Origin of the sequence: Flavobacterium sp. NKUCC04_CG (assembly GCF_019345525.1) — a bacterium.
In the GTDB taxonomy this organism is placed as follows: Bacteria; Bacteroidota; Bacteroidia; order Flavobacteriales; family Flavobacteriaceae; genus Flavobacterium.
On the sequence record NZ_JAHKRA010000007.1, the window covers coordinates 1 to 115,343 of the forward strand.

The following is a 115,343-nucleotide window of genomic DNA, read 5'->3' on the forward strand; positions in this document are numbered from 1 at the left end:
CGAAAGGATTCGTTCGGCAGCGGGGGTTTAAGAGTTGAATATTAGAATATTGATTTGCCACACGAAAGGATTCGTGCGGCAGCGGGGAAAGGATTCGTGCGGCAGCGGGGGGTTTAAGAGTTGAATATTAGAATATTGATTTGCCACACGAAAGGATTCGTGCGGCAGCGGGGGTTGAATATTAGAATATTGATTTGCCACACGAAAGGATTCGTTCGGCAGCGGGGGGTTTAAGAGTTGAATATTAGAATATTGATTTGCCACACGAAAGGATTCGTTCGGCAGCGGGGGTCTCGAACATAAAAAAGGAGGATTGATGAATGAGACTCTGAATAGCTCGTTAAGCACTGACGTTAAAGAACGTGGACAAATCGTTGGTGGTGGGTATGGACCATTAGGAGCTACGTCGGGGGATGGAGTTTATAAACAATCTAATCTATCTAAAGACAATTATAAAGGGAATATAAAAAATCAGGTAAACAGTTTTATAGATTCAAATAAGATTAAATAAAATGGATAAAATAAATAAAGTCTTGTTCTGTATATCAGTGTTATTGTTGGTGACTTCTTGCGAATTAAAAAAAGATTTTATGAATATTGATTTTCAGTATTATACAGCTTGTGTACCTAAGAGTTGGAATGAAATTTATATTGAGGGTATTGATTCTCAAGTTAATGCTTTGCTAACAAAAAATGGTGATACAGTGTATTTTGATTTCGGAAAGTACTCACAAAATTTTGATGAAACGATTAAGGTTTTTAGTAAAGAACAGATAAAGAAATATGACTCCTTAGGGATGAGTTTAGAAGGATTGTATTCTTCACACACACCGGAAATAGACCAAATGCAAGGAGTTTTTTTAGAGTGCTACTATTATTATGATACTATTAATGGGAATATAGCAAAAATAAAAATACCTAAAAGAACAAATAAAGGTGGGGAAATAGGAGCTTGTTTTCAAGCAATAGGTGAAAATAGTTTAACTATTGTTGCTAAAGATTTGACAATAGAAGAACAGTTTGATTTAATTAAAGTTTTTGAGAGTATTAGATTTAAGTGATTTTGTATCCCCCGCTACCGCACGAATAATGTCATTAAGTTAATGTGTTAAACAGTTGATTTCCATGTGTTTAAACTTATTTTTTTAATAGTGATTTCGTATATTTACTTGACAACCAAGTAGTCAATCTCCCGGCAGTGCCCGAATTCTTAAATAATTACAGGGATAGGTATAATCCTAGTTTTCACTTTGTACTGTACTTATTAATTTTGCAGAATCTTTTCGACCTTATAAAAAATCCGTTAAGAAATCACTGCAACGGAGCCGAAAAAAGATTTTGTGTTTGACCGAAGGGAGTTAAAATCTTTTAGGCGTAGTCAAGTGATTTTAGGAATTTTTTATAGTGTCTTGACTTTTTGCTTCGTTTTGTGTCAAGACAAAATGAAGAGAATTTTAGCACACTCAATCTTTGAAAACAAAATTTTGCTCGAACGTACCCCGCTACCGTACCAAATAAAATTCGACGGAGTCAATCCCTTGGTGTGGTACGAATAAACAAAAAATCCCAACCGTAAACAGCTGGGATTTTGTTTTATATACACTGTACAAAAAAAGGTATAAAAACCCCTTAAAGCTTTACAATTCCTTTTTCAATCATCTCCAGCATAACGGGAGAAGCATTTTTAAAGGTAGGTGCTTGTTCGATAAGACTCCCTATGTTTTTCTTATTGACTTTAAAAGTTAAATCTTGTTCTGTAGTAAACAGTAGGGCGGTTGTAAACGGTTTTTTTATGTAAGAACTCAAAAGCATAAAAGTTTCGTCAACCGTGTGAAAACTCTCTATTTCTTCAGTTTTGTATCGGGATGTAAGGGCAAAGTTATAACCGCCGGTTTCCAATATATTTAGGCGTACATAAATATTCTTAAGATCCGTATCCCCCATGGTTTTTGCCATAGTTAACTTGGCGAAGGTGCCGTCGTTAATACTTGACTTGACTTGTTCAAAAAATTGACTAAAAACAGGGATATATAACATCGTGCTAGGGTTTGAAGGACAAAATTACATTAAGTAACGAAATAGCCCCTGCTTTTCGCGTTTTTTTTACGAGAAAAGATTTTAAATGTTTTAAGTATTCTTAAGTGCAAGCAGTAAAACAGCAACTCAATTATTGCAAACTCTTTTTTCTTAATTGAAGTCCTAAAGCGACAGCCGATATCGGAGTACTGAGCAATGAGGTGATATAAAGAGTTCCCGCTAAATCTGGATTTCCGGAAACTGTAAAAAATACCGCGATAAAAAACAGTGCCACACTGAGACACAACCAAATGCTTATTAGGATAGTCACCGTAAAATTATTAGTTTGTTGCATCTTCGTAAATAGTATTGTTGATTTTGGTATAAAAACTTAAAAATATATAACTTATTGCAAGTTTAATATTTAATTAGGTACAAAACAAATAAATAATTATGCAAAACGGTTTTTTATCTAAAAAGGGAGGATTGCCGTAGTTAATGCGCTATTTAGAGCCATTCTAAGGTTTTTTGCAAAAGTGATTTTGTAATTTTACTTCAACAAAAATAAACTAACAATTCCATGGACTTTTTTTATCAAGACCCTTATCCAATCCAGAAGGATACGACCACTTACCGTAAAATCACTTCCGATTTTGTACAAGTAGAAAATTTAGGCAATCGTCAAATTTTAACCGTTGATCCTCGTGGATTGGAATTGTTAGCTGAGACTGCGATGGACGATGTTTCCTTTATGTTGCGCACCGCACATTTGGAAAAACTGCGCGCCATATTGGACGATCCGGAAGCTACGGACAACGACCGTTTTGTGGCCTATAACTTACTTCAAAATGCTGCTGTGGCTATAGAGGGGCAATTGCCTTCTTGTCAAGATACCGGAACGGCTATTGTTGTGGGAAAAAAAGGAGAAAATATTTATACAGGTGTAAACGATGCCGAATGGTTGTCTAAGGGAATCTTTAATGTGTATCAAAAGAAAAACTTGAGATATTCTCAGATTGTGCCGATCAGCATGTTTGAAGAGAAAAACTCCGGATCCAATTTACCGGCACAGATTGACTTATATGCTACTACAGGAGCGGCTTATGAGTTTTTGTTTTTGGCTAAAGGTGGTGGATCGGCAAACAAAACCTTTTTATACCAAAAGACCAAATCGCTGTTGAACGACAAGTCAATGGCCGAGTTTATACGTGAAAAAATAAAGGACTTAGGAACCTCTGCTTGTCCGCCTTATCATTTGGCGTTGGTCATTGGAGGAACCTCTGCGGAGGCCAATTTAGCAGCTGTTAAAAAAGCTTCTGCCGGATATTACGACCATTTACCCACTACGGGTAATATGGGCGGACAAGCCTTTAGAGACTTAGAGTGGGAAAAGCGACTGCAATTAATTTGTCAGGAGTCGATGATCGGAGCGCAATTTGGAGGTAAATATTTTACACATGATGTGCGGGTGATTCGCTTGCCTCGCCATGCGGCTTCTTGTCCGGTTGGATTGGGGGTTTCCTGTTCTGCCGACAGAAATATCAAGGGGAAAATCACAGCGGAAGGGATTTTTGTAGAACAATTGGAGCAAAACCCTGCGCGTTTGTTGCCAGCGGTTGCGCCACATCTCGAGGCTCCAGTAGTGATTGACTTGAATATGCCTATGGATGATATTTTAGCTGAATTGACTAAGTATCCGATTAAAACGCGTTTGATGTTAAACGGAACCGTGATTGTAGCACGTGATATTGCACATGCGAAAATCAAGGAGATGTTGGACAATGGGGAAGAGATGCCAGAGTATTTCAAAAACCATCCCATTTACTACGCAGGTCCAGCAAAAACTCCGGAGGGAATGGCTTCAGGAAGTTTCGGACCAACCACTGCGGGAAGAATGGACCCTTATGTCAAAGAATTTCAAGCAGCAGGCGGTAGTAAAATCATGTTGGCCAAAGGAAACCGCTCGAAAGACGTCACCGAAGCCTGTGAACAGTTCGGTGGATTCTATCTCGGTTCTGTAGGTGGACCAGCGGCGATACTGGCCAAAGAAAATATATTAAAAGTTGAAGTCGTTGACTTTGAGGAACTCGGCATGGAAGCGGTGCGAAAAATCACCGTAAAAAACTTCCCTGCCTTCATCATCACCGACGATAAGGGCAATGATTTTTTTGCCAACTTATAAATGAATCATTAAGAGCCATCCCTTAGGGTGGCTTTTTTGTTTTTGGACGTTCCCCTACGGGTCAGGTGTTCCGCTATATCTTTGGCGTCGCTACCGCTTTGCCAAAGGATGCCGCTCCACCCCTTAACGCGAATAGGGTTGATAGCCATTGCGAAAAGATATATATTTGCTTGACTGCTAAAACACCTATATACCATGACGATAACTGCCTTGATGTCCACGCCATTCGGAACCCTTTTTCTCGAAGCCGATGAATTGGGAATGACTCAAATTCGAATGGCAACAATTGCAGACGTTGCTACTGAGAATACTTCGAAATACATCGATGCAACACAAACACAACTCACAGAATATTTTGAGGGAAATCGCCAAACTTTTGATTTGTGTTTGCATCCAATCGGTACCGATTTTCAACAAAAGGTATGGCGGGAATTGCAAAACATTCCCTACGGTAGGGCGGTATCTTATCTCGAAATGTCCAAGCGATTGGGCAATGTTAAAGCCATACGTGCAGCGGCAAGTGCCAATGGTAAAAATCCTTTATTAATCGTTATACCGTGCCATCGCGTTATTGGAAAAGACGGTTCGTTAACCGGATTTACAGCGGGCTTGGCGGTTAAAAAATGGCTGTTAGAACACGAGTCCGAAGCCAAACAGCAATCTTTGTTTTAAAGAATCCATTGCGAATACAATAAAATTAGTATTTTAGTGTGCAAATTAAATATAAACCGATGAAAAAACTGTTTAAAATACTTAAAATCGTAATAATTACGTTGGTGGCTATCGTTGCTTTGATGTATATTTTTAAAGTAGATTATTTAATTACAGCCGTTCGAACCGTTTATTTTCACGGACATAAAACCGCTTTCTTAGACGATTATAAATATTTCCCCAACCGAGAAATCAAAAAAGACATAGCCCAACCCTGGCAAATGGCTATAGATTACAATACCGTTCCGGCAACAGAACGATTGGAAAAAACCAATAAAGACTTGAAAACCGTCGCTTTTATGATTATTAAAAATGACAGTATTTGGTATGAGAGTTATTACGACGGTTACGATAAAGATTCCAAAAGCAATTCATTTTCTATGGCAAAAAGCGTGGTTTCTGCTGCCTTGGGTAAAGCCATACAGGAGGGTAAAATCAAGGGATTGGATCAAAAGCTTATCGATTTCTTACCCGAATTGGAGGGGGCTTACAAAGACCAAGTTACGGTAGGTGATTTGTCGTCCATGGCTTCTGGATTAGATTGGGATGAGCAATATTACAGCCCACTTTCAATCGTAACCAGAGCGTATTTCGACAAGGACTTGCGTAAGGTGATGATGGGGTTGCAAATCAAAAACCAGCCCGGACAACACTTTGAATATAAAAGTGGCGATACCGAATTACTAGCGATGGTTTTGGAAAAAGCGGTAAAAAAACCATTGGCCGACTATGTTTCTGAAAAATTTTGGCAACCGATGGGCGCCGAAAATGACGCTTTATGGCAATTGGATCACGACGGAGATGGCATTGAAAAGGCCTATTGTTGTATTGCTAGTAATGCTAGGGATTTTGCGCGTTTTGGAAAATTGTATAAACAATATGGAAAATGGGAGGGACAACAGCTTTTAGACAGTGCTTTTGTGGCCAAATCCATACAACCGCGTTTTCCCGAAAGTCCTCAATACGGATACGGCTGGTGGCTTAATAATTACCGCAACAAACACATGTTTTATATGAGAGGCCATTTGGGGCAATTCGTAATCGTTATTCCTGAAGACGATATTATTATTGTACGACTGGGGCATTTAAAAGGATTGGAGACCGCTGAAGATGCACACAGTAAGGACTTTTATATTTATGTGGATGAAGCTTACCAAATGCTGTCTAAAAGAAAATAACATGATTGATAAAATTCCCTTAGAGCATATCTTGTTTTTGGATATAGAAACCGTCCCAGAACAAGAACAGTATGAAGAATTGGATGCCGAAATGCAATTGCTCTATGAAGCCAAAACGGCCTATCAACGAAAGGAAAACACTACGGCAGAAGACTTTTATTCCCATGCCGGTATTTGGGCTGAATTTGGCAAAATTGTATGTATTTCCGTCGGTTATTTTGTGTTTAAAAACGACATTCGGCAGTTTCGGACCACCTCTTTTTTCGGGAAGGAACCGCAGTTGCTAAAGGATTTTAGTGCACTGTTGGAAACGCATTTTAGCAAACCTCAATATGTGTTATGCGGACACAATGCTAAGGAGTTCGACTACCCATTCCTAGCGAGACGCATGATAATTCACGGATTGAAAATTCCATCAAAACTCAATTTGTTTGGAAAAAAACCTTGGGAGATACCGCATTTGGATACTTTGGAATTGTGGAAGTTTGGCGATTTTAAACACTATACATCTTTAAAACTATTGACAAAGATATTGGGAATCCCTTCGCCTAAAGACGATATAGACGGTAGTCAAGTTGCAGCTGTCTATTATAAAGATAAGGATATCGATCGCATTATAACCTATTGCGAAAAAGATGTCGTTGCTGTTGCACAGATTGTTTTGCGCTTTAAAAGACAAGAATTATTGGTTGAAAATGAATTATTTTCAATTTGAGTTAAAGAAAAGTTAAAAATTGAATTTCAATAGGTTAGTTGGTAAAACATCGTCAAATTTGTGACATCAAAGAAAAAAAAATGAACACTAATAAACATTATTCATCAAATTTTACCATGTGGATTCTATCCGCGAGGGGTCTTGTTGTGTAATTTTATTTCAGTATAAAATATATATTTAGAGCCCTCGCCTTTTGCGAGGGCTTTTTTTTTTACCGTATTTTGAAAACAGCGTTTTTGGTAAAATAGGAGTTAGAGCCAAAATGTTGGTTTCGCTAAATACCGGCAAAGTTGATTAACAAATTAAAGATGCTGTGTCAAAACAGCCTATAATAATAGATAATAAAAATAACTTATGAATTTCAATTGTATTATTTCAACGTTTATTTCCAAGTGGTCTTATATGCACTTGTGTCTTGCTGGTTGCCTAAAATGATGTGTTTTTAAATTCGTATGAATGAAATAATAAGTCCTTTTGGTAACCGTTCCAAGAGGACTTTTTTTATAGCGTAAAAAGAGGTTTTTTAAATTTTTTAAAATAAAAGTGATGAGTAAAAAAGTAGTAAAAGTATTGGGTTTTTCAGCCAAAGAGAGTCAGTTCGTCGTCAAGTCGAAAGATTTTTCTTTAACCCTAAACAATGAGGTGGGTTTTGTGACTTCAAAACCTTCCAGTTCTGTGGAATTTCTTTTGGCGAGTTTGGCTGGGAGTATTCATGCAGTTGGTAAAGCCGTTGCAAAGGAGCAGGAATTGAATTTAAAGTCGATTCAATTGGAGATATCCGGTGAAATAGAAGTGCTTAAGTCGGATTCGGCCATAGAGAAAAGCAACAAGGGTTTTAAAACGGTACACGTGGTCATCAAGCCTACGTCGAGTGCTTCAATAGTAGCTTTAAAACAATGGATGGATTCGGTAAAAAGGCGTTGTCCGGTTTATGCTACTATGAATAAATCGGCGGCGGTTATATTGACTTTAGTAAAGGAATATGATGAGGTTAAGGTGGCTTAGTCGTCGAAGCGGAATTGGGAGAGAAACAGCGTTCTCTTTCTAAATAATTGTAAAGAGAACGCTATTTTAAAGGCTTAGCATTTTTTATTTTAATACATTGCACTACATTTCAATGATCAATAATAAGCTATGTCACCAACCAAAGTTTTAGAAGTAAAATCTGTTTCCATCGAATTTAAAGTCGATAAAGTATGGAAGCCCATTATCAAAAATCTTTCTTTTTATATCGGTGCCAATGAAATTGTTGGTATAGTCGGAGAGTCTGGTTCTGGAAAGTCGGTGACTTCTTTGGCGTTGATGGGTTTATTGCCCGAGGCGGTTTCTCGTATATCCGAGGGGCAGATTGTTTTTGATCAGGTCGATTTGACTCAAAATACTTCAAGAGATTGGCGGTCGGTACGCGGTCGGAAAATCGCAATGATTTTCCAAGAGCCTATGAGTTCATTAAATCCTTCTATGCGTTGTGGTGCTCAGGTTGCCGAGATGTTGGCAGAGCATACAACCGCTTCTAAAGCCGCTATTAAATCTGAGGTATTGGCCCTTTTTGAAAAGGTAAAACTGCCTGATCCACAGGGAATTTTTAATAAATATCCGCATCAAATCTCGGGCGGACAAAAACAAAGGGTCATGATTGCCATGGCCATAGCTTGTAAGCCGCAGTTGCTCATTGCTGATGAGCCTACTACGGCCTTGGATGTTACCGTTCAAAGGGAAATCATCACCTTATTGCAAGATTTACAACGCGAAACGGCTATGAGTATCTTGTTTATTACTCACGACTTGGCGTTGATTTCTGAAATTGCACAGCGCACTTTAGTTTTATATAAAGGAGAGCTTGTTGAGCAGGGCAATACGCAACAAATTTTTGAAAACCCCACACATATATACACGCGGGCTTTAATCAGCTCGAGACCATCGTTGGATTTCCGCTTAGAGCGCTTACCGACCATATCCGACTTTTTAAACCAAACACCGTTATCCGAGGTTGTCACCGCACAAGAGCGAAAACAGCGTTTGGAAGTGCTTTACCAACAAGAACCCTTATTGGAAATTCGCGACTTGGGAAAGGAGTATTTAAACGGAGGAAATTGGTTTTCGAAATCGAAATTTCAGGCCTTATCCGAGGTCAATTTAAAGATTTACGAAGGCGAGACTTTGGGATTGGTAGGAGAGAGTGGTTGTGGAAAATCGACTTTAGGCAATGCAATTCTTCAATTGGACCGCGCCAGTTCGGGCTCTATTTTTTATAGGGGAAAAGACGTTACGCATTTGTCTAAAAGTGCTTTAAGGGCGTTGAGAAAGGAAATTCAAATTATCTTTCAAGATCCGTATTCCTCACTAAATCCGCGTATCACGGTGGGAAAAGCCATTATGGAGCCTATGAAGGTGCATGGACTGTACGGTTCTGATCGCGAACGAAAAAACAAAACCGTCGAGATATTAGAACGTGTAGGATTAGATGAAACTTGTTTTAATCGTTATCCCCATGAATTTTCTGGCGGACAACGACAGCGAATAGGTATTGCCCGAACCATAGCCTTACAGCCCAAGCTCATCGTTTGTGATGAATCGGTTTCTGCTTTGGATATTTCTGTTCAGGCCCAAGTTTTAAACCTGTTAAACGAACTCAAAGAAAATTTCGGTTTTACTTATCTGTTTATTTCCCACGATTTGGCCGTGGTAAAATACATGTCCGATCAAGTGGCGGTGATGAACAAGGGAAGGATTGTGGAGATGAATGAGGCGGATGCCTTATATCAGCATCCTCAAACGGCCTATACGCAAACCTTAATTGAAGCCATTCCGCGATCAAAAAATTAAATGCGAAATCAAGGGGTTAAAAATAGCCCTTTCAATGGGTGTTGAAAAGGCTATTGTGTTGGATTAGTATCCGGTATAAGGAACTTCTTTTTCGTGAAATACAATTCCGTAATGTTCTAACTCTTGTAAAATCGGTTCGTAAACCTCTTTTTCAATAGGCATTTGCACCCCTGGCGTAGAGATAATTCCCTTAAGTATTTTTATAGCGGCTATGGCAACGGGTAATCCTACGGTTTTAGCCATAGCAGTATAGGTTTGATCGTCGCCAATACAAACCATTTTAGAGTCGATTTCTTTGCGTACACCGTCCAATTCATAACCAAACTTGTGATACATCACTATCATGTCTTTGTCGTGTTCTTTTAAGTCCCAACTATCGCTTAATATCTTTTCCAGTATTTGTGCAGGAGTGGCCTTTTTTAAACCGATAATTTTATCGGGATTAAAAATATCCAATTCCATCAACTTGTCCCACATAATGTCATCTTGATCGAGATTTAAAGCCAATCGCAATTTGATTTCAACCGAATCTGACGGATGGTAAGGTAAATACGAATTGATAAATTCGCGGTACGACATCTGTTCGGAATTGTCTATGGTATAACTGTCATCGGTTAGTCCCAATTCAACAAACATATTCCAAGCTTTGGAATAGCCAACTCTACGTATGGTTCCTCTAAAAACCGTTAGCGCATCGTCCAGTCCGTAAACGGAGCGGTATTTTAGGGAGTCTCTATTGGCATAACCTTCAAAGCGGCCATAGCCTTCGATTTCCATAAACTCCGTTCTTCTGAAAAGCTTGTTATAGGGAATGTATTTGTACTGTCCTTCTTGAATAAATTTTGCGGCACCGCCTTGTCCGGCCAATACCACATTTCTCGGATTCCAAGTAAACTTGTAATTCCATAAATTATCATCCGATTCTGGAGCTACTAAACCACCACAGAACGATTCAAACAAGATGATTTTTCCACCTTTGGCGCGTATTTCGTCTAAGATTTTCATGGCACTCATATGGTCGATACCCGGATCAAGTCCGATTTCGTTCATAAAAACCAAACCGTTTTTCTTAACCTCTTCATCCAAAGCGGCCATTTCTGGACTAATATAGGATGCGGTTACCAAGTGCTTTCTGTAAGTCAAACAATCTTTTGCCAATTCAATATGTAAAAAGGCAGGAAGCATAGAAATGACAATGTCCGCCTTGGCAATCTCTTCTCTACGGCGATCAACATCGTGTAAATCAAGAGCTATAGCAGTAGCATTAGGGTGCTTATTTGTTTTCTTTTGAGCCAATTCTAATGAAAGATCAGCTATAGTCAAATGTAAATTTTCTAAATCGGATTTTTCTAATAGATATTTAATTAGAGATGAAGCTGATCGACCTGCTCCAACAATTAAAATATTTCTCATAATGTGGTTTTTAATTAAAACACGAAAATAGCGATTTCACTAGCGCTAAAAAATAAAAAACCATTTTATTTTGAAAGGAAGTTAATTTAAAGAATTGTATATTTGAAATAAAAAGAACATGGACAAAAAGATATTGGGTTTAGCGGCTCTTTTGGGAGGAATTGCTGTGATTTTGGGTGCTTTTGGCGCTCATGGACTTAAGGCAGTACTCGATGAAAGTCAATTGCTAACCTTCGAAACGGGGGTGCGGTATCAGGTGTATCACGCCTTATTTTTACTTTTTGTAAGTATCACGCCTAGCTGCACTGCTAAGGCAAAAAAAGCTATTGCATATTTGGTTGGTTTTGGAGTGTTGTTTTTTTCAGGCTCCATTTATTTGTTGGCGACTAATGATCTGACGCCTATAGATTTTAAGTTTTTAGGGCCAATTACTCCTGTAGGAGGTCTTTTGTTGATTACGGCTTGGTTTACGGTCGCATATCAGGCATTTTTTGTCAAAAAAGGGATTTAAAACCGATTTTAGTATCGATATTTTTAAATTTATTTCTAAGTTTGCAAACATATTAACAACAACACATTTTATAGATATGAATGTTTCTAAATCTATCTCGTTAGAAAAATACGGCATTGCAGATGCGGTTGAGATTATTCACAACCCTTCTTACGAATATTTGTATGACGAGGAAATTAGCCCAAAATTAGAAGGGTTCGAAAAAGGCGAATTAACAGAGCTTGGAGCAATAAATGTAATGACAGGTGTGTTTACAGGACGTTCACCTAAAGATAAATATATAGTTAAGGATGCGGTTACAGAAAATACAGTTTGGTGGAATTCTCCTCAAAGTGTAAACGACAACAAACCCATCGACCAAAATACCTGGAATGCGCTTAAAGAAAATACAGTTAAGCAACTTTCTAATAAAAAGCTTTATGTAGTAGATGCTTTTTGTGGAGCTAATGAGAACTCGCGTTTAAAAGTGAGATTTATCATGGAAGTGGCTTGGCAAGCGCATTTTGTTAAAAACATGTTTATTCGCCCTACACAGGAAGAATTGGATAACTTCGGTGAGCCAGACTTCGTCGTGATGAATGCGTCTAAGACTTCTTTTGAAAAATATAAGGACTACGGATTAAATTCGGAGGTTTATATTGCATTTAACCTAACAGAGAAAATCCAAATCATTGGAGGTACTTGGTATGGTGGAGAGATGAAAAAGGGAATGTTTGCGATGATGAACTACTATTTGCCTTTGCAAGGAATGGCTTCCATGCACTGTTCTGCCAATAAAGGTAAGGATGGGGATGTAGCGGTTTTCTTTGGTTTGTCAGGTACAGGTAAAACAACGCTTTCAACAGATCCAAAACGCGAATTAATCGGTGACGATGAACACGGATGGGACAATGATGGTGTTTTTAACTTCGAAGGAGGTTGTTATGCTAAAACCATTGACTTGAGTAAAGAACACGAACCGGATATCTATAATGCCATCCGTAAAGATGCGTTATTGGAAAATGTAACGGTTTTAGAAGGGGGTAAAATTGACTTTAAAGACGGTTCTACCACTCAAAATACCCGTGTTTCTTACCCAATTTATCATATTGACAATATTGTTAAGCCGGTTTCTAAGGCTGGACATGCTACCAAAGTAATCTTCTTAACGGCAGATGCTTTTGGGGTAATGCCTCCGGTTTCTAAATTGACACCTGAACAAACAAAATATTATTTCCTTTCTGGGTTTACAGCAAAATTAGCTGGTACTGAAAGAGGAGTTACACAACCTGAACCAACATTTTCAGCTTGTTTCGGTAAGGCGTTCTTATCTTTGCATCCAACCAAATACGGTGAGGAGTTGGTAAAGAAAATGGAGCAGCACAACGCGACGGCTTATATGGTAAACACCGGATGGAACGGAACGGGTAAGCGAATTTCTATAAAGGATACTAGAGCTATTATCGATAGTATTTTAAATGGTTCTATCGAAGAAGCGGAAACGGAAATCGTTCCTATTTTTAATTTGGTAGTTCCTAAAGCTTTAGAAGCGGTAGATACGGCAATTCTAGACCCTAGAAATACCTATCAAAACGCTTCGGACTGGGATACTAAAGCAAAGGATTTAGCGGCTTTGTTCGTTAAGAATTTTGCAAACTATACCGATAATGAAGAAGGTAAATCTCTAGTAGCGGCAGGTCCACAAGTTTAGATTTTTCTTTCTTAAAGATAAAAAAGCCAGATGAGAAATCATCTGGCTTCTTGTTTTTAAGCGATTTTGCGGCTTGTTTTTTTCTAGACAAGGTCTATTAGTAAAAATGGAAAAACTAGCCTTAAAGGCTTTTATAAGGAGTTCTTCGGGCTTGTTTTGGTTTTCTTCTAAAATAAAAGGGCTGTCTCAAAAAGACAGCCCTTTTATTTTAATCTTAAAGTATTTTTATTTAAATGAGTGACTCGTTTGTCGGTTACTATTTATTTGCTTTGGTTATGTATTTTTCCAAAGCCATAGTCATCGAAGGAGCTTCTGGACTTGGTGCCATAATATCCACTCTTAGACCGTGGTCTAAAGCTTCTTTTTGAGTAGTGCTACCAAAGACGGCTATACGAGTATTGTTTTGCTCAAAGTCTGGAAAATTCATAAAAAGAGATTTTATTCCGGTTGGGCTAAAGAAAGCCAAAACGTCATAATACACATCTTTTAAATCTGAAAGATCGCTCATCACTGTTCTGTAAAATACACCTTCAGTCCAGTCGATTTTCAACGCGTTTAAGGTCGTTGGTACATCGGCGTTTAATTGGTCAGAAGCGGGTAATAAGAACTTCTCATCCTTGTATTTCTTGATAAGGGGCGCGATATCTACAAAATCTTTAAGACCTACGTATATTTTTCTCTTTCGATAAACCACATACTTTTGAAGGTAATAAGCTACGGCCTCTGATTGGCAGAAATATTTTAGAGTTTCAGGAACTTTATATCTCATCTCTTCAGCTACACGAAAAAAGTGATCAACAGAGTTTTTGCTCGTTAAAATAATTGCTGTATAATTATTTAAATCAATTTTTTGCTGACGAATTTCTTTTGCGGAGACACCCTCAACATGAATAAAGGGTCTAAAGTCAAACTTCACCTTTAATTTCTGTTGTAATTCGAAATACGGTGAATTTTCTACTTTAGGCTCTGGTTGAGAAACCAAAATTGTTTTCACTTTCATAATTTATGTTCTAATGCTCTAAGATTTTGTAAACCAATAATAAAGGAAAAAATAGGGAGCTATTTCAAGAGTGCAAAGATACAAAATAAAATAAAACAATCTATTAAGAATCAAATTTTGATAATTCCTTAAAAAGATGATGTATAAGATGATGTTTGTTATCATTAATGCAAGCATTATGATGAAAAGGGGGATTTTGCTTGAAAAATCGTTATAAAAAAGAATTAAATTAGCCGGTAATATCAACAAAGAGACATAGGTACGGTAATTAACTTTTTGTAAATTAAATTGTTCAGAAAACTCCTCGATATTAAATGCAATTGCTACAATTTTCTCTATTAAGTATTTGGCTAAAATAAAAAAGGTGATGAAATTTAAAATTCTTAAAAAGGATATCAGCGAGTAATGATTGATATAACCAAAACTCTTTAGGCAGATTTGGACAAAAAAGGTTCCCGAAATCAATTGAACAAAAAACAGGGATATGGTAAAACTGTTTTTGATATTGGAACTGTCTTTGTAAATCTTGGTGTATTTCTCCGAAACGATCAGACGGAGGTATTCCGCAAAGCGAACTTCATAGACATTTCTATTAATTGCTAGAATGCCAAAGCAAAGCAAAAACAATAATGTTGCCCAGTCTTTGTTCTCAATCACTCTTTGGGTTAATGTAATATCCATCATAACGGCTGTAAAATTACTAATTTTTTTTTCAGAAAAGGATATTGTATTTTATTTGTGGAATAACTTTATATAAAAAGTTTACTTTTGCAAGTAAACGCTATTAAAATGCCTCAAGGAGTTGTCATCATACCCACATATAACGAAATCGAGAACATACAGAACATCATTACGGTTACGATGAGTTTACCGGATTATTTTCACGTTTTGGTGGTGGACGATAATTCGCCAGATGGAACTGCGGCGCGAGTTCGGATTCTGCAACAGCAGTTTCCAAACCGGCTTTTTCTCGAGGTTAGGAAGCAGAAGGAAGGATTGGGTACGGCCTATGTACATGGTTTTAGATGGGCATTGGATCGTGCATATACCCATATCTTCGAGATGGATGCCGATTTCTCACACAATCCAATGGATTTACCTTTGCTTTTACAGGCTTGTGAAGAGGGAGCTGCGATGAGTATTGGATCGAGATACGTTACTGGTGTTAATGTGGTCAACTGGCCTCTCAATCGCGTATTGTTATCGTATTTTGCTTCGGTTTATGTGCGATTCATTACCCGAATGAAAATAAGAGATACCACAGCTGGATTTATCTGTTATCGACGGGAAGTTCTGGAAAACATTCGATTAGACAACATTCGTTTTATCGGATATGCTTTTCAAATTGAGATGAAATACCGCGCATTTGTTAGCGGATTTAAGATAGTCGAAGTCCCTATTATTTTTACGGATCGAACACAAGGGGAATCGAAAATGTCAAACGGCATTATTAAAGAAGCCGTTTTTGGGGTAATTACTCTTAGGATAAAACAACTACTAAACAAACTATAATGAATGCATTTTTAATAAAAAACGGACAAATCGTCAATGAGGGTCAAGTCGTTTTCGCAGACATCTTAATTGAAGACGGTCGTATCGCAAAAATAGCTTCGAATATTGACCCTACAAGCCAAATACGCGTAATTGATGCAGCCGGATGTTGGGTATTGCCAGGTATGATTGATGATCAGGTTCATTTTAGAGAACCGGGATTAACGCACAAAGGCGATATTGAAAGTGAATCCCGAGCGGCTATTGCTGGAGGAATTACGTCTTTTATCGAACAACCCAATACCGTACCCAATGCCGTGACTCAAGAGCTGCTAGAGGACAAATATCAAATTGCCAGTCAAAAGTCTTTTGCCAATTATTCCTTTATGATGGGAGGTACAAACGATAATTTGGAAGAGGTTTTAAAGACAAATCCAAGAAATGTTGCGGGTATCAAATTGTTTTTGGGGTCTTCAACTGGAAATATGTTGGTCGATAGAGAAGAAGTACTCGAAAAGATTTTTTCTAGCACTAAAATGTTGATAGCGGTACACGCGGAGGACGAGGCTACAATTCAACAAAATTTAGCACATTATAAAGAGCAATTTGGCGACGATATCGCTGTTGAATGCCACCCTTTAATACGAAGCGCAGAAGCCTGTTATTTGTCGTCTTCTAAGGCGATTGCCTTGGCTAAAAAAACCGGAGCACGTTTGCATGTGTTCCATGTGTCTACCGCGGTGGAAACAGCGCTTTTTAGAAATGACATTCCCCTAAGTGAAAAAAAGATCACCGCAGAAGTGTGTGTACATCACCTTTGGTTTTCTGATGAAGATTATGCGACTAAAGGAAATTTAATCAAGTGGAATCCCGCAGTTAAGTCTGGTGCGGATAGAGCAGCTTTATGGGAAGCCTTGTTAGATGGTCGAATAGATGTGATTGCAACCGATCATGCACCACATACTTTAGAAGAAAAAGCCAAACCTTATAGTCAAGCGCCATCTGGTGGGCCCTTGGTGCAACACGCGCTAGTAGCCTTGGTGGAAGCAAGTAAAAACGGTAAAATAAGCCTTGAAAAAATAGTCGAGAAAACGGCGCATAACCCAGCCATTTTATTTCAAATCGAAGAGCGAGGGTTTATACGTGAGGGATATCATGCCGATTTAGTATTGATTAATCCCAAGTCCAGTTGGACCGTAAGTACTGATAATATTTTATATAAATGTGGATGGTCACCTTTTGAGGGACAAACATTTAGCTCCAAAGTAACACACACCTTTGTCAACGGAGAATTGGTTTATGAAAACGGATTAATTAATGAAAAAAAGTCGGGACAACGATTGTTGTTTCAGAGATAAGAAGCAGCGTATCTTATCCTTACTAGGTTTTTTAAAAGTGGAGACCAAAACGACGACTGTGCATAAAAAAATGAACACCATTATGAAAAAACTAACCTTATTGTGTTGTCTTTTGGGATTAATGTCCTGTAAAAAAGAATTGGAGAAACCGACTAACTTCATCAGCAAAGATAAGATGACCGATATGTTGTATGACTTTGCCGTGTTGGGAGGAATTGAAAACATCAGTGCCTTTTATTCGGATACTACCGTTTCGGTTATTCGTGCCAATACCATTTTAAAAAAATATAAAGTGGACAGTTTAACCTTTGTGGAAAACAACAGGTATTATATTGAATTGGGTGATGAGTCTTATTTTAAAATGCAGGAGGAAATCATGAAGCGATTAGAGGCAAAAAAGGAAGCCTTGAATAAAATAATTAAGGAAGAGCAGGAAAAGGAACAACGTTTAGAAGACGAGAAAAAAGCTAAGGAAATTAAGGATAAGACCAAGGATGTAAAGACCGAGGAAAAGGATTTAAAAACGAAGGGAAAAGACAGTGCTGGCGCTAAAAAAATGATGTCTAAAATGGTGTCTAAAATGAATTCAGATACGATTCGCAAAGCGGTTTTAAAAAGTCAGAAGTAGGAGTAAACGAATAATTTAAAGTTTGGATGATTTTAGAATTATCGTAAACGGTAGAGGAATGAGAAGCTTTTGCGCTAGCGCGTGAATAGCTTCTTTTTTTTGCTGTAAAAAGCGAAATAATATAGTCTAATCTCCAGGCAATACCCGTAGTAAAAGGAGAGGCATAGAGTGTGGGGCGTTTTTTATGTAAATGATCGGCTAGACCATCGAGTAAATCGTGAAAGCTGATGTTTTCTGAAACGACTACATAGTTTTGATTTTGAATGGGGCTATTCATCAGTTTAATCATGATGTTACAAACATCTTCTACAGCAACAACACCAACGGTTCCTTTGGTGTAAAAAGGCATTCCTTTATAGATTTTTTCGAACAATTCTCCAGAACTTTGTTTCCAAAATCCACGGCCAAAGATCACCCCGGGATTCACAATGACAATCGGCAGATTTTCTTGACTGGCTCGCCATACTTCGATTTCGCTACCGTATTTACTAATGGCGTAATCGCTATGTGAAGCATCGGGATTCCAGTTGGAGGATTCGTCTATTTTTTTGTCTTTTTCTATGGTTTCTCCCAATGCAGCTATCGAGCTAACATGGCAGAATTTCTCGATTTTATGAGCGATGGCAAGGTTAACCATATTGGCGGTGCCTTCTATATTGATTTTGCGAAGCAGTTCTTCGTCTTTTGGATCAAAAGAGACGATTGCAGCACAATGGTAAACCCTAGTGATACCAATAAATGCAGTTTCAAGTGAAGGAAGATCGTTGACATCTGCTTTTAGCCATTCTATTTTTTGAAACAAAGCTGCTGCATCGTAGTCTTGAAACAATTGACGTGTTTTTTCAATGTTTTTACCCGTTCTATAGATGGCTCGAACTACTTCGTTTTCTTGAAGTAATTGAAATAATAAATGTGCGCCTAATAAACCGGTTCCTCCTGTGACTAGTATCATATAGAGACAAATGTAAAAGATAAGTTTTACATACTGAAATTTTTTTGAACTAATCGCTTGTTTGTGGATTCGCTTATTTGCTAATAGACGAACAGATAAATAGACGAATTTGCGAATTCAATTGTTTATATTTGTAAAAAATAATATTTAAATGAAGAATTTTATTGAAGAAGTGACTTGGAGAGGAATGCTCCACGACGTGATGCCAGGCACCGAAGAACATTTGTTGGAGCAAATGCGTGTTGCGTATGTGGGAATTGACCCAACAGCCGATTCATTGCATATTGGACATTTAGTAGGGGTGATGTTGTTAAAACATTTTCAATTGGCCGGGCATAAACCCGTTGCATTGATTGGTGGAGCAACTGGAATGGTCGGTGACCCGTCTGGGAAGTCGAACGAGCGTAATTTACTCGATGAAGAAACCCTGCTACACAATCAAAATGCCATTAAAGCGCAGTTAGAGCGTTTTTTAGATTTTAATTCCGGTACGGACAACGCTGCGGAATTGGTGAATAATTATGACTGGATGAAAGATTTTTCATTTTTGGATTTTATTCGTCAAATCGGAAAACACATCACGGTTAACTATATGATGGCAAAGGATTCTGTAAAGAAACGTTTAAATGGTGAATCAGCCGAGGGAATGTCTTTTACAGAGTTTAGTTATCAATTACTACAAGGTTACGATTTCTTGCATTTGTTTCAACAGAAGAAAGTGACTCTACAAATGGGTGGTTCTGATCAGTGGGGCAATATCACTACGGGTACAGAAATGATTCGTAGAGTAGCTTCAGGTAAAGCCTATGCTTTGACTTGCCCGTTGATTACGAAGGCCGACGGTACTAAATTCGGAAAATCTGAAGGAGGTAATATATGGTTGGATGCAGCGCGAACATCGCCTTATAAGTTTTACCAATATTGGTTGAATACTTCGGATGCAGATGCTGAAAAATACATTAAGATATTTACGTTTATCTCCAAAGAAGATATCCTATCACTGACTGCAGAACATCAAGAAGCGCCGCATTTAAGAGTGCTTCAAAAGCGTCTGGCAGCTGAATTAACGACCATGGTTCATTCCGCGGACGATTTGGAAAATGCTATAAAAGCCTCTAATATTTTGTTTGGGAATTCGACTTCAGGCGACCTAAAACAATTAGATCAACAGACCTTTTTAGATGTTTTTGACGGTGTTGGTCAGGCGGAAATTAGTCGTTCGGATATCGATGCGGGATTGAATATCATTGAGGCATTGGCCGCTAAGTCTGGTTTTACCACATCAAACGGGGAAGCGAGAAGAGCCTTGCAAGCCAATTCTATTTCGGTAAACAAAGAAAAAGTAGACGAAGAATACGTCATCAGCACGCAAGATTTAATCAACGACCAATTTGTATTGTTACAAAAGGGGAAAAAGAACTATTTTGTTTTGGTAATAAAATAAATTAAACGACCATCAGGTTACAACCCCTGATATCGGAATGATCAAAGCGACCCAACACTTCGAAAGAATGGTTGGGTTGTTTTTTTCCCAAATCTTGTGTAGCGATAAAAGAACAGGAATTGATATTGGCCAAGTCAATAACATTGATGCCCCCCGCTTTTCCATCGGCTAGGTAGCTCAAGGCGTCCTCGGTATCGCGAATAAGAATATCCATCCACGGTGGACATTCAAAGACCCCGTTGCCCAACGAATAGGCCTGAGAGAGCAGTTCGGTCATGCCGTATTCAGAATGGATTTCGGATACGCCAAATCCCTCGCAAAGCAATTCGTGTAATTCTTCGCGAATCATCTCTTTACGCTTGCCTTTCATACCACCCGTTTCCATAATAACGGTGTGTTGTAAGTTGAATTTTTGGATTTCAATCAGGTCCAATAAGGCGTAAGTAACGCCAATCAATAAGACGTTTTGACCGTCTTTTTCCAATTGTAGTATTTTCGCTATGAGTTCACTATAGTTGTTGAGATAAAAACCGCTTTCGGGTTGATTGGATTGCTCGATCAAATCGTTGACCATATAAATCAACGAAGACCCCTCGCGCTCCAGATAGGATGGCAACAAAGCCAATACCACATAATCTTCTATGTTTCCATAAAAATGAGAAAAAGCCTTTCTAAAACTCAGTTCGTAATAAGCTAAGTCAGTTATGTGATGTTTGCTGGTTACTATACCGGTTGTGCCGCTACTTGTAAATGTGGTTTGTATGGGTAAATCCGAACTCAGTATATCTTTAGTCTTAAAGAACTCAATAGGTAAAAAAGGGATGTCGTAAAGATTTTTTACATCCGAAGGATTTTTCTTAAGCAACTCGCAAAATTGTCGGTAAACACTATTGTTGTCGTATTGAAAACGAAAGGTTTTCAACGCCATTTTTTGGAATTCCTTTGGAGAATTGATTTGGATAATGTCTTCTGCTGTAATCACGACTCAATATTTTAGACAAAAGTACAAATAAAAAAGCATCGAAATTTGTCGATGCTTTGAATATATTTAATAGAAAGACGAACTACCTGATGACTAATTTTCGCGTAGCAGTAGCGTCTTTTTCTTTAATTTTAATGATGTAGACTCCAGGATTGATGTTGGGAAGATTAAGTTCTCTTGTAGTTAATACTGAGCTAAATATTTTCTTGCCTAAAATGTCATAGAGGCCAATTTCCTTAGGTAGATTATTATTACTGGTAATATAAACTTTTCCTGTTGAGGTCGGGTTGGGGTACAGTTGTAGCCCTTCGATACTCTCCGCGGGTTTCGAAACATTAGTTGGATCGGTAACTTGCCCGTAAACGATAGCATTAAAGCTAAATAGGAGCAAGATCGATAAGATATAAAAGTATTTTTTTTCCATAAAACATGATTCTATTGTAAATGTAAGTATTTATTTCAGATATAATTCAAAAAAAAAGCCACTTACATATAGTAAATGGCTTTTTTAACATTTTTGGGGACTAATTTCTTACAAACCGATTGTCCAACCTTTAGCCCATGTCGGAACATCGGCTCCTTTTTCTGCTCCAGTTGCATTGGCATTTTCAGTATAAACACCGTCTACATTCACACTTTCTTTAGCCGTATTTTTTCCTTTAGCCTTAGTTGCTATTTTATCAAATTTAACATTAGTTATTTTTAATGATCCGTTGGCAACATTAGCAAGTGTTTCGTCGTGCTCCACATCAAATCCAACTGTAAAGTTGCTTAAGAATAAATTGTCGATGTTCGCTTTAGTTCCTTCTCTCAATTTTAAACCTTGTGGTTCAGCACCTTGTTCTCCCAGTCCGATTAAAGTAATGTTGTTTATCGTCGGGTTAGCAATAGGAGTAGCCGCACGGTTGGTAGCGTTGTTATCGGCTTCTATACCGCGGTTACCTCTTCCGAATTCTAGTTTTGCATACCAGTTAGAGTTGGTTCCTACCCAACCTTCTGTCCAGTCAAATTGATCGTCTTCGTTTCCATTAGAAACCAAGTATTTGGTGTTTACGGTTCCTCCGAAAAATTCAAATCCATCATCAGCTCCTTTGTATGCTTGAACGTATTCTACTTTAGTACCGTTACCCACTCCGAAGAAGGAAATTCCATTGAATTCTTTTTCTGTATTAAAACGAGCTCCAGCATATTCTACTCTTAAATAAGTAATAGAACCTGAACTGTCGTTGGCAAGATCGCCACCATAAGTCAATTCTGAAACCTCTGCTGTAGCTGTTTTCCCTTTGTTAATAGGCGCTTTTCCACAGATTACTAAACCACCCCACTGTGCTTGTTCTTGTATGTTTGCTGTCATCACTACCGGTTTCTCAGCAGTACCGTTTACAAATATTTTACCTCCTTGGGCCACGGCTATAAAAGAAGTTGTTCCTCCAGTTCCTATGATTTTTGTACCTGCTGGTATAACTAATGATGCACCGTCTTCTACTAATATTCTACCGTTAAGGATATATGTTTTTGAAGCATCTAATGTAACGGTTCCCTTAGAAATTTTTCCGTTAAAATTGTTTTCGTTTAGGACGAAGGCGTTTTTGTCGTCTGGAGGTGTAGGATTGTTGTCGTCACTACTGCTGCAGCTTACTAAGAATAAACTGGATAAAAATAAAATTCCGAATGCATTTCTTACTAATTTTTTCATTTTTTCTGGTTGATTGGTTATTGTTGTACAAATTTGCGCGAAAGTCCGGTATTGTTAGTTAAGAGAATATTATTGAATTAACATTGAAAAGTTGTCTTTCTGTTAGCTAAACATTAAGAACGTTAAGGCTTAAAACAAGTGGTAATTTCAAAATGAATAGCCTCTTATTATATTGCCGCTATTCCCTTGTTTTTAACGGATTCCCGTAGGGCTGGGAGGTTCTGTGTTTTCAAGAGAATAATTGAATTTCGTTGTGAAATCAATATCATATGCGATTTTTAAGTAAAAAATGGGCATAAAAAAAGACTGTCTCGATTTAGGAGACAGTCTTTTTGAAGTGATTATTATTTAGAATTGGTAGTTTAAACTCAGACTAAAGTTCTTGCCCAATTTATAGGATTGAACTAAAATGTCTTGGTTAAGGTTTTCTTGTACGCGGTCGATAGAGGGGTCAAGTAAATTTTTAGCACTTAGTCCCAAACCTAAATGATCGCTCAATTTTGTTTTGAAAACAAAGTCTAAGGTTCCAAAACCTTTGTCAACCGAGTTTCCTAATTGCTGTGATCCCAAAGAGTAAATACGATCGGAGATATAGGCATAAGAAACCGTAGCCATAACACTTCGTTTGTTCCATTCCTTAATATAACTGATGTCGGCGTTCATCACTAAATCAGCTGCTCCAGTAAAACTAGCCGTATCGTGTGTGAAATCGGCTCCAAAGGCATTTTCTTTACGCACCTTTTCAGAATCCAATTCCTGATGTGTTTTCATATAAGCCGCATTCAAGCCCGCTGTTAATTTGTTGGTATTTACATCATCAAATGAAAACAGGTTTTTTCGAATTTCCAATTCAATACCGGCTGCATAACCCGAGTCTCCTGTGTTAGCAAAAGAGATGTCGTCTGAAGAAGAGGTGATTGTGATTTCATTAATTGGATTTTGAATGTATTTACCAAAGGCAGTCAACGAGATAATTTCGTCGTTTTCTGGAAAAAACTCCCATTTTAAATCCAAATTATAGTCGTCTGATGCGTATAAGTCTGGATTCCCTTTAATCGAACCCGTTGCTTTTTCATACATAAACAAACCTCTTTCTTTAAACTGCGGTAGGGTGTAGGTTTTAGAAGCGGCTAGTCTTAAATTGTTGCGATCGTTTACCGCGTATTTTAAGGATAGGTTTGGAAGAAAGGCCGTTTTTTCAAAATTGTTTTCGTCACCTTGTAAGTCCAACTGTGTTTTCCATTCCATATCTTGGCGAATTTGCTCCAAACGCAAGCCTACTACAGCCGATATTTTCTCGGATAGTTTGTATTCCAATGCCGCATAACCACCATTGATGTTTTGTTTTCCCTTATAAGTTTGTGGTGTTAATGCGATATCCAAATTACGGTCACCCAAAAAGGTTTCCATCTGAAAATCACCATTGTCAAAACCGTTTTTATTTAAAACCGCATCAAGATTATAAGGATCTACAGCAACGTTTCTTAAGGCAGTACCTAAGCGGTAGTTAAACTGACTTGCTTTAAAATCAAGGTTTTTAAAACGACTGTTGTATCCCAGGGTTAATTTACCGCGATATAATAAATCAGAATCTTTACCAAATTTGTAGTCAAGGGATATTCTAGCGGCCATTTCATCTTCATTTAAATTCTGGTAATAACGGTGGTTGTCGGTTACCGAATTTGTAGTAAAGTAATATTGACTGTCTTTGATACGGAACGAGTTTTGGATTCGATCAGGCATATCGCTTTTAATGGTGTTATAAGAACCGCCCCAATTCAACTTGAATTGATCGTTAATCTGGTGTTCTCCCAATAATTGATTGACTAATAAGGTGTTTTGAACATAGTTACCACGTCTTAAAAAACCGCCTTCAGGACCATCTGCTAAATCGCGCATATATCCGCGGTATTCCTCATTACTTTCAGAAGATCCGTTGATGTATAGTAAGTTATAACCTATTTTATGGTTTGGATTAAAGCTGTATTGTGCATTAAACATTCCGGTAGTATTCGTAGTATATTCGTATTCTTTAGTAGCGAAATCTTTGGTAGCGTCGCCCTGAGCTTGTACCGATTTTACGACACCTTCTTTATATTTAAATTTATTTCCAAACGAAGCCGTTCCGAATAAATTAAGTTGTCCTTGCTGCCCAATATTAAAAGATTTTCCTGTGTTAAAACCGAAGTTCATACCATATGGTGCTCTGTTTTTTAGGTTGAGACCGTTGGTGAATTGATAGTTTTTTAAGGGATCTGTCGGGGTGTCGTTTTTAGAAAATCCCATATAATTACGGTCGGATAACAATAGAAACTGATCTTGTTGAACCGCATTGGAATTCACTTCAGAACCTATAGAGAAGTTAAAAAAACCTTCACCACTATGGTCTTTGGAAATGATGTCCACATTAGCACCAGCAAAGTCCCCGAAAATACGGCTAGAATATGTTTTGTCGATTGAAATGTATTCAACAATATCGGTAGAGAACAAATCTAAACTGATGTTTTTGCGTTCCGGGTCGTTGGATGGAATGGGTAAGCCGTTCATAGAAGTGGAATTATAACGGTCTCCCAATCCGCGAACAAATATGGTTCCAGAGCCCTCTTGTTTGACTACACCAGTTGTTTTTGCTACTGCAGCAGCCACATCACTAACACCTTTTCTGGACAATTCTTGAGATCCGATGTTTTGTTTGATTTCCATGGAACGATGTTGGTCGAGCAATAAAGCGGTTTCTTTTACTTTTTTGGAAGTGGCTTGTACAACCACTCCTTCGAGTTCGGTACTGTTTGACGATAAGGATTGGTTAAGCGATTTGCTTTCTCCTTTTACAATGACAATTGATACGGATTGGGTGTCGTAACCTAGATAACTAAATAATACCAAATGCTTTCCAGCTGGAAGTGATAGTTGATAGTTTCCGTTGACGTCCGAACTGGTTCCGAATGTGGTGCCTTCTATACTTACTGTGGCAAAAGCCAGCGGAGCTGAGTTGGCATCTAAATCGGTAACCTTTCCTTTTAGCGTTCCATTTTGTGCATAAAGTCCGCATGTAAGCAACAATGCGAGTAATAAAATAGATAATTTCATTTTGTGTGTGTTAGGTTGTGCAAATGAATTACCTTAATGTGATTATCAGGTTACCGACCTGTTATCAATTTGTTGTACTAAAATCATTAAAACGTTAAGAGATTAAATTATAGTTAACAGCTGATTTGGTTTTGTATTATCTTTACCTTTACCATTCTAAATAAGTAAGATTCACAATGAAGAAAAAGGAAATTAAGATTTTGTTAGTCGATGACGAGCAAGATATTTTGGAAATCATTGGTTATAACCTCGTGCAGGAGGGATACCAAGTAAGTACCGCTAGCAACGGAAGAGAAGCAGTACTTAAAGCTCAAAAAGAACATCCTCATTTAATCATTATGGACGTGATGATGCCGGAAATGGATGGTATGGAAGCTTGTGAGCACATTAGAAGAATACCGGAATTGCAAAACACCATCATTACCTTTTTAACAGCTAGGGGAGAAGATTATTCTCAAGTAGCCGGCTTTGATGCTGGAGCAGACGATTATATTACCAAACCGGTCAAACCAAAGGTTTTGATGAGCAAGGTTAAAGCTTTGTTGAGAAGGTTTAAGGAAGAGGAGAAAAATGGTGACATCATCAATGTAGGGGAAATCGAAATCAATAGAGAGGAATATAAGATTGTAAAAGAGGGCGTTGAAATCATCTTGCCTAGAAAGGAATTTGAATTGTTTTACCTATTGGCTTCTAAACCGGGGAAAGTATTTAAAAGAGAAGAAATTTTAGATAAAGTATGGGGTAATGAAGTTATAGTTGGAGGAAGAACGATTGATGTACACATCCGTAAATTAAGAGAGAAAATCGGTGACGAATGGTTTAAAACCATTAAAGGGGTGGGTTATAAACTAGATCTTTAACCATGAGCATCCGCTTTAAAAAATCATATAAATTTGCCCTAAAATCCGCATTGTTTATCGCGGTTTTTAGTTTTTTAATCCTGATGATCTTGCTGGTTATCTTTTTTGAGGTCAATCTGTTGATGTGTTTTGTCTTCGGATTACTGATTTATGTTTTTTCTTTTTTTGTTATTCAATATCGCGTAGAGCATTTTGTATATCGCAGAATAAAAAAGATTTACGACAATGTGTCTATATTAGATTCATCGGTATTGCGCAGCAAAGCCATTACTACGGACATGGAAACCTTAACCACGGAGGTACAAAAATTTGCTACACATAAAAAGATAGAAATAGAGTCTTTAAAAGTAAGAGAAGAATACCGAAGAGAGTTTTTAGGTAATATATCACACGAATTAAAAACCCCTTTATTTACCGTTCAAAGTTATCTTTCTACATTGTTGGATGGAGCGATCAATGATAAGGCTGTTCGAAAGAAATACTTAGAAAGAGCAGAAAAGGGTGTAGAGCGATTGATTTATATCGTTAAGGATTTGGACATGATTACCAAATTGGAAACGGGAGATTTACATTTAAATTATTCGGAATTTGATATAGTCCAAGCGGTGGAAACCGTTTTTGAACTGTTGGAAATGAGAGCCGAACAAAAGGAGATTTCCTTGATTTTTGATATGAAATACGTTAATCCAATAATGGTGTATGCCGATCAAGATCGCATTGTACAGCTCATTAGTAATTTGGTTGAAAATTCGATTAAATACGGTAAGGATAAAGGAACAACAGAGGTGAGTATTGAGGATTTAGTCAACAATAAAATCATTGTTCGCGTCACGGATAACGGCGACGGAATTAAAGAAAAATATGTACCGAGATTGTTTGAGCGTTTCTTTAGAATTGATAAAAGTGGCGCGCGCTCTGTAGGTGGTTCGGGCTTGGGCTTGTCAATAGTGAAGCACATAGTCGAGGCACATGAAGAGCACATTTATTTAGAGAGTAAATACGGTTATGGCTCAGAATTTTCTTTTACTTTGGAACGGGCTAAATAGGTCTTTCCAAAGTATGGGTGTATTCTGTTTTTTAAGGCCTTGATAACTGCCTGTGCGACTTAATTCTTCAATTCTAAAACGGTCTTGTTTGCAATGGGGAACGAGTCCTTTACGGTCGAGTTCACGCGCAAGGTATTCCTGTTCATATTGACCCGGTGTAGGAATAAAAAAGGCTTTTTTACCCAGATGAGCCAAATCCATTATGGTAGTATAGCCCGAACGACAGAGGATAAGGGCGCTTTGATTTAGGGCTAATTCCAATTCTTCGGAGGTCATGTAGTTATAGACGGTTTTGTTAAATCGAGTGCTAATACGCTGTTCTTTTTCGATTATCCCTTGAACCAGTAAAATACTGCCCTCAAAGCGTTTTAATTCGGTGTTTAGTTTGGTTTCCAAAAGGGTGCGCTGAGGTTCTGGTCCTGATAATAATACCATCAAATCATATTGCTGTACCACGGCTTTTTTATGAAAACGACTTAAGGCACCCAGGTATTTCAGATTTAAGGAACTGCTGTCTAAATGGCCGAGTTTACCACTGAGGTTTTCCTTAGTTTCCGAATCGGGTACCCAACATTCCTGAAATTTCCGAATAAAGTACTGGTGAATTTTGGTGCTCCACCATGAGGTCGAACCCGAAAGAATCCGCAATTGATGGGTCATGAAAATACTGGGAATTGTTGAAGAGTACACTCCCAATCTGTTGTCTGAAATAATACCGCTAAAGCCATATTGTGTAATCCATGATTTTATATGCTGCTGTTCAGCCCGAATGGCACGGTAAATTTGTGGTAATTGAAAAATAATCTGGAGTTTAAAAAACGATGCTTTGGTTGCATAAGTTATTTTATAAGAGGGAAGGCTTAGGCAAAGTAAATCGGGAAATTCTTTTTCTAATAAAGACAAAGCCTGTCCGTCTGAAGCAATTACAGGTTCAAAACCAAATTTGATTAAGGCATGAATAATCGGGATGCATCGGGTGGCATGTCCGAGACCCCAATTTAATGGGGCAACGAGAATTCTCTTTTTGGAACCATTAGGCGGAAAAGACTCCGATTCGTGTTTTACTGTAGTAAGGGATATGGGGTCTTTCATAACGATAGGGATTTATAAAATATGTTATAGTAAACCAGTTGTTGCCTATAGGTCTTTCAATCAGTTCTAAAGGTTAATGTACAGTCTAAATATAAAAAACTTTTAGATTAAGTATATTTCCTTAATTTTACCAAAAAATTAAATAATAGAGTGGGAAGTAAAAATAAATTAAAACGCTTTAGAGAAAACGAAACCTTTGGTAATGTTTTTCAACCAAGCAGAGAAGAAATGGTAGGCGATTTTCCGTTAAAAGGAAAATGGAATTCTGAATTTTTTAAAAATGAGCAACCTATAGTTTTGGAACTCGGTTGCGGAAAGGGAGAATATACAGTAGAATTGGCTAAACGTTTTCCAGATAGAAATTTTATTGGGATTGATATTAAGGGAGCTCGCTTTTGGAGAGGTGCTAAAACCGCTGTGGAAGATAATCTTCACAATGTAGCCTTCTTAAGAACGCAAATTGAATTGATTGAATCGGCTTTTGAGGTTGGTGAGATTAGCGAAATCTGGATTACTTTCCCCGATCCACAGATCAAATACAAAAGAACGAAACACCGCTTGACCAATTCGGAATTTCTACAGCGTTATAAAAGAATTTTAAAATCAGACGGTATTGTTAATTTAAAAACGGATAGTGAGTTTATGCACGGATACACCTTGGGTTTATTGCACGGAGAAGGGCATGAGGTTTTATATGCCAATCACCATGTTTATAAAAATGAAGGAGCGCCGTCTGTAGTGACTGAAATTCAGACTTTTTATGAAAAACAGTACTTAGAACACGATAAAGCAATTACGTATATACAGTTTAGAATTAAGTAAATGGAGTATCTTTATTTTTTGCTATTTGGTTTTGTGGCCGCAGTTATTGGAGTTTCTCTACCGGGATTACTCAATATGACGGCGGTTAAGATAGCTTTAAAAGAAGGAAAAGAAAGCGCCTATACCTATGTAGTAGGTGCTTTGGTTACCATTTTTGTTCAGACCTATATTGCGGTTTTTTTTGCCAAACTGATTGAATCTAGTGTGGTTATTTCAGAAACCTTGCAAGAAATTGGGATTGTGATTTTTGGTGTACTAACGGTGTATTTTCTTTTTTTTGCCAAGAAAAAAGAGAAAAGAGAAACGCAAGCCGAATTGGTTGATGGGCATAGTATTACTATAAAAAATAGGTTTTTTTATGGGATGTTTTTAGCCGCACTCAATGTGTTTCCCATACCATATTATGTTTTTTTAAGCATTACTTTGGCATCCTACGATTTTAATGTGTTTTATTTGGCACATACTTTTTTGCTTTCCTTAGGAGTAGTATTGGGTTCTGCATTAATGTTATATCTCTATATAATGTTTTTTAGAAATTCAGATCGAGAAGAACATTTTTTACTTAAGAATATCAATTATTGTATCGGTACTGTTACCGGAGTTATCGCTCTGATTACCCTATATAAATTATTGAAATAGATGGGTTCAAACGATAATTTTTTTGAACGAGTATATGCTGTTGTGGCACAAATTCCTTATGGAAAAGTAACCACTTACGGTGCCATTGCAAAAGCGCTTGGAGCTGCAAGATCGGCTAGGATGGTCGGTTGGGCAATGAATGCCTCTCACGGCAAAGGCAATCTTCCCGCTCATAGGGTAGTTAATAGAAACGGACTTCTCTCCGGTAAACATCATTTCGACGGTACCCATTTAATGCAACAGCTGTTAGAAAATGAAGGACTGGTGATTGAAAATTATAAAATAGTGAATTTGGAAAACCACCTTTGGATTCCTACTCCAGGTTCTGAAGAGGTAGATGAATAGAGAAGATGGTTTTGTGGTCTTTTCGTCTGTAGATAAGGTAGCCACCGTGCATTTCTACCATATTTTTGGATAAGGGTAATCCAATTCCAGCACCGTCTTTTCGAGTGGTATAAAACGGTATAAAAACCTTTTCTTTTATTTCTTCTGGGATTCCTAAACCCGAGTCTGTAAATTCAATAACCAAACGCTGGTTGTTGATGGACGTTTGTATGGTGATGTTTTTTTCTGGTTGATCGGCCACTGCATGTATAGCATTGGTCAGTAAATTGATAAATACTTGCTCCATTTGCGTATGATCCCAGTTAACTATAAAATCCACTACAAGTTGACTTTGTAAATTAATGTTGTTTTTCTTGATTAAGGGCTGCATCACTTGTATGCTCGATTCCAAACTTGCTTTGAGCTCTGCACGAGATTTATTTGGAGTAGGTAACATCGTTAATTTACGGTAGTTTTCTACAAAATATTGCAAGTGATTACTGCGGTTTACTATGGTTTTTATACTGATGTTGATGTCATCTAAATCTTCTGCCGTAAGCGGCTCTTCCTCTAAAATTTCTTGAATATTATATGCTAAAGAATGGATAGGCGTAAGTGAATTCATCAATTCGTGTGAGATGATTTTCATAAGATTCAGCCAAGTATCCTTTTCTTTTTTGTCCATAACCCGTTGTATGGAATCCAACATAATGATGTAATATTCCTTATGTAAGGTTTGGGTTTTGGAAGTCTGGAGCATAAAGGTTTGCTTCTCTTCTCCTTCTAAGCGTATGTCTATAGAGGATTTAGATTCCTTAAAGTCGATAGATTCGATATGACGACTTAAATTGGGAATCATTTTTTGTAGGTTCTGCCAGCTGTGAATTTTGGGAATTGAAAAATAATTAGAAAAATAATCATTGATTAGAAAGATGTCCCAATAACCCTCCGTATTCTTTTCTAGAATTACAATTCCCGATTCCAGATTGTTTAATATGTTGAGATAAACCACTTCTTTGGATTCGTGATCTTGCTGTTGTTGTTGTAATTTTTGATAGAGGTTTTGCAAATTTTGCATGGTCTCGTCGGTTTGTTTCTTTTCTGTTTTTAATGAAAAATCATCGTATATCATGGCTAGCAATACGCGGTCGATAGCCTCGTAATGTTTTTTGATTTTAAAATAGAGTTCCGACAATAATACAAGCAGAACAAAACCAATAAAAAACAGGGTATAGCCATTTTGTTTTTGATATAACCAAAAACAAAATGCTGTACCGAGCAAAATCAAAAAGATTCGGATAAATAGCGATTGATAAAAAGAAGTCGTTTTCAATAGAGCTTATTTGATGTTGTGTTTTTCTAATCGGCGGTATAAGGCGGCTCTGGATAAACCGAGTTCCATAGCGGCTTGACTGATGTTTCCGGAGTTTTTTTCCATTGCTTTCACGATGGAAATACGTTCAATTTCCTGTAAAGAAGCCTCGTCCGTATGGGATATAATCGACAATTGCGAAATGCCAAAGTCCGTTAAGCTAAGTGTTTCGGAATCGGTTAAAATCATGGCCCGTTCGACGCGATTTTGCATTTCACGGATGTTGCCCTTCCAATCGTATTTACAAAGTTCCTGACGGGTATATCCATCTATTGTAGGAATTATTCGGTCGTATTTTTCTGCATTCTGATTTATAAAAAAGTCAAGGAAGTGCGGTATGTCTTCTTTTCGCTCTCTAAGTGCGGGTAGCATAAGCACTACCGTATTGATTCTATAATAGAGGTCCTCTCTAAAAAATTTCTTTTCTACTTCCAGTTCTATATCAGCATTGGTGGCTGTAATGATACGTACGTCCACCGGACGTGTTTTCGATTCTCCTAGTCGGATTACCGACTTGGATTGAATAATCTGTAATAATTTTGATTGTAAATGCAAAGGAACATTGCCGATCTCATCGAGAAAAATAGTCCCACCATGCGCCATTTCAAATCTTCCTGCGGTGTCCTGTTTGGCATCGGTAAAAGCACCCTTGGCATAGCCAAACAATTCGCTTTCAAATAGATTTTCGTTTAAGGATCCCAAGTCTACATGTATAAAGGCTTGTTCTTTTCGGGGGGATTGATCGTGTATGTATTTGGCTAAGACGTATTTTCCCGTTCCATTTTCTCCTAAAATCAAAGTATTTACATCGGTTTTAGAAACCCGATCGGCCATCTGATATACTTTTTGAATGCTGGGAGCAGTTCCTTTGAAAGTGATTTCGGAAGAGATGCCGATTTGTGGCGTTTTTTTTCTTAGCTGTTTTACAGCTCCCCTTATGGTTTGCAATAAGGATTCGTTATTCCATGGTTTTAATACATAATCTATAGCGCCAAGCTTTATTCCTTCAACCGCAGTTTCGATATTGGCATAAGACGTCATCAAAATAATTTGAACCTGAGGCGCCATTTTTTGAATCTCCTTAAACCAAAAGATACCTTCCTTGCCGTCTTCATAGCCCAAGCGATAATTCATGTCTAACAAGATGATTTCTATCGGATTTTTAGTCAGTAGTTCGGGTATCTTTTTAGGATTTGTAGTGGTAATAACCGTTTCAAAATGCCGTTTTAATAACATTCGTGCCGCGATTAAAATCTCTTCATTGTCATCTAAAATCAATATGGTGGTATGCGTCTTTTTCATCTGTAAATAGTAGGGTTGCGATATGCTTAAATGGTATCACAAAACGCTTATTGTGGTTCATTTAAAATTAATTCGTTGGTAACGGCTATTTTATAAGAACCTCATAAACTTGTGAAAACGAACAAAAAAGTGTTCATTATTGAACAGTCTGTTTTTGTGTTTTTTTGTATGTATTTGAATATTAATACCGTGTGTTTTTTTTAAAGTCTGGCACATTTTTGCTTTATACTATAGTAATAACGTAGTAATGTACAGTGCTTTAGCTCGTAAAAATAGAAAAAAAATCAGAGTTATTAGGCCTTGTTTTGATAATATTAATTGTGGGCACATTAAGATACTTTTGACGGTTGTATAAAGTGTCGTAAAATATAAAAGTTTTTATGCAGAAACCGTTCTGATTTCAACAACTGATTAAAAAAGAATACTTTTACTTCTGTGAGATTTTAGTCAGTAATCGATTGGAATACTCGCAGTGGGCAAAGATTAAATATAACACGAATTAACAAGATGATTGATATTAAAAATTTAACGCGAATATTTCAAACCGAAGAAGTGGAAACTACGGCATTGAATAGAATAAATTTAAAGGTCAAATCGGGTGATTTTATATCTATTATGGGGCCATCGGGTTGTGGTAAATCCACCTTGTTAAATATCATGGGGCTTTTAGATTCTGCTACCTCAGGGAGTTATGAGTTTATAGGGCAGGAAATGGTGGGAGTGATGGAGTCAAATCGTGCCCTAGTGCGTAAGCAAAACATTGGTTTTGTCTTTCAAAATTTCAATCTTATAGATGAATTAAATGTTTACGACAATATAGAATTGCCGTTGATCTATACCAAGGTTCCATCTGCAGAGCGGAAGCGACGTGTCAATGAGATGGCTGTAAAATTAAATATTGTTCATCGTTTAAAACATTTTCCTCAACAGCTTTCAGGTGGACAACAACAACGTGTAGCGGTTGGACGTGCCCTAATCAATGAGCCTAAGATTATTTTGGCCGATGAGCCGACAGGAAATTTAGATAGTAAAAACGGCAATGAGGTTATGGAGCTATTAACCGATTTACACATTCAAGGGGCAACGATTATTATGGTTACCCATTCCGAACACGATGCGTCGTTTTCAGAAAGAACCATCATGATGAAGGACGGTATGATACTTACAGAAAAAAGTAATATTAAAAATATAGATGTATTTAAGGAATAATGACTAAAAGCGCAGAAAGATGGTACGATTGATAATTAGTTTTTTGATGCTACTCACGACTTGGTTGCTCCAAGCGCAATCTAGTGAACTTAGAAAAGCAGCGAGTTTTAGTGGAATTCAGGTTTCTTCAGGAGTACAAGTGATCTTACAACCCAATGAAAATGGTGGGATTAAAGTAGAAACGGATGGTACTATTGATTTAAAGAACGTTTATACCGAGGTGAGTAATAATACTTTAAAAGTATATATAGGTGGAGCCGGCAGGAGAAGTGTTTCTTTAAACAAATGGCCTGCTGGGGTCAATGTTTATGTATCCCAAAAAGACGTTTCCCGTTTTATGGCAGAATCTGCGGGTAAAATAAAGATAGCTAAACGACTTAAGGGAAATAAGATTAGCATAAATCTGGATTCGGCAGGAATATTGGATGGGGATTTTTCCGCTACTACTATGGTTTTTACTCTGGATTCGGCATCCGTTTTTAGAGGAGATGTACAAGCGACCAAAGTTCAGGTTAATATCGATAGTGCAGCAGTAATTGATATTACGGGAGAAGCGGAAGAATTATCGCTGACTATTGATAGTGCTGCTAATTTTAGAGGCAAGAGTTTCAGGGTTAAAAAAGCCAAAGTAGAGGCCGATAGTTTGGGAAAAGCAGAAGTATATGTTACGGAAACTCTCGATGCTTATGCTGATTCTATGGGTAGGATTTTTTATTATGGCAATCCAAAAGATGTAAAAAAATACACAGATTCTATGGGGACTGTAAAAGCAAAATAATTAGATGTTTAAAAATTGGTTTAAAATTTACTTGCACCAAACGGTTAAAAATAAATTATTTTTCTTTTTAAATATAATCGGTTTGGCTATCGGAATATCGGCATTGATTTTAGCAGTGTTGTATTGGCAGGACGAGCATAAATACAATGCTTGGAATCCTTATAAAGATCGTGTCTATGAAGTAACTTATCAAGGCGATAAAGATTCGGACGAAGCCTATGTAGCCAGTTCGGATGCTTTGGGACCTAAGTTAATGGAGTTTCCTGAGTTGGTAGAAGACTATTGTTATTTTTCGTTTGAATACATAACATTTTTTGCTGAGTCGGAATCGTATAAGGGGGTTATTGATAAGATCGTCAATACTCAAGATAGTTTTTTTGAGTTCTTTCCATTTCCATTTGTTTACGGTAATCCCTTAATGGTATTTAATGGGGACGATAGTATTGCTATTTCGGAGGAAATTGCTAAAAAGTATTTTGGAGATGTAAATCCCGTTGGGAAGTATTTGTCTTTGGCACATCAATCCTATCGTATTGGAGGGGTGTATCGATTAAATGAACAGACGTCGGTTATGCCAAATATTGTTATAAACAGTATAGAGCGAGAAACCGTAATTGATTCGGAGCTTTGGCAAAACACCAACCTGGGCTTATTGATTAAAGCTCAGAGTGAAGGAAGTAAACGGGCTTTAGAAAAATTAACCACCAATTTAATATACGAAAATGTTTTAATAGAAAATGCTCAAAGTGAAGGGGTGTCGATTGAGGCATTTATGGAGAGTATAGGCGGTGAGTTTACCGCTAAGTTTAATTCGTTAAATGAGGTACGTCTGTATGCCAAAGCATCGGGTTTGCTTGAGGGAACGGGAAATTTGGAGTTTGTTTATATATCCTTGAGTTGTGCTTTATTGATTTTGTTGCTGTCGATAGTGAACTATATAAACCTGACCAATGCCTATGTTATCCGACGCGTGAACGAATTGGGCATCCGCAAAATATTAGGAGCCAGTAATAAGCAAATCGTAGGGCAGTTGGTTTTTGAAACCGTGATAAATAGCGTGATAGCTATTGTAATAGCACTGGTGTTTGTCGAGTTAATATTGCCGTATTTTAGTTTGTTTATCAATAAGAGTCTTACTTTAAGTCTGTTTGATTTTTGGCAAATCCTGATGGTTATCGTTGCTATCGTAGTGGTTTTGGGGGGATTAGTACCCGCTTTATTTATCTATAGGGTTAGCTTTTTAACCATTATCAAAGGGAAATATGCTCGAAGTGAACGCGGTATTAAGTTGAGAAACGTCTTATTGATTTTACAGTTTGCCGTTGCTTTTTTCTTTGTGGTTAGCAGTTTGGTAATCGCAAGACAAGTAGATTATATGGTGTCTAAAGATTTAGGTTTTGATGGGAGTCAAGTGATACAAGCTAAAATTTACAACCACCAAACCCGTCGTAAGTTTTCGGAAACCGATGATTTGGCTATACGTTTATGTCGCGTTGCTGGTGTAGAGAAAGTGGGTCTCGGTTCCATTCCTTTTTCCAATAAAAACATGCCTAGAGGTTCGTTGATGATGCAGGGCAAAAGGGTGGACTTCGACGTGGCTGGGGTAGATTTTAGGTATCTAGCATTATTGGGAGTAAAAAAGAGTCAAGGAGCCGATTTGGATAAAATTGTTCTGGATGATTCAGTAGATGCCGTGGTCGTTAACAATCGTTTTGTTGAGATTTTGGGAATTAAAAACCCTGTTGATAAAGAATTTGTTTTTAAAAAGAAGCGCTATAGAATTATCACGGTTATCAACGACTTTTTTAGAACGGGATTTAATGCGAAAGTGGAACCGATGGCCCTGTTTGATTATCGAGCAATAGATAACCTGGTTTATGGCATTAACGAAGTTTCTATTAAAATTGAATCGACACATTCGGAACGAACCCTTAAGAATATTGAGGCCTTTTGGCATAAGGAAGTCGATGCAGAATATCCGTTTCAAGCCGTTTTTTTAAACAAACAATTCGCTGAAAATTACAAGCAATATACCAAACAACGCAATTTGTTTAGAGGTCTCAATTTAGTTGTAGTTTTTATATCGCTATTCGGACTTTTTGCATTAGTGTCCTTCTCTATCGAGAGTCGATTAAAGGAAATAGTCATTCGAAAAGTTTTAGGGGCAGAAACCAGTAATTTAATTAGAAATTTAGTAACAAAATACATTTTTTTTAGTCTAATAGGCTTTATGATTGCGGTTTTTCCGACATATTGGTTGATGAGTCACTGGCTCAATAAGTTTGCTTATCATGCCAATCTATCGTGGGTTCCGTTTGCAATAGCCTTTACAACCTTGGTGTTGTTGATTTTAGCGGTTGTGGTTGTTAGAGCCTATTCCGCTACAAAAATAGATTTGTTGCGATTTTTAAAGTATGAATAATATAAATAAAGGAATCTTTTAAAAAGTCAAGTTTTTTAAAAAGCCTATAAATATTTAAAAAAAAATAAATTGAATTAGTTAGTATGAATTCGGTTTATGGAGTGAAGGGGGCTAGTAGTCCCCGAATCTCCCATTTTTTGGATAGAAAATGAATATTGTAAATCTTAAAATAAATAAATCATGAAAAAAGTAATTATAGCCTTTTTGTTAGCTAGTGTGAGCATGACTGCTCAGGTAAAAACCACTAGAACAGTAGGAGATTTTAGTCAAGTACAAGTGTCTCAAGGTATCGAGCTGAATTATACAGTATCTAATACTACTAAAATAACGGTGGAAGCCGAAACGAAAGAATCCCTTCAATATATTAAAACAGCAGTTAAGGGTAAATCTTTGGTGGTTTATATCGAATCGGAAAAAGGCAAATGGGGAAAGAGTACCAATCGAAAAATTAAAGATGTAAAAGTTTTTGTTGAAGGTCCCAATTTAGATGCGGTTACCGTATCTTCTTCTGCTATGTTTATTGGGAAAGATGCGCTAAAAACCAATAATTTTGCTTTAGGAGTTTCCTCTTCAGGGTATTTTAAAGGGGACATTAAAGCAACAAATTGTACAGTAAGTGTTTCCTCTTCAGGAGATGTGGAAGCTACTATTCAAGCAAGTGGCTTGGTTGATCTTAGAAGCAGTTCGTCTGCCGATATTAATGCTGTAATCCATGCCGAAGAATTGTCGCTTTCTAGCAGCAGCTCGTCTGGAATGAAGCTCTCTGGTGACGTCAAAAGCATCAAAGCCGGATTGTCCAGTTCGTCAAAAATTCTAGCAAAAGATTTAAAAGCAAGAGAATTGGAAGTTTCTGCAAGCAGTTCTGCCTCCGGGTTTTTCTATGTGTCTGAGAAGATGAATGCAGCAGCAGCTTCGTCTGCATCGATTAAGTATTATGGGAGTCCACGTGAAGTTAACGTAAAAAAGGCTTCTTCGGGAACTATTAAAAAAGCTTAAGCGGTTGCGTATAAGTTAGTGATTATCGTTTTATAAAATATTTGCGTAATTCTTTTTTTATTCGAGTTTTTGTAGAGCTTCCTCCGTTGGGAAGCTCGCAAAAACTTTTTTGCTTATAAGTTCCAATGCAAAGCGTTATACGGATCGTTTTTTTGATTTTTCAAATCGGTATCGTCTATTCTTTGAATTTTAACCAAGGGCACCACTTCCCAGGCCCAATAGCCGAAAAACATATTAAATTCGGTAATCTCAAGGCAGTCGTACTATGTAGTATCACGATGGCCTTGATACCATTTTTTTGTAACTTGATCTAGGTATAAAGTATTAAGATACAGTCGAAAACAGCCAGCGTTGCTCAGTATGCGAGTTTTGCGTCATAGTTTTTCTCTATCGGTACTGTTTTCTTATCTATATTTAGAATACATTAACTTTAGATTCTCAACATTTACCATTATATTTGCCTATTAACAATGGGCTATTAATCTGTTGGAAACGAAACGTATATAATGAAATTAGATAGAAAAGAAATTCTGAAAGCATTAGAGACCATTTCTGTTGCTGGAGAAGGGAAAAATATGGTAGAAAGTGGTGTTGTTCAGAATGTTATGACCTTCGGAGACGAAGTTGTTGTAGATTTAGTATTAACCACGCCTGCCTTACACATCAAAAAAAGAGCTGAAGTCGATGTGATGAAAGCTATTCATGATCAAATCGATGAAAAGATTAACGTTAAGGTCAATATCAAAGTAGAGAATGCAGAGAAACCTGAAATAAAGGGAAAAGCAATTCCTGGAATCAGTAATATCGTGGCTATTTCTTCTGGAAAAGGAGGAGTAGGGAAATCTACGGTTACGGCAAATATTGCTGTGACATTGACGAATATGGGATTTAAAGTTGGTGTTTTAGATGCGGATATTTATGGGCCATCTATGCCGATAATGTTTGATGTTGAAAATGCCCGACCAATTTCTGTAGAAGTTAACGGCAAATCCAAGATGAAACCGATTACGAGTTATGGTGTTGAGATTTTGTCGATTGGCTTTTTCACTAGACCCGATCAAGCGGTTATTTGGAGAGGACCTATGGCGTCAAAAGCGTTAAATCAAATGATTTTTGATGCAGATTGGGGTGAATTGGATTTCTTGTTATTGGATTTACCTCCAGGAACGGGTGATATTCACTTGTCTATCTTACAGTCGTTGCCTGTGACAGGTGCTGTAGTGGTAAGTACGCCTCAAGCAGTTGCTTTGGCCGATGCCAAAAAAGGGGTATCGATGTTTATGTCGGACAGTATTAATGTTCCGGTATTGGGAATTATTGAGAATATGGCCTACTTCACTCCTGAGGAATTGCCAAATAATAAATATTATATCTTCGGAGAAGGAGGAGCACGAAACTTGGCTCAAGATTTAGAAGTGCCTTTCTTAGGAGAAGTACCTCTAGTGCAGAGCATAAGAGAAGCGGGTGATTACGGTCGTCCAGCAGCCCTTCAAGAAGGAACGGTAGTGGCGAATGCGTTCGATGCGATTGTTAAAAACGTCGTGCAAGAAGTAGTGAAGCGAAACGATAGTTTACCAGCTACTGAAGCAGTTAAAATTACGACTATGGCGGGTTGTTCTGCAGTGGGAAAAAACTAATACGGACTTTTTTACACTCATTTAAAATTTAATTATGACAACAAATACTATTCAACAAAACGTTGAGAAAGCCTTAGAAGAAATTCGTCCGTTTTTAAAATCGGATGGAGGAGATATTACGCTGATTTCAATAGAAGATGATAAACACGTGAAAGTTAGGTTAGAAGGGGCATGTACTTCTTGTAATGTCAATCAAATGACCTTGAAAGCAGGAGTGGAAACGACTATTAAGAAGTATGCTCCTGAGATTGAAACCGTTGTAAACGTAGAGTAAAAGGGTAAAGTGCCCGAGCTTTTTAGCATTCTTTATTTCCAAAATGATGTCGTTTCAATCGGGGTGAATTGACATTTATCATGGTGTAGGCTAAAAAGATTTATAACCTTTGTAATAAATTTTTAGAACTATGATTCAAACCGATATCTTAATCATTGGTGCTGGTCCAACTGGACTATTCACTGTTTTTGAAGCGGGACTTTTAAAATTAAAATGCCATATTATTGATGGTCTTCCGCAACCGGGAGGACAATTGACGGAGTTGTATCCTAAAAAACCAATTTTTGATATACCGGGATATCCTTCTGTAGGAGCTGCGGAATTGGTCGATAATTTAATGGAGCAAATCAAGCAATTTCAACCGGGGTTTACCCTAAATGAAGTTGCCGAAACAATAGATAAATTAGAGGACGGTACTTTTGTTGTGACCACTAATAAAGGGACAAAACACCATGCAAAGGCTGTCGCGATTGCTGGAGGTTTAGGAAGTTTTGAACCGAGAAAACCATTGATAGATAACTTGGCTTACTACGAGGATAAAGGTGTGGAGTTTTTTGTTAAAGATCCAGAGCTTTTTCGCGATAAAAGAATTGTTATTTCTGGTGGAGGGGATTCTGCCTTGGACTGGAGTGTGTTTTTGGCCGATGTAGCCAAAGAGGTTACTTTGGTTCACAGACGTAACGAATTCCGTGGTGCTTTGGATTCTGTAGAAAAAGTACAAATCTTAAAGGATCAAGGTAAAATCAATTTGATTACACCGGCAGAAGTTGTGGGTGTTCACGGACAAGACCGCGTAGAAGGCGTTACTTTAGAAAGCAACGGACAACGCGATTTATTGGCTTGTGATTATTTTATTCCGTTATTTGGACTAACGCCTAAATTGGGACCAATAGGTACTTGGGGGCTAGAGATTGAAAAAAACGCCATTAAAGTAAATAATGCACTGGATTATCAAACCAATATAGAAGGGATTTACGCCATAGGCGATATCAATACGTATCCCGGTAAATTGAAGTTGATTTTATGCGGTTTTCACGAAGCCACTTTAATGTGTCAAAGTGTTTATAACCGCTTAAACCCAGGGAAGAAATATGTTTTAAAATACACCACAGTATCTGGAATTGACGGATTTGATGGCAGTAGAAAAGAAGCGGAAAAAGCAGTAGTAAAAGCTATAGATTAAAGCCATGTCTGATATTAAGATTACCATTGTTGATAGAGAGGGAATACGCCATACAGTAGATGCGCCAACAGATATGAATATGAATGTCATGGAATTGGTACGTGCCTACGAATTAGCTCCCGAAGGTACCATTGGTATCTGTGGCGGAATGGCCATGTGTGCTTCTTGTCAATGTTATATTTTAAATGATGTTGAATTACCGGAAAAAAATCCGGACGAAGATGCCATGTTATGGGAAGCTTTTAACGTAAAAGAAAACAGTAGATTGGGATGTCAAATTCACCTCACTCCCGAAATCGAGGGTCTGGAATTGGAGTTGGCTCCGGAATAATTAAAAGTAACGAATAGTTAGTAAGCATGAGGTTGTCTAAATAGGCAACCTCATTTTTGATATAATGCCGTCGTTTTTATGCGAAAGCGATTTACTTGCGTGCTTATTACCGGTTTTTGTAATTACTTTATGCAAAAGAACGGCTCGATATAAGATTTTTCGATCTGTATTCAATATTTTTTTGAATTATGTTTATTAACGTTGATAAGTTGCTGTAGAATACTTACTTTTGTTTCGCTATTAAAAAAGCGCGAATGGTCTAGCAAAATCGCTTTGAATTGGCGAAAAGTGATTAACCGTTAGTGCGGAAAATAGTGATAGTATATAATAAAATCGACATAGGAACCCGCCCAAGAAGATTTGTCTGTTAATAGCAGCGATTGATGTAAGGCGATACCATATGACCTTAATATAAAATAAAATCGACATATGAACCCGCCCAAGAAGATTTGTCTGTTAATAGCAGCGATTGATGTAAGGCGATACCATATGACCTTAATATAAAATAAAATCGACATATGAAACCAGATTTATTCCAAGCGCCTGATTATTACTTGTTAGATGATTTATTATCTGAAGAGCACAAATTGGTGCGTGATGCCGCTCGTGCATGGGTGAAACGTGACGTTACTCCTATCATAGAAGAGTTTGCACAAAAAGCAGAATTTCCAAAACAATTGATTAAAGGTCTAGCAGAAATCGGTGGATTTGGACCGTATATACCAGAAGAATATGGTGGAGCAGGATTAGACCAAATTTCTTATGGTTTAATCATGCAAGAAATTGAACGTGGAGATAGTGGTGTTCGCTCAACATCTTCTGTACAATCGTCTTTAGTGATGTATCCTATTTGGAAATACGGAAACGAAGAACAACGTATGAAATACCTTCCTAAATTAGCGACGGGTGAATTTATTGGATGTTTCGGATTGACAGAGCCTGATTATGGATCTAACCCAAGCGGAATGATTACCAATTTCAAGGATATGGGTGATCATTACCTATTGAATGGAGCTAAGATGTGGATTTCAAACGCGCCTTTTGCGGATATTGCTGTTGTTTGGGCAAAAGACGAATCAGGTCGTATTCACGGTTTAATTGTAGAAAGAGGAATGGAAGGTTTTTCTACTCCTGAAACACATAACAAATGGTCATTAAGAGCTTCTGCTACAGGAGAATTGATCTTTGACAACGTAAAAGTTCCTAAAGAAAACTTATTGCCAAACAAATCGGGCTTAGGTGCTCCACTAGGGTGTCTGGATTCAGCGCGTTATGGAATTGCTTGGGGTGCTATTGGAGCGGCTATGGATTGTTATGATACTGCTTTGAGATATTCAAAAGAGCGTATTCAGTTTGACAAACCAATTGGTGCTACGCAATTGCAACAAAAGAAATTGGCAGAGATGATTACAGAAATCACTAAGGCTCAATTATTGACTTGGAGATTGGGTGTATTGAGAAATGAGGGTAGAGCAACTACAGCACAGATTTCAATGGCCAAGAGAAACAATGTTGATATGGCATTGACTATTGCTCGCGATGCACGTCAGATGTTGGGTGGTATGGGAATCACCGGTGAGTATTCTATTATGCGTCACATGATGAACTTAGAATCTGTGGTAACTTATGAAGGTACACACGACATTCACTTGTTAATTACAGGTATGGATGTTACTGGATTTCCAGCGTTCAAATAAGAATAATTAAAGGTTAAAATCATACCAAAAGCTTCTCTTAATCGGGAAGCTTTTTTAATTTTGTAAAAAAAGAGTCATGACCATTTCAGAAATCAACCAACGGATTGAGCCGCAACGCAAAATGTTGTTGCAACACAGTTTATATCAGAAAATTCAAAGTATTTCGGATTTGCAAACTTTTATGCAGGCACATGTGTATGCCGTTTGGGATTTTATGTCGCTATTAAAAGCCTTACAGCAAAAACTAACCTGCACTACCATTCCTTGGTTTGCTTCGCCCAATCCCGAAACCCGTTATCTTATAAACGAAATCGTGTTGGCAGAGGAATCGGATTTAAGTATGGATGGGCGTCGTTTGAGCCATTTTGAAATGTATGTTGAAGCCATGGAAACGTCCAATGCCGATACCAATACCGTAACGGCATTTTTAGCCTTAGTACACCAACATAATTCTGTGGAAATAGCTTTAGAGCAGACGGATTTACATCCGAAAATCAAAGATTTTTTAAACTTTAGTTTTGGGGTAATCGCCGGTGGAAAAAGTCATGAAATCGCTGCGGCATTTACCTTTGGTAGGGAAGACTTGATTCCCGATATGTTTACGGAAATTCTAAGAAATTTTGAACAGCATTTTCCGCAGACAGATTTGTCTAAATTGATTTATTATTTTGAAAGACATATAGAACTGGATGCAGACGAACACGGACCGATGGCGATGAAAATGATTGCAGAGCTGTGTGGTACAGACGTGAATAAGTGGGAAGAAGTAGCGGTGGTTTCCATAGCAGCTTTAAAAAAGAGAATTGGCCTTTGGGACGCTATTGAAGAACAAATAGAAGGCACTAAAAAATAAAAATAAAAACATTAGATATGGAAAATTTACAAAATAGAAAAGCCATAGTTACCGGTGGTGGCCGTGGATTGGGTAAAGCAACGGCTATAGCCTTGGCTAATGAAGGAGTTGATGTGGCGATAACCGGTAGAAATGAAGCCAACCTACAGGCTACGGTAAAGGAGCTTCAGGCTATTGGAGTAAAGGCTACCTATGCTGTTTTTGATGTGGTTGATCGTGCGGCGGTACAAACGGCAGTCGAGAAACTGATTCAAGAATTGGGCGGTATCGATATCTTAATCAACAATGCGGGAATTGCAGAATTCGGAAGTTTTATAGATATGGAGGCAGCGCGATGGGAGCAAATTTTAATGACCAACGTGATGGGCGTTTACAATGTAACCAAAGTGGTATTGCCTCACTTAATAGCAAAAAATTCGGGTGATGTAGTGAATGTAGCATCAACAGCGGGATTAAACGGTAATCCGACAACCTCGGCTTATTCGGCATCTAAGTTTGCTTTAATTGGAATGTCGGAATCCTTGATGAAAGAAGTTCGTAAAAACAATATCCGCGTTTGTACGCTGATTCCAAGTACTATTGCTTCTGATATGTCTGTTGATTTAGGGTTGACGGACGGAAATCCAGACCGTGTTTTACAACCGGAAGATTTTGCAGAATTGGTTGTTGCCGGTCTAAAATTACCGCGACGCGCGATGTTAAAATCCGCTTCCTTATGGTCAACGAATCCTTAAAAAAAGGTTGCCTAAATAGGCAACCTTTTTTTTGAAACGGATGCAAAAGCCGTTAGAATTTACCCTATAGCGCTCTATATCATAATATATTCCCTCCTCCACAGGAATGGCTTTCTTGTAGCTTGAATTCCCTACTTTTGATTCTGGATTTAGTTACTTCCTGTTTACTAATCTCAATATGTCGCCAAAAACACCGCGAGCGGTTACTTTGGCTCCCGCCCCAGCGCCTTGAATAACAATAGGGCGGCTGCCATAGGACTCGGTATATATTTCAAAAATAGAATCGGACCCTTGTAATTGTCCCAAAGCACTAGCTTTGGGTACCGAAATTAACTCAACATCGAGTTGAGCCCCCTCTTGCTGACTAAGGTCTCCATGTAAATCGCCTACATAGCGCAAAACGTGATTCGCATCTTGTTTTGCTTTAATCTGACTGTATAAAGGATTGAGCTCTTCTAAACGTTCCAAAAAATGAGTAACCGATCCCGATTGCAGCTTTTCAGGAATTAGATTTTGTATTCTTATATCAGTCATTTCGTTCGCTAAGTCGAGTTCTCTAGCCAAAATTAAGAGTTTTCTAGCCACGTCATTTCCGTTGAGGTCTTCTCTTGGGTCGGGTTCTGTAAATCCGTTGGAAATGGCCATTTCTAAAACGCTACTCAAGCTGGATGTTCCTTCAGAAAATTCGTTAAACAAATAACTTAGTGTACCAGAAAACACACCTCGAATCCGCGTGATGTTTTCACCCGACTGATGTAATAGTTGTATGGTATCTATAAGTGGGAGGCCGGCACCCACATTGGTTTCATAGAGAAACTCCTTATGGTGTTTTTTAAGTTCACGGCGCAATTTCTGATAAAATTCAAAAGATTGGGTGTTGGCTATTTTATTGGCGGCAACCAAGTCAAACCCATTGCGAATCCATTGTGGGTAGGTTTCTGTGAACGCTGCACTGGCTGTAAGGTCCACGGCTATTAAATTTTCCAAATGGTAGTGATCGGTCAGTTCAAAGACCGATTCAGGACTGGAGTGTAAATCGCTGTTATTTAAATTATTTTCCCAGTCATCTCCAATTCCATTGGGGTCAAAAAGCAATTGTTTGGAGTTGGAAATTCCAACGATGCGAACCGAGACCTTTTTCTTTTCTTCTAAGGTTACTCGGGTTTGTAAAAGTTGTTGGATCAATACACTTCCCACGGTTCCAACACCGAATATAAACAGGTTGATTTTTTTATTGATTCCAAAAATTTCACCGTGTATGATGTTTAAGGCTTTTTGCAATTGATGGTGGTGTAATACCAGACTGATTTGACGTCCTGTTACCGTGTTGCTTATTAAAAGCGGTACAATTTGATTGTTAATCAAAGCATTGTATGATCGATTAAAAGTAGATAAATCCTGACCTATAATGGAAAGCACCGAAACATTTTCTAGGGGGAAAATCTCGCTGATGTCTTGTGTTTCGATCTCTTTTTTAAATTCCAATCGCAAAGCTTTTATCGCCTGTTGAGTATCTGTCGCATGAACCACAAACGCAATGCCGCGTTCCGATGCTCCTTGAGCAATCACATTAACGCTGATTTGATGCTGTGCCAAGGTTTCAAAAATGCGTGCATCGATACCTACCTTACCCAATAAGCCTTTGCCTACGAGTTGTATAAGGCTTGTTTTTTCCAACACGCTTAAGGCGCGTATACCGGTGCTCTTGGAGTCGGCACTAATCAAGGTTCCTACATCTTCAGGGTTAAAGGTGTTTAGAATACGCAGTGGGATTTGTTTGTTCAATAGCGGAATTATCGTTTTAGCATGGAGGATACTCGCACCTAAATGTGCCATTTCATTAGCTTCTTCATAACTCAAATCTTCAATTTTTTGAGCGTTGTGTACCCAATCGGGATTAGCGGTATAAATACCGTTTACATGAGTATAACTCTGTAGTTCCGAGGCATAGAGATAGGATGCAAACAGCGAGGCGCTGTAGTTGCTTCCGTTTCTCCCCAAAGTGGTGGTTTCTCCAGTAGAGGTGGATCCAATAAAACCAGTGATAATTCCAATTTTACCGTTTAGATTTTCTTCAAAATAAGCCAAAATGTTTTGACGCGATTCGGGGTCAAGTGGTTGTGCTTGACCAAAATTTTGATCAGTCTTTAGTAAAAGTCTGGCGTCAACAAAATGTACGGGCAGTCCTTTTTGAGATAAATGATGCGTAATGGTTTTTGCCGCAATAATTTCGCCCTGAGCCAAAAGTAAATCTTTGTGTTTAAGACTGTAATCACCCAGCAGTGAGATACCTTCAAGTAAATTATCTATCAACTTGAGCTCTGCACTGATGTCGCTAGGGCTATGCGTATAGTGCTGTTCTTTTATTAGTGCTAAAGCACTTTTATGATTTTCTCTTTTTACTGCTTGTTCCAATAGGTTTTCTAATTGATTGGTGGTGTCTCCGAATGCAGAAACCACTACGTGAAACGGGCTGTTGCTTTTATATTGTTTTTCTATAATCGAGAGTACCGTTTCAAAACCTTGAGGCTGAGCGAGCGATTTTCCGCCAAATTTTAATATTTTCATTCTTTTTTCTGTTTTTAAGTAAGTTCCATGGGCGATGTTAATTATAGAGTCAAAACTTGTTTGTTTCGGATTCTACTAAACGATGAGGATATGGTGCGTGGTGTTTTTAATTTTACGGCTCGGTCAGTGGACTACATCTTTGTTTTGTGTTTTAGTCCGTTTTTCAGTAATTTAAACTTCAAAATAAAGGTTTTAAAAAGCGGCTTAATTGGTCTGTTTCGATTAAGAAGGCGTCGTGTCCGTGTATGGATTCGATTTGATATAAGTAAGTTTTTTCGGAATGGGCTTTTAAAAAAATTGCGGACTGTTCTATGGCTGCTGCTGTGAAAAAAAGGTCTGTGTCAATACTGATTTGGTGAATTTCAAGTAATTTGTTTGAGGCGAGTTTTGCCAGATCCTCTTCTTGATATGGTGCGCCTATGGTTTTTAATAGGTGGTTCATCAACAGATAGGAAGATAAGGCAAAGCGTTCGTTGAGCTTTTGTCCGTGGTATAACAGCCAACTCTCCGTTTGGTAAAGCCCGTCGTCTTGTTTATTGCCTTTAAACTTTTGTATTATCGATGCTGGAGTTCGATATAAAAACATGGCATGTACACGAGCATCGTAAACCGGTTGCGATGAATTTTGCAATATTCGTTGTTGAATTAAAACGTTTCCAAAGATCCAGTCGTTGGCTTTCCAATGGGTGGCAATAGGGATTAAATGGTGGATGGTATGAGGTCTTTGAAATGCCATTTCCCAAGCGATGCCTCCTCCTAGACTGCCTCCGATGACAGCATGGATACGCTTAATTTTTAAAAGATCAATACCCTTCCAAAACAAGTTGGCTACGTCATAAGCACTCCAGTTTTCCCAATCCAACACCGGATTTCCGTAGCCATTCCCAGGAATGTTAAAGGCCAGCACGGTATAGTGGTTGGTATCGATGGTTTTTTCAGGACCTATCAGTGTTTTCCACCAGCCGTTTTCTCCGGTTACTGTGGCATTTCCCGTTAAGGCATGCAGTACAAAAACTACTGGAGCGGTATGAATGGGACGCCCAAATACTTGATAATACAAGCTAACTTGTTGTAAGCTACCGTTTATAAAACGGGTTGGATTAAGGGATAAACTTAGAAGTGAATTCATGAGTACTAATTAATTATAGTTTTAAAAAAGCCTGCTGTAAATCGCGTTTTAAATCGGCTATATTCTCGATGCCTACGGATAGGCGAATTAAGTCGGTAGTTACGCCAGTTGTTTTTTGTTGTAGCTCGTTTAGTTGTTGATGAGTAGTACTGGCGGGGTGAATAATCAGCGATTTGGTGTCGCCTATATTGGCAACTAAGGAAAACAGTTCGGTGTTGTCAACTACTTTTTTGGCTGCCTCATAGCCGCCTTTTAAGCCAAAAGTAACCACGCCACTTTGTCCCTTTGGGAGGTATTCTTGAGCGAGTTGATATTGTGAACTGGATTTTAAACCGGGATAATTTACCCAGGCTACAGCGGCTTGTTGTTCTAGCCATTGTGCTAGTTCTAAGGCGTTTTCGCTGTGTTTTACAATTCTTAAGGGCAGGGTTTCTAGTCCTTGTAAGATCTGAAAAGCATTGAATGGACTTAAAGCAGCACCTAAATCGCGAAGTCCTTCGATGCGAATTTTAGCTATATATGCCGCATTGCCTAATGCCTGATGATATACCAAACCGTGGTATCCGTCGGAAGGCTCGGTGAATTCTGGAAACAGACCGTTAGACCAATCAAAGGTTCCTGCATCGATAATGACACCTCCTAAAGAAGTTCCATTTCCAGAGATGTACTTGGTTAAGGAGTGGATTACAATATTGGCACCGTGGGCAATCGGATTCCATAAATAAGGTGTTGCAACTGTATTGTCGACGATTAACGGGATTTTGGTTTCTTGGGTTATTTTGGAGATGGCTTTTAGGTCTAAAACATCGAGTTTTGGATTTCCTAAACTCTCTACAAATACAGCACGTGTGGCTGGGGTAATCGCTTTTTTAAAGTTGATAGCGTCACTAGGATCAACAAAAGTAGTGTGTATGCCAAGTCGGGGAAGGGTAACGCTGAGTAAATTATAAGTACCTCCATATAAACTACTCGATGCTACGATATGATCACCACTTTTTAATAAGGTGAGTAGTGCGGTAGCAATAGCTGAAGCTCCAGAAGCGGTTACTACGGCGCCTATACCTCCTTCTAGAGCGGCCAAACGCTGTTCGAGTATGTCGTTGGTTGGGTTGTTCAGGCGGGTATAAATATATCCCGGAGTCGATAAATTAAATAAACCAGCGGCGTGTTCGGTATTCTTAAATACATAGGAGCTGCTTTGATAGATTGGAATGGCTCGTGTTCCGGGTGCGGCATTAATTTGATGACCGTGATGTAAAGCTTGGGTTGAAAAATGTGTTGTACTCATGATTTTTGGGTATTTAAATGGATAAAGGGTTATAAAATAAAAAAAGTCCTTTTGGCTAGGGCCAAAAGGACTTTAAGTAAAACTTTCTGATCGTTTTATTAACTTGACTTTAGGCAATAGCGGAGGTGGATGTGCATCATCATTTGCATCATCATCATTGGTGTTCCGTTATTGTTGGTCGTACTGGTAATCATTTTGAAATTTTTTTAAACAAAAAAAGCCTTTGCGTGGGCAAAGGCTTTTAAGATGTATTTTTATAGTTGAATTATAAACACAGCAAGCCTTGCGGATTTTTCCACATCATTGGCATTAGCATGTTTACAATATTTAAAGTCATTTTTGTTATTCTTTTGTCTGACAAATGTAGAAAAGAAAAAGTGATATAAGCAAGAAAAAATAAAAAATTAACGTTTTTATTTTGTTTTACCACTTATAATTTTAGGTAGAAATCCTTTACGAGCTCAGTGAATTCGGGAGTATATTGATGTCTTTCGACTTCCAAAATAAGTTCGTCTATAACGGTATCTGGGGTGTTTTTTCTGCTAAAGGCCAATAGTGAACGCTTGATTTCTGCTGTGGGATGACCCTTTACACGAGTTGTTTTTAATGGAAACAGTCCTTTTTCACGAGCCAGTTCGGTAAAATGAAGCTCTTCTTTAAAGGGAATGATAACCGAAAAAATGCCTTCTTCGGCCAAAAAAATAGAGGCAGCTTTAAGGAGTTCTTCAAAGGGCAAAGCAAATTCAAAACGGGCTAAATCTCTTTTTTCATCGGAGGTTTTGTAGTCTTCCGTATAAAAAGGGGGATTGGCAACAATCAAATCATAGACGTCTTCAATTTCATCGACAAATTCATCTAAACCGGCATGATAACAAAATAAACGGTCGCTCCAGGGGCTGTTTTCAAAATTTCCAACGGCTTGTTCGTAAGCATCATCGTCGATTTCTAAGGCATCAATTTGTTCTGCAAAACTGCGTTGTGCAAGCATAAGAGCTATAAGTCCTGTGCCGGTGCCTATATCTAAAACGCTGTATAGTGTTTGGGGTAAGGGAGTCCATGCGCCCAACACAACACCATCTGTACCCACTTTCATGGCACAGCGATCTTGTTCGATAGTAAATTGTTTAAAGCGAAACATAATCAAAAATTATTTTTCGAGATAAATATCAATTAACCCAACAGGGGCATTAAGAATTACTTTGTTGTTTTTACGGTCGATTTCGTGAATAAACTCATCAATCATTGGAATTAGAATTTCCAATTCATCACGTTCAATAACGAATAGTGCTTGAGAAACGCTGTCGTTGATATGAACTAATTTTCCGACATAACCGAATTGAGTGTCTTCGACATCAAATCCAATAACTTCGTGAAAATAGAATTTATTGCCTTCCAGTTTAGGAAGCATTTCTAAAGGTAAGTAGATTTCTGCTCCAATAATCTTATCCGCATCTTCTTCAGAGTGCATGTCTTCAAATTGAATACGCAAAAAATCATTTTTGTGAATGGAAGAAAACTCTATAAAATAAGGAACCAAGTGTCCGTTGAATTCAACGAACACGGATTCCAAATTTTCGTATAACTCAGGTTCATCTGTGTCCAAATAGGCCAAGACTTCTCCTTTAAAACTAAATTTTTTGGCGATTTTGCCTAAATAAAAACAATCCTCTTTACGCATATCGCACAAATAAATTTAAGCTTGAGTTTCTTCGTTGTTTTCTTCTGCTACTTCAGCTTCTGGAGCAACAGTTTCTTCTACAACTGCAGCAGCCAAAGCTTCTTTTGCAGCAGCAACACGTTTTGCGTTTACTTCTTTCTCAGCAGCGATTGCTTTTGCTTTCACATCTGCTTTGTTAGTAGATAAACCGTCTTTTTTAGAAGTGATTTTGTTGTCTTTTTCTGCCAACCAAGCTGCGAATTTCGCATCTGCTTGCTCTTGAGTTAAAGCACCTTTTCTAATACCACCTTCTAAATGGTGTTTTAACAATACTCCTTTGTAAGAAAGAATTGCTTTTGCCGTGTCTGTTGGTTGTGCACCGTTGTTCAACCATTTTACAGCACTGTCAACGTTGATGTCGATAGTTGCAGGATTCGTGTTTGGATTGTAAGTACCGATTTTCTCTAAGTATTTACCATCTCTTTTTGAGCGCGCATCAGCAGCAACTACCCAGTAAAAAGGTTTTCCTTTTTTACCGTGTCTTTGTAATCTAATTTTTACAGACATAATATCTTGTGATTAGTTTGAGGTTCCCGACCTCGGTTAAATAATTCTGCAAAGATAATTTTTTTTTGTCAGACCAAGTGTTTTAGTTGCTTTTATTTCAAATAATGTTAAAAGTTAATGTTTTATTAAAAATAAGTTATGATATTAATTTTAAAAAGTTATTTTTGTTTCCAAATCGATTAAGTTCGTAATTAGTTCTAGAAAAGACCACTGCAAAAGCTTTTGTTGTAAGTAAACAACGGTTGGAGTAGGGTAAAGGGTGGGACTTTACAAATGAAATGAGATTTATGTATGGTGTGATTGTATAATCAAGTTGTTTTTTGAGAATAAAATAGCTGGTAAATAAGTTAAAACCGTACGACTTTAATGTAAAAATAAGATCTATATATGAAAAAAATATTCTTTATTCTGGCACTTTCCTTGGGATTTATAGCTTGTGAAAGCGATGTTAAGTTTAATAATCCTGCTTTTGAAGCAGAAAGAAATTATAAAACTGCTTGGAAGGCAAACGACTTTAGTGCTTCTGTTAATGAGGGTGCTTTAATGATTTCAGCTACCGACGGAGTAGAGACTTTGGTTTTAAGATCGGCGGCCTATAATTTTGGAGGAAAATACGATTTAGGTGTAGTGGAAAGCTATAGAGCGAAATTGGTTCATGAATTAGAAGACGGTAAAGAACTTGTTTTTGAAACCGGTGCTAATAAAGGAAGTGGATATATTGAGTTTGCTCCAATAGAAGATCAGGTTCCCGGTACGATAACCGGTAAATTTGTCGTTGCATTAAGAGGTGCAAATGACAGTATCGTTAGTTTTCAAAAAGGTATATTCTATCGCGTTCCTATGGAAGAGGCGAAATAAGAAATAAAGTTAAATTTATTTTTCACTAAAGGCTGCTTTATTTTTTAAAGCGGTCTTTTTTTTAACCCAATTTTAGATTTTAAAACGGTAACTTTGAATTTCTCTTTTTTATAAAAGATTCAAGTCTAATCCTCAGATACTAAGTTATGTATTTAATTTTTGATACCGAAACTACCGGCCTTCCTAAGAGTTGGGCGGCTCCTATTACCGATACGGACAATTGGCCAAGGTGTATTCAAATCGCTTGGCAGTTACACGATGATATGGGGAATTTGGTTGAACATCAAGATTATTTAATCAAACCCGAAGGATTTAATATTCCCTATGATGCCGAGCGTATTCACGGTATTTCTACGGAACTGGCTATGGAGCAGGGAATTCCCTTAGCCGAAGCTTTAAGTAAATTTAATGCTGCCTTGGATAAAGCCAAGTTTTTGGTAGGGCAAAACGTTGGTTTTGATGTCAACATTATGGGATGTGAGTTTCACAGACTGCAAACGCCTAGTGTAATGGCGTCGATGCCGGTACTCGATACTTGTACCGAAGTCACCGCTCAATTGTTAAAACTTCCTGGTGGTCGTGGTGGTAAGTTTAAATTACCTACGCTTACGGAACTGCATTCGTATTTGTTTGGCGAACCTTTTGCCGAAGCACATAATGCTACTGCCGATGTGGAAGCAACTACGCGCTGTTTTTTGGAGTTGATTAAAAGAGATAATTATTCTACGGAGGAATTACAAGCTGATCCAACTTATTTAAAACGTTATAAGGAAGCGCATCCAGAACCTTTTAAAAAGGTAGGGCTCAAACATATAAATCTGCAAAAAGCATCAGAAGATATTCGCAAGCGATTAGAGAAGATGCAGTCGGTTTCCAGTGATGTTTTGGTTTCAGATGAAGATAAAAAACGTTTTGGAGCTGCTAAGTTTGCTCATTTACACAACCATACTCAATTTTCGATTTTACAATCGACTATCTCGATTCCCGCCTTGGTGAAGTCGGCGGCAAAATACAATATGCCTGCGGTTTCTATGACTGATCACGGAAACATGATGGGGGCTTTTTTGTTTGTTAAAACCGTTTCAGATCACAATAAAGGAGTAGAATCCAAAAACAAAGAACTTATAGAAAATGGTGAAGAGCCATTGGAATTAGTCAAGCCTATAGTGGGTTGTGAGTTTTTTGTCTGCGAAGACCATACCGACAAAAAGCGAAAGGACAACGGTTATCAAATCGTTCTCTTTGCTAAAAACAAAAACGGCTATCACAATTTGGCCAAAATGTCTTCTATCGCATACACCAATGGCTTTTATTATGTGCCGCGTATCGATAAAAAAGTCATTCAACAATATAAAGAAGATATTATAGTGCTTTCTGGAAATCTATCTGGAGAGGTGCCTAATAAAATTCTAAACTTAGGAGAAAAACAAGCAGAAGAGGCGTTACTTTGGTGGAAGGACGAGTTTAAAGACGATTTCTATATAGAACTGATGCGTCATAATCAGGAAGATGAAAATCGCGTCAACCAGACTTTGATTGACTTGGCTCGTAAAAATGATGTTAAGTTAATCGCGACAAACAATACTTATTATATCAATAAGGAGGACGCCAATGCGCACGATATTTTGTTGTGTGTAAAGGAGGGTGAAAAGCAAGCTACTCCAATTGGGAGGGGGCGTGGTTATCGATATGGAATGCCAAATCAGGAATATTATTTCAAATCTCAGGAAGAGATGAAGGAGGCTTTTTCCGATTTACCTGATGCGATTTACAACATCCAGGAAATTATTGATAAGGTGGAACCTTTTGTATTGCATCGCGATGTATTGCTTCCGAAGTTTGATATTCCTCAAGAATTTGTTCATGCCGAGGATGAAGAGGGTGATGGACAAGGCAAGCGTGGAGAGAATAGTTTTTTAAGGCATTTGACTTATAAAGGAGCAGAAAGACGGTATAAAGAGATTACGGAAGAAGTTCGAGAGCGCCTCGATTTTGAGTTGGCAACCATTGAGCGTACGGGATACCCGGGATACTTCTTGATTGTACAAGATTTTATTGCAGCTGCTCGAGGGATGGGGGTTTCCGTTGGTCCGGGTAGGGGGTCTGCTGCAGGATCTGCCGTGGCCTATTGTTTGGGAATTACCAATTTGGATCCCATTGCTTATGATTTGCTTTTTGAGCGTTTTCTGAATCCGGATAGGGTTTCCATGCCCGATATCGATATCGACTTTGACGATGAAGGACGGGGGCGAGTTATGGACTATGTAATTGACAAATACGGAGCCAATCAAGTGGCTCAAATCATTACTTATGGTAAGATGGCGACCAAATCGGCGATTAGAGATACGGCAAGGGTATTGGATTTACCGCTCTTTGAAGCCGATCGAATTGCTAAATTGATTCCGGCCATGATGCCGTCTAAATGGAATTTAGCTCGATTTTTATCGGAAGACGAGGCTACGGTAAAAAAAGCTTTGCGTTCGGAAGAATTTGATAAAGTAAAAGAGCTTATTGCTATTGCTAATGAGTCGTCCTTGGCGGGAGAGACCATACAACAGGCGAAGATATTGGAGGGCTCGATGCGAAATACCGGTATTCACGCTTGTGGGGTGATCATTACTCCCGACGATATTACCAAATTCGTACCGGTGACTACTGCAAAGGATTCCGATTTATATGTTACCCAATTTGACAATGCTGTTGCGGAAAGTGCCGGACTCTTAAAGATGGACTTCTTGGGGTTAAAGACCCTTACTTTGATTAAAGATACGATAAAATTAGTAAAATATAGAACGGGTATTGATATAGATGCCGATGAAATTCCGATCGACGACGTTAAGACTTATGAATTGTTTCAACGAGGAGAAACCGTTGGAGTTTTTCAATATGAGTCGCCCGGAATGCAAAAATATATGCGAGAACTAAAACCGACGGTTTTTGCAGATTTAATTGCGATGAACGCCTTGTATCGACCGGGGCCTTTGGAGTATATACCGTCTTTTATTCGACGTAAAAATGGAGAGGAACCCATTGTTTACGATTTGGATGCCTTGGAGGAATACTTAAAAGAAACCTATGGAATTACGGTATATCAGGAGCAGGTAATGCTTTTGTCGCAGAAATTGGCTGGATTTACCAAAGGTGAGGCCGACGTTTTGCGTAAAGCCATGGGTAAAAAACAAATTGAGGTTTTGGATAAGATGAAGCCAAAATTTGTGGAACAGGCTGCGCTTAATGGGCATGATCCAAAGATTTTAGAAAAAATATGGAAAGACTGGGAGGCTTTTGCTTCCTATGCCTTTAATAAATCGCACTCTACTTGTTATGCGTGGATTGCATATCAAACGGCTTATTTAAAAGCGCATTATCCCGCAGAATATATGGCGGCGGTACTGTCTAATAATATGAACGACATCAAGCAAGTAACCTTCTTTATGGAGGAGTGTCGTAGAATGGGCTTAAAGGTATTGGGGCCGGATGTCAACGAGTCCTTTTATAAGTTTACCGTAAATGACGATTATGCGGTCCGATTTGGAATGGGCGCTATAAAAGGTGTGGGTGCTGGTGCGGTAAATACTATAGTGGAGTGCCGTAAGGATGGTAATTACAAATCGATTTTTGATTTGGCTAAACGCATTGATTTGCGTGCTGCCAATAAAAAAGCTTTTGAAAATTTGGCGTTAGCTGGGGGATTCGATTGTTTTGAAGGCACTTTACGTGCACAGTATTTTCATACCGATGGGGATATAAATACCTTTTTAGAAAAGGCAATTCGCTATGGGGCAAAGTTTCAGGAAAACGAAAATTCTTCGCAAGTGAGTCTGTTTGGAGAAAACAGTGATGTTCAAATTCCGGAACCGGTTATTCCGGAGTGTCCAGATTGGAGTACTATGGAAAAATTGGCTAAGGAAAAAGAAGTAGTTGGTATTTATATATCGGGACATCCCTTAGACGATTTTAAATTCGAGATGAAATATTTCTGTAATGTCAATTTGGAACAACTAAAGAATTTGACTCCTTTAGTCGGGCGTACTGTTTCTTTTGCAGGAATGATTAGTAATGTGCAATTTAGAACCTCGATGAAAGGGAAAGATTGGGCGATGTTTACGGTAGAGGGTTATGATGAAACCTATGAATTTAGAATGTTTAATGAAGAGTTTTTGAAATTCAGACATTTTCTTTTAAACAATCAGTTTGTGTATTTTAAAGTCACTGTAAAAGAGGGGTGGATTAAAAATGAAGCCGGTGAGCGTAGTGATCCGCGGTTGCAGTTTTCCGAGCTAAAATTACTACATGATGTGATTCCGACTTATGCAAAAAAATTGATTATTCAAATGAATATCAATGAGCTAAAGGACAATCAAATCGAGAAAATAAGAATGCTTTTTGATACGTATCAAGGTAATAAAACCGTGACTTTTGAGGTGGTTGAATTGGAAAAAGTGCAACAGCGAATAGAAATGGAGGCCATTACTCAATTGGTTCAAGAAGTAGATGCAGATGGAGAACCGGAATTGGATGTCGATGAATCGCGTATCGTGATACCGGAAGTCAAGGAGGAATTTCGTGTTTTAAATAAATTAACCATGCCGAGTAGAAACTCAAAAATAGATATTTCTGCTGACTTATTGGAGGAGTTAGAGCGGTTGCAAGTGCATTTTAGGTTGAATTGATGGGTGTTAATAATAGTGCAATAGATAAAAGTAATCAAGAAGTAAATTAATTATTCAATTATTTTATTAGATTTGTATAAGAAACAAAAAAATATAACAATGGCTTTAGAAATTACAGACGCTACTTTTGAAGAAGTAGTATTAAAATCAGATAAACCCGTAGTGGTTGATTTTTGGGCAGTATGGTGTGGACCTTGTAAAATGTTAGGTCCTGTTATTGAAGAATTAAGTTCCGATTTTGAAGGTAAGGTCGTAGTTGGTAAAGTAGATGTTGATGCAAATCAAGAATTTGCTGCTAAATACGGGGTTAGAAACATTCCTACGGTACTTATTTTCCAAAACGGAGAAGTAGTTGGTCGTCAAGTAGGTGTTGCTCCTAAGCAAACTTATATGGATGCTATCAACGGTTTGATATAATTACTGTTTAAGTTTTAAATAAATAGAGCGCTCTTATGAGCGCTCTATTTATTTACGGTCAATTCGAATTTTTTTTGTTGCGCTCAACGCAAAATAAAAGCATAGCCGCTCCCGTAGTTAGGAATAGTACAGAAAACAGCTTGCCGTTTTTAACTCGAGATACTTCTTCGGTTAGAATAAATAAAACCCCATTGTAAAGTCGGTCGATCGAATCCAGGTTTTTTAATCATGGAGATTAAAAGGTTCCGGAGATTGAAACTAGATTAGGATAGATCGACAGCATAGATGTTTTTTTTACACATATAATAAGCTGCTTTCGCGAGGACACGCAATCCGGGTTGATTAGAGCGCCTAACTTTTAAGAACTACTGTTGGTTTGTGGCAGTTAACAAAAGGTCGTGAGCGTGCTTAAAATTAGTTGGACGGGATTGTTTTGGATAAAGCTTAGGTGATCTGTGTTTCTTTTATATGTGATTCAACATTATTTATTTCGTATTCCAAAAGCGATGTCCTGATTATATGTCCTGTCGTGCATTGGGATATCGGAATCAACAGTTGTGTGGTGAGTGTTTTTCTGTGAATAAATTCTTGCTTGAATGTTTTTGTGAACCCTGCAGGTACGTTGTGTTTATTGGTATTTTGAATAATTAAAAATTATGGAATTTATTTTCGATTTATTTTTCGGTCATTTATTTTTAATGTTGAAATTATTTCAAAAAAATATTGATTTCTATTCGTCTGAGGGTCATTGGTATTAGAAAAAAGCTTTGAAAAAGATTGATTTTTTTACTCTCAAAGTTTGCGTAGTTCCAAAATGGTTGTATATTTGCACCGCATTAGAGCAATGGTTTGGTAGTTCAGTTGGTTAGAATACATGCCTGTCACGCATGGGGTCGCGGGTTCGAGTCCCGTCCAGACCGCTAAAAAGCAAAGAGGATGCCTCTCAACGTGAGAGGCTTTTTTTACCTCTTAAAAAACATAAAGATAGTTGTGTTGTTCGGTACGAGAGTACCTGGTTTAGTAGTTAGACCAATGAAAAGCTTTCCGTAGTAGGAGGGCTTTTTTATACCCACTTCGAATTTTGTGTTTTGGTCTTTTTCCTTCTAATGAGTAATATTTTTTTTGGTTAATAATAATTACTGGTTTGGTAGTTCAGTTGGTTAGAATACATGCCTGTCACGCATGGGGTCGCGGGTTCGAGTCCCGTCCAGACCGCCAGTACAAAGAAGCCTCTCATTTATGAGAGGCTTTTTTGCCCTCGTAAAAAAAGGGATATAATTAGTTGTGTTGTTATAGTACGCAAGTACTAGGTTTAGTAGTTAGACCGATGAAAAGCTTTCCGTAAGGGAGGCTTTTTTATTTTGGGGTAATTTGAGATTCGCAAATGGCTTTAGTAAAGCGACAACCTATTCCGTGTTTGCTCGTATTCTTATATGTACGATATGGTTGGGAGTTGATTCTAAATGTGGTTAATGCCATAGGTATGTCGTGATTAACGTGTTTTAACGTGTTTTAGCGAATTTGACGAAGTAAGTGGCTACTGATGTAAAGAGCGGTTTTTTATTGAATTGAGGCTGCTTGATGGCGTTTGTTGACTAGGTCGTTTTAAAGCCAATAAAAAAAGCGACTACCGATTGGATAGCCGCTTTTAAATGATATTATATGGAAAAAATATTAGTTGATTTTATCAACAGTCAATTGATCCATCGTGAAGTATAAGGCAGTATTTGCTCCCCATTGTCCTACGTCGGTAGTTTCTAAAAAGAACAATAAGTATTCTACTTCTCCTAAAGAACTTAAATCTACTTTATTCCAATCTTGTGAAATTGTTCCTACTTCGTTTCTGAAGTCAACGAAATAATGGGTAACCGGTTTTTCAGAAGAAAGTATTCCTGCTTTGTTTACTCCATAAACATGAACGGCAAAAAAGTCGCCTTTTACAAATTTACGAGAATAATCATCTCCGTGTAAAACCCCGTAATAAGGCCACGGGCTTATAGCTAATGAAACACTTTTGGCAGCATATTGGTTTTTGCTATCCGTTATTTTTACCGTGCTAGAAAAACGTTCTACAGCGATTTTTTCGCCTTGTTGAAGCAAACTGGCATCCGGTTTGTGGTCGGCAAAAGAAACTAAAAACGGAGTTCCTTTACCTTTAACACCGCCTTGAGCCATGGATCCCCATTGATTTTGAAGCCAACCACCTTCTTGGTTTATTTGGTTGCTGTTGTCGTTACTGTTGGATACGGTAAAGCCCATCCAAGTATAATATTCAGGAAATGCGCTATGATTAAATTGAAAAATACCCGAATGTAGTTCTGCGTCCTCTTCATAGGTTTTACTCCAAATAGTTCCACCTGCCGTAGCTTGACCATTACTTAAATCGAAAGTGCTTAAGTCTAAAGTGACATAGTTTGTATTTGCAGACAATACTTTAAAGATATAAGCGTAGAATTGCTCGGTTCCGTTTTCAACAGTTCGTAGCGCGATTCTTTGTTCACCCTCTTTTGTAAAGATATGTGTAAATGATAATTCTTCAGAGATTAAAACATTATTGCTATACCAGAAGAATTTAGTGTTTTCGGGAAAAGTGTTTTTGGGAGTAAATTGAAAGGGTTTGGTAGCAATCGGATTGTCGTCAACACGAATGACTTGTTCGATAGCACTAGGAATGCTCGAGTCGTCGCTACTACAAGAGTTAAGGCCTAATCCTAAGAAAAGGAAAAGTACCAAGCCATAAAATAAATTTTTGTTTTTTGTTTTGATTGTAGTGTTCATCATATATAATTAAGGATTTGTTAATTTCTAGTAGGGATATTTTTTTTAAGCAGGTGTAAATCTTCTACGCCAAATACTTCGGTAGATATTTCTCCTAATGCTCCTGATTCTTGATTTATACCCGTGTAAATTTTGATAAAATCGATACCGGGCAATTGTACTTTCTTACCGTTTTTATCAACTGCCCACGAAATATCTATAGCGGATTCGTCATCTGAATTGGGAACGTTATCGGCATATCCGTATTCAAAACTGTTTTGAATCCAATAGCCGTCTTGATTGATTACATTATGTGGTAAAAGGGTGCCTTTAAAAGTGATTTCATTGGCGGTTTCCCATTCTGGATAGTAGCTTTGGTCGTGGAAAGTATTTTTGGTTTTAAAACCGGAATTACCTTGATTATCGGTCCATTTAATATACTCGATATCTGCGGCCCAAGGCGTCAACGGGTCGTTTTTAGGGACTTTGTTTGGATCGGGTTTGTAATACGTGATTTCGTAGTTCTTTATTGTTTTGGGATTGCTGTGTTCGCTACCGGCAATTTCATACCATTCATCTGCGTCCGGAATCCCGTTTTTGTTGTAGTCGTAGGCTACCATAATCACGCCGGGTTCGCTGCTGCCTCCCCGTTGTGCTGCATTGGCGTTTGCCCAAAAAGCATTGCCTAAAATTCGAAAATCTCTTAATCCTTCCGTATTGTTGATGGTATGGTCAAATCCCATAACGATATAACCTCCAAATCCACCAAGACTAATACCGCTTCCTTTAGGGCCAACTACTGCCGCTTGCGCTTTTTGGAGCATAATTTCTCGAGTATTTCCCGTTTCGTATCTCGGAAGCAGATTGATAAATTGCCCCACAGCTGGAGCATATTCGAGTACTTTGGTTACATAAGGACTATTTTCGGGTATGGGTTTTACTTCGGTATCGTCGCTAGAAGAACAACTGGAGAGGAGTGCGAGGCCTATACAGCTTAGAGCGAACGATTTGTAATTAAAAATTGATTTCATTTTTGATGTTTTTTATTTTTAAATTAAGTCGCTTTACGCGATTTTTTTGTGATTTGGAAGAAAAATCATTAGTTCTCTGGTTTTAAAGTTTACTTCTGATATACAAAAGCAAAATGCGCTGGAATGTTGCCAGCGGTGGTTTTCCATTTTAAAATTCCTTCGGGTGAATAACAATAAACAAAACCCGTTACTAAATAATCTTGTGCGTCGGTAATGTAAATTTCCTTGGTTTCTGGATTGACAGCAATACCATAGGGAATCAGTATGTTTTTATCGCTACCATCTTTGATGATACGATTGGAAATAACTTTTTTAGTTTTGGTGTCAAGGATGCCGTAATTAACGGTGTTTTTTCCAGAATTGTGTTTAAAAGAAGTGCCAAAGTAATAAAGGCTATCTCCTTGTAGGGTCATTTCTGTAACTGGTATGTCGAGTTTTTGTTTGACCTGGTCGGTTTGGGTATCGATGACGTATAAATTGGGTTCAATGTCGTAGTTGTCTCCTCTTGAGCTAACATAGATATCTCCTCTTTTGTCTAATTGTAGTCGATGTAGGTTGATGGCGACTTCAATTTTCTTGCTAAGTGTAAAGTCATTTAAATCCACTACTGCGACGGTGGTGTCGTAATTGGGAACGCGATAACCGCCAGAATTAGCTACATAGAGTTTGTTGTTGTGAACCACCATCTCTTCGGGCTGATAGCCTACGGATACTTGTCTGTTGATTCGTAATGAGGTCGTATCAATTTCGGCAACAAAACCCACTTCTGCATTGGGATTGATCTCCACGGGGCCGGCATAAGAGCTCACATAGGCTTTTCCATTGTGGAAAGTCATATAGCGGCAATTGGGAATATTAATCTTTCCGAGGTGCACTCCCGTAGCAACATCAAAGACTTCTATATAGTTAGAAACACTAATTAAGGCATAGGCTTTACTGCCATATATTTTAATGTCGTTCCCAACATCGCCCAATTCCTTAACCACATTGGGATTTCTTTCGGAATAAAGGTCGCGTGTATATACTCCTGTAGCATAATCAAAGTAGTCGATGGTTGCGCGATTCATGCCCATATTGCCTTCATTTAACAAATAAAATCCTTTGATTTTACCGCCAAGTCTGGGTGGTGCTACTTGATTGGAATCGGAGAGGTAGATGGTTTCGTCCTTTCTGCAGGAACTGAAGAACAGCGTCAACAACAGTAAGCTAATTAGAAACTGTTTTTGTGTGATTAACCGATGGCGGAGCTTGGGAAACAAAGTTGTTATTTGGTATAGTCTCATAGTTCAAAACTTAAAATAAAACGAAAATTTCTGCCCGGCATTGGGTAATTGGTGACCACATCGTATTGTTGGTCCATAATATTATTGGCTTCTGCGCTAATTTTAAAGTGATATTGGTACAGTTTTAAATCTTTTTGCAGTGCCATATCATGGGTGTACCACGGTTGAACCGCATTGCGTTCAATGTTGTTCATCGCTGCATCATATCTTTTTCCCACATATACAAAACTGTAGTTGAATCCCCAATTTTTATAATCTAATCCAACAATCGCTGAACCAGAATGCCATGGTGCATATGGAATTTGATCGCCATAAGCCGATAATTTGATACCGTTTATGGTCGTGTAATTTTTGGCTTCGGTGAATTCATAATTGATGTTGGTTGTCAGTTGTAATGATCCAAAAGTTAGTGTTGTTCCAAGTCCGGTTTCTATGCCGTAGCCTTCGGTTTGTCCTAAATTGGTCATCATCCATCGGAACATACTAGCTGTTGGTGCGGCAATGATTTTATCCTTGACCTTCATATAATAGGTTTCCAGTTTTAGAGAAACCGATTGAAGGTATTGGTTTTTTATCGGAATTTGATATTGAGCGCCCAGATTAACTTGATTGGTAAATTCGGGTTTTAGATTGGCATCACCGATTTGCGTATAATACAAATCGTTGAAAGTGGGCATTCTAAAAATGTTTTTGTAAAAGGTGTGTACAACAAAATCGCGATTTTCCCAGGGTTTATAACTTAAGAATAGCGCTGGAGAAAAGGCGTTTTGATCAGGAGCTTGAAAATTATTTTTTACTTTTTCTTTGGTGAAAGTTCCCAATATACTGGCTTGAGCCTTAAAGCTCCCCAGGTCTAATGAGGTGGCTATGGCACTGATAAAGGAAAGGCGTTCTGGATAGGTAAATAGCGTTCCAATTCCCTCACGAGTGGCGTTGAGTTTGTTGTATTGTAAATCGGTTGCCAAAGAGACTGCCCATTCTGGAGTAATTTGATAGAGATTAACTGCCGAAACATAAAAGTCTTGTTGGTAATAACTGTTGTCTACTTGTAGGTTTTTGGTAAGTTGATTTTCGAGGAATTCGATGCTGTCTCGTGCCAGGTAACGCGTATAATCATAGGCGAATTTACCTTTGATTTGAAATTTGTAGCGGTCGCTGACATACTGAGTTAGTTCTGCTTGAACCAAGACATTTTTATCCCAACTGCGCTCTCCGGATTGCCAATTGTTTTTGACAATAGCGCCTGGGAGACCACGATGGGAGTCGTAATAATATAATTGTCCTTTCCAGCTGGTATTGGCTGTTTTTCCATACAAGCCCGCTTCTATTCTAAATGCGTCAATATCTCCATTGCGGCGGGTTGCTGTAGTGTCGTAGGCAACGGTTTTGTCTAAATTTAAACGTTTGTATCTAAACGAATACTCCCCATTAGAATGCAAATATTCTGCACTTAAACTAGCTGAAATGTTATCGCTAATTTGTTGTTCTAAACGAAAAGAAGGATTGGTTAACTGGATGGAGGCAAATTTGTAACGCGCGGTTAAATTGGTTTTTTTACCTTCTTTAAACTGTGGTGTTTTGGAATTGATATAAACCGCAGTGGCGGAAGCAAATTCCTTAGCCGATTGAAAGATAGTACTGCGTTGTCCGTTATAAAGCTGTAACATATCAATGTCGTCCAACGAGAATTTGCCCAAATCGACTATGCCGTTTTGTGCATTTCCTACGGCGACTCCATTGTAGAAAACACCAACGTGATGAGTACCCATATTTCGAACATCGATGGTCTTTAGACCTCCGATACCACCATAATCTTTTATTTTTACTCCTGAAAAATACCGCATAGCATCAGCTACGGAATGGGCATTGAGTCGTTCGAGTTCTTTTCCAGTTAACTGTTGAACGGGAATGAGGTCTTTGTATGGCGAAATCTCAATGACAACGGTACTCAGTTCTTTGGAGGATTCTTTTTCTTCTTGCGCATATAATGAAGAGAAGGACAAAATCCCTAAAAACAACAGATAAAAAAATTTATTTGAGCGCATTCCTTCTTTTGTAATTGATCATTAATTGCTTGGGGGTTAGTGTAGTACACAGCAATTGCTTTTCTTGAACAAAAAGAAATTTATGGTGACTAAGCCTTATTCCCGAAAGCTTGAAACGTATTAAAATGTTGGCAGGTATTCTGACTCGTTTCTTTTTAAACGTCCTTCCCATCGGTAAAGACAGTGGACTTAAATGTTTAAAAAACAATGTGAAACTTACAGCAGCGGGTCTGTTCAGGATTTTCACCTGATTCCCTTTTTAATTAGGAACTGATATTCAGTTCTATAAACCAATATTTTTGCAAATATAGTCAAATATTAGATATGCTTCATAGTGTTTATTCTCTAATAAAATTTAGTGGGTACTAAATTTAAAGTTAGACTTTTTTTAAGTTTATGTACTGGTTGGTTTTAGGTGTATAGGGGTTTTCTCTTTATTTTAAGCTAAACCGTTTAAGCTGTTGTACATGATTTATAGATACATTTATTTTCTTAGAGGGTGTTGTTTTAAAAATAGTTGATAATTAAAAACAAATCCATCGGGTGCATAGGGAAATTTCGATACGATATTTGCGTGTTTCTTATACACTCGTTCGAGGTAATTATTTAGTTTTTGATACACAAGTAGTCCTTTAGATGTGAATACTGTACTAACATCTATACGGTGAAAGCCGGTTTTGTGGCGATAAGAGTTGTCTACCAATCGGCCTTTTATTTCATGATTTTCATTTTCTGTAAAGAGTTGGGGTTTTGCTAAAAAATAATCAAGTGTTTCTGCCACTTTCGACGTGGTATATAGGCCATGAAAAGCATCGAACACGTTTCTGTGTTCATTTGGGTTATGGGTAAGCTGTTTCATAGGGGTTTGTATATCGATGGCGAAATAATCTTGAGGACGTTGCAATATCGTATTAAAAATAGTGTGACCGGCTTGATGGGCTAGTTCGACCAGGAAGTAAACAACCGTATCGTTGCGGGTTCCACTGAGAAAAGAAATACCAAAAGACATTCGATCAGCAAAGCTTGTGTACTGGTCGCTTTTAAAATTATATACTCCCGTCAAAGTATTGAGAATCATTTCAAAATAATTGCAATTCGTATTCTTTAGAAGGTTATAAGCATGGTTAAAAGTTTTAAAATTGCAATCGGAAAGCGGCGTTGTTTCTCGATGTTTCTCCACACTAGAAATATCATAATGATCAAAGGCTATTGTAAAGTAGTCGTGTTCAAATGAATAAAAAGCGACCTGTTTGTCTTTGGTAGAAAGGTTGGGGGTGAAAGGGGTGTCTAAATAGTTGTTTTGGTTTTTTAATGCATAGGATTTGGTCGTACATTGGTATTCAAAATCCAGCTTTGTAGTAGGGAAATCCGTTTTAAAACATCCTATTTTGGGCAGGTAAACAGCTCCGTTTTTATCTGAATATACGGAGAAGTGAAAATCTCTATTTAGATGTTGTGGAGAAATATAGCCGAACATAATTTGCCACAAGCTCATATTTTGCTTATTGTGTGCGTAATATAGAAAGAGAAAAGGTTCTTGAAAAGCCCTTTCATTGCCCTTAGTATTTAGTAATACAAATAAATTTTCATCTTCATTCAAGATGGCCATTCTTACAGAGTTTAGAATTGTGTTAAGTCCTTTGATGTAGTCATCGATAAAGTTTGGTGCTCTCATAATTATTATATTTAAAGTCGTTGTCTCGTTTCGTCTGGGTTTAGTTTTTTCGTATCCGTTTTTTTGCCGTCGTTAAACTTATAGGATAGTGAGAAGTTGATGCCTCTGCTATCAAAAGTATTTACGCCATTAAAATAGATTTCGTCAAGATCTCTAGTGATGGTGGTTTTGTTTGCTATTTTAAAAATATCTCTTAGATATATAGACAGCTGCAGGTTTTTATCGAAGCTTTTGTTAAACGAAAAGTTTAGATTAGGACGTTCTTTTACTTTTTGTAGTCCTCTCAAACTCGGTTGCGTATAGATAAATAGAATACTCATTTTAAAAGTATCGTCAAATTTGATGTTTTCGGTTATTGAAATTCTACTGTAGAAATTCTCTAATTCAAAATCGTTTCCATCGATAAAACCACTTTTTCGCTGTTGGTTTATCCTAAAGGTATAGAAGCCATCTAGCCAAGAGGTATGTTTAAATACAAGGCTGGCTAAGGCTCCTATGGAATTTAAATCAGCGTTGGAATATTTTTGAACTATGGCATTATCCCGATTTAATGGAATGGCTTCCATAGTATTTTTATGGTCGTTGTAGAATACGGTTAGCGCATTTCTTTTGTAAGTGTATTTTAATTGTAAACTGGTCGCTTTTTCGGGTAGCAGGTAGGGATTTCCTTCCGAGGCGTCAAAAGGGCTAGTGAAATAATACAAAGGCGATATTCTTGAGAAAGGAGGTCTTTGAATTTTTTCTGTATAGCTAAGCTGCACGGACTGGGATTCGTTAAGTTTATAATTTAAATTGGCAGACGGTAATAGCTTATTTAATTTTTGATTGGCTTCTTCAATATTAAAGTTTCCGTTTAAAGTTGAAAATTCACCTCGTAAGCCCAGTTGATATTTTAGGTTTTTAAATTGGGAACTGTACAATCCGTAAACCGCAAAAATATTTTCGTTGGCATCATAATCAAAATTAGCGGGTGGCGTAAAGCGATTGATTTCCGAAAAATCGAGATAGAGTAGGCTGTTGATATGGTAGTATTTTACTCCAAAATCATATTGGTGATTGTTTAAAGTATAACTCGCATCTAGGCTGGGTACATAGGCGGTACTTTTTCTAAATTGGTCCGTAGTGATATTAACCTGAGGGGGCACAGAATTAAAACCTTTAAAATTGAAGTCGTTATAGGTGTTTGTGGCATCGTCTTGCCATAGTAGGTCAAATCTTGCACTCAACGACCATTTTTTTATTTTGAAATCATATTTTAATCCAGAGTTGAAATAACGGGTATGGTATTTCCAATCAACAACACTGTTAGAAATGGAGTCCGTATTTAAAGCGGTTTTAAAGATGTTTTCTTGTTCGAATTTGTAACTCGGAATATAGTTTGGTTGCCAAGTGGTTAAAAGGGACAGTACATTTCCATCTTCAAAGTTTAGAGACATCTCTGCGCCATATACTTGTGAGTTGGAATTGGAGGTTCTATAGCGGCTCGATTCTCTGGTAAAGGGAGGGGAGCTCCCGTAAAAATCATGAGTACTTTTAGTGTAATTGTTAACGGTTTTATTATAACTGTGTCCAATTGTAAAAGTAGAATTAAAGAGGTTTTTATTGTAATTAATAACACCGTTCACGTTATAATTTGAAGCTGTTCGCTGCTCGTATTGTCCCGAAATTTCACCATCAATACCTTGGGTAGTACTTTTCTTTAAAATAATATTGATAACGGCTTCAATATTGGAGTCATATTTAGCAGATGGATTGGTTATTAGTTCGATACGGTCAATGGAAGCGACCGGTATATTGGAAACGTTTAGAGCAGATTGCTTGCCATTTATAAAATAGCCTATTTTTGATTTTCCCAATATACTGATTTCTTCATCTTGTATAAAAACCTCTGGAATTTGCTCTAAGACATCCATCGTTGTAGCCATTGTTTTTAAGTAGGAATCTGCTATGTTTACGGCTATGCCCTCGGCAGTGTTTTTGATAATGGGTTTATCTATATTAATGGTAATGCCTGCTAATTCGGAGTATTCTTCTTCCTGCAGGTGAATAATTCCTAATTCGAGATCGTTATGACTATCTATGGAGGCTTTATAGGTATTATGACCGATTGCTTTGATTTGAATTTGCCAGATTCCCTCCGGAATTGATTTAAAAGAAAAACAGCCTACAGCGTTTGATTTTGTACTTAAAAGTTCATCCGACGTTTGGTGTTGTAAAATGATTAGGGCGTTTTCTATGGGAAGTAAATCGGTATTTTTTACACAACCGTTTACTTCTTGTGCTTCGGTATAGGCAAAGCTAAAAACGCAGAGTAATACTATTAGAGTATGTTTTTTTTTCATAAGTATATTATTTGTTATGGTTAAAGGTTCAGTTCAAGTTGGTTTTTTACTAAATTAAAATAAGTGCCTTTTCTCTGAATGAGTTCGGGATGTGTGCCCTGTTCAATGATTTCTCCTTTTTCGAAAACGACAACGTTATCGGCATTTTTTACAGTAGATAATCGGTGTGCTACTATAATTACAGTCTTTCCTTTAAAGAAGGAATTGAGGTTGTTCATAATTATTTTTTCATTATGCGCATCTAAGGCACTTGTTGCCTCGTCAAAAAGAATAATGTCTGGATTTTTGTAAATGCAACGCGCAATTAAAATTCTTTGGTTTTCACCACCGCTTAAGTTGATTCCCGAGAATTTTAAATTGGTTTGATAGCCCAAGGGAAGGTTGTTTATGGTGTCTTGAATGTTGGCCATTTTTGTAGCGTATTTTAATCGTTCTTTGTCGATGGTGTAATCCTGATCGGATTCTGAAATATTTCTCAATATGGTGTCCGGGAAGATAAAACCGTCTTGAAGTACTGCGCCACATTTTTTCCTCCATGATACTTCGCTGATGTTTTTTAGGTTGGTAGTGCCGTAAAAAATGTCGCCCTGTTGCTGTTCATAGAATTTCAATAATAAATTGATCAAGCTGGTTTTTCCGCTGCCGCTGGTTCCGACAATTGCCGTTATTTTTCCTGCAGGTATGAAAAGGTTGATGTTTTTCAATATATAGTTTTGACTAAGGTGGTTGTATTTAAAGGATACATCCTGAATGTGGATGTCGTTGATTTTTTGTAGGGCATTTTCGGAAAATGTATTTTCGGTTGTCTCTGTTTTTTCTTCAAACAATTCCCCCATTCTGTCTAGGCTAATTCGAGCTTCTTTATAATCTTGAAATAGGACTACAAAACTATTTATAGGGACGGTCAATTGTCCGAGAATAAATTGTAGTGCCAACATAGTTCCCAGAGTAGCTGTTCCTTGGATTACCGCTATAGCAGATAATGCGGTTATAAAGAGATAGGTTATTTGCATCACCATGTTCCCTCCGATGATTTGTATTTGTTCCGTTCTTAATTCTTTTTGTGAGGTGTCTAATGTTCGCGATTGGATGCTTTCCCATTCTCTTCGGCGTTTGACGTTGGAGTTGTTGAGTTTAATGTCTAAAATTCCATTGAGTATTTGCAGTATGCTGTTGCGGTTTATATGTGCTAAATCACGTCTTAAGTAACTTAGGCGAGCACGCTCTTTTACAAAAAACTGCACCCAAAGTACATAGAGTATAATACCTATGAGATACGTTATAAAAAATTTCCAATTGTAATAGAGCATAATTCCGCCAAAAACACTCACATTTATTAGAGCAAAAAAGGCGTTTAGGAAGGCGTTGGCAAGAAAATTTTCCAAGTATATTTGGTCGTCAATGCGCTGTATTAAATCACCTTGTGTTTTGGAGTTAAAAAAGGATACGGGTAAGCTCATCATCCTTTTTAACAAATCTGAAATAACCATTATCCTTACTTTTCGCGTAATAACTAGTAAATACCACCGTCTTACTACATCTAATAATACTTGTGAGAAGTAAAAGATAAATTGGCCTATGATGAGGACAATTACAAAAGTCACATTCTTTTGTGTTACCCCTTTGTCTACTAATTGCTGGGTAAAGTACGGCAGTAAAGAGGTGATAAATGTGGTTAGTAGTAGGCTGAGGAATACCTGTTTGAGTTGATTTTTGTATCTGTTTATATAGGGTCTTAGTAAGGAGAGGTTGTATTTTTTTTGCTTGTTGTTTTCCTTGATGTAGAATTCAGTTGTGGGTTCTACAACTAAAATATGCCCGTGATTTTTTTGATTGAGGTTTAAGGTCTTGTTGTAGAGCCATCCTTCTAAAAATTTATCCTTGGAGATTTTTATTCTTCCGAATGCCGGGTCGGCAAGGTATATTTTGGTTGGAGTTATTTTATACACCACTACATAATGCCGCTGTCGCCAATGAGCTATAAAAGGTAAAGGAATGTCGTTTTTAAGGGTTGTAAAGTCAATATTTAAGGGTAGTGTCCTTAATCCGATTTCTTCTGCTGCATTTGCTATGCCCAGTAAAGAGGCACCTTGCTTGGTGAGGTAGGATTTTTGTCTAAGTTGTTGAATAGATACCTCTTTACCATAATATTTGGCAATTATTTTTAGGCAAGTTGCCCCACAGTCCATAATATCTAATTGTTTATAAAATGGAAATTTTTTAGTGAATATACTCATGTTTCACAAGTGGATTTAGGGTTCAGTTTGATAATGTAACCTTTGTTTACAAAGTCTGTAAGCAAGAGTAAGGTGTTATTATAGGTTTCTTGGTCAAGGGCATACTCTTGTTCTAATTCATTGAAAATCTCAGATACCGTGCGTATGCCATTGATTTTTTGTAACACATTAACGGTATCCAATGTGCATTCAAATGTTTTTAGCCGTGGCGAACTCAGAACAACTTCTTTAATAGCTGGGGTATCATCATTATTGGGCAAGCTTGCGTTAATCTGAATTTGGATTTCTGTAGGTATCAGTAGTACATCGCTGTTTTTGAGGGTTTCCAAGGAGGATGTCTTGATTGCTTTAAAAAACCAGTTTTTGTAAATGGTTTTTTTTGCATTGATATTTAGTGTAATGTGTTCCATAAAAAGGGGGGTGTAGGATTCAATTTTATAGCCTTTAGATTTAAAGTATTCGTGTAGTTCTTGTAGGCTTAATTGGTGAATGGGGTCTGTAAAATGATAGTCTAAAGGTCCAAAGTGTATAAAGGAACCACCAGTGCTTAATACGCGGTCTATTTCGCTGAAATAATCCTGGATGGCTAGAGTGTCTGTGAAGTAGCAGGATATTATGCAGTCGACTGTATGGTTTGAAAGGGGGAGGTTTTTTACGTCGGCTACAAAATAATCAAATAAAGTTCCGGTTTTGTTTTGTAATAATTTGCGAACCAATTCTTCTTTAATAGCGATGTGCAACAAGGTGTTTGTCGGCGTTGAATAATTTTTCTTTAAATAATAAGTAAAGGAGTAAGGTTGTTTGCTTATTTTTTGTAATAAAGCGGGCATCTCGTAAGAAAGGTCAATAGCGATGAGGTGGTTAAAGCAATCTTTTAGTTCTAAAGCAATTCTTCCCAATCCTGCTCCTAAAACTAAGGCATTGCTATGTTTAGGTGTCAGTTTGCTTTTTAAAGCGTCAACGATAATCTTGATTTCATCCTCACACTCTTTTAAACCGCTCCAGTCACGGAGTAAGTATTCATAACTTAAGCTGTAACCTGTATGGGAATGGGAGCTTACGGCATTGATTACAGCGTCGATACGACCATGAGGGGTCAGTTGGTTTTTAAATTCATTAAACAGGGCTATTCGTCTGTCGATTTCTGCTGTAATTTCATCATTGTTTAATTTAGAAAACGTTTCTTTTTGGGTGTTTAAATCGTCAATACCTAGTTTGTATTGAATCAATTTCTTGCTTATATAAATCTCGAAATCTTCTAAGAGCACTGGTATGCCGTCAATCTTGTGACTGAGGTGTCCGCACTTTTTACACAAAGTATAGAGGGCGTTTATATCCGGTGAGGTCTGCTCACATTTGATGCATTTGTAAATCATAATAAATGTTGTTTTTCGAGTAAAATATAAACGGTTAATAGAAAAAACAGCACCAATACAATGCTTAGATAGCCTCCTCGTTTAAACATAAACCCTTGTTTTTTGTTTAAGACTTCCAATTCAAAATAGTCGTTGTCTGGTATTTGGTGTAAGGCAAATTCTTCGGTTGCTTTATTGTTTTTTTTCATTTTTATAGAGTGTTAAATAGTGCTGTATCAGCTATTTGTTTTTTTGTTCGTTGTCTTTTATTTGGACTAATATATTAAACATTTTACTTTTGATTATTTGTTTTAAGATTTTTTTATTCTTTTTTTACCATAATATTATAATATTTTTATAGTAACATTTGCATTATTCATTTTAATAAGTGTTTTTATTTATATATCTTGTCACAATTAACCATAAATATTTTTATTATGAAAAAACTATTTAAAAATGCTCAACTTGAGAAGATGAGTATTGAGGCTTTAAAAGCCAAATCAGAAAACACTCAGGATGAAAATCTATTGAGTAACATTGTTGGAGGCTTGGGATTTAGTCAAGCATTATGTCACGTAGCTGAGCTAGCGTAAGGAGAAGCATTTTGATTTTTTAAATCAAAACTGATTCAGAGAAGGGACTACCAAAAAGTAGTCCCTTCTTTTATGGGGTTAATCCTAGGGATAGAAGGAAGTGGATTAGGCTTTAAGGGAAGAAAGTTTTGGGTTTTAATTTGTGGCAGTTTTATTTATAAAGACAGTATATAATCCTGTTTTATTTTGATAATTTTGCATCAAAATTTAAAGGATGAATCAACCTCGTTTAGCTTTGCTTATCGGAATAGTTTGTATTTCGATTTTCCCTGTCTTAGTTCGATTAAATCTCGTTCCGAGTTTGAGTTCTGCGTTTTATCGCATGGCGATTGCTAGTGTTGTTTTAGTTCCATATGCTGTATTTACAAAACAGTTTAAAACTTATTCGCCCAAGCTTATGGGATTGATGGTTTTATCTGGAATTATATTTGGATCGGATGTGGCGGTATGGAACATTGCCATTGTCGGTTCATCGGCAACCCAAGCGACTTTATTGACCAATTTGGCTCCTGTTTGGGTGGGAATAGGAAGTTACTTTATCTTAAAGATAAAACCGACCACCAACTTTTGGTGGGGAACGGCATTGGCTTTAATCGGTATGGTGGTATTGGTGGGAGTAGATGTTTTTGTAGAGTTACGCTTTGATCAAGCTTTTGTTTTTGGCGTTTTGTCGGGAGTTTTCTATGCGACTTATATGTTGCTGAGCAAGCGGATACTAGAAGAAGTACCCGTAGTGACTTTTATGACCTTTAGTTTGTTGGCTTCTGCAGTATATCTTGGAATTTGGTGTGTGATTGCAGAAGAGCCTTTGACAGGTTTTTCTAATCTCGGTTGGGGAGTGTTGCTTATTCAAGGTGTGGTATGTCAATTGTTAGCTTGGTTGTTGATCAGTTTTGCGACCAAACACATGCGGGCTACAAGAGTTTCGCTCAGCTTATTGAGTCAGGCCTTATTGGCGTCTTTATTGGCGTGGATTTTTCTTCACGAAGAAATCAATGCACAGATGATTGTAGGAGGAGTTATTGTATTAATAGGTATTGGAATCACTTTTTTTGATACCAGTGGTAGTTCTTTTGAAAAGTTTAAGAAGTATAGAAAACAACGTAATTTAAAGCTTTAATATCATTTGGTTTCCTTGATAAAATCCGTTTTCTAAAAGAAAACATCCCAGTGTTTAATAACGATCTGGAGGTATATTCCGAGAAAGATGATGCCGATGACAAATTGTATAAAGGTCGAGGTTAGGAAGCCAATAAAGGAACCTGTTGCTGCCTTAAAGGCTCTTTGGATATTTTTGGAGTCAAATAATAATTCCCCCAATAGCGCACCGACGAAAGGGCCTAGAATAAAACCAAATGGAATCGGAGCTATTAATCCGACTACCAAGCCTATATTCGTGCCCCATATACCGTATTTGCTTCCTCCAAATCGCTTAGTGCCCTGTGCGGGTATGACGTAATCCAATAGGACTATTAGCAGCGTAAGGACTAAGGTAAAGCCCAATATCCAATAATTAATTTCAATTGAGGGTGTTAGGTATAGTAATAAGAGCCCAAACCAACTTAAAGGCGCGCCGGGTAATAGGGGAAGAATACTTCCCAATAAACCAGCTATTATTAAAATAAAGCTGAGGCTCAATAGTATATATTCCATCTCTTATTTTTTTGTACTTTTGAAGAATAAAAGTACGACTTTATTATATATGAAGAAATTTTATCCCTTATACATTCTTTTTCTCTTTTTGAGTGCTTGCGGTTGGTCGGATAAAAAAATTCCAGACGGTGATGTGCTTTTGAAAAAAGAATTAGAAAAGATAGATTGGACCCAGGTAGATAGTTATCCGAGCGTGGAACTGTGTGATACTTTATTAGACGAAGCCCAGCGTAAACAGTGTTTTTTTGATTACTTAACAGCTCGGCTACACGAAAAATTGAAATTGGATTCCTTAACTTCTAAGCATCCGAAAATCGATACTATCGAAGTGCGTATTACGGTATTTCCAGATTCCCATTTGGAGTTTGAACCGTATTACGTAAGTGATAGTTTAAAGTTTAGATCCCAGGAAATTGATAGCTTATTGCAGTTGAGGCTGATGGATTTTCCGGAAATTAGTCCTGCGATTAAGCGAGGTATTCCGGTAAAAACGCAATTTATTCTTCCCTTAGTTATCAAATCGGACTAACTATTTTTTGAGTTTAAAACTCAAGACAAAATAACTGCCAATCAAAACGGGAATAACGATGTTGAGCAGCCAAATTAAGGCGGCCACCAAGGCAACAATCCAAGAGTTGACTCCTAATAAGTTAAAGATATAAAGGGCAATACTTCCTTTAATTGCAAACTCTAAAAACTGAAAACTAGGCAAAGACGATGCCAGGAGGTAGATAAATGATATACTGCATAATAACTCGTAATACGGTAATTCAACACCGAAGAGGCGGTATAAAAAGATGTATTGGTGCATCAAGGCAACATAACGCAAAAAAGAAAGGAATAAATTTTTGCGATGAATACTATAGGGTATTTTTCTTATTTCTGTAATAAGCCAACGTATAGAGTATCCTTTAATTTCTACATTTCTCAACAAATAAATTAGCAATATAGCCAAACTCAATACCCCGATAATCAGCCCAATGATTTGATCTGAGGTGATTTGGTAAATAAAGTGCAAGGAAAGTGCGCCTAGGGCACCGAAGCTAATTCCGTATATGACCTGAGTTCCGTTGCAAATGACATTTAAAAAAAGAATTTGCCCGGCATCTTTTCGGTCGAAATAAAGTACTTTAGCCGCATATTCCCCTATGCCGTTTGGTGTAAACAGACCGAGTGTGAGTGCGCTTAAAACTTGTTTGGTCGATTCTCCGAGGCTAATTTTTTGAACAACAGCTGCTAAATTCTGCCATTTTAGAATTTCGACAAACCGATTGGTGAAAGTTAAAAGTAATACAAGCACTATCAATCCCGTGTTTTTGGGATCGCCGATTAAAGGTAGTAAAACCTTGAAATCAACTGCTTTATCATTGGATAGTTGGTGGTATATGAAATATAAAGCAAAAGCCACCACTAATATTTTAATCAGAAGTACGAGGAATTGCTTAGTTTTGTCTGATAGGAATTTCATCACTGCAAAGTAAACATTATTTTTTGTGAATTAGAAAACTCCTTTAAAACTAATTACATTGACTACAGAACGCATTATCTTGGGTATTGATCCCGGAACAACAATCATGGGATTTGGATTGATAAAGATTGTCAACAAAAAAATGGAGTTTATTCAATTGAATGAATTACAGCTTTCAAAGTACGACGATCATTATACCAAATTGCGTCATATTTTTGACCGTACGATAGAGTTAATCGAAACGCATCATCCTGATGAAATTGCTATTGAAGCACCTTTTTTTGGTAAAAATGTGCAGTCTATGCTTAAATTGGGACGTGCTCAAGGTGTGGCTATGGCCGCGGGTTTGTCTCGAGATATTCCAATCACTGAATACGAACCCAAAAAGATAAAAATGGCCATTACTGGAAATGGAAATGCCAGTAAAGAACAAGTGGCAAAGATGTTACAGCAGCTTTTGAATTTGAAGGAGTTGCCGAAAAATCTAGATAGTACAGATGGTTTGGCAGCTGCGGTATGTCATTTCTTTAATTCCGGTAAAGTGACCGTCGGAAAAAATTATACGGGTTGGGACGCTTTTGTCAAACAAAATCAAGATCGAGTAAAAAAATAAATGGCAGGAATCTATATACACATTCCGTTTTGCAAGCAAGCTTGTTATTATTGTGATTTTCATTTTTCAACTTCTCTAAAGAAAAAAGATGAAATGATTGAGGCAATTTTGGATGAATTGTTATTGAGACGCTCCGAAGTGGGTGCAGAGCAGATCGAAACCATTTACTTTGGAGGTGGTACTCCAAGTCTTTTAGAGGTATCAGAACTCAACCGAATCTTAGCATTTATAGCAGCTCATTTTGAAGTAATCGAGAATCCTGAGATTACCTTGGAGGCAAATCCAGATGATTTGAATGTTGATGCTTTACAGAAGTTGGCTCAGACTCGAATCAATCGTTTGAGTATTGGTATTCAATCGTTTTATGAAGCGGATTTAAAAATGATGAATCGAGCACATAATGCCCAAGAGGCATTAAATTGTTTGGTTGAGGCTACTAAATATTTTAAAAACATCTCTATTGATTTGATCTACGGAATCCCCGGTATGACAGAAGAACGTTGGTTGCAGAATATAGAAACGGTGTTGAGTTTGGGGATTGCGCATATTTCGAGCTACGCTTTAACTGTAGAGCCTAAAACAGCCCTACATAAAATGATTCAAACAGGTAGTATACCAAAGCCCGATGACGGTATGGCGCATCAACATTTTTTGTTGCTGATGGATCGTTTAAAAGAGGCGGGTTTTATTCACTATGAATTGTCAAATTTCGGGAAAGAAGGTTATTTTTCACAAAATAATTCTGCCTATTGGTTGGGTAAGAGGTATTTGGGGGTTGGTCCGTCGGCACACAGTTTTGACGGTCAGTCGCGCAGTTGGAATATTTCCAACAACAGCTTGTATATAAAGGGAATTCAAACAAAAGTATTGCCTATCGAAAGAGAGGAATTGTCAGAAGCAGATCGGTATAATGAGTATGTTATGACAGGACTTCGAACAATCTGGGGCGTTGATCTTGCTCGTGTAGAAAGCGATTTTGGAGTTGGCTTTAAGTCGTATATTTTAACCCAATCCGCGCGATTTATCGCTGACGATCTGATGAGCAATGATTCAGGAGTTCTAACCATAACAAATAAGGGAAAATTTTTAAGCGATGGAATTGCTGCTGATTTATTTTGGTTAAATTTGAAATAAAAAAATTGAAAGCAAGCATCACCTTTTTAGATAAAAATTACAGGGTCGACTTTTCTCAACCATTAGACATATCCATTCCTTTAAGTGCTTCGGAAGAAAATCCGATTGCCTGGTATCAAAATATGCCGGAAATCAAACCTGTGCAAGATGGAGATTGGATTGGAAAGGTCAGTGAAGGGCAATCTTCTACCAATTTCAATAATATTTTTTTTAATCCCCATGCGCACGGTACTCATACCGAATGTTTGGGACATATTACATTTGATTTTTACAGTGTCAACCAGCATTTAAAACAGTTTATGTTTTTGGCGCAATTGATTTCGATTTCCCCGGTACTACTGGGTGAAGATCGGGTGATTGGTTTGACACAGATAAAAGAACAATGGGTCGAAAATCAACAAACGGCCTTGGTTATTCGAACACTTCCCAACGACGATTTAAAGCAGCATCGAAAGTATTCTCATACCAATCCGCCCTATCTAACTGAAGAAGCTGTGGTTTTTTTAAGAGAATCGGGTATTGAACATTTACTGATAGACTTACCCAGTGTGGATAAGGAGAAAGATGATGGAAAATTGGTTTGTCATAAGGCGTTTTGGAATATTACCGATGTGCATCAATTGTCAGATGACGCTCGTTTAGGTGCTACTATAACCGAAATGATTTTTGTTCCGTCTTTTATAAAAGATGGAAAGTATTTGCTCAATCTTCAAATCGCTTCTTTTGAAAACGACGCTACTCCGAGTAAACCGATACTGTATCGTATCGAATAGCTGCTCGAGCTGATTTTATCTATAATCTTAATATTGAGGAATAATGGACAGCATTCAATCATTTTACGAATATGCCCTTTTAAAAAAAGGAGCATCCGAACATTTCCCCTTTGATCAAAATACTTTGGTCTTTAAAGTTGGAGGCAAAATATTTGCCTTAACCGCTCTTAGTGATTGGGAAAAAGGCACAGGAATGATCAACCTCAAGTGTGATCCAGAGCGGGCTATGGAGCTTCGTGAAGAGTATGAAGAAATCATACCGGGTTATCACATGAATAAAAAACACTGGAATACCGTAAGTTGTACGGGTAGGTTATCTTCAAAGATGATTCGAGAATTAATCGATCATTCCTATGACTTAGTACTTGCGAGTTTACCAAAAAAAATAAGAGACGAAATGAGTTAATATTTATTTCGTTATAGAACTATCAGCAACTTCTTCTTGGATTTTGATTGTAATAGCTATGGTGAATAAACTTCTTACTTTTTTGCCGCCATTTTCCACTGGTATCCAAGGAATGCTGTTTTTGAGTATGTCGATAATATATAGATCGGTTTTTTTATCTAAACCTCTTAATATTTTGACCTCGTCAATCTTTCCGTCTTCTTCTGCCATAAATTGAAATATAAGTTTAGCTACACCACCGTCGAAAGTTTCGGGAGTTTTAAATTTATTGATAAAGTATTTATTGAATTCCGACATACCACCTGGGTAAGTGGCTGTTTTTTCTACTGTTTGAAATTAATCCATCGGTGGTTTTTTAGCAATTGATGGCGCATTGAGGTTGTTGGTCTGAGCTTGTACACTAAACACAGCGAATAGAGTTAATAGTAGGGATGAAACACCTTGTGCCAAGATGTTTTTTTCTTTTGTTAATGGTTTTTTTGTCTGTGGGTGCAATTTTGAAACGCATTCTATTAAAAACTAAAAACAGCTCCAAATAACAAAGTTCGGGGACGTATAGGCATAATCATAGTGCTACTGTTGACGCCACTAAAGCTTGTATAACTATAGTTTTTTTGATTCAATAGGTTTTGTACATTTAGGAAAAACTCAACAAATGCCAGTTTGTATTTTGATTCTAAGTCGAGGAAATAATTTCTAGTTATCAAATTTTCACTAAGTTCAATATAGTTATGTTCTGCACTTAAATTTAAATAAAGATTTTTGGACGGGAAAAAATATATTTTTAAGTCTTGGTTAACGGTCTTTAAGGGGTTGGTCTTGATATATTTGTTTTTCTCCCAAAATATAGTGCTACCCCAGTTATAATTAAATGTGAACCATTCGAATTGTTTAAAGTGGATTGTAAAATTAGACCTAAAAGAATTGCTGTAATTATTGAATAAAACCTCTTGCTGAAAGATGTCGGTTTGGTGTTGTTTATAGTTGAGGTTTACATCTAGGGTAGTTTTTAGGATACTAAAATATTTGTTTGCTTTGGTCTCCAAGCTGCGTGTAGAAGATTTGAGGTCCTTTAAAAGCGTAGTCGTAAACTGATAGTCTGGACTATTGAAATTATGATTCATTAGATTGCTTTTTACCGGTTGATAAGATAGGGAGATATTGAAAAAAAATGCTGAAATCAAATCTTGGTAGTCAATCCTAAAATTATAGTTTTGAGCGATTCTCTTTTCTAGTAAATCGGTTGCCCTATAATAGTTCCGGTAGTCGGTCATTACGATTCCTGAAAGCTGATTTTGGACGGTACCTATATGCGTTGTTTTAGATGCATTTAAGCTTAGTCTAAAAAAGGGATTAAGCGTATAGGTGGTATTAAAATGTGGATTTACGAAAAAGGGGGGTGTTTTTGAATTGAGTTGGGGGATAAGTTGGTTTTTGGCAATATTCGCCTCGAATCTTAAAGGTAAAATTAGAGTCGCCCTCCATTTTTCCTTATAATATATAAATTCGGGTTTAATAGCAGCTCCAAAGCGAAGCAATTTTATGCGATTTATTAATTCGTATTGCTCTAAAAAACTAAATTTTTGGGATGTTTGCAAATCAGTCTTTATTTGGTCGTTGTTAAAAAATAATTCCAGACCGTTGGAAAGTGTATGTCCCCATAAGGCGGTGTTTTTATGGAATTGCAGCTTGGTTAGAAAGTGGGTGTTCCGAATGTTTTGTACAGCAAAATGGGAGGTATTTGGCTCCATGATTTTATGTTCGTTTGCAAAAACTTCTGGTTGACTGATCCATCGACTAAAAGAGTTTATGCTGTATTTATTGTCTTGACTTCCAAAAATAGTAGAAAACTTGTTTTGGACTTGATAGGATTTTTGAGTTGTTTGAGCGGTATTGTTAAAGCGGTTTGAAATTGTTTTAATGGATCGACTCCAGTTTATTAAGGTGTTGATTTCGTTGGATAGATAGGTCTTGGGATTGTTGTTTTCATAGCGTGTCGTAAAATCAATTTTTGAACGATGAGCACGGTTTAAAATATTTTCATTCAATTGAAAAGCCTTATGTTGGTCTATTAGAAAATAAGCTGACTGATTTTCAATTTCCTGCGATTGATAGTCTTTTGTGTAAATTCCGTTATAGCGCAAGGTTTCGTATTCAGAGACTTTGTATAAGTGATTAAAAACACTTGTATAGGTTTCGTTATTAATATACCGCTTTTTTTCCATAGGTATATCCGTGTTTTTAGGCGTTGTTATATAGGTTCTCGGTGTTGGAGAGTAAAAGAAAAAATGAGATAGATCAACAAGCTCTTCACTGTCACTAATAATGTCAATACCTGTATTATCCGTTTGCAATCGAATTAAGGATTGCTGTTTTTTGCCTAGTTTCGACGCAAATAATTTAGTTTGGATTAGATAAGGCTCAAATCCTAATGCTCCTTCTATTTGCCCAAAAGGCCTGTGTTGATATGATTCATTTAGTTTTATATTAACAGCGGCTTCATCTGGAATCTCAATGTCTTTTAGGGTTTTAATATGTTGATTGTTTTCAATAATCTGAATTGAAAATATGGCTTCTATAGGTAAACTCTTTGTAGCTATGCCATAGCGTTGTCCCATTAAATCAAGACCTTCAATATAGAATTTATTGATTGATTTCCCTTCGTATTTTATAGCTCCAGATGGGCTTACTTCCACTCCGGGCAACCTGTTTAAAACATCGATTAAATGCCGGTCTTCTCGGCTTTTGAATCTAGTGATGCTGTAGTTTAACGTATCCTTATCTCTTGAAATAAGCGGTGTTTGTATAAGGATTTCGTCGATTTCAAAGGCTTTAGGCTCTAAGTAAATTTCCATATTGTTGCCTATAGTTTTCGTTTGTATTTCTTGGTAGCCAATTAAGGCAAAGCTCATTGAAACTGGATATGAGTTAAAGGATCCTTCAAATATTCCTTGAGGGTTACTTAGTAAATATCCTATTGAGATTTTATCGGAATTGTAGATTTTACAAATTACTCCCTCGATAGGGAGTTGTGTTTCTTTGTCGTAAACGATGCCTCTAACGCTATTGGTTTGCCCGTGTGAGGTGATGTTTTGCAAGCAGAGTATAAACACAATTAGACCCGATCGAAATGTTTTAGTGTAATTCATTTTTTGTTTCTAAAGCCGTAGCTTGCTCAATGATGTTTTGTGATAAGGAGTTACTATAGGTACCTTAGAATTGATGTTTTCTAGATGTGAATTATTCTAGTTCTATAGGATTATAAGGGAGTGTGGATTCACGGGTTTTGATGGCTTTTCCCGGCTCGCTATACATAGTTCCTTTTATGGCTGAAGAGGGATTATCCGCTAGGTTCTTTTCTGCTTTTCGCGCCTTGTCTCTAGTGGTTTTGATCGTGTTTTTATTTTCTATAAGGAAGATCGGGACTTGCTTTTTATCGATGCCCTGCGCTGTAAATATATAAGCTTGTTGTGAATCTTCAATCTGTAATATTAGCCCGGGTAGACCGTTAAATAAATGAGGTCCGTCACTAATTGGGATTTCTTCGGTGTACCAAGCTATGTAGTCTCTACCTCTAAATGTGCAGCTGGCTTTTTGACACTGATAACCGAGAATTGGTTTGGTGTCTTCTTGAATTTGCCAGTTTAATTTTATGTTATCTTCTTCATATTGATAGGTTCCACCAAAACGGAGTACTAATTGAATTGTGGATTTTTGTTGAGGGTAGTTCTTAATGATATTTGTTTGATATTTACGATTTCGACGCATGCCCAACACGGTATTGCCGTATGCTGAATTAGCATACTTTTCCTTTTTTGGAGCCTTCTTGAGATGGTCGATTTTTAAGGCGTAATAATCGGAGAACTTACTCGTGTTTTTTCCAATTTGCAATACGGTTAGGCCGTGTTCCCTTTTTGTTTTATGGATGGGGTTTGGAATAAAATCCATTTGATACGTGATATTGAGGTAAGCGGTGTCAATCGGTATGGTTGTGAATTCTGAAAAAGCCAAAGATGAGGGGCGTCCGTTAGGTTCGATTCGCTGCGCCAAAGTTAGCAGCGGTAGCAACAAAATCAGTAGAGCTATAGTTTGTTTTACTGTCATAATTTCTTTGTATTAATAAAGCAACTATTGAATTACTCGTAAAATTAATAGCGCAATAGTTGCTTTTGTAATTAAGAGCCTCAGTTACAACGTATATAGTCGTAATATGAAATGGCATCATAGTAGTCTTCATCGGTATAATAGTTTTCTTGACATAAATAAAAATGGCCGTCACAACTATCCATGATTAAATCCCATTGTGTGCAAGCGGATTTAAATCCGCCTAAGGCGCTTCCTAATCCGATAAGAAAGAGTCCTATTACTAGTTTTTTAAATGGTATTTCCATATTTAATTACTATTTAAAAGGTTACTTAAATTGATTTTTTGTTTGGGGATTATAAAATTTCATTTACCAAAATAATAAAATATCTTTTTGCTTTTTAAACTTTAACTATTTGTTTATCAGTGTATTGTTTTTTCGAAATTGCGATAAAATAGTAAGATTTGATTTTTAAATAAATAGAATATTATAAGTTTTTTATATAAAAAATGAAGTTGAGGGGGCGAGGAAAAAAAAACGAGTGGGTTGTTCTGAACTGAATTAAGACTAATTCTCGCTTTTTGAAAAAAAAAAACACTCCAAAGGGGGAGTGTTAGCTTATGTTGATGGGTTGAATAAGTTTAACCGTGGACGGTTTCTTGTTTACCGTAATTTTGAATCAATTGGCCTTCAAAGTCCAGCCATTCTTTCCAACGCTGATCTACATCGACTTTTTCGGTATATTTTTTGGCAAATTTTAAAAATGTGGTGTAATGTCCGGCTTCGCTAATCATTAAATCTCTATAAAAAACGGCTAATTCCTCGTCTTTAATGTTTTCAGACAATACTCTAAAACGTTCGCAACTGCGTGCTTCAATCATGGCTGCAAACAAAAGGCGCTCGATAAACGCATCGTTTCTACTGCCGTCTTTTTTCATGAATTTAAACAGTTGGTTCACATAGTCGTCTTTGCGTTCTCTACCTAGGGTGTAACCGCGTTGTTTGATGATTTCGTGAACCATTTTAAAATGCTCCATTTCTTCGATAGCGATATCGGTTAGGGCAGTAACCAGGTCTTCGTGTTCTGAATTATATGCTATGATAGTAATGGCATTGGTAGCAGCTTTTTGCTCGCACCAAGCGTGATCGGTTAAAATCTCTTCTAAGTTAGATTCGGCAATATTAGCCCATCTGGGGTCGGTCAATAATTTTAATCCTAACATTTGATAATAGTTTAAATGCAAATTTAGCAATTATTATCGGCTTTAAAAATTGATCCAGTTCATGCAAATATTCCGTTATTTTGTAAGATGGAAAATTTTTTAAACGAAAAGCGTTTATTGGTCATTGGATTGGTTTGGCCTGAGCCCGGGTCATCAGCAGCGGGAACTCGGATGGTTCAATTGATACGTTGGTTTTTAAAACAGGGAATGCAGGTACACTTTGCTTGTGCTGCCGGTAAATCTGACTTTAGTTTTGATCTAATTAGTTTAGGTGTAATCGAAGAAGAAATCGTGTTAAATGACAGTGGTTTTGAATCGCAATTAACAAAGTGGAATCCGGATATCGTGCTCTTTGATCGTTTTATGATAGAAGAACAATACGGATGGCGTGTTGCTCAAGTTTGCCCTAATGCGATGCGATTACTCGATACCGAAGATTTACATTTTTTAAGACACGCCCGCCAAGAATGTTTTAAAAAGGGAATTCCGTTTTCCGAAGAGTGGCTTTACAGCGATCGCGCAAAGAGAGAGATTGCGAGTATTTATCGTTGCGATGCTTCCTTGATTATTTCGGAGTTTGAAATGAATTTACTTCAAAAGCAGTTTAATATTGATTCGCGTTTGCTGCGTTATTTGCCTTTTATGGAAGAGGAGATTACCGCTGAAATTCAGTCGAGTTGGAAGGGTTTTGAGGATAGTGTGGACTTTGTGTTTATTGGGAATTTCATCCATGAACCCAATTGGAACACGGTGCAAGTTTTAAAAAATCGAATTTGGCCCGCAGTGCGGAAACGGTTACCGACTGCAAAATTACATATATACGGAGCGTATGCAACAGCTAAAGTATTGCAATTGCATCAGCCCAAGGACGGGTTTTTGGTACATGGACGTGCTCAGGATGTTTTGGAGGTCATGTTGCCCGCTAGGGTATTGTTGGCTCCTATTCAATTCGGTGCGGGGGTCAAGGGGAAGTTTATCGATGGAATAAAAACGGGCACCCCTAATGTAACGACGAGTATCGGTGTGGAAGGAATGAACGGTAATCTGGATTGGAATGGTTTTATAGCAGATTCAGATCAAGACTTTGTTGATAAAGCCGTGCAATTATATACGGAAAAGGCTGTTTGGGAAGAGGCAAGGAATCAAGGGGTGTTGTTGCTTAATCAACGGTATGCCGCTTGTTTGTTTTCTTCAGATTTTTTAGTTTGGATAAGGGAGTCTTTGTTTAATTTGCAAAAAAATCGTCAATTTAATTTTGTAGGACAGCTTTTGTCGCATCATAGTTTACAGAGTACTAAGTATATGAGTCTTTGGATTGAAGAGAAGAATAAATAAATATTATGTTAAAATTTATAATTTATTATTCTTTTCTCAGTGCCGATGTTTTAAGGGATTTGATGTAAAATCAAGCTTAATTTTTGGTGTTTTTATTGTTAAATTTTAGGCTGTATATACTATATGTTGTTTTTATGTTATAATAATCATTAAATTTATGAAGAAAATTAATTTATTATAGCTATGGATAAAAATTTCATTGATCAGGTTCGAAATTTTATTTCGCCTGAAACGATTTCAGATTTGAGTAGTTCAACTGGTGAATCAACAACTAAACTTGAGAAGGGGTTTAACATGTCTATTGCTTCGGTTCTTTTGGGATTTGCTTCTAAGGGAGAAGGAGGCTTGTCGACTATTTTAAATCAGGCAAAGAATCATTTTGTAGATTCCTTAGATGGATCAGTTTCGTCTTCCCCTGTAAAAGGAGTTTTTAATTCTCTATTTGGAGATGCTAATTCTGAAGTGGTGTCGTCTATTCAAGCACATAGCGGATTGAGTACTTCGGCTACGAATTCCGTTTTAGAACAAGCTACTACTGCTGTATTAGGTTTTTTTAAAAACCTGAGTCCCAATTTTGATATCGGAACGATTACCCAATTTTTGAGCAGTAATAAAGGGACTTTTTTGGCTGCTTTGCCCGCAGGATTTTCTTTAGCTGGTTTAGGGAAAGTGCCTCAAGTAGAGCCTATTCGGCCGGTTAGTCAGGCAAAAGCGCAGTTTACACCTGTAAAAAAAGAAAAAGGCGGTTCGCTTTGGTTGTATTTGATATTGCTTCTGATTGCGATCGCTCTGATTTATTTCTTCCTTCGTGGACGTAGTGAGGTTCCAGATACGGGGGTCAATACCGATGCGGGTATGGTTGATATAAATTCCGAGCAAAAAGTAGATGGTACTAGTGTAAGTACTGGAGCCATAGATTTGAGCAGCAGGGAGTTGTTGAAAGTAACTTTACCGGATGGAGTTGTTATTAACGCTTATAAAGGGGGAATCGAAGATAAATTGGTGGTTTTCTTAAAGTCGGATTATAAAAATTTGGGAGACCAAAAGTTAAAAGATACTTGGTTTGACTTTGATAATTTAAATTTTGAAACCAATTCTGCCGTAATCACAGCTGAATCAAAACCGCAATTGATGAATATCGTTGCCATACTTAAGGCTTTCCCTGATGCGAAATTAAAAATTGGAGGATATACCGATAAAACCGGTACCGAAGCCGTCAATTTAAAATTGTCAGGTGAGCGTGCCAATGCGGTAAAGAAAAGTATTGAAGAAGCTGGAAGAGGAAATCAAGTGGATGGAGCAGAAGGTTATGGATCTAAATTTGCAAAATATGATGCAAATGCACCAGAGTCTGATCGTGTTTTGGATCGCCATATATCCGTGAGTGTACGTTAGTAAGCCGATAGGCTGATACGCAGATACGTCGATAGGCGAATACGCGCATGTGCGAATAGACAATAAAAGAAAAAGCCACCCGCTAGGGTGGCTTTTGTTTTATTTAGACAATTCTGTAAAGTATTTATAGAATAAAGGAATGGTTTCAATTCCTTTAAGGTAATTAAAGACACCAAAATGTTCGTTTGGCGAGTGAATAGCATCACTGTCTAAGCCAAACCCCATCATGATAGACTTGGAGTTTAATTCCTCTTCAAATAGGGCTACAATGGGAATACTACCCCCAGAGCGAACCGGTATAGGCGTTACTCCAAAAGTATCGCTATAGGCCTTAGAGGCTGCTTGGTATCCGATCGAGTCTGTAGGTGTTACATAGCCTTGTCCGCCGTGATGTGGTTTTACAAGCACTTTAACGGATTTAGGAGCTATACTTTCGAAATGTTTTTTAAATAATTCAGTAATCTCTTCCCAGTCTTGATTGGGAACTAAACGCATGGATATTTTTGCAAATGCTTTGCTGGCAATAACAGTTTTGGCACCTTCACCAGTATATCCACCCCATATTCCATTGACATCTAGAGTCGGGCGTATAGAATTTCTTTCGTTAGTGTCGTAACCGGATTCGCCATATACTTCTTCAATATCTAAAGCTTTTTTGTAGTTGTCTAATGAAAAAGGTCGTTTGGCCATGGCTGCTCTTTCTTCCTGAGATAGTTCCTCCACTTTGTCGTAAAAACCGGGTATGGTAATGCGGTTGTTTTCGTCGTGTAAAGACGCTATCATTTTTGTTAATACGTTGATCGGGTTGGCCACAGCACCGCCGTATAGTCCGGAATGTAAATCGCGGTTTGGTCCGGTTACTTCGACTTCTACATAGCTCAATCCTCTTAGCCCTGTGGTAATGGACGGTTGCTCGTTGGAGATCATTCCCGTATCAGAAATTAAAATCACGTCGTTTTTTAATTTTTCTTGGTTTCTTTTTACAAACCAGCTTAAGCTCACAGATCCAACTTCTTCTTCGCCCTCGATCATAAATTTGACATTACAAGGTAGTGCGTCGTTTTGAATCATATATTCCAAAGCTTTGACATGCATAAACATTTGTCCTTTGTCGTCACAAGCTCCACGAGCAAAGATAGCTCCTTCAGGATGAATCTCTGTTTTTTTGATGACCGGTTCGAATGGTGGAGAAGTCCATAATTCGATTGGATCAGCCGGTTGTACGTCATAATGACCATAAACAAGAACAGTAGGTAAATTTTTATCGATTATTTTTTCGCCGTAAACAATAGGATATCCTGGTGTTTCGCAGATTTCAACTAAGTCACATCCAGCCTTTTCAAGATTGGCTTTTACTGCTTCTGCTGTGTTTATAACGTCTTGAGAATAAGCGCTATCTGCGCTAACGGAAGGTATTTTTAAGAGCTCAATGAGTTCATTAAGCAAGCGTTCTTTATTTTCTTCTACGAATTGTTTAGAATCTTTCATGGTTAAAATGGATAAGTTGTCATTAATCATCACAAAGCTAATAATAAAAAAATATTATTTTTTTCTTGGATATTAAATTTCAGTTCGTATATTTGCAACCGCTTACTGAAACAAAAGCCGCGGGTGTGGTGAAATTGGTAGACACGCCAGACTTAGGATCTGGTGCCTCACGGTGTGAAGGTTCGAGTCCTTTCACCCGCACAAAAGACCTCTTCGAAAGAAGGGGTCTTTTTATTTATAACTATTTTTAATTCGTGTGATACTTTGTTATTTAGAAGGAGTTGCTTAATTTTATAAGTATCGTTTTTAAATTCAATTGCTATGGGGGAAATTTTATCTCAGTTATTGGAATATGAGATTTATGCTGGTAAATCAATAACAGTTACAATTGGTACCGTATTGTTTGTCGTATTCACTTTGGTATTGACACGTTATGGGCTTCAATTTTTAAAAAAAACGGTACTCAAAATTTCTTCTATAGAAGACAGTGGACGGCTAACAAGCGCATTTAATTTTGTAAACTATTTTGTTTATGTTATCATGTTCTTTTTTATACTGAATTCCATCGGTGTAAATATCAATATGTTTTTAACGACTTCCGCTGCACTCTTTGTAGGTTTGGGTTTGGCACTTCAGAAGATATTTCAAGATTTGATTGCGGGGATTTATATCATGATGGATAAAACACTTACAGTTGGAGATGTAATCCACATCAATGATGAGGTAGCTCGCGTTAAAGTGATCAAATTGAGGTCAACTATAGCTGAAACTCGTAATAGAAAGATTATCGTGATTCCCAATCGAAAGTTTATCGACGATATTATAAATAACTGGACCCAAGACGATGAAGTTATTCGGGCGCGCATCGATGTGGGGGTTTATATCGGTACCGATGTTGAAAAAGTGCGTGAGGTTTTGTTGAATTGCGCCGCTATCTGTGAAGATGTAATGAAAGAACCTGAACCTTTGGTATTTCTAGATCAATTTGGCGAATCTTCAATTCGATTTATACTGTATTATTTTATTAATAATTCCTTTGATAACGATCGTATAGCTAGTACTATTCGCTTCGAAATTGATAAACAATTTAAGGAAAACAACATCAAACTTCCCGTGCCCGTTTTACGTGTACAACCTTTAGAAGTTCCTGTACAAACGATGTTGTAATCCAAATGGAATTGTAGCTTATTTGCTTTTTAGTTTCTTCAAGGTCTCCTCTATGGTGTTCATTCTGTTTTGTATTTTTAAAGCAGCTGCATCCAAAGTATAACCTTCATCCAATAATTCTTTGATTAGCAGCATTTTTTTGATGTTTTCGTAGTCGTATCTGCGGTTTTTTCCTTCCTCCTCGGTTAAGCTTTTTATAATACCCTTTTCTTCCCAATAGCGAATTTGTCTAGTAGGTAAGTTGGTTATTTGTGCCACTTCACCGATTCCTACTATAAGTTTATTTAGAAATTCGTAATCGAATGATAGGGCTTTATCTTTTTCTTTCATTGTAATTTATTTCCAATTGTTGTTGTAAATGTAAAAATCTTTTGCGTCATTTGCAATTGTAGATTATTTACAATCAAAGAGTATTAATTACAAATATTGACAAAATGAAGCAAATTGGATTTTTAGTAATGACAGTAATCAGTTGTAATTCACAAGAAGTAAAATTTGATGAGCAGCAGCTGTATCCTCAGTTGGAATATTTTAAAAGTAAAGTGCCCATTCCGAATGGTTTCACTCAGAGTCGCGTGACTTTAGTTGAAGTTGATCAAAAGAACGCCTATTTATTTCGTTATGAAAAGCCCATTAACAACGGGTTACTACAAGAGCATTTTTCATTTATTGTTACTGTGGATAAGCCTTATCGTATTTTGGGATTTAGCTGCATGGATGTCAAATATGCCGATAAAGAGCTGTTGTCGGAAGCGCGTGTGCGCGAAATTGCAACGGCATTTTTATTGAATATGGACGCGGATTTGGCGCGTAATTTGGAGAATTTATGGATTGAAAGTCATGGTGAAAGTGTTATCATAGACGGGAAGGAGCAGCGTATTGTTGGAATGAAATACAAATGCTATCGCAAATCACATAACGATTATGCTTGGGTGATTGTAGGTCATGACGCTAGTGTAATTACATTTGAACGCGATATTATTTGGAATAACGCGATGAGTGTTCGCGTAACTAATGCCTGGTTGCACGATCAGTGGGTACTCAATAACGCTAAAGAGTTATAATGATGTTGTCAAATAAATACGCAGTAGTGACGGGTGGAAGTGATGGAATCGGTTTGGCCATTGCAACAGCGTTTGTAAAAGAAGGGGCACATGTTTGTATAGTAGGTCGCAATCAGCTAAAGTTGCAAGAGGCTAGAGAAAATCTTGCTGCCTTTGGTAAAGAGGTGGTTTGTTTAGCATTTGATTTGACTCAAGTAAACGAGATAAAGGTATTGGCAGCCCAGATTTTAACTGTTTTTCCAAGAGTGGATGTATTGGTGAATAATGCCGGTATGGGGCATTTTTCGCCTTTTTTGGATACGGACACAGCCTTATTGGAAATGCACTTGGATTTAAATGTAAAAGCACCTTATTTTTTGACGCAAAACTTGATGAAATCCTTAATTGAGAGTGGGGGAAATGTGATTAATATATCGTCTTATTTTTCGCATAGAATGTTGCCCGGTCGCGATAGTACGGCCTATTCGCTAACTAAAGGAGCTTTGGATTCTTTTACTAAGGCTTTGGCATTTGAAGTTGGAAAGCGTGGTGTTCGGATTAACGGCATTGCTCCGGGTAGTATTCAAACGGATTTGTTTCAGACCAATTTAGAAAAGTTAACCGTTGAAGAGCAGCGGACTTTTGAAGTGATGGTAGGGACGATTTATCCGTTGGGTAAAATTGGAGTTCCCGATGACATTGGTAGCATGGCGGTTTTTTTGGCTTCCGATAGCGCTAAGTGGATAACAGGAGCTATGATGGCAGTAGATGGTGGATTGACGACGAATTGATAGAAACGGAACTAATTTTATTCTTTTTTAAAGTGGAAATTTCTCAATAGTCTGCACATTGATGTATTTTTGTATGCTTATAATTTTTCCATATGGCTGCACCGAGAAAAGTGGTTAGACGAAAACCGAACTCCAAAAAAACAAATAAAAAGAAATTTCGATTGACAATCCATCATTTTAAGTGGATCGCGGTCGCTATGGTGTTTATTGGTTTGGGAATTTGGTTTGGGATCAGCTTTAAGGATGGTATTAAATATTTTTTTAGCGAAGAACGTAAAAAGGCTGCGGAAACCAGTGTTTTTGATATTCGAAACGTGGAAGTCTTAAAACGCCATTCCGGTAAAGTTTTGGGTTTCGATATTTCGCATTATCAAGGCGATATTCAATGGGAACATATAGATATGATAAACAATGAGTTTCCGTTGGAATTTGTCTTTGTAAGAGCTACAATGGGAAAAGACGGCATCGATACGGCTTTCCTAAAAAACTGGCGTAGCGCGCGTGCTAATAACTTTATACGAGGTGCTTATCACTATTACCGCCCGAATGAGAATTCTATGGAACAAGCCCAGCATTTTATTCAAAATGTAAAATTGGGAGAGGGCGATTTTCCTCCGGTTTTGGATATAGAAGAATTGCCTAAAAATCAATCGATGGACAGTTTGATTTCCGGACTTAAGCGATGGATGAATGTTGTGGAATTGCATTATGGTGTTAAACCGATTTTATATTCGGGAGAGCATTATTTTAATAAGCACCTACAAAAAGCTTTTCCTGATTATATCGTTTGGATTGCCAATTACAATTTTTTTGTAGAAGATATTAAGCCGGAGTGGCATTTTTGGCAATTTACCGAAAAGGGTATAGTGCCGGGTATAGAAACCAAGGTAGACGTCAATATTTATAATGGGAATAGAAACGAACTTCGTAAGATTCTGATTCATTAATCATAGGATGTGAAGCCGTGTGATTGAGTTTGGCGTTTATAAATTTTACCTTATGGCAAGATAATAGAGGTTTCGATACAAGTGGGTAACTGATTGAGTTTTTATCTAATGGACAATTAGTTGAAAGTGTAGTTGGGTGCTTGATTTATTAAATCCGCAGTTACTTTTTTACATCCAAGGCATCTCTTAAAGTGTTGCCGATCAACATAAAGGCCATGACCAACAAGAACATAGCTATACCCGGTATCATGGCGAGATAGGGTTTTCCCAATAAAATATAGTTGTAATTTTCTTTGATCATCGAGCCCCAACTTGGTACGGGAACTTGTGCGCCCAATCCTAAAAAACTCAATCCGCTTTCCACTAAAATTGCAGAGGCAAAATTGGCTGCTGATATAACAATTACGGGGGCCATGCAATTGGGTAAAACATGCCTGAGTATGATTCTAAGGTCATTGTATCCCAAAGCTCTGGCTGCAGTAACGTATTGTTGTTCTTTGACGCTGATGACTTGCCCTCGAACTACTCGGGCAACTTCTACCCACATGGTGAGTCCAACTGCGATAAATACTTGCCAGAATCCTTTACCAAGTGCAAGTGTAATAGCGATGACTAATAATAAAGTTGGTATGGACCATACCATATTGACTATCCACATGATTAGTGCGTCTATTTTGCCGCCGTAATATCCGGCTAAAGCTCCTAAGGAAACACCGATGATTAGAGATAATGTTACGGCAACAAACCCAATTGCAAGTGATACTCTTGAACCAATAACCAGTCTGCTGAGAAAGTCACGGCCTTGATTGTCTGTTCCGAGTATAAAGTATTTTTGGTCAATATTGTCTTTGATGATGTTGTTGGGCTTTTGATCGACAAAAGATGTCAAAGCAAGAGCCTTTTTTTCTGCAGTAAGCGGATGATTGCTATAGCTGGTATAGTGAATTGAATCCTTGGTGAAATAATAATTGCTTATCGGTATTACTGTCGGTTGATCCTTGCGTCCAACAAACCAAGATTGCCAATTGTATTCAAGTGGTTTTTCGGATGGTAAGGCCAAAGTGGTAACGGTAAAACCGGGTGCTTTAGACCGCAACGAAAGGTCGCCTGCATTGGCATTTTGAGTTTTGTCGGGTACGATTACATAAGCAAAGATGGAAATCACACTCAATACGACGACAAACCAGAAAGACAAAACGCCCCAAAAATCCGATTTGAATTTTTGGAGCGCTAATTGATTGTTAGAAATGCTTTTATCAGACATTAATCTTAATGCTTCTCAGCTAGTTTAGTTTTTTTGTTTGTAAAATCAGTTGTATTTATAGGTGCTCCTTTGTATAGGTCTTTCAAGATATTTACAGCCTCTTCTACATAGACATCACTAGCTAAAGTTTCGTGCCATCTGTTTCTTTTGTTTTCTAATATGGTATCCGTTTTAAATTTCTCTAATTCATAAGGAAGTGAGTTAAATTTTAAATGGTTGTTATATTTGGAAATCGCTTTAAATTTTTTAGCTTTTTGCTCTACTTCTTCTTGTTTTAGTTTGTATTTATCGTAGTTCAAACTATATATTTTTTCGTCTTTTCTTTCGTTGATCCATTTTGCATTCTCGGTAATCAGTTTAAACTGCTCGTTGGTAGCAATTCTCTTCTTACTGTTGTTGATGGCTGGTTGAAAGTCATTTTTTAATGGCGTATAGTTAGCACGATCGATTTTGTCCCACGGCATGGCATTGGGTATGTCGCGTTCGCCCATGTCGATAAAAGAAAAACGATCCGGTAAAACGACATCACTTAAGACACCTTCGCGCTGTGTTGAGCCTCCATTGATTCTATAGAATTTTTGAAGGGTTATTTTTAAGGCACCCAAATCACCATAAGGCTGTTGCGCTTTTAATAAATCACTTAAACTGATGATGTTTTGAACGGTTCCCTTACCGTAGGTGTGTTTGCTACCGATAATAATTCCTCTTTTGTAGTCTTGTATGGCTGCGGCAAAAATTTCCGAGGCTGAAGCCGAGAAGTTATTAACCAATACGACTAACGGGCCTTCCCATTGCACTTTGGCATCGCGGTCAAATAAGACGTCTTTTTTACCTTTTGACGATTTTACTTGAACAACAGGACCTTGTTCTATAAATAACCCGGCCATATCAACCACGGTTTGTAGTGAACCACCGCCGTTATTTCTTAAATCCATAACGATACCATCAACATTTTGTGCTTTTAAGCGTTCGACTTCTTTAGCGACATCTTTAAATGCATCGCGGTTGTCTTTGTTTTCAAAGTTGATGTAAAATTTAGGCAGCTGAATCAATCCGTAGGTTTGGTTTCCGTTTTTGATAAGACTTGATTTGGCATAGGTTTCCTCTAGTTCGACTACTTCTCGAATTATAGATATAATCACTACGGTACCATCAACTTTTTTAACGGTCAAGCGAACTTCTGATCCTTTGCGACCTTTGATTTTTTTAACCACATCTTCCAATCGCATACCAACGACATCGACAGCCTCTTCATTACCTTGAGCGACTTTGAGGATGATATCACCGGCTTCCAATTCTTTACCTCTCCAAGCAGGTCCGCCCGGAATCAATTCTGAAATTTCCGTTACGTCGCCTTTCTTTTGCAATTTGGCTCCAATTCCCTCGATAGTTCCGCTCATACTGGCGTCGAATTTCTCTTTGTCTTCCGGTGCCAAATAGGAAGTATGCGGGTCAAAGCGCTCTACAATACTGTTGAGGTAAATGGTAAACCAGTCTTGACGTTGTAATTCGTCTATAAATCCGAAATATTCGTTTAATGACTTCAGCGTAGCTTCTCTGGCTTCAATTTCCAATTCTTCAAAGCTCTTTTTTTCTACCGGCTTACTGTCTTTTTTCTTGGTTTCTTTTACATAGTCTTCCGAGTCTTCTTCAAATTCGTCGGTAGCTATTTCTTCGCCTTCTTGTAGCTTGATTTTATCTGAAATAGTTGATAAAACAGATAGTTTAAGTTGTTTTTCCCAACGTTTTTTCAAGGCTTCTTCATCGGCTGAAAACGCTTGTTTGTCGTAATCGGCATCGAAGGTTTCGTCCGTATATAAATTAAAAGGTTTGCTTAAGATATCTTTATATATGAGTTGAGCGTCTTTCATTCGTTGCACGATTCTATCGTGGGTTAGATTGAAAAAAGACAAATCTTTTAAATTAATCATATCGTCAATTAAGAATTCGTATTTAGCAAATTCATCAATGTCGGCCTGAGTAAAGAAACGCTTGGTAGGATCCAAGGATTTGATATATTCTTTATAGACTTCTTTGGAGAATGAATCGTCGATTTTTACGGGGTCATAATGGCCTTTTTCAAGTAAATACGTAATCATTTCCAATAATAATTGGTCTTTTTCAGGATTGTCCTTAGGTTCTTTGGGCATAAAACTCCACAACAGAGTTGATATACCTAGAATGAGTAGTATTATCTTATAGTTTCTTTTCATAAATGACCAAATGGTGTTCATCAATTAATTTTCATCTAAAGTAAGGAATTTATTAGAGACTTGGATTGAGGGCTCCAATAATATTTTGTTAAACCTTATTGTTAAAATTCAAAGAATAGGTTGGGTTTTGAAGGGGTCGAGTTAAAGTGTAACCGTGTTTATTTATATATTTATTACTTTAGCGAAAGTAAATAAAATATTACAATGAAACAAAAACCTTTAATATTAGTTACCAACGACGACAGCATCGTGGCACCGGGTATTCGCGCCTTGATAAAAGTGATGAAAGAAATTGGCGAAGTGGTAGTGGTAGCACCAGATAAGGCACAGTCTGCTATGGGGCATGCAGTCACTATTAACAGCACTTTATCCATTGAACGCGTTGCTATTGACGCCGATTTAGAGCAGGAATACAGTTGTTCAGGAACGCCTGTTGATTGTGTGAAGATTGCGATGGATCAGATTTTAACACGTAAACCGGATATTTGCGTATCGGGTATCAATCACGGTTCAAATTCGTCGATTAATGTAATCTATTCCGGTACGATGAGTGCTGCTTTAGAAGCGGGTATGAGCGGTATACCTGCCATAGGTTTTTCCCTTCAAGATTTTAGTTGGAATGCGAATTTTGATGAAGTCATGACTTATGTGAAGAAAATTACTTTAGAAACCCTAAAGAATGGTTTGCCAGAAGGAATTGTGCTCAATGTCAATTTCCCCAAATTAAAAGAAGCGGATATTTTGGGAATTAAAATATGCCGACAAGCCAAGGCCACTTGGCAAGAGAAATTTGATAAACGCGTAAGTCCTCACGGTAAAGAATACTATTGGTTAACCGGTGAGTTCGTCAATCAAGATAAAGGCGAAGATACCGACGAATGGGCTTTGAAAAACGGCTATGTTTCTGTGGTTCCAGTTCAATTTGATTTAACGGCTTATCACGCTATTCAGCAATTAAACCGTTGGGAATTATAATGAAGCGGATTGTAGCGATTGCTTTGGGTTTTTTGTTGGGCGTTTTGGTTACATTTATAGGGAGCGCGATCTTTGTGTACTTCAGTTTAAGAATAAATCCGTTGACACAATTTAAGCTGTTGCTTTACAGCGGTAGTTTAGGTAAGATTCTCGTGATTGGCAGTGTGCTTAATTTGATTTTGTTTTGGTATTTTATTAAAAAAAATCAAGATTTAAAAGCTGGAGGTACTATCTTAGCAGCTGTGATTTTAACGATTTTGACGCAATTGGTTTAGATGTAACTTGTTGGTTAACAAGAGGCAGTCTGGGTTTGTATTGGAGGTTTAAAAAAAATAGGAATAGCTATATATGAAATATTATATTATTGCAGGAGAAGCTTCTGGAGATTTACACGGTTCTAATTTGATGAAGGCATTGCTAAAACAAGATCCGCAAGCCGATATCCGATTTTGGGGTGGTGATTTGATGCAAAGCGTAGGTGGTACTTTAGTAAAACACTACCGCGAACTTGCCTTTATGGGGTTTGCAGAAGTAATTCAAAATTTAGGCACCATTCTTAGAAACATTTCGACTTGTAAAAAGGACATAGAGGCTTTTAACCCCGATGCCATTATCTTTATAGATTACCCCGGTTTTAATATGCGGATTGCTTCATGGGCAAAGAAAAAGGGAATACCCACCCATTATTATATCTCACCACAAATTTGGGCTTGGAAAGAAAACAGAATCAAATCGATTAAACGCGATGTTGATCATATGTACGTTATTTTGCCTTTTGAAAAGGATTTTTACGAAAAAAAGCATGGTTTTCCAGTGGAATTTGTAGGGCATCCACTTATAGATGCTGTTGCGGAATACAGAGCAACGGCCGATCCACTGTTTCGACAAAAACATCAATTGGACGAACGTCCAATAATTGCTTTGTTGCCTGGAAGTAGAAAACAAGAGATCACCAAATTGTTGTCGCAGATGTTAACTGTGGTACCGCATTTTGGGAATTTTCAGTTTGTTATAGCTGGAGCTCCAAGTCAGGATTTTGAATTTTATAAGCAATTTCTGACCAATACAAACGTAAGGTTTATTTCCAATGAAACTTACGGTTTGTTAAATGTGGCTTATGGCGCATTGGTAACTTCGGGAACAGCAACCTTGGAAACCGCTTTATTTAAAGTGCCCCAGGTAGTTCTCTACAAGGCAAATCCCATCTCATATCAAATTGCAAAGCGAATTATTACTTTAAAATTTATTTCTTTAGTCAATTTAATTATGGATAAAGAGGTGGTTACCGAATTGATACAAGAAGATTGTAATAGCAAGCGCATACGTGCCGAGTTTACTAAGATTATTCAAAGTCAAGGTCGTGAGAAAATGTTGCAAAATTATGATATACTGATAGATAAGCTCGGTGGGGAAGGAGCGAGTGAATTAACGGCTAGATTAATTAATAAAAATTTATGAGTTGTTTTTTAAAATAAAATTCTATATTTGTGAGATAACAACATTGATAATTATGAAAACGTACGCTTCCGCCTTCTTAATTGTACTGCTGTTATTGTCTGGACGAACGCATGCAAGTTCCTTGCAAAAAGTCACTTTAGATAATATCACGCCTGCAAACAATCCGCCTAAGAATAACAATAAAGGGAAAAAGGGTAAAACCACTTCTGCTAAGAGTAAAGAAATTGCTGGAATTGAGACTAAAGAAATTAGTGTCGAGGAATTGGGTAAAATTCTAAACGAAATAGATGAAACCAGCCGTAAAGAAGATACGGGTAGTTATTTGACAGAACAATTGCTAAATGTAGCGGAGGACTATAAAGGAGTTCGTTACCGATTTGGAGGAACTTCAAGAGATGGAATGGATTGTTCCGGATTCGTAAGCACCGCTTTTAATGTTTTTGATATTACTTTGCCTAGATCTTCAAGAGATATGGCATCCATGGGACAAAAAATCAATTCTTCTGAAGCGCAAAAGGGAGATTTGATATTTTTCAAAACAGGGAAAAAATCTAGAATTAGTCACGTAGGAATTATAGTTGAAGTCAAAGGTGAAGAAATCAAATTTATACACTCTTCGACCTCAAAGGGGGTGATTGTGTCTTCACTTAGTGAAGCTTATTACAACCGTACTTTTGCACAGATAAATAGAGTTTACGAAAAACAGCTTTTATAGTTAAAAATAGTCTAACTATTTGATAAACAACGAAATTTCAATATCTTTCTATATGAAGATATTGAAATTTCCTTTTTTAAGCCTTTCTGTATTCTTTGTTGCAGGCATATTGACTTATCCTTTCTTGGTTATGTCCAGCTCTTTGTGGTTGGTTCTAGTCGGCTCTTTTTTAAGCTTGATTTTTGTAGGGGGTAAAATTTTTATATCCAAATACTTCCGACTGATATATTGGTTGCTTTATGCGCTGCTGTTTTGGAGTATTGGCTTATGGACTATGTCCTTACACGATAGTAAGAGTCATAAACAACATTACATCCACCTTCGTGCTACCGATAAAAAAGATTTTTTAACACTCATAGTCACCGAGAAGTGGAACACCACAACCTATGGCACTCGTTATTTAGCGAATGTAAAGATTTGCAACGCGAAACAAACTTTTGGAAAAGTATTGGTTGTGGTTCCCTACCACTATCAACTAGAGCCTTTTAAAGTAGGCGAAGTTCTAAGTGTCTATCAACGCATTGCGCTTGTACGCGCGACTCGCAATCCTCATCAATTCAATTACCGATTATTTTTAGAGCAACACGACATTTATGGGCAAGTATATCTAGACAGGGATAATTTTAAATCGCGGGGTATCGAGGCTAGTCTAAACTCCATAGTAGCCCATTGGCGCGAGTTTTTAATAAAGAGCTTTGATATGCATCGGTTTTCGCCTGAGGTATCGGCCTTTGTGAATGCGTTGCTCTTTGGACAAAAGCAGGATTTGTCTCCAGAGACTAAAGCAAATTTTAGGGACCTGGGAATTATACACGTTTTAGCGATTTCGGGGTTGCATATCGGTATTATATATTTGGTATTACAACAATTGCTAAGACGATTGGGCTTTAGTACTCCATACATCTATCGCATAGCAACAGTGTTGTTGTGGTTGTTTGCCCTTATTTCCGGTTTTGCAACCCCTGTAGTTAGAGCGGTTTTTATGTTTAGTATAGGGGCTTTTATTTATGGAATAAGGCGCTCATCCAGCTTGTACAATAGTTTGGCTATAACCTTGGTGGTGCTGTTGAGTTGTAGCCCCAATTATATTTATGATGTTGGTTTTCAATTGAGTTTTTCAGCGGTTTTTAGTATCGCCTTTTTTTACTCAATCTTCGCTACTTTTACTAGTTCGAAATGGTGGGTCCTTCAGTATTTTAAAGAAATTGTAGCTGTATCCTTAGCCGTTCAAATCGGTGTATTACCGCTAATAATCTATTATTTTCATCAGATACCTCTGTTGTTTTTGGTGGGAAATATAATCGTTATACCTTTAGTAACAGTCATACTAATTGGCCTTATTTTATTGTTGGTCTTGAATTTTTTTTGGAAGTCCTTGGCACTTATTTGGGGATGTATTGTCGCTTTTATAATTAATGCTATGAATTCTATAGTCGTCATGTTATCGCAATGGTCTGACTTTAATTTGAAGCAGCTTTCGTTTAATGTGTTTTTAACAGCGATTTCTACGCTATGGCTGTTAGGTGTTGTTTACGGATTAAAAAGGCGGCGGACAGGCGGTATGCGGCTTAGCTTGTTGGTTACACTCGTCTTTCAGTTATGTTTTATGTTTACGGTCATACTCGATATGCAAAAAGAGGAGCGTTTCTTGCTATATCACAGAAATCACATCACTTTTTTATTTAAGAAACCCTTTCAGTTGGAGGTGTATTCGAATGATACAGCCGTGATGAAGTCGTCGATAATATCGGACTATAGGCATCGCAATTTTACGGGTATAGATCGGTATATGGCCCTCAATAATTTGATTAGAGTAGGTGATAAAAGGTTGCTTATAATAGATAGCTTGGGGAATTACAAAACAGCTATAAGTGCAGATGTTTTATTGTTTAGCGGCTGGTCTAAAATCAATTATGACCGGGTACTGGCACATCACAATCCGAGTTTGGTTTTGATAAATGCGGATTTTCCCTTTTGGGAGTCCAAACGACTTGTTCAAGTGTGCCTAAAAAAAAATATCCCTTTTCACAGTGTGTCGGAAAAGGGATATTATCAGTTTAAATGATAGATTATTTGATTTCTGCTAAGAGTTGTTGTGGCACTTTATAACCTACCAATGTTTTCTTAATACTGCCATCGCTATCGATAATAACCATCGAAGGATATCCTGGAATTCTCAAAAAACCCGTAAACTCATGCATAGCATTTCTACCTGCTCGGTTTGCGTCGTAATTGGGGTTGGAGAATTTTTTTCCATCAAATTCAATCTTCTCTTCCCCTTCTGCATTAAATTTAACAGCATAAAAATCACTGTTAATCAGTTTAATGACTTCGGAATCTGTAAAGGTGTTTTTATCCAGCATCTTACAAGGGCCACACCAATGGGTATAGACATCCATAAAAATGGGTTTTGGTTTTTTTTTCTGAGCGTTAATCGCTTCTTGAAATGTCATCCATTTAATTTCTTGTGCTTGAGTGGTTACTCCAGCCAAAGCGATTACTAAAAGCAATAATATTTTTTTCATATTTTATGGTTTTATTAAATCGTATTTTATTTTACACCGTGCATTAATTTTTTCAAGAACGGGTTGAGCAACATAACTAGTAAACCAGCTACGATAGGCACTACCGTAAAGATCAAGAAGAAGGTTGAAAGCGAATAATTATTGGTGATATTCTCAATTTGACCTCCTAATATAGCCGCTAATTTATTACCAACAGCAATCGCTAAATACCACATACCAAACATAAAGGCTATCATTCGTGCCGGTACTAATTTGGAAACATAAGACAAGCCTACTGGAGACAAGCAAAGTTCACCTAAAGTATGGAATAGATAAGCTAATATCAACCAAACCATAGATACCTTAACACCTGTAGCTACATTGTGAGAACCATAAGCTAATAAACCAAATCCAATAGCCATTACAATCAATCCCAAACCGTATTTAACAGCGGCTGGTGGATTGTATTTACTATCCCAAACTTTAGAAACGATAGAAGCGAAAGTAATGATAAAGAAAGAGTTTAAAATAGAGAACCAGGAAACGGTAATTTCAGAAGATTCTGCTGTGAATTCTTGATATAACATCCAGATTGCAACAGCCCAAACCCCTAAGAAACAAACCGCTAAAACGATGTTTGATCCCGGTATTTTAGCCCAAGTTTGTTTACCTAAAAGAAGTAGTACCCAAGATATAATCAATAAGGGAACTATAGTTAATAAGGTGTTGATGATATTAAATGCCGTAAGTGCCGATCCCTCTAAAGCGCGATCCACGTTATCTCTTGCGAAAATAACCAAAGACGATGCTCCTTGTTCAAAAGACATCCAGAAAAAGATGGTAAAGAAAGCGAAGATGATAACGGCAATCATACGGTCTCTAATAATTTTAGTATATCGAGACAGACGGCTGATGATTAAAAAGATAAAGGCTACTAAAGCGAATAAGATAGCAATGCTTTGTCCGTCTATTCCCTTGTACTCAAACGGGAATAAATTGATGTTTGCAATTCTAAATAACGGATCATTTATAGCGTATAAAAGACCGATTACCGTTGTAATGGCGATTAAAACATAATCAACCATAGTAAATGGATTCGGTTTGTCGTCTTCGTGATTGGTAATTGCATTTGCTGTAGCTATAGCCAATTTTTTCTCTTTTGTTGGAACTTCTCCGATATTTCCGAATAACGGTTTGGCCAACCAGAATTGTAAAGTACCTAACAACATAAAAATACCGGCTAAACCGAATCCCCAATGCCATCCAATTTTTTCAGCTAAATATCCACAAAGCATCATCCCGAAGAAGGCACCTGCATTTACACCCATATAGAAAATGGTATAAGCACCATCTTTTTTCTCTGGGAATTTTTTATACATTTCCGAAAGAATAGAAGTCATGTTTGGTTTAAAGAAACCAGTTCCAGCAACTAAAAGTCCTAAACCAATATATAACATCATTGGTGTGTCTAAAGCCATAGCAGCATGTCCCAAGGTCATGATGGTGGCTCCGACAACGACTGCCCATCGGTATCCGATATACTTGTCGGCAATGATACCACCAAAAATAGGAGTTATATAAAGCAACATAGCATAGGTACCGTATAGAGCACCTGCATTTTCGGCAGACCATCCCCAACCTGGATTATCGCTTAATAACGACATGGTTAAAAATTGAATCAATAGGACTCTCATTCCATAGAACGAGAAACGCTCCCACATCTCTGTGAAAAACAAGACAAATAGTCCCGAGGGATGCCCTAGGACTGTTGATTTAAAAAAGTTTTGTTCTGTTGTTGTGTCTTCTGACATAATTATAGTGATATAAGTGAATGTTCTTATTTAACTTCTTGCATTAGTTTACGGATAAAAGGAGAAATCAATATCAAGAGAATTCCCGCTACAACCGCATAAACTCCGAGTTCTTTATATCCGTCGGTATATGCAATAAGGCTGTCTAAGTTGCTAGTGCCTGCTTTCGATGACGACATATTGGCACCAATTATACCTGCTGCATATTGTCCATACGCGCTTGCCAAAAACCACATTCCCATCATCATTCCCTGTAAATTAGCCGTAGATAATTTGGTCATGATAGATAGACCTATTGGTGAAAGACAAAGTTCTCCAAAGGTGATGATTAATAAAGCGATGGTAAAGAAGTCTAAGGAAGTAATTCCAGCTGCATCGGCAAATAAACGGGTAGCAAACAAGGCGTAATACCCCAATCCCAACAAGAGAAATCCAAGTCCAAATTTGACAACGGTATTGGGTTCTACTCGTTTTTTGGATAGCCAAATCCAAAATAATCCAAGTAATGGCGCTAAAAGGATGATAAAAAAGGCCCCTCCAGAATTGTTTACTCCGTTTGGATCAAGTGGAATTCCCAAAACAGTATTGCTTAGGTTTTTCGCTGCAAAAATACTTAGAGATCCTCCGGCTTGTTCGTATATACCCCAAAATAAGATGGAGAATAAGATGAATATTAAGGCGGCAAACAATTTTTTTCTTTCAGCTGCTGTCACCTTGGTCATCTCATAAAATAGATATAATAAAGTTGCAGGGCCGATAATGGCCATAAAATAATCGGTATACTGCGTATTGTCAATCATCTGGATAATGACAGGGACCATAGCAAGTGTAACGGCATAGACAGCAATTTCTTTCCAAAGCGGTTTGTCAACCTGACTACCATTTTCTAATACGTCTTTAGGCTGAAGTCCGATTGGACCCAGTTGTTTTTTGGTGAAATGAAAGTTTATTAAGCTGATAATCATTACAAAAGCAGCCAATCCAAAGGCAACATTCCAACGGTGTTCATGTCCAATAAGATCAGAAAACAGTTGTCCTTTTCCAATAGCGATACACAGATAACCACCGATCAAGGCACCCATGTTGATTCCGGCATAAAACAACGAAAATCCCGCATCGGTACGACTGTCTCCCTTTTTGTATAGATAACCTACCATAGTAGAGATATTCGGTTTAAAGAAGCCGGTTCCTATTACTGTAAAAGCAATACCTGTAAAAAAGAAAGTATGCGGCTCATAGGCCAAAATCAAACTCCCCACTATCATAAGGGCACCTCCCCAAAATAACGATTTTCTAAAACCAAGGATTTTATCGGCAAATAAACCTCCAATAAAAGTAAAGGCATAAACAAAAGCCTGAGTAGCTCCGTATTGTAGGTTGGCTTTACCTTCGTCAAAATTTAATTGATCGATCATAAAGAAAACCAACATTCCTCTCATTCCGTAAAAGCAAAACCGCTCCCACATTTCTGAGAAAAACAAACTCCAAATTTGCTTTGGATATTTGCCTTTGAAGTTTTGTATATCTTCTAATGTTTGTACCTGACTCATATGAGGGTGTTTATATATAATTGGATTAACGAATTCCGTGCATTAATTTTTTGAGTATAGGAGATAAAGCAATCAATACCAAACCAGCTGCTGCAGGTAATATGGCAAATATACCGAAGAAATAAGATATGGAATGTTCCGCACTTATTTTATCGATAAGTGATCCCGACAATCCCGCCAGTCCATTTGCAATAGCCGAGGCGCAGAACCACAATCCAAAAATCAAACCCAATAAGTTTTTAGGAGAAAGTTTACTCACATAAGACAAACCTACTGGAGACAAACACAATTCACCCGTAGTATGAAAGAAATACGCCAATACTAACCACAACATACTAACAGAAGCAGTTGCTGCTCCCTGAGGAATATCTTGTGATCCATAGGCCAATACGGCAAATCCGATACCTACTAAAATCAAACCTAAAGCAAATTTAATCGGACCCGATGGGTTCCATACTTTTTCCCATATTTTACTAAATGTAGAAGCTAGAGTAATGATAAAGAAAGAGTTTAATATCTGAAACCAAGAAGCGGTTATCTCCGTTTCTAAAGCATTAAATTCTCTCGTAATTTTCCAGATTCCCAAAGCCCATACTAAAATAAACGAGATAGCTGTGAAAATGATCGTAATAGGATATTTGCTATATATTTTTTTAGCTAATCCAACCAATACCCAAGTGATAATTACCAACGGGAATAGTGTTAAAAGCGCATCAATCCATTTAAAAATAGTACCCGCAGAGCCTTCTAATACACGTTGTGTATAATCTTTGGCAAAAATACTCATCGAACCTCCTGCTTGCTCAAACGACAAGAAAAAGAAGATACTGAAAAACATCAAAACGCCTACAACGATCAAACGATCTCTTTTGACGTTACTTGGAATTACTTCGTCTTCCGTTTCGACTCCCTTATTAATAGCTTCTCTTTTTTCTTTAGGAGATTCACCCACTGATCCAAATAATTTGGTCGCAAAATAGAATTGTAACATTCCGAAAAACATAAAAATTCCCGCTAAACCAAATCCATAATGCCATCCTACTTTTTCACCGATATAACCACATAACAACATACCTAAGAAGGCTCCTGCATTAATACCCATATAAAAAATAGTGTATCCTGCATCTTTCTTAGCACTGCTATCTGGGTAGAGCTGACCTACCATAGAAGAGATATTCGGCTTAAATAAACCGTTTCCGAGTATCATAAAAAGTAATCCTATATAAAAGAAATTCTGATTTATGCCTTCAAGAGCCATGGCAGCATGTCCTAAAGTCATGATCAATGCACCGAGTATAATGGCCTTTTTAAAACCAGTTAGCTTATCGGCAATGATTCCACCTAATAAAGGTGTAAAATACACCAACATCGTATAGAGTCCAAAAAGCTGCATGGCGTCTTCTCGAGTCCATTCCCAACCGCCATCAAGTACTTTACTAATCAAAAATATGGTCAGTAAAGCGCGCATACCATAGTAGCTAAAGCGCTCCCACATTTCGGTAAAGAATAAGACGAATAATCCTGCTGGATGTCCCATGACCATTTGGTCTCCTATACCTTGCTTGCTTAAATGTGCGATTAACTTTTTGTCTTCTTCCATGTTGTTGTTCTTAAGTTTGTATGCTTATAAATTTTTTGTTATAAAATCGGTCATTTTAGTGTACAGTTGTAAACGAGTTGCGCCACCGTAAATCCCGTGGTTTTTATCGGGATAAATCAACCAGTCAAACTGCTTGTTCTTTTGAATCAGGGCTTCTACCATCACCATGGTATTTTGCACATGAACATTGTCATCTGCGCTTCCATGAATCAACAGGTATTTTCCCTTGAGTTGATTGGCAAAGAATATAGGCGAATTTTCATCGTAACCCGATTCGTTTTCCTGAGGAGTTTTTAAATAGCGTTCCGTATAAATGGTGTCGTAAAAACGCCAATTTGTTACTGGAGCAACCGCGATTGCGGTTTTAAAAACATCCGCACCCTTTAGAATACAATTCGTTGACATAAAGCCTCCAAAGCTCCATCCCCAGATTCCAATTCTTGAGGGGTCAATATAGTTAAAATTTCCTAAATATTTAGCAGCTATAATTTGGTCTTCTACTTCGAGTTTACCGAGCTGATTTTGAGTTGATTTCTTAAATTTTGCACCTTTGAATCCTGTACCTCTTCCATCAACAGCTACCACGATATAGTCGTTTTGAGTTAACATAGCGTGCCAAAAGTCATTGGAATCCCACCATTTGTCCGCTACTTGTTGAGATCCAGGGCCGCTGTATTGATACATCAAAACCGGGTATTTTTTGTCGGATTGAAAGTTTGCGGGTTTTAAAATCCACGCATTCATCATGTCGCCATTTTCCGTTGGAATTTCTATAAATTCTTTTTTGGGTAAGCCGTATGCTTTTAATTTGTGGTCTAAATTTTCGTTGGAGACAATTGTTTTTAAGGTTTGTCCGTTTTTTGAATTTTTTAAGGTATAAACCGGAGCTTGTACGCTTGAAGAAAACGTATTGATAAACAAATCAAAATTGGGACTAAATAAGGCCGAATTTGTACCGGAGTCCGTTGTTAGTTGTTTTTTGTTTTTACCGTCTAATTGTATCGAAAACACATCGCGCTTGATGCTGCCTGTTTCAACTGATTGAAAATACAGGGTTTTTGTTTTTTCATTATAACCGTAATATTCGGTTACCTCCCAATTTCCTTTGGTAATCTGTTGCAGTAATTGTCCCGATTTAGAATAATGGTAAATGTGATTGTACCCATCCTTTTCACTGGTCCAAATAAAACTGTTATCTTGTAAGAAAGTAAGGTTGTCGGTAATGTCAATATAGGCATTATCGGTTTCGTTTAAAACGATTTTCGCACTGGCATCTTGAGCATTTACAAAAAGTAAATCCAAATTGTTTTGATGTCTATTGATGATCTGTACGCTTAAAAAGTTGGTTTCCTTAGTCCATTGAATACGTGGGATATAGAAATCGGTATAGTTTGATAGATTAACCCTGGCTGTTTTTTGGGTTTTAACATCGTATATATGTAGCGAAACCAAAGCGTTTTTTTCTCCTGCTTTTGGGTATTTAAACACGCTTTGAGTAGGGTATAGTGCTTTTCCATAAATATCCATAGAATATTCTGGAACTTCGGTTTCATCAAATTTAACATAAGCGATTTTGGTACCGTCGTTATTCCAAGAAAACTGACTAACTACAGCAAATTCTTCTTCGTAAACCCAGTCGGAAATACCGTTGATGATGTGGTTCTTTTTACCGTCGTTAGTAATTGGTACAACCGTTTTTGTTGCTATATTATAGTGGTATAGGTTGTTGTTATGTGCAAAGGCAATTTGCAGACCGTCTTTAGAAAATACGGGCTCCTGAATTGGGAAGTCGGCTACTTTTTGAATTTTTTTAGATGTTAAATCATAAACATAGTAATCCGCCGTGAATGATCGTCTGAAAATGGCCTCTGAATTGGTAGCAATTAAGATTTTCTTCTCATCGGCACTAAAGCTATAACTGTCGATACTTCCAATTTCAGAAAAAAGAGCTGTATCGAAAAGTGTGGCTACTTTTTTTAAGCTAGCGAAATCAAATAAATTAATTTGATAGCTCGAAGTAATCGGACTGTTTTCTACTAAAGAGTATTGGTTGGAATTCTTCATCGAATTCACGGATACCATTCTCTGAGATTGAAAAGATCCATTCCAAATTTCATTTAAAGAAATTTGTTTTTGACCAAATGCTACATTTAAAGCGATAAGACAAAATAAAAGCGTAGTCTGTATTTTATTCATTATAGTTTACTGTCAAAAAAACTTCCAATTTTAGTGAAAAAATATGAGCCTTGCCAGCTTTTTTTTTCAATTAACCAAAAAAAAGCCAATATTACCGCTTCTTAGCTGGTTTTATTCTATTAAAATTGTAAGAAATGCTTTTTTGAAATCGATTTGACAGGACTTAAGATTTTACATCCGATTTTATATGCCGTCGAAAACACTTATATTTGCACTACTAAAAAAGGCGATAATGGCATCAAATATCAAAGGATTTTCGAAATGGACTAAGGAGGAAAAATTAAAGTGGATTGCCACAACCTATTTTTCAGATGCAACAGAAGTTGTCCCATTGATAAAAACCTATTGGAATTCCGATGAAGACTTACAAAAGTTACACGACGAATTTATTGAAAACACGATTACTAATTTCTATTTACCCTTTGGTGTTGCGCCTAATTTTGTGATCAATGACCGCAATTATACGCTTCCGATGGTGATTGAAGAGAGTTCGGTGGTTGCTGCTGCATCGAAGTCGGCCAAGTTTTGGTTGGAGCGCGGCGGTTTTAAAGCCAGCGTTTTAGATGTAGAGAAAATAGGTCAAGTTCACTTTATCTATAAAGGAGATTTCAAAAAGTTAGCTCGATTTATAGATTCGATTCAAAATCAATTTTTTTCCGATACCGAACTGTTAACTCAAAATATGAGAAAACGCGGTGGGGGTATTTTAAAAATCGAACTTAGAGACAAAACATTAGCGCTAGAAAATTACTACCAACTTCATGTCACTTTTGACACCAAAGACAGCATGGGGGCAAATTTTATCAATACTTGTTTGGAGCAAATAGCTGCAACCTTAAAGGAACAGGTGTTGGTGTATACAGAGTTTAATGAAGTAGAAAGGGAATTGGCAGTAGTGATGAGTATTTTGTCTAACTATGTGCCTAACTGTTGTGTTCGAGCTTCAGTGAGCTGTGCTGTTGCCGATTTGGCTTCTTCAGAAATAGCCAATCCAGAAGAATTTGTAGCGAAGTTTATTCAAGCTGTTCGTATAGCCGAGGTGGAACCTTTTAGAGCTGTAACGCACAACAAGGGGATCATGAACGGTGTTGATGCTTTGGTTTTGGCTACGGGAAATGACTTTAGAGCTGTTGAAGCAGGTGTACATGCTTATGCTGCGAGAAATGGAAGTTATTCGAGTTTGTCTCACGCTAAAGTAGAAGACGGAATTTTTACCTTTTGGCTAGATTTGCCTTTGGCTCTAGGTACCGTTGGTGGACTAACATCCTTGCATCCGATGGTTAAAATTGCGCTTAAATTACTTGGAAATCCCAATGCAGAGGATTTGATGAAGATTGTAGCGGTTGCCGGATTGGCGCAGAATTTTGCCGCTTTAAAATCGTTGACGACTACTGGAATTCAACAAGGACATATGAAAATGCACTTAAAAAATATACTTAACCAATTTAAAGCCACCGATGACGAACGTAAAAATGCGGTTTTGCATTTTGAGAAAAACATCGTTTCCCATGCTGCTGTGGTAGAGCTGTTGGAGAGTCTTAGAAAGTAAAGGATGAAAAATTTGCGTTTTTACAGTCATGGAAAATTATTGATTACCGCCGAGTATTTGGTTTTAGATGGGGCTCAAGCATTGGCCTTACCTACTAAATACGGGCAGGATTTAACTGTTTTTCCAAGTGAAAACGGAGAAATTTACTGGAAGTCTATAGACGTAAATGGCGATGTTTGGATGGAAGAGCATTTTGCTATAAGCCGTATATTCAATCAAGAGATTGTGGAAACGGATTCAGATTACCTCAAAACTTTATTAAGTATATTACGTGCAGCACATGAGGCAAAACCCGACTTTTTTTCGAAGGCTAAGGGATTTTATATCGAAACCCGATTGGAATTTCCGCGATTATGGGGATTGGGAACTTCGTCAACACTGATCAATAACATTGCGCAGTGGGTTGAAGTAGATGCTTTTTGGTTGTTGGATGCTTCTTTCGGTGGAAGCGGATACGATATTGCTTGTGCCCAGCGAGATACACCTATTTTATATACAAAAACAAAGAACGGTGCTTGTGTTGTTGAACTTACTTTTAAACCCAAATTCTCGGAATATCTCTATTTTGTATACCTCAATCAAAAGCAAAGTAGTAAGGCAGGTATTGCCAAATACCGCGAGTATCAAGGCGACCTAAAATCAAAACAATCGGATATCAACGCGATTACAGAGCAATTATTAATTGCGGATACTCTGGAAAAATTCGAAGAATTACTCGAACAACACGAAACGGTTATTGCTTCGGTAATTGGAATGCCCAAGGTAAAAAAAATGTATTTTGATGATTTTGATGGTGTAGTTAAAAGTTTAGGAGCTTGGGGTGGCGATTTTGTTTTGGTAACGTCCAAAAAAAATCCCAAAGCATATTTTAAGGCTAAGGGATTTGATACGGTGTTGGCATACGATGAAATAATTCTATAAAACCGGACGTAAAGTATTGCTGAAAGTTACTCTAAACGGAACTTCTTTATCTGAATTATTTTTCAATATATAAATAAACTTAAACATTTTAAGGTGGTCGCTTTCTATGGTTAAACTTTTGCCTGTGAAATTGTCGTGAATAACTAAATCTTTGGAGTTGTCCACGCGTACTGACTTGGCAATTCCCGTTTTTAAATCAGACATAGTCATGCCGTTAAAATAGGTTTTTTCATCGCCTTTTAAACGGATGTTTTCTCCTTTGTATCCCTTGGTTAAAATCACTACCGCATATTGTGGTTCCGTGGCTCTCATACCGCGGAGGTAGTTTTCTTTTGTCTTTTCAGAAACCGAACGGAAATCGTCGCGAACCTGTGCGTAGTCCGGCAGGTCTATCACGTCCTTTTCATTAGGTAAACGATCTTCTTCTTTAATTTTTTCTATGGTCTCTTCTATGGTTTCTTCAGTTTTGCTAAAGATCGGTTTTACGGTTTTACACATCGAAAAGAAAACGATGATCAAGAGAAAAGTAAATTTTTTCATATATAGATTTAATTGATGTATGCAGGTCATTTAGTATCGCCTTGTCTATTATGGTGTTTGCTTATAACCCAATTTTAAAAGCGATTTCATAAAGCGATTCTCTTTAATTCAAATCATTATAGTATCGCCTTGTCCGTCATAGACGCTTTTTGCCAGCGGTAGCAATTTTTTAATTTTGAATGAATTTGATAAATGCTTAAAGTACTTATCTTTGTCGTAAAGATAATTTTTTTTCGAGAGAATTAAAAGTTATACTTTTTAAAACTCAAAAACAAGCGGTATTGAAGAATTACGAGGTATTAATAGTGGGTGGTGGTGCCGCAGGATTTTTTACAGCTATTAATTTAGCGGAAAAAAATAAAGGAATAAAAATAGCGATTCTAGAAAGGGGAAAAGAAGTTTTATCGAAAGTTCGTATTTCGGGCGGAGGGCGATGTAATGTGACTCACGCTTGTTTTGATCCCAAAGAATTAACTGAATTTTATCCACGTGGATCCAAAGAATTACGCGGTCCATTTAATCAATTTTGTACCGGAGATACCATAGAGTGGTTTGAAAAGAAAGGCGTTTCTTTAAAAATCGAAGACGACGGACGAATGTTTCCAGATACCGATTCTTCGGAAACCATCATCGATTGTTTTTTAAAAGCTACTGCGGAATTAAATATCGATATATTAACGGGCTACAGTGTTCAAGACGTTTTTCAAAAAGATGACAGTTGGAAAATAGATACCAATCAAGGGGCTTTTGAAGCTAATTATTTGGTGTTTACAACGGGTAGTAATCCTAAAATATGGGGTTTATTGGCTGGTCAGGCTCATCAAATCATCGAACCGGTTGCTTCGTTGTTCACCTTTAATATTAAAGACAAAAGATTGGTTGACTTAATGGGGATTTCTGCTGCTGCCACGGTTAAGGTTAAGGGATTGAAGTTAGAGGCAACGGGACCTTTGTTGATTACGCATTGGGGGCTTAGCGGGCCAGGTATCTTACGACTGTCCGCATGGGGGGCCAGAGAATTGGCAGCCAGAAATTATCAATTTCACATACAGGTGAATTGGTTGACAGATGACTTTAACGTTGAAGATGCCGAACAAAAGCTCGCTGAAATCAAACAGGATCATTCGAAAAAGATTGTTGTGAAAAAATCACCTTTTGATTTTCCGAATCGCCTTTGGGAACGTTTGGTATTGGCTGCAGGAATTACAGAAGAAGCCAAATGGGCTGATCTCAATAAAAAGGAATTGCATGCGTTGGCGACTCAGTTGACAAATTCAGAATTTCAGGTCAATGGAAAAAGCACTTTTAAAGAGGAGTTTGTTACGGCAGGTGGGATAGACTTAAAAGAGGTCAATTTTAAAACTATGGAGAGTAAACTTTTAAAGAATGTCTTCTTTGCCGGAGAGATCTTAAATATAGATGCCATTACTGGAGGGTTTAACTTTCAAAATGCTTGGACAACAGGTTTTATTGCCGCTACTGCAATTGCAGAACGTATAAATCAAAAATAATATAAGGTGTAGGGTAATACATGCTGTATAATGAATATATAAAGCACAAAGTTTAAGTGTACGCTTAAACTTTGTGCTTTATTGGTATTAGGAATTTAGCGTCCAAATGCTGTAATTGAGCACTGCTGCAAAACTGAGCCACAGTATATAAGGTATCAATAAATAGGCGGCTAAGGGTGATATTTTGTAAAATTGACGACAGCTCAATAAAACGAAAAGCAAGAGTAAAAGCAATTCGAAAAAGGCGATTCTTGGATTTTGCATTCCGAAAAACAAAATAGACCATAAAGCGTTTAATACCAATTGAATTCCAAATAAAATCAAGGCGTTTTTGACTAGTCTTTCCTTAGTCGCAAAACGGTTCCAGACCATCCCAACCGCGATTCCCATCAAGATGTAGAGTAGGGGCCACACAATTGGAAATACGTAATTAGGCGGATTAAAAGACGGTTTCGCGATTAACGGATACCAAGTGTTTAAACTGGTTCGCGTAACGATACTCGACAAATAGCCAACACCGGAACAAATCAATATACCCAAAGTAATCTTTATTATTTTTTTCATCTCAGTAGCTTTATAAGTTCGGAATCTATCTTAAAAAATTATCTTTGTATTTATAAGGTGTAAAAAAGACTGATTAGGAATTTTTACTCGGTATTAGTTGTATAAAAATAAGCAAAAACATGGGGCAAGAAAAATTTATATTTGAGTTTAGTGGAAAGAAAATAGAAAAGGGTGCTTTTCAGTGGAGCGCACCGAGCAATATCGCTTTGGTGAAATACTGGGGGAAAAAAGAACATCAGATTCCAGCAAATCCTTCTTTGAGTTTTACCTTGACCAATTGCAAGACGATTACAAAGCTCGATTTTCAATTAAAAGAAGCCTCGGGAATAAGTTTCGATTTGTTTTTTGACGGGCAACCGAAGGAAGAATTTAAGCCGAAAATTCAAAAATTTTTAGAACGCATTGTGAACTATTGCCCTTATATTAAGGATTATCATTTTATAATACATACCGAAAACACCTTTCCGCATAGTTCAGGTATTGCTTCGTCTGCTTCAGGGATGGCTGCGCTAGCAGTAAATT

Annotated in this window: 103 protein-coding genes, 3 tRNA genes and 1 riboswitch (1 of these 107 running past the window's edge); of the genes, 58 read left to right on the forward strand and 48 right to left on the reverse strand. The window is 37.4% G+C overall.

From position 1 onward, the window contains the following. Positions 1 to 316: 316 nt before the first annotated feature. Both KO524_RS06965 and KO524_RS06970 read left to right on the forward strand, forming a co-directional pair. Positions 317 to 511 carry a hypothetical protein gene (locus KO524_RS06965; protein WP_219292305.1) on the forward strand — a complete coding sequence of 65 codons (195 nt, stop codon included), beginning with the start codon at positions 317 to 319 and terminating at the stop codon, positions 509 to 511. A 1-nt stretch (position 512) separates the two neighbouring features. Then, positions 513 to 1,061, forward strand: coding sequence for a hypothetical protein (locus KO524_RS06970; protein WP_219292308.1), 549 nt, complete (start codon positions 513 to 515; stop codon positions 1,059 to 1,061). A gap of 568 nt (positions 1,062 to 1,629) precedes the next feature. On the opposite strand, the gene KO524_RS06975 is transcribed toward KO524_RS06970, so the two are convergent. Further along, positions 1,630 to 2,037 (reverse strand): hypothetical protein, encoded by a 408-nt coding sequence (locus KO524_RS06975; protein ID WP_219292311.1) that lies wholly within the window; start codon positions 2,035 to 2,037, stop codon positions 1,630 to 1,632. Positions 2,038 to 2,167: 130 nt separating this feature from the next. Continuing rightward, complete coding sequence (locus tag KO524_RS06980; RefSeq protein WP_219292313.1) at positions 2,168 to 2,371, reverse strand: hypothetical protein; 204 nt, start codon at positions 2,369 to 2,371, stop codon at positions 2,168 to 2,170. 225 nt (positions 2,372 to 2,596) lie between these two features. Between KO524_RS06980 and KO524_RS06985 the strand changes: the two genes are divergently transcribed. Beyond that, the gene (locus tag KO524_RS06985) at positions 2,597 to 4,198 is read left to right on the forward strand and encodes a fumarate hydratase (protein WP_219292316.1); all 1,602 of its coding nucleotides are present in this window, start codon (positions 2,597 to 2,599) and stop codon (positions 4,196 to 4,198) included. Between the two features lie 8 nt (positions 4,199 to 4,206). Here the strand turns inward: KO524_RS06985 and KO524_RS06990 are convergent, their stop codons facing one another. Then, positions 4,207 to 4,347: a hypothetical protein gene (locus tag KO524_RS06990; RefSeq protein ID WP_219292318.1), complete on the reverse strand. Its 141-nt coding sequence runs from the start codon at positions 4,345 to 4,347 to the stop codon at positions 4,207 to 4,209. Positions 4,348 to 4,393: 46 nt separating this feature from the next. On the opposite strand from KO524_RS06990, the gene KO524_RS06995 reads away from it, so the two are divergent. The 5 genes from KO524_RS06995 to KO524_RS07015 all read left to right on the forward strand — a co-directional run bounded on the left by KO524_RS06995 (position 4,394) and on the right by KO524_RS07015 (position 9,628). Then, positions 4,394 to 4,870 carry a methylated-DNA--[protein]-cysteine S-methyltransferase gene (locus KO524_RS06995; RefSeq protein WP_255555176.1) on the forward strand — a complete coding sequence of 159 codons (477 nt, stop codon included), beginning with the start codon at positions 4,394 to 4,396 and terminating at the stop codon, positions 4,868 to 4,870. Positions 4,871 to 4,929: 59 nt separating this feature from the next. Beyond that, complete coding sequence (locus tag KO524_RS07000; RefSeq protein WP_219292320.1) at positions 4,930 to 6,087, forward strand: serine hydrolase; 1,158 nt, start codon at positions 4,930 to 4,932, stop codon at positions 6,085 to 6,087. Position 6,088: 1 nt separating this feature from the next. After that, the gene (locus tag KO524_RS07005; protein WP_219292323.1) at positions 6,089 to 6,802 is read left to right on the forward strand and encodes a 3'-5' exonuclease; all 714 of its coding nucleotides are present in this window, start codon (positions 6,089 to 6,091) and stop codon (positions 6,800 to 6,802) included. 546 nt (positions 6,803 to 7,348) lie between these two features. Continuing rightward, a complete protein-coding gene (locus KO524_RS07010; protein WP_219292328.1) occupies positions 7,349 to 7,807 on the forward strand; it encodes an OsmC family protein in 459 nt (152 codons plus the stop codon). A 129-nt stretch (positions 7,808 to 7,936) separates the two neighbouring features. After that, positions 7,937 to 9,628: an ABC transporter ATP-binding protein gene (locus KO524_RS07015; RefSeq protein ID WP_219292331.1), complete on the forward strand. Its 1,692-nt coding sequence runs from the start codon at positions 7,937 to 7,939 to the stop codon at positions 9,626 to 9,628. Between the two features lie 63 nt (positions 9,629 to 9,691). Here the strand turns inward: KO524_RS07015 and KO524_RS07020 are convergent, their stop codons facing one another. Then, positions 9,692 to 11,041, reverse strand: coding sequence for a saccharopine dehydrogenase family protein (locus tag KO524_RS07020; protein ID WP_219292334.1), 1,350 nt, complete (start codon positions 11,039 to 11,041; stop codon positions 9,692 to 9,694). Between the two features lie 118 nt (positions 11,042 to 11,159). Here KO524_RS07020 and KO524_RS07025 point away from each other — a divergent pair, with 118 nt between their 5' ends. Both KO524_RS07025 and pckA read left to right on the forward strand, forming a co-directional pair. Beyond that, entirely contained in the window at positions 11,160 to 11,552 is a 393-nt protein-coding gene (locus tag KO524_RS07025; RefSeq protein ID WP_219292336.1) for a DUF423 domain-containing protein, read from the forward strand. A gap of 76 nt (positions 11,553 to 11,628) precedes the next feature. Continuing rightward, positions 11,629 to 13,242, forward strand: a complete 1,614-nt coding sequence (gene pckA / locus KO524_RS07030) for a phosphoenolpyruvate carboxykinase (ATP) (protein WP_219292339.1) — start codon at positions 11,629 to 11,631, stop codon at positions 13,240 to 13,242. 256 nt (positions 13,243 to 13,498) lie between these two features. Here pckA and KO524_RS07035 read toward each other — a convergent pair whose 3' ends face one another. Both KO524_RS07035 and KO524_RS07040 read right to left on the reverse strand, forming a co-directional pair. Further along, positions 13,499 to 14,242 carry a uroporphyrinogen-III synthase gene (locus KO524_RS07035; RefSeq protein ID WP_219292342.1) on the reverse strand — a complete coding sequence of 248 codons (744 nt, stop codon included), beginning with the start codon at positions 14,240 to 14,242 and terminating at the stop codon, positions 13,499 to 13,501. A gap of 18 nt (positions 14,243 to 14,260) precedes the next feature. Further along, positions 14,261 to 14,926: a DUF4271 domain-containing protein gene (locus KO524_RS07040; RefSeq protein WP_219292345.1), complete on the reverse strand. Its 666-nt coding sequence runs from the start codon at positions 14,924 to 14,926 to the stop codon at positions 14,261 to 14,263. A 105-nt stretch (positions 14,927 to 15,031) separates the two neighbouring features. Between KO524_RS07040 and KO524_RS07045 the strand changes: the two genes are divergently transcribed. The 3 genes from KO524_RS07045 (at position 15,032) to KO524_RS07055 (ending at position 17,719) form a co-directional block, all read left to right on the forward strand. Then, a complete protein-coding gene (locus KO524_RS07045; protein ID WP_219292646.1) occupies positions 15,032 to 15,754 on the forward strand; it encodes a polyprenol monophosphomannose synthase in 723 nt (240 codons plus the stop codon). Then, on the forward strand, positions 15,754 to 17,091 hold the full coding sequence (locus tag KO524_RS07050; RefSeq protein WP_219292348.1) for a dihydroorotase: 1,338 nt from the start codon (positions 15,754 to 15,756) through the stop codon (positions 17,089 to 17,091). The genes KO524_RS07045 and KO524_RS07050 overlap by 1 nt, the downstream gene beginning before the upstream one ends. Positions 17,092 to 17,173: 82 nt before the next feature. Next, complete coding sequence (locus KO524_RS07055; RefSeq protein ID WP_219292351.1) at positions 17,174 to 17,719, forward strand: DUF4296 domain-containing protein; 546 nt, start codon at positions 17,174 to 17,176, stop codon at positions 17,717 to 17,719. On the opposite strand, the gene KO524_RS07060 is transcribed toward KO524_RS07055, so the two are convergent. After that, a complete protein-coding gene (locus KO524_RS07060) occupies positions 17,667 to 18,671 on the reverse strand; it encodes an NAD-dependent epimerase/dehydratase family protein (RefSeq protein WP_219292354.1) in 1,005 nt (334 codons plus the stop codon). The two genes, KO524_RS07055 and KO524_RS07060, sit on opposite strands and share 53 nt — an antisense overlap. 151 nt (positions 18,672 to 18,822) lie before the next feature. On the opposite strand from KO524_RS07060, the gene tyrS reads away from it, so the two are divergent. Continuing rightward, positions 18,823 to 20,115: a tyrosine--tRNA ligase gene (tyrS, locus tag KO524_RS07065; RefSeq protein WP_219292357.1), complete on the forward strand. Its 1,293-nt coding sequence runs from the start codon at positions 18,823 to 18,825 to the stop codon at positions 20,113 to 20,115. A gap of 1 nt (position 20,116) precedes the next feature. On the opposite strand, the gene KO524_RS07070 is transcribed toward tyrS, so the two are convergent. The 4 genes from KO524_RS07070 to KO524_RS07085 form a co-directional block, all read right to left on the reverse strand. Next, positions 20,117 to 21,097, reverse strand: coding sequence for an acyl transferase (locus KO524_RS07070; RefSeq protein ID WP_219292360.1), 981 nt, complete (start codon positions 21,095 to 21,097; stop codon positions 20,117 to 20,119). A gap of 82 nt (positions 21,098 to 21,179) precedes the next feature. Next, the gene (locus KO524_RS07075) at positions 21,180 to 21,521 is read right to left on the reverse strand and encodes a T9SS type A sorting domain-containing protein (RefSeq protein ID WP_219292361.1); all 342 of its coding nucleotides are present in this window, start codon (positions 21,519 to 21,521) and stop codon (positions 21,180 to 21,182) included. Between the two features lie 108 nt (positions 21,522 to 21,629). After that, positions 21,630 to 22,793, reverse strand: coding sequence for a hypothetical protein (locus tag KO524_RS07080; RefSeq protein WP_219292364.1), 1,164 nt, complete (start codon positions 22,791 to 22,793; stop codon positions 21,630 to 21,632). Positions 22,794 to 23,141: 348 nt separating this feature from the next. Continuing rightward, positions 23,142 to 25,883 carry a TonB-dependent receptor gene (locus KO524_RS07085; protein ID WP_219292367.1) on the reverse strand — a complete coding sequence of 914 codons (2,742 nt, stop codon included), beginning with the start codon at positions 25,881 to 25,883 and terminating at the stop codon, positions 23,142 to 23,144. 176 nt (positions 25,884 to 26,059) lie between these two features. Here KO524_RS07085 and KO524_RS07090 point away from each other — a divergent pair, with 176 nt between their 5' ends. Both KO524_RS07090 and KO524_RS07095 read left to right on the forward strand, forming a co-directional pair. Beyond that, positions 26,060 to 26,743 (forward strand): response regulator transcription factor, encoded by a 684-nt coding sequence (locus KO524_RS07090; RefSeq protein WP_219292370.1) that lies wholly within the window; start codon positions 26,060 to 26,062, stop codon positions 26,741 to 26,743. 2 nt (positions 26,744 to 26,745) lie between these two features. Further along, on the forward strand, positions 26,746 to 27,789 hold the full coding sequence (locus KO524_RS07095) for a cell wall metabolism sensor histidine kinase WalK (protein ID WP_219292373.1): 1,044 nt from the start codon (positions 26,746 to 26,748) through the stop codon (positions 27,787 to 27,789). On the opposite strand, the gene KO524_RS07100 is transcribed toward KO524_RS07095, so the two are convergent. Beyond that, the gene (locus KO524_RS07100) at positions 27,754 to 28,881 is read right to left on the reverse strand and encodes a glycosyltransferase (RefSeq protein WP_219292376.1); all 1,128 of its coding nucleotides are present in this window, start codon (positions 28,879 to 28,881) and stop codon (positions 27,754 to 27,756) included. The genes KO524_RS07095 and KO524_RS07100 overlap by 36 nt on opposite strands. A gap of 150 nt (positions 28,882 to 29,031) precedes the next feature. On the opposite strand from KO524_RS07100, the gene trmB reads away from it, so the two are divergent. The 3 genes from trmB to KO524_RS07115 are packed head-to-tail and all read left to right on the forward strand — an operon-like array spanning position 29,032 to position 30,687. Next, on the forward strand, positions 29,032 to 29,703 hold the full coding sequence (gene trmB / locus KO524_RS07105) for a tRNA (guanosine(46)-N7)-methyltransferase TrmB (protein WP_219292378.1): 672 nt from the start codon (positions 29,032 to 29,034) through the stop codon (positions 29,701 to 29,703). Then, positions 29,704 to 30,342, forward strand: coding sequence for an amino acid permease (locus tag KO524_RS07110; RefSeq protein WP_219292381.1), 639 nt, complete (start codon positions 29,704 to 29,706; stop codon positions 30,340 to 30,342). It begins immediately after the preceding gene. After that, entirely contained in the window at positions 30,343 to 30,687 is a 345-nt protein-coding gene (locus tag KO524_RS07115; protein ID WP_219292384.1) for an MGMT family protein, read from the forward strand. Here the strand turns inward: KO524_RS07115 and KO524_RS07120 are convergent. Together KO524_RS07120 and KO524_RS07125 are read right to left on the reverse strand one after the other, a co-directional pair. Further along, the gene (locus KO524_RS07120; protein WP_219292385.1) at positions 30,656 to 31,999 is read right to left on the reverse strand and encodes a PAS domain-containing sensor histidine kinase; all 1,344 of its coding nucleotides are present in this window, start codon (positions 31,997 to 31,999) and stop codon (positions 30,656 to 30,658) included. The two genes, KO524_RS07115 and KO524_RS07120, sit on opposite strands and share 32 nt — an antisense overlap. A gap of 6 nt (positions 32,000 to 32,005) precedes the next feature. Then, positions 32,006 to 33,340, reverse strand: coding sequence for a sigma-54 dependent transcriptional regulator (locus tag KO524_RS07125; RefSeq protein WP_219292387.1), 1,335 nt, complete (start codon positions 33,338 to 33,340; stop codon positions 32,006 to 32,008). Between the two features lie 507 nt (positions 33,341 to 33,847). Between KO524_RS07125 and KO524_RS07130 the strand changes: the two genes are divergently transcribed. From KO524_RS07130 to KO524_RS07145, 4 genes are all read left to right on the forward strand, one after another. Further along, positions 33,848 to 34,549 carry an ABC transporter ATP-binding protein gene (locus KO524_RS07130; RefSeq protein WP_219292390.1) on the forward strand — a complete coding sequence of 234 codons (702 nt, stop codon included), beginning with the start codon at positions 33,848 to 33,850 and terminating at the stop codon, positions 34,547 to 34,549. Between the two features lie 19 nt (positions 34,550 to 34,568). Further along, on the forward strand, positions 34,569 to 35,327 hold the full coding sequence (locus tag KO524_RS07135) for a GIN domain-containing protein (RefSeq protein WP_219292393.1): 759 nt from the start codon (positions 34,569 to 34,571) through the stop codon (positions 35,325 to 35,327). A gap of 4 nt (positions 35,328 to 35,331) precedes the next feature. Next, positions 35,332 to 37,749, forward strand: coding sequence for an ABC transporter permease (locus tag KO524_RS07140; RefSeq protein ID WP_219292396.1), 2,418 nt, complete (start codon positions 35,332 to 35,334; stop codon positions 37,747 to 37,749). Positions 37,750 to 37,929: 180 nt separating this feature from the next. Beyond that, entirely contained in the window at positions 37,930 to 38,745 is an 816-nt protein-coding gene (locus tag KO524_RS07145; RefSeq protein ID WP_219292398.1) for a GIN domain-containing protein, read from the forward strand. A gap of 113 nt (positions 38,746 to 38,858) precedes the next feature. On the opposite strand, the gene KO524_RS15560 is transcribed toward KO524_RS07145, so the two are convergent. Next, complete coding sequence (locus tag KO524_RS15560; protein WP_219292401.1) at positions 38,859 to 38,978, reverse strand: PoNe immunity protein domain-containing protein; 120 nt, start codon at positions 38,976 to 38,978, stop codon at positions 38,859 to 38,861. 273 nt (positions 38,979 to 39,251) lie between these two features. On the opposite strand from KO524_RS15560, the gene KO524_RS07155 reads away from it, so the two are divergent. The 7 genes from KO524_RS07155 to KO524_RS07185 all read left to right on the forward strand — a co-directional run bounded on the left by KO524_RS07155 (position 39,252) and on the right by KO524_RS07185 (position 45,454). Beyond that, on the forward strand, positions 39,252 to 40,382 hold the full coding sequence (locus tag KO524_RS07155; protein ID WP_219292404.1) for an Mrp/NBP35 family ATP-binding protein: 1,131 nt from the start codon (positions 39,252 to 39,254) through the stop codon (positions 40,380 to 40,382). Between the two features lie 34 nt (positions 40,383 to 40,416). After that, positions 40,417 to 40,656, forward strand: a complete 240-nt coding sequence (locus KO524_RS07160) for a NifU family protein (protein WP_219292407.1) — start codon at positions 40,417 to 40,419, stop codon at positions 40,654 to 40,656. 130 nt (positions 40,657 to 40,786) lie between these two features. Next, positions 40,787 to 41,839, forward strand: coding sequence for an NAD(P)/FAD-dependent oxidoreductase (locus KO524_RS07165; RefSeq protein WP_219292409.1), 1,053 nt, complete (start codon positions 40,787 to 40,789; stop codon positions 41,837 to 41,839). Between the two features lie 4 nt (positions 41,840 to 41,843). Beyond that, entirely contained in the window at positions 41,844 to 42,170 is a 327-nt protein-coding gene (locus tag KO524_RS07170) for a 2Fe-2S iron-sulfur cluster-binding protein (protein ID WP_219292412.1), read from the forward strand. Positions 42,171 to 42,688: 518 nt separating this feature from the next. After that, on the forward strand, positions 42,689 to 43,867 hold the full coding sequence (locus KO524_RS07175) for an acyl-CoA dehydrogenase family protein (protein WP_219292415.1): 1,179 nt from the start codon (positions 42,689 to 42,691) through the stop codon (positions 43,865 to 43,867). 76 nt (positions 43,868 to 43,943) lie between these two features. Further along, positions 43,944 to 44,720, forward strand: a complete 777-nt coding sequence (locus KO524_RS07180; RefSeq protein ID WP_219292417.1) for a DUF3050 domain-containing protein — start codon at positions 43,944 to 43,946, stop codon at positions 44,718 to 44,720. A 17-nt stretch (positions 44,721 to 44,737) separates the two neighbouring features. Further along, positions 44,738 to 45,454, forward strand: coding sequence for a 3-ketoacyl-ACP reductase (locus tag KO524_RS07185; RefSeq protein WP_219292420.1), 717 nt, complete (start codon positions 44,738 to 44,740; stop codon positions 45,452 to 45,454). Between the two features lie 153 nt (positions 45,455 to 45,607). Here the strand turns inward: KO524_RS07185 and thrA are convergent, their stop codons facing one another. The 6 genes from thrA to KO524_RS07215 all read right to left on the reverse strand — a co-directional run bounded on the left by thrA (position 45,608) and on the right by KO524_RS07215 (position 52,663). After that, positions 45,608 to 48,022, reverse strand: a complete 2,415-nt coding sequence (gene thrA / locus KO524_RS07190; RefSeq protein ID WP_219292423.1) for a bifunctional aspartate kinase/homoserine dehydrogenase I — start codon at positions 48,020 to 48,022, stop codon at positions 45,608 to 45,610. A 178-nt stretch (positions 48,023 to 48,200) separates the two neighbouring features. Further along, positions 48,201 to 49,151: an alpha/beta fold hydrolase gene (locus KO524_RS07195; protein ID WP_219292426.1), complete on the reverse strand. Its 951-nt coding sequence runs from the start codon at positions 49,149 to 49,151 to the stop codon at positions 48,201 to 48,203. A gap of 13 nt (positions 49,152 to 49,164) precedes the next feature. After that, positions 49,165 to 50,439, reverse strand: a complete 1,275-nt coding sequence (locus KO524_RS07200; protein ID WP_219292429.1) for an O-acetylhomoserine aminocarboxypropyltransferase/cysteine synthase family protein — start codon at positions 50,437 to 50,439, stop codon at positions 49,165 to 49,167. Between the two features lie 430 nt (positions 50,440 to 50,869). Next, positions 50,870 to 51,577, reverse strand: a complete 708-nt coding sequence (locus tag KO524_RS07205) for a tRNA1(Val) (adenine(37)-N6)-methyltransferase (protein WP_219292432.1) — start codon at positions 51,575 to 51,577, stop codon at positions 50,870 to 50,872. 9 nt (positions 51,578 to 51,586) lie between these two features. Continuing rightward, positions 51,587 to 52,117, reverse strand: a complete 531-nt coding sequence (gene rimM, locus KO524_RS07210) for a ribosome maturation factor RimM (RefSeq protein ID WP_219292435.1) — start codon at positions 52,115 to 52,117, stop codon at positions 51,587 to 51,589. Between the two features lie 15 nt (positions 52,118 to 52,132). Then, positions 52,133 to 52,663, reverse strand: a complete 531-nt coding sequence (locus tag KO524_RS07215; RefSeq protein WP_219292438.1) for a 30S ribosomal protein S16 — start codon at positions 52,661 to 52,663, stop codon at positions 52,133 to 52,135. Positions 52,664 to 53,050: 387 nt separating this feature from the next. On the opposite strand from KO524_RS07215, the gene KO524_RS07220 reads away from it, so the two are divergent. The 5 genes from KO524_RS07220 (at position 53,051) to KO524_RS07240 (ending at position 59,829) form a co-directional block, all read left to right on the forward strand. Continuing rightward, positions 53,051 to 53,521 (forward strand): DUF6252 family protein, encoded by a 471-nt coding sequence (locus tag KO524_RS07220; RefSeq protein ID WP_219292441.1) that lies wholly within the window; start codon positions 53,051 to 53,053, stop codon positions 53,519 to 53,521. Positions 53,522 to 53,667: 146 nt separating this feature from the next. Continuing rightward, positions 53,668 to 58,194 (forward strand): DNA polymerase III subunit alpha, encoded by a 4,527-nt coding sequence (gene dnaE, locus KO524_RS07225; protein WP_219292444.1) that lies wholly within the window; start codon positions 53,668 to 53,670, stop codon positions 58,192 to 58,194. A 72-nt stretch (positions 58,195 to 58,266) separates the two neighbouring features. Beyond that, positions 58,267 to 58,611 carry a thioredoxin gene (trxA, locus tag KO524_RS07230; RefSeq protein WP_255555187.1) on the forward strand — a complete coding sequence of 115 codons (345 nt, stop codon included), beginning with the start codon at positions 58,267 to 58,269 and terminating at the stop codon, positions 58,609 to 58,611. Positions 58,612 to 59,457: 846 nt separating this feature from the next. Next, positions 59,458 to 59,531, forward strand: a tRNA-Asp gene (locus KO524_RS07235). A 221-nt stretch (positions 59,532 to 59,752) separates the two neighbouring features. Next, positions 59,753 to 59,829, forward strand: a tRNA-Asp gene (locus KO524_RS07240). A 456-nt stretch (positions 59,830 to 60,285) separates the two neighbouring features. Here KO524_RS07240 and KO524_RS07245 read toward each other — a convergent pair. The 9 genes from KO524_RS07245 to KO524_RS07285 form a co-directional block, all read right to left on the reverse strand. After that, a complete protein-coding gene (locus tag KO524_RS07245) occupies positions 60,286 to 61,392 on the reverse strand; it encodes a DUF4465 domain-containing protein (RefSeq protein WP_219292447.1) in 1,107 nt (368 codons plus the stop codon). A 17-nt stretch (positions 61,393 to 61,409) separates the two neighbouring features. Next, positions 61,410 to 62,399: a PKD domain-containing protein gene (locus KO524_RS07250; RefSeq protein WP_219292449.1), complete on the reverse strand. Its 990-nt coding sequence runs from the start codon at positions 62,397 to 62,399 to the stop codon at positions 61,410 to 61,412. An 89-nt stretch (positions 62,400 to 62,488) separates the two neighbouring features. Continuing rightward, entirely contained in the window at positions 62,489 to 63,682 is a 1,194-nt protein-coding gene (locus KO524_RS07255) for a YncE family protein (protein ID WP_255555188.1), read from the reverse strand. Then, positions 63,679 to 65,727 (reverse strand): TonB-dependent receptor, encoded by a 2,049-nt coding sequence (locus tag KO524_RS07260; RefSeq protein WP_219292451.1) that lies wholly within the window; start codon positions 65,725 to 65,727, stop codon positions 63,679 to 63,681. The genes KO524_RS07255 and KO524_RS07260 overlap by 4 nt, the downstream gene beginning before the upstream one ends. Before the next feature lie 112 nt (positions 65,728 to 65,839). After that, positions 65,840 to 66,037: riboswitch (cobalamin riboswitch) on the reverse strand. Positions 66,038 to 66,211: 174 nt separating this feature from the next. Further along, positions 66,212 to 67,402, reverse strand: a complete 1,191-nt coding sequence (locus tag KO524_RS07265) for a hypothetical protein (protein WP_219292453.1) — start codon at positions 67,400 to 67,402, stop codon at positions 66,212 to 66,214. 11 nt (positions 67,403 to 67,413) lie between these two features. Further along, complete coding sequence (locus KO524_RS07270; RefSeq protein WP_219292455.1) at positions 67,414 to 69,744, reverse strand: TonB-dependent receptor; 2,331 nt, start codon at positions 69,742 to 69,744, stop codon at positions 67,414 to 67,416. Between the two features lie 20 nt (positions 69,745 to 69,764). Continuing rightward, positions 69,765 to 71,981, reverse strand: a complete 2,217-nt coding sequence (locus tag KO524_RS07275) for a peptidase domain-containing ABC transporter (RefSeq protein ID WP_219292457.1) — start codon at positions 71,979 to 71,981, stop codon at positions 69,765 to 69,767. Further along, positions 71,978 to 73,357: a methyltransferase domain-containing protein gene (locus KO524_RS07280; RefSeq protein ID WP_219292459.1), complete on the reverse strand. Its 1,380-nt coding sequence runs from the start codon at positions 73,355 to 73,357 to the stop codon at positions 71,978 to 71,980. Before KO524_RS07280 ends, KO524_RS07275 begins: the two co-directional genes overlap by 4 nt. Further along, complete coding sequence (locus tag KO524_RS07285) at positions 73,354 to 73,545, reverse strand: hypothetical protein (RefSeq protein WP_219292461.1); 192 nt, start codon at positions 73,543 to 73,545, stop codon at positions 73,354 to 73,356. Before KO524_RS07285 ends, KO524_RS07280 begins: the two co-directional genes overlap by 4 nt. Positions 73,546 to 73,773: 228 nt before the next feature. On the opposite strand from KO524_RS07285, the gene KO524_RS07290 reads away from it, so the two are divergent. Next, on the forward strand, positions 73,774 to 73,929 hold the full coding sequence (locus KO524_RS07290) for a hypothetical protein (RefSeq protein ID WP_219292463.1): 156 nt from the start codon (positions 73,774 to 73,776) through the stop codon (positions 73,927 to 73,929). A gap of 214 nt (positions 73,930 to 74,143) precedes the next feature. Continuing rightward, positions 74,144 to 75,049, forward strand: coding sequence for a DMT family transporter (locus KO524_RS07295; RefSeq protein ID WP_219292465.1), 906 nt, complete (start codon positions 74,144 to 74,146; stop codon positions 75,047 to 75,049). A 32-nt stretch (positions 75,050 to 75,081) separates the two neighbouring features. Here the strand turns inward: KO524_RS07295 and KO524_RS07300 are convergent, their stop codons facing one another. Continuing rightward, positions 75,082 to 75,582, reverse strand: coding sequence for a DUF456 domain-containing protein (locus tag KO524_RS07300; protein ID WP_219292467.1), 501 nt, complete (start codon positions 75,580 to 75,582; stop codon positions 75,082 to 75,084). A gap of 49 nt (positions 75,583 to 75,631) precedes the next feature. Between KO524_RS07300 and KO524_RS07305 the strand changes: the two genes are divergently transcribed. After that, positions 75,632 to 76,111 carry a hypothetical protein gene (locus KO524_RS07305; RefSeq protein WP_219292469.1) on the forward strand — a complete coding sequence of 160 codons (480 nt, stop codon included), beginning with the start codon at positions 75,632 to 75,634 and terminating at the stop codon, positions 76,109 to 76,111. Here the strand turns inward: KO524_RS07305 and KO524_RS07310 are convergent, their stop codons facing one another. Further along, positions 76,112 to 77,050, reverse strand: coding sequence for a hypothetical protein (locus KO524_RS07310; protein ID WP_219292650.1), 939 nt, complete (start codon positions 77,048 to 77,050; stop codon positions 76,112 to 76,114). Between the two features lie 58 nt (positions 77,051 to 77,108). Between KO524_RS07310 and ruvC the strand changes: the two genes are divergently transcribed. Genes ruvC through KO524_RS07330 form a run of 4 tightly spaced genes read left to right on the forward strand, consistent with a single transcriptional unit; the run spans position 77,109 to position 79,976 of the window. Beyond that, positions 77,109 to 77,663 carry a crossover junction endodeoxyribonuclease RuvC gene (gene ruvC, locus KO524_RS07315; protein ID WP_219292471.1) on the forward strand — a complete coding sequence of 185 codons (555 nt, stop codon included), beginning with the start codon at positions 77,109 to 77,111 and terminating at the stop codon, positions 77,661 to 77,663. Next, a complete protein-coding gene (gene hemW, locus KO524_RS07320; protein WP_219292473.1) occupies positions 77,664 to 78,797 on the forward strand; it encodes a radical SAM family heme chaperone HemW in 1,134 nt (377 codons plus the stop codon). Positions 78,798 to 78,802: 5 nt separating this feature from the next. Further along, the gene (locus KO524_RS07325; RefSeq protein ID WP_219292475.1) at positions 78,803 to 79,570 is read left to right on the forward strand and encodes a cyclase family protein; all 768 of its coding nucleotides are present in this window, start codon (positions 78,803 to 78,805) and stop codon (positions 79,568 to 79,570) included. Positions 79,571 to 79,613: 43 nt separating this feature from the next. Continuing rightward, the gene (locus KO524_RS07330) at positions 79,614 to 79,976 is read left to right on the forward strand and encodes an MmcQ/YjbR family DNA-binding protein (RefSeq protein WP_219292477.1); all 363 of its coding nucleotides are present in this window, start codon (positions 79,614 to 79,616) and stop codon (positions 79,974 to 79,976) included. Between the two features lie 3 nt (positions 79,977 to 79,979). Here the strand turns inward: KO524_RS07330 and KO524_RS07335 are convergent, their stop codons facing one another. The 5 genes from KO524_RS07335 to KO524_RS07355 all read right to left on the reverse strand — a co-directional run bounded on the left by KO524_RS07335 (position 79,980) and on the right by KO524_RS07355 (position 85,284). Continuing rightward, on the reverse strand, positions 79,980 to 80,273 hold the full coding sequence (locus KO524_RS07335; RefSeq protein WP_219292479.1) for a hypothetical protein: 294 nt from the start codon (positions 80,271 to 80,273) through the stop codon (positions 79,980 to 79,982). Between the two features lie 215 nt (positions 80,274 to 80,488). After that, on the reverse strand, positions 80,489 to 83,125 hold the full coding sequence (locus KO524_RS07340; RefSeq protein ID WP_219292481.1) for a hypothetical protein: 2,637 nt from the start codon (positions 83,123 to 83,125) through the stop codon (positions 80,489 to 80,491). Between the two features lie 91 nt (positions 83,126 to 83,216). Then, positions 83,217 to 84,080, reverse strand: coding sequence for a GLPGLI family protein (locus KO524_RS07345; protein WP_219292483.1), 864 nt, complete (start codon positions 84,078 to 84,080; stop codon positions 83,217 to 83,219). Positions 84,081 to 84,160: 80 nt separating this feature from the next. Further along, on the reverse strand, positions 84,161 to 84,367 hold the full coding sequence (locus tag KO524_RS07350; protein ID WP_219292485.1) for a hypothetical protein: 207 nt from the start codon (positions 84,365 to 84,367) through the stop codon (positions 84,161 to 84,163). A 335-nt stretch (positions 84,368 to 84,702) separates the two neighbouring features. Beyond that, positions 84,703 to 85,284, reverse strand: coding sequence for a tRNA-(ms[2]io[6]A)-hydroxylase (locus tag KO524_RS07355; RefSeq protein ID WP_219292487.1), 582 nt, complete (start codon positions 85,282 to 85,284; stop codon positions 84,703 to 84,705). Positions 85,285 to 85,371: 87 nt separating this feature from the next. Here KO524_RS07355 and KO524_RS07360 point away from each other — a divergent pair, with 87 nt between their 5' ends. After that, positions 85,372 to 86,619, forward strand: a complete 1,248-nt coding sequence (locus KO524_RS07360) for a glycosyltransferase (RefSeq protein WP_219292489.1) — start codon at positions 85,372 to 85,374, stop codon at positions 86,617 to 86,619. Positions 86,620 to 86,802: 183 nt separating this feature from the next. After that, positions 86,803 to 88,014: an OmpA family protein gene (locus tag KO524_RS07365; protein WP_219292491.1), complete on the forward strand. Its 1,212-nt coding sequence runs from the start codon at positions 86,803 to 86,805 to the stop codon at positions 88,012 to 88,014. 99 nt (positions 88,015 to 88,113) lie between these two features. Here KO524_RS07365 and KO524_RS07370 read toward each other — a convergent pair whose 3' ends face one another. Next, positions 88,114 to 89,502: a dipeptidase gene (locus KO524_RS07370; protein WP_219292493.1), complete on the reverse strand. Its 1,389-nt coding sequence runs from the start codon at positions 89,500 to 89,502 to the stop codon at positions 88,114 to 88,116. Positions 89,503 to 89,621: 119 nt separating this feature from the next. On the opposite strand from KO524_RS07370, the gene KO524_RS07375 reads away from it, so the two are divergent. Then, a tRNA-Leu gene (locus KO524_RS07375) sits at positions 89,622 to 89,703 on the forward strand. A 120-nt stretch (positions 89,704 to 89,823) separates the two neighbouring features. Continuing rightward, a complete protein-coding gene (locus KO524_RS07380) occupies positions 89,824 to 90,669 on the forward strand; it encodes a mechanosensitive ion channel family protein (protein WP_255555192.1) in 846 nt (281 codons plus the stop codon). A gap of 18 nt (positions 90,670 to 90,687) precedes the next feature. Here the strand turns inward: KO524_RS07380 and KO524_RS07385 are convergent, their stop codons facing one another. Beyond that, the gene (locus KO524_RS07385; RefSeq protein WP_219292495.1) at positions 90,688 to 90,999 is read right to left on the reverse strand and encodes a MerR family transcriptional regulator; all 312 of its coding nucleotides are present in this window, start codon (positions 90,997 to 90,999) and stop codon (positions 90,688 to 90,690) included. A gap of 104 nt (positions 91,000 to 91,103) precedes the next feature. On the opposite strand from KO524_RS07385, the gene KO524_RS07390 reads away from it, so the two are divergent. The 3 genes from KO524_RS07390 (at position 91,104) to KO524_RS07400 (ending at position 93,450) form a co-directional block, all read left to right on the forward strand. Next, positions 91,104 to 91,733: a hypothetical protein gene (locus KO524_RS07390; RefSeq protein WP_219292497.1), complete on the forward strand. Its 630-nt coding sequence runs from the start codon at positions 91,104 to 91,106 to the stop codon at positions 91,731 to 91,733. Beyond that, on the forward strand, positions 91,733 to 92,503 hold the full coding sequence (locus KO524_RS07395; protein ID WP_255555193.1) for an SDR family NAD(P)-dependent oxidoreductase: 771 nt from the start codon (positions 91,733 to 91,735) through the stop codon (positions 92,501 to 92,503). Before KO524_RS07390 ends, KO524_RS07395 begins: the two co-directional genes overlap by 1 nt. A 92-nt stretch (positions 92,504 to 92,595) precedes the next feature. Then, positions 92,596 to 93,450, forward strand: coding sequence for a glycoside hydrolase family 25 protein (locus KO524_RS07400; RefSeq protein WP_219292498.1), 855 nt, complete (start codon positions 92,596 to 92,598; stop codon positions 93,448 to 93,450). A 160-nt stretch (positions 93,451 to 93,610) separates the two neighbouring features. Here the strand turns inward: KO524_RS07400 and KO524_RS07405 are convergent, their stop codons facing one another. After that, a complete protein-coding gene (locus tag KO524_RS07405) occupies positions 93,611 to 94,714 on the reverse strand; it encodes an ABC transporter permease (protein WP_219292500.1) in 1,104 nt (367 codons plus the stop codon). Positions 94,715 to 94,719: 5 nt separating this feature from the next. Continuing rightward, positions 94,720 to 96,948, reverse strand: coding sequence for a carboxy terminal-processing peptidase (locus KO524_RS07410; protein ID WP_219292502.1), 2,229 nt, complete (start codon positions 96,946 to 96,948; stop codon positions 94,720 to 94,722). Positions 96,949 to 97,131: 183 nt separating this feature from the next. Between KO524_RS07410 and surE the strand changes: the two genes are divergently transcribed. From surE to KO524_RS07435, 5 genes are all read left to right on the forward strand, one after another. Further along, positions 97,132 to 97,902, forward strand: a complete 771-nt coding sequence (gene surE / locus KO524_RS07415; RefSeq protein WP_219292504.1) for a 5'/3'-nucleotidase SurE — start codon at positions 97,132 to 97,134, stop codon at positions 97,900 to 97,902. Then, entirely contained in the window at positions 97,902 to 98,177 is a 276-nt protein-coding gene (locus KO524_RS07420; RefSeq protein WP_219292506.1) for a hypothetical protein, read from the forward strand. Before surE ends, KO524_RS07420 begins: the two co-directional genes overlap by 1 nt. A gap of 73 nt (positions 98,178 to 98,250) precedes the next feature. Further along, on the forward strand, positions 98,251 to 99,360 hold the full coding sequence (gene lpxB, locus KO524_RS07425; RefSeq protein ID WP_219292508.1) for a lipid-A-disaccharide synthase: 1,110 nt from the start codon (positions 98,251 to 98,253) through the stop codon (positions 99,358 to 99,360). A gap of 52 nt (positions 99,361 to 99,412) precedes the next feature. Continuing rightward, positions 99,413 to 100,075, forward strand: coding sequence for a C40 family peptidase (locus KO524_RS07430; RefSeq protein ID WP_219292510.1), 663 nt, complete (start codon positions 99,413 to 99,415; stop codon positions 100,073 to 100,075). Positions 100,076 to 100,127: 52 nt separating this feature from the next. Continuing rightward, on the forward strand, positions 100,128 to 102,140 hold the full coding sequence (locus KO524_RS07435; protein WP_219292512.1) for a ComEC/Rec2 family competence protein: 2,013 nt from the start codon (positions 100,128 to 100,130) through the stop codon (positions 102,138 to 102,140). Positions 102,141 to 102,144: 4 nt separating this feature from the next. Here KO524_RS07435 and KO524_RS07440 read toward each other — a convergent pair whose 3' ends face one another. From KO524_RS07440 to KO524_RS07460, 5 genes are read right to left on the reverse strand one after another with little or no spacing between them, the layout of a single operon-like run. Next, positions 102,145 to 102,600: a thioredoxin fold domain-containing protein gene (locus KO524_RS07440; RefSeq protein WP_219292514.1), complete on the reverse strand. Its 456-nt coding sequence runs from the start codon at positions 102,598 to 102,600 to the stop codon at positions 102,145 to 102,147. A 26-nt stretch (positions 102,601 to 102,626) separates the two neighbouring features. Next, positions 102,627 to 104,390, reverse strand: a complete 1,764-nt coding sequence (locus tag KO524_RS07445; protein ID WP_219292516.1) for a peptide MFS transporter — start codon at positions 104,388 to 104,390, stop codon at positions 102,627 to 102,629. A 26-nt stretch (positions 104,391 to 104,416) separates the two neighbouring features. Continuing rightward, positions 104,417 to 105,940 (reverse strand): peptide MFS transporter, encoded by a 1,524-nt coding sequence (locus tag KO524_RS07450; protein ID WP_219292518.1) that lies wholly within the window; start codon positions 105,938 to 105,940, stop codon positions 104,417 to 104,419. Positions 105,941 to 105,965: 25 nt separating this feature from the next. Then, positions 105,966 to 107,540, reverse strand: coding sequence for a peptide MFS transporter (locus tag KO524_RS07455; RefSeq protein ID WP_219292520.1), 1,575 nt, complete (start codon positions 107,538 to 107,540; stop codon positions 105,966 to 105,968). Between the two features lie 24 nt (positions 107,541 to 107,564). Continuing rightward, complete coding sequence (locus tag KO524_RS07460) at positions 107,565 to 109,736, reverse strand: S9 family peptidase (RefSeq protein ID WP_219292522.1); 2,172 nt, start codon at positions 109,734 to 109,736, stop codon at positions 107,565 to 107,567. 232 nt (positions 109,737 to 109,968) lie between these two features. On the opposite strand from KO524_RS07460, the gene KO524_RS07465 reads away from it, so the two are divergent. Both KO524_RS07465 and KO524_RS07470 read left to right on the forward strand, forming a co-directional pair. Continuing rightward, a complete protein-coding gene (locus KO524_RS07465) occupies positions 109,969 to 111,285 on the forward strand; it encodes a hydroxymethylglutaryl-CoA reductase, degradative (protein WP_219292524.1) in 1,317 nt (438 codons plus the stop codon). A gap of 3 nt (positions 111,286 to 111,288) precedes the next feature. Next, entirely contained in the window at positions 111,289 to 112,206 is a 918-nt protein-coding gene (locus tag KO524_RS07470) for a GYDIA family GHMP kinase (protein ID WP_219292526.1), read from the forward strand. Here KO524_RS07470 and KO524_RS07475 read toward each other — a convergent pair. Next, entirely contained in the window at positions 112,201 to 112,746 is a 546-nt protein-coding gene (locus KO524_RS07475) for a hypothetical protein (protein WP_219292528.1), read from the reverse strand. The genes KO524_RS07470 and KO524_RS07475 overlap by 6 nt on opposite strands. A gap of 281 nt (positions 112,747 to 113,027) precedes the next feature. Between KO524_RS07475 and KO524_RS07480 the strand changes: the two genes are divergently transcribed. Then, on the forward strand, positions 113,028 to 114,257 hold the full coding sequence (locus KO524_RS07480; RefSeq protein ID WP_255555195.1) for an NAD(P)/FAD-dependent oxidoreductase: 1,230 nt from the start codon (positions 113,028 to 113,030) through the stop codon (positions 114,255 to 114,257). A gap of 87 nt (positions 114,258 to 114,344) precedes the next feature. Here KO524_RS07480 and KO524_RS07485 read toward each other — a convergent pair whose 3' ends face one another. Beyond that, entirely contained in the window at positions 114,345 to 114,821 is a 477-nt protein-coding gene (locus KO524_RS07485; protein ID WP_219292530.1) for a TspO/MBR family protein, read from the reverse strand. 119 nt (positions 114,822 to 114,940) lie between these two features. Between KO524_RS07485 and KO524_RS07490 the strand changes: the two genes are divergently transcribed. After that, positions 114,941 to 115,343, forward strand: the 5' portion of a protein-coding gene (locus tag KO524_RS07490) for a diphosphomevalonate/mevalonate 3,5-bisphosphate decarboxylase family protein (protein WP_219292532.1). The gene runs 677 nt beyond the window's last position; the window shows 403 of its 1,080 coding nt (coding positions 1-403); the start codon lies at positions 114,941 to 114,943; its stop codon lies beyond the right edge, outside the window.

Excerpts from the sequence above, each read along its gene's own strand:
- KO524_RS06965 (WP_219292305.1), top strand. The coding sequence starts at position 317 with ATGAATGAGACTCTGAATAGCTCGTTAAGCACTGACGTTAAAGAACGT.
- KO524_RS06970 (WP_219292308.1), top strand. The coding sequence starts at position 513 with ATGGATAAAATAAATAAAGTCTTGTTCTGTATATCAGTGTTATTGTTG.
- KO524_RS06975 (WP_219292311.1), bottom strand. The coding sequence starts at position 2,037 with ATGTTATATATCCCTGTTTTTAGTCAATTTTTTGAACAAGTCAAGTCA.
- KO524_RS06980 (WP_219292313.1), bottom strand. The coding sequence starts at position 2,371 with ATGCAACAAACTAATAATTTTACGGTGACTATCCTAATAAGCATTTGG.
- KO524_RS06985 (WP_219292316.1), top strand. The coding sequence starts at position 2,597 with ATGGACTTTTTTTATCAAGACCCTTATCCAATCCAGAAGGATACGACC.
- KO524_RS06990 (WP_219292318.1), bottom strand. The coding sequence starts at position 4,347 with ATGGCTATCAACCCTATTCGCGTTAAGGGGTGGAGCGGCATCCTTTGG.
- KO524_RS06995 (WP_255555176.1), top strand. The coding sequence starts at position 4,394 with ATGACGATAACTGCCTTGATGTCCACGCCATTCGGAACCCTTTTTCTC.
- KO524_RS07000 (WP_219292320.1), top strand. The coding sequence starts at position 4,930 with ATGAAAAAACTGTTTAAAATACTTAAAATCGTAATAATTACGTTGGTG.
- KO524_RS07005 (WP_219292323.1), top strand. The coding sequence starts at position 6,089 with ATGATTGATAAAATTCCCTTAGAGCATATCTTGTTTTTGGATATAGAA.
- KO524_RS07010 (WP_219292328.1), top strand. The coding sequence starts at position 7,349 with ATGAGTAAAAAAGTAGTAAAAGTATTGGGTTTTTCAGCCAAAGAGAGT.
- KO524_RS07015 (WP_219292331.1), top strand. The coding sequence starts at position 7,937 with ATGTCACCAACCAAAGTTTTAGAAGTAAAATCTGTTTCCATCGAATTT.
- KO524_RS07020 (WP_219292334.1), bottom strand. The coding sequence starts at position 11,041 with ATGAGAAATATTTTAATTGTTGGAGCAGGTCGATCAGCTTCATCTCTA.
- KO524_RS07025 (WP_219292336.1), top strand. The coding sequence starts at position 11,160 with ATGGACAAAAAGATATTGGGTTTAGCGGCTCTTTTGGGAGGAATTGCT.
- pckA (WP_219292339.1), top strand. The coding sequence starts at position 11,629 with ATGAATGTTTCTAAATCTATCTCGTTAGAAAAATACGGCATTGCAGAT.
- KO524_RS07035 (WP_219292342.1), bottom strand. The coding sequence starts at position 14,242 with ATGAAAGTGAAAACAATTTTGGTTTCTCAACCAGAGCCTAAAGTAGAA.
- KO524_RS07040 (WP_219292345.1), bottom strand. The coding sequence starts at position 14,926 with ATGATGGATATTACATTAACCCAAAGAGTGATTGAGAACAAAGACTGG.
- KO524_RS07045 (WP_219292646.1), top strand. The coding sequence starts at position 15,032 with ATGCCTCAAGGAGTTGTCATCATACCCACATATAACGAAATCGAGAAC.
- KO524_RS07050 (WP_219292348.1), top strand. The coding sequence starts at position 15,754 with ATGAATGCATTTTTAATAAAAAACGGACAAATCGTCAATGAGGGTCAA.
- KO524_RS07055 (WP_219292351.1), top strand. The coding sequence starts at position 17,174 with ATGAAAAAACTAACCTTATTGTGTTGTCTTTTGGGATTAATGTCCTGT.
- KO524_RS07060 (WP_219292354.1), bottom strand. The coding sequence starts at position 18,671 with ATGATACTAGTCACAGGAGGAACCGGTTTATTAGGCGCACATTTATTA.
- tyrS (WP_219292357.1), top strand. The coding sequence starts at position 18,823 with ATGAAGAATTTTATTGAAGAAGTGACTTGGAGAGGAATGCTCCACGAC.
- KO524_RS07075 (WP_219292361.1), bottom strand. The coding sequence starts at position 21,521 with ATGGAAAAAAAATACTTTTATATCTTATCGATCTTGCTCCTATTTAGC.
- KO524_RS07080 (WP_219292364.1), bottom strand. The coding sequence starts at position 22,793 with ATGAAAAAATTAGTAAGAAATGCATTCGGAATTTTATTTTTATCCAGT.
- KO524_RS07085 (WP_219292367.1), bottom strand. The coding sequence starts at position 25,883 with ATGAAATTATCTATTTTATTACTCGCATTGTTGCTTACATGCGGACTT.
- KO524_RS07090 (WP_219292370.1), top strand. The coding sequence starts at position 26,060 with ATGAAGAAAAAGGAAATTAAGATTTTGTTAGTCGATGACGAGCAAGAT.
- KO524_RS07095 (WP_219292373.1), top strand. The coding sequence starts at position 26,746 with ATGAGCATCCGCTTTAAAAAATCATATAAATTTGCCCTAAAATCCGCA.
- KO524_RS07100 (WP_219292376.1), bottom strand. The coding sequence starts at position 28,881 with ATGAAAGACCCCATATCCCTTACTACAGTAAAACACGAATCGGAGTCT.
- KO524_RS07110 (WP_219292381.1), top strand. The coding sequence starts at position 29,704 with ATGGAGTATCTTTATTTTTTGCTATTTGGTTTTGTGGCCGCAGTTATT.
- KO524_RS07115 (WP_219292384.1), top strand. The coding sequence starts at position 30,343 with ATGGGTTCAAACGATAATTTTTTTGAACGAGTATATGCTGTTGTGGCA.
- KO524_RS07125 (WP_219292387.1), bottom strand. The coding sequence starts at position 33,340 with ATGAAAAAGACGCATACCACCATATTGATTTTAGATGACAATGAAGAG.
- KO524_RS07130 (WP_219292390.1), top strand. The coding sequence starts at position 33,848 with ATGATTGATATTAAAAATTTAACGCGAATATTTCAAACCGAAGAAGTG.
- KO524_RS07135 (WP_219292393.1), top strand. The coding sequence starts at position 34,569 with ATGGTACGATTGATAATTAGTTTTTTGATGCTACTCACGACTTGGTTG.
- KO524_RS07140 (WP_219292396.1), top strand. The coding sequence starts at position 35,332 with ATGTTTAAAAATTGGTTTAAAATTTACTTGCACCAAACGGTTAAAAAT.
- KO524_RS07145 (WP_219292398.1), top strand. The coding sequence starts at position 37,930 with ATGAAAAAAGTAATTATAGCCTTTTTGTTAGCTAGTGTGAGCATGACT.
- KO524_RS15560 (WP_219292401.1), bottom strand. The coding sequence starts at position 38,978 with ATGTTTTTCGGCTATTGGGCCTGGGAAGTGGTGCCCTTGGTTAAAATT.
- KO524_RS07155 (WP_219292404.1), top strand. The coding sequence starts at position 39,252 with ATGAAATTAGATAGAAAAGAAATTCTGAAAGCATTAGAGACCATTTCT.
- KO524_RS07160 (WP_219292407.1), top strand. The coding sequence starts at position 40,417 with ATGACAACAAATACTATTCAACAAAACGTTGAGAAAGCCTTAGAAGAA.
- KO524_RS07165 (WP_219292409.1), top strand. The coding sequence starts at position 40,787 with ATGATTCAAACCGATATCTTAATCATTGGTGCTGGTCCAACTGGACTA.
- KO524_RS07170 (WP_219292412.1), top strand. The coding sequence starts at position 41,844 with ATGTCTGATATTAAGATTACCATTGTTGATAGAGAGGGAATACGCCAT.
- KO524_RS07175 (WP_219292415.1), top strand. The coding sequence starts at position 42,689 with ATGAAACCAGATTTATTCCAAGCGCCTGATTATTACTTGTTAGATGAT.
- KO524_RS07180 (WP_219292417.1), top strand. The coding sequence starts at position 43,944 with ATGACCATTTCAGAAATCAACCAACGGATTGAGCCGCAACGCAAAATG.
- KO524_RS07185 (WP_219292420.1), top strand. The coding sequence starts at position 44,738 with ATGGAAAATTTACAAAATAGAAAAGCCATAGTTACCGGTGGTGGCCGT.
- thrA (WP_219292423.1), bottom strand. The coding sequence starts at position 48,022 with ATGAAAATATTAAAATTTGGCGGAAAATCGCTCGCTCAGCCTCAAGGT.
- KO524_RS07195 (WP_219292426.1), bottom strand. The coding sequence starts at position 49,151 with ATGAATTCACTTCTAAGTTTATCCCTTAATCCAACCCGTTTTATAAAC.
- KO524_RS07200 (WP_219292429.1), bottom strand. The coding sequence starts at position 50,439 with ATGAGTACAACACATTTTTCAACCCAAGCTTTACATCACGGTCATCAA.
- KO524_RS07205 (WP_219292432.1), bottom strand. The coding sequence starts at position 51,577 with ATGTTTCGCTTTAAACAATTTACTATCGAACAAGATCGCTGTGCCATG.
- rimM (WP_219292435.1), bottom strand. The coding sequence starts at position 52,117 with ATGCGTAAAGAGGATTGTTTTTATTTAGGCAAAATCGCCAAAAAATTT.
- KO524_RS07215 (WP_219292438.1), bottom strand. The coding sequence starts at position 52,663 with ATGTCTGTAAAAATTAGATTACAAAGACACGGTAAAAAAGGAAAACCT.
- KO524_RS07220 (WP_219292441.1), top strand. The coding sequence starts at position 53,051 with ATGAAAAAAATATTCTTTATTCTGGCACTTTCCTTGGGATTTATAGCT.
- dnaE (WP_219292444.1), top strand. The coding sequence starts at position 53,668 with ATGTATTTAATTTTTGATACCGAAACTACCGGCCTTCCTAAGAGTTGG.
- KO524_RS07245 (WP_219292447.1), bottom strand. The coding sequence starts at position 61,392 with ATGATGAACACTACAATCAAAACAAAAAACAAAAATTTATTTTATGGC.
- KO524_RS07250 (WP_219292449.1), bottom strand. The coding sequence starts at position 62,399 with ATGAAATCAATTTTTAATTACAAATCGTTCGCTCTAAGCTGTATAGGC.
- KO524_RS07255 (WP_255555188.1), bottom strand. The coding sequence starts at position 63,682 with ATGAGACTATACCAAATAACAACTTTGTTTCCCAAGCTCCGCCATCGG.
- KO524_RS07260 (WP_219292451.1), bottom strand. The coding sequence starts at position 65,727 with ATGCGCTCAAATAAATTTTTTTATCTGTTGTTTTTAGGGATTTTGTCC.
- KO524_RS07265 (WP_219292453.1), bottom strand. The coding sequence starts at position 67,402 with ATGAGAGCACCAAACTTTATCGATGACTACATCAAAGGACTTAACACA.
- KO524_RS07270 (WP_219292455.1), bottom strand. The coding sequence starts at position 69,744 with ATGAAAAAAAAACATACTCTAATAGTATTACTCTGCGTTTTTAGCTTT.
- KO524_RS07275 (WP_219292457.1), bottom strand. The coding sequence starts at position 71,981 with ATGAGTATATTCACTAAAAAATTTCCATTTTATAAACAATTAGATATT.
- KO524_RS07280 (WP_219292459.1), bottom strand. The coding sequence starts at position 73,357 with ATGATTTACAAATGCATCAAATGTGAGCAGACCTCACCGGATATAAAC.
- KO524_RS07285 (WP_219292461.1), bottom strand. The coding sequence starts at position 73,545 with ATGAAAAAAAACAATAAAGCAACCGAAGAATTTGCCTTACACCAAATA.
- KO524_RS07290 (WP_219292463.1), top strand. The coding sequence starts at position 73,774 with ATGAAAAAACTATTTAAAAATGCTCAACTTGAGAAGATGAGTATTGAG.
- KO524_RS07295 (WP_219292465.1), top strand. The coding sequence starts at position 74,144 with ATGAATCAACCTCGTTTAGCTTTGCTTATCGGAATAGTTTGTATTTCG.
- KO524_RS07300 (WP_219292467.1), bottom strand. The coding sequence starts at position 75,582 with ATGGAATATATACTATTGAGCCTCAGCTTTATTTTAATAATAGCTGGT.
- KO524_RS07305 (WP_219292469.1), top strand. The coding sequence starts at position 75,632 with ATGAAGAAATTTTATCCCTTATACATTCTTTTTCTCTTTTTGAGTGCT.
- KO524_RS07310 (WP_219292650.1), bottom strand. The coding sequence starts at position 77,050 with ATGAAATTCCTATCAGACAAAACTAAGCAATTCCTCGTACTTCTGATT.
- hemW (WP_219292473.1), top strand. The coding sequence starts at position 77,664 with ATGGCAGGAATCTATATACACATTCCGTTTTGCAAGCAAGCTTGTTAT.
- KO524_RS07330 (WP_219292477.1), top strand. The coding sequence starts at position 79,614 with ATGGACAGCATTCAATCATTTTACGAATATGCCCTTTTAAAAAAAGGA.
- KO524_RS07335 (WP_219292479.1), bottom strand. The coding sequence starts at position 80,273 with ATGTCGGAATTCAATAAATACTTTATCAATAAATTTAAAACTCCCGAA.
- KO524_RS07340 (WP_219292481.1), bottom strand. The coding sequence starts at position 83,125 with ATGAATTACACTAAAACATTTCGATCGGGTCTAATTGTGTTTATACTC.
- KO524_RS07345 (WP_219292483.1), bottom strand. The coding sequence starts at position 84,080 with ATGACAGTAAAACAAACTATAGCTCTACTGATTTTGTTGCTACCGCTG.
- KO524_RS07350 (WP_219292485.1), bottom strand. The coding sequence starts at position 84,367 with ATGGAAATACCATTTAAAAAACTAGTAATAGGACTCTTTCTTATCGGA.
- KO524_RS07355 (WP_219292487.1), bottom strand. The coding sequence starts at position 85,284 with ATGTTAGGATTAAAATTATTGACCGACCCCAGATGGGCTAATATTGCC.
- KO524_RS07360 (WP_219292489.1), top strand. The coding sequence starts at position 85,372 with ATGGAAAATTTTTTAAACGAAAAGCGTTTATTGGTCATTGGATTGGTT.
- KO524_RS07365 (WP_219292491.1), top strand. The coding sequence starts at position 86,803 with ATGGATAAAAATTTCATTGATCAGGTTCGAAATTTTATTTCGCCTGAA.
- KO524_RS07370 (WP_219292493.1), bottom strand. The coding sequence starts at position 89,502 with ATGAAAGATTCTAAACAATTCGTAGAAGAAAATAAAGAACGCTTGCTT.
- KO524_RS07380 (WP_255555192.1), top strand. The coding sequence starts at position 89,824 with ATGGGGGAAATTTTATCTCAGTTATTGGAATATGAGATTTATGCTGGT.
- KO524_RS07385 (WP_219292495.1), bottom strand. The coding sequence starts at position 90,999 with ATGAAAGAAAAAGATAAAGCCCTATCATTCGATTACGAATTTCTAAAT.
- KO524_RS07390 (WP_219292497.1), top strand. The coding sequence starts at position 91,104 with ATGAAGCAAATTGGATTTTTAGTAATGACAGTAATCAGTTGTAATTCA.
- KO524_RS07395 (WP_255555193.1), top strand. The coding sequence starts at position 91,733 with ATGATGTTGTCAAATAAATACGCAGTAGTGACGGGTGGAAGTGATGGA.
- KO524_RS07400 (WP_219292498.1), top strand. The coding sequence starts at position 92,596 with ATGGCTGCACCGAGAAAAGTGGTTAGACGAAAACCGAACTCCAAAAAA.
- KO524_RS07405 (WP_219292500.1), bottom strand. The coding sequence starts at position 94,714 with ATGTCTGATAAAAGCATTTCTAACAATCAATTAGCGCTCCAAAAATTC.
- KO524_RS07410 (WP_219292502.1), bottom strand. The coding sequence starts at position 96,948 with ATGAACACCATTTGGTCATTTATGAAAAGAAACTATAAGATAATACTA.
- surE (WP_219292504.1), top strand. The coding sequence starts at position 97,132 with ATGAAACAAAAACCTTTAATATTAGTTACCAACGACGACAGCATCGTG.
- KO524_RS07420 (WP_219292506.1), top strand. The coding sequence starts at position 97,902 with ATGAAGCGGATTGTAGCGATTGCTTTGGGTTTTTTGTTGGGCGTTTTG.
- lpxB (WP_219292508.1), top strand. The coding sequence starts at position 98,251 with ATGAAATATTATATTATTGCAGGAGAAGCTTCTGGAGATTTACACGGT.
- KO524_RS07430 (WP_219292510.1), top strand. The coding sequence starts at position 99,413 with ATGAAAACGTACGCTTCCGCCTTCTTAATTGTACTGCTGTTATTGTCT.
- KO524_RS07435 (WP_219292512.1), top strand. The coding sequence starts at position 100,128 with ATGAAGATATTGAAATTTCCTTTTTTAAGCCTTTCTGTATTCTTTGTT.
- KO524_RS07440 (WP_219292514.1), bottom strand. The coding sequence starts at position 102,600 with ATGAAAAAAATATTATTGCTTTTAGTAATCGCTTTGGCTGGAGTAACC.
- KO524_RS07445 (WP_219292516.1), bottom strand. The coding sequence starts at position 104,390 with ATGTCAGAAGACACAACAACAGAACAAAACTTTTTTAAATCAACAGTC.
- KO524_RS07450 (WP_219292518.1), bottom strand. The coding sequence starts at position 105,940 with ATGAGTCAGGTACAAACATTAGAAGATATACAAAACTTCAAAGGCAAA.
- KO524_RS07455 (WP_219292520.1), bottom strand. The coding sequence starts at position 107,540 with ATGGAAGAAGACAAAAAGTTAATCGCACATTTAAGCAAGCAAGGTATA.
- KO524_RS07460 (WP_219292522.1), bottom strand. The coding sequence starts at position 109,736 with ATGAATAAAATACAGACTACGCTTTTATTTTGTCTTATCGCTTTAAAT.
- KO524_RS07465 (WP_219292524.1), top strand. The coding sequence starts at position 109,969 with ATGGCATCAAATATCAAAGGATTTTCGAAATGGACTAAGGAGGAAAAA.
- KO524_RS07470 (WP_219292526.1), top strand. The coding sequence starts at position 111,289 with ATGAAAAATTTGCGTTTTTACAGTCATGGAAAATTATTGATTACCGCC.
- KO524_RS07475 (WP_219292528.1), bottom strand. The coding sequence starts at position 112,746 with ATGAAAAAATTTACTTTTCTCTTGATCATCGTTTTCTTTTCGATGTGT.
- KO524_RS07485 (WP_219292530.1), bottom strand. The coding sequence starts at position 114,821 with ATGAAAAAAATAATAAAGATTACTTTGGGTATATTGATTTGTTCCGGT.